The sequence below is a fragment of the Comamonas serinivorans genome, from assembly GCF_002158865.1.
GTDB classification, from domain to species: Bacteria; Pseudomonadota; Gammaproteobacteria; order Burkholderiales; family Burkholderiaceae_C; genus Comamonas_E; species Comamonas_E serinivorans.
Genome location: NZ_CP021455.1, coordinates 1,990,878 through 2,097,491 on the forward strand (window position 1 = coordinate 1,990,878; position 106,614 = coordinate 2,097,491).

A 106,614-nucleotide genomic window follows, 5' to 3' on the forward strand; every position below is an offset into this window, starting at 1 on the left:
CATGACTACGGGCACGTCGGTGCTTGTGCTGCCAGCTTCTCCCTGGCACGGCATGACCGTTGCTGCAGTCAACACCTCGGGAACGCTCACGCCGACCATCAACCGCAACGGCAAGACGATTTGGGGATGCCGAAAACTACATCATGAACCAGCTTGGCTGGCAAATCGCCTTGCAGTATGACGCGCCATCCGGAGACTGGGTGTGGGTCGGTGGGGTGACTGCTTACACAGAAAAAGTTGTGTGGGAGCTGCCGGTAGCGACATGACGCCGCAGGTCACATCGACCAATGCCGCTGCGGTCAACGGTGCCAATCATTGCTGACAACACCCGGCATCACGCTCACGGCTCCAGATCCGCCGACAGACAAATTCCGGTTTGGGTTCACCAACGCCACGGCCATGGATGTGTATGTGGCCTGGGGCTCTAAAACGATCAAAGGGCGTGCGCCCTCACCAACTTCCATGGTCATTCCATCGCGCGGAAGCGCTGTGTGGAGTGGTCGGCATCAGCAAATACCTGGTGGAGCAATGAGTACCTATTCAAATCATTTTTGGCCCCGGCAGTAGCGCGGGGGCGGCGGTGGCAAATTGCGCTACCAGGAGTTCACGGGCAGCGGCACGTTACGCCCTCCGCGCGCTGTTGGCGAATGGTGGCCAATGCTGGGTTCGCGCTGTTGGTGGCGGCGGCGGTGGTGGGGTGGCAACAACACCTCTGGGAGCGGTGGCGGCGGTGGCGGTGGCGGGGCCGTGAAGTTTCAGCCGATTACCGTCACGGTGCCTATCACTGTGACTATCGGCGGCGGCGGTGCAGCGTGCAGCAGGTGGCGCGGGGCAAGGGGGAATGGCACTAACGGTGGCACGACCAGCATTGGGGGCCTGCTATCAGCGGCAGGTGGTGCGGAGGTGGCGGCGCTGGCACAACCTCAAATAGTGGCGCAGGGAGCGACGGCGCCAGTGTGGTGGTGTGGTGGCGAGCTGGTGGTGGTGGTGGCGGTGGCGGTGCGGGAGGTGTTGGTGAAAAAGGCACAGCTCCAGTTGGCGGCGGCAACGGCACCCACGGTCAAGCGGCGGAAGTGGTGGTGTATCCGGTGAGATTGGTCGCAATGGCGGCCAAGGCTGGATGGCTTCGGCGGTGGTGGCGGCGGCGGCCATTCAACCGCAAGCTCTGGCGGTGGGGGCTCCAGTGGCGGCGGGCGTGGGTGGCAATCCGGGCTCCCCTGGACGGGCGAATTCGGGTGGCGGTGGCGGTGGTCTGGTGGCAACAACGCAGGCGGTGCAGGCGGCAGCGGCTACGTGATTTTTATCTGGAACGAATAATGCTGACTTACGCACTCATCAAAGAAGGCGCCGTGGTTAACACCATCGTGGCCGACGCCGATTTCGTGCCACCATCGCCAGCGAGTGGACCACATCGAGCCCCGCTGGCGATGCGGGCATTGGCTGGTCCTGGATGGTGGGACCTTCACGCCCCCCGTGGTGGCCCGTTGATCCAGGCCCCCGGCTGTTCCTCAGGTCTGCACGCCCGCCAGGGCTCGTCGCCCTGTTTGTGCTCAAGCAGATCACCGAGGATGAGTAAAGGCAGCCATTGCGGGCATCTCAGACCCTGCTGCGCGTTACACAGCGACATCGGCTTGTCGCGCGCAACTGAATGGCGTAGGGACAGCGAAACGATGCAAGTCATGGCCACGTTGCTGTCGCGTCTGAAGAAGACTTGGATGAACTTTCACTTTTGCAGTGACCGTCAACGTTTGGAGACCTATGACATCAGCAGCTCAACAAGCAAAGGCGCCACTGTTCTACAGATCACGGGCGGAGTGTGCGATCTGTCCAAGCGCACCTACTTTCATCAAACCGTGAGCAGCAACACGGCGTTCACGTTTATCAACCCACCTGAAGATGTGAAGATTTTCGAATTGGAAGTGAATCATTCCGGAGGTACGCTTTCATTCCCTGGAAATGTTCGATGGATGGGTGCAATACTCCCAGCGGATACACAACAGGAAAGATTCACCTTTCCAATTCCGCCGTCCGCAATCGACCGGAGCTGACCAGTGGATCGCTCATTCATCCTGAATAGCTGACATGCGGTTCACCCCCTTTTGATTGGCCCGCTTGCTCCTCCGGTTGGCCCAAGTTTCACGCTCACGATTGCGAGCAGCGTGTATGCCCCCAACATCCGAGCCTTGGCAATTGCCGCAGGATGGGACGAAGAGGAGCTTCTGGTGGTGAACATCACAGCGCCAATTGTGGGCGCACCAACCTGGGTAGCACCCCATTCCCAGGAGGGTGACGCTGAACATTGGTGCGAGCTCAACGATTCTCGGTCGCAGGGGAGCGGCTGGCAGAACGGGTGCTTACCACGGCACTGCGGGTGGGCCCGCGCTCACGACGCGAGTGTTTGTCACTGTGAACAATGCCGGCGAAATAGCTGGCGGCCGGCGGCGGCGGCGGCATGGGCCGACGGTGGCATCCAGGTGGAAGAACGATCACGCTCCGTGGTTGGAGGCAACGGAGGGGCCGGCGCTGGACTGGAGCTTGGCGGCACCACGCAGATGTCTGCTCAATCCGGCGTGGATAGTGGCCCAGGCAGTGGTCTTACTCTTCGATCACCTTCGCATCTGGCTGGCGGAAGGTGGCGATGGTGGGACGGAGTGGTCTGGGTGAGGCAGGAGCACAGGGTACTGGTGTTCATTCGGCGTGATGTGAGCAGCTACAGCCGTAGTGAGTGGGGTTCGGAGCTGCTGCAGGAGCGCGGTTGACGGCAACAGCTACTCACTGGCAGTCTGCCGGAACTCGGCGAGGAGCACTCATCAATTGACAGCAACTCCACACAACACAGGCCACCTCCGGGTGGCTTTTTTCATGGAGCCCACATGAGCACCAGATCGAGACACGCGTCACACGGCTCGAGAGCGGGTCACGTCGATTCGCTCAGATTCACGAGCTTGAGCGCGATGTCAAAGCCAACTACGTGACGAAGACCGAGCTGTCACCGATTGCGAAGTTGGTGTACGGCGCTGTCGCCATCATGCTCATGGCCGTCATCTCCGCCGTGGTTGCGCTCGTCGTGGGCAAAGGGGCTGACATGCTGCATTTCTGGAAACGGTCCTGCCCGAGCAGGAAGTCATCACCCGAAAGCAGCAGCTCTGGCAGTACGCCGGGCTGACTGTGCTGCTGTTGATCTGCGGCCTGGTCTGCACGCTCATTGGCGTCACTGTCACTAGTGGCGCAACTCGCGCGAGCGCACGCAGCTTATCGAGACTACACCACCAGATCAATGCCCTGACAGGTCAGGTTCTGGCTGCGCAAGACAAGCAGGCCACAACCTTGGTGAGACCAAAGAAGTGATCTATGAAGTGCGCACCCTGGTGGGTGAGCTGGCCACACAAGCGCCAAGGTCAAGGCCGGTGCTGCCCAGGTGGACCAAGCCGCCGCCGCCGTGCGCAAGGCTGCGGCCACGGTGCGCAAGCCATCGCCACCGCCGCCCAGGTTCTTGCCGCCAACACAACCGGCTGATCGGCCTCCGCACCCACCCGTGCCCCGGCCAATGCCGATCTACCAAAACTGACCCCATGCAAGCCATCCACAACTGGCCAGCCGTACTGCGCAAAGCTGGTCGGTTCGGCTCTTCCTGCTGTCCGTGCTGCTGCAAGTGGCTGACGTGCTCTTGAGCACCTGGGCAGCTTTTCGACATCGCTCAGGTGGTCGATCTGGCTACAGATAGCCGGCTGATCTGTGCAGCAGCGGGCCTTGTGGCCCGTTTTGTTTTCAGGGGTATTCATGAGCAAAAGTAAGGTGCCTCAGATGCTGAGGACCAGCTTGGCGGCATTGGCGCTGTTGGTGGGGTTGGCGGTGGGACGTATGTGGCCACAGAGGTGAGGCAAGAGGCGCTGCGCAACAAATACGCGCAAGCCGTGGCGGCGGACCAAGGCACGTCTCAGGCCGTGAAGGTTGCCATGGTCATGGGGCACTTCTATGAGTCGAGTAATCGGCACATTGGGACGCCGTATGTGGATAAGGTTGGCAAGGCCAGCCACTCACGGTGTGCAACGGCATCACTGGGCCGGGCGTGGTCGCAAGTCGGTACTACACGCCGGCTGACTGCTATCGGATGGAGAAAACCCGCTACATCAAAGCCGAGGCCGCCGCGCAAAAGCTGCTGCCGCGCTGGCCGACTTACGACCCCTACACGCAGGCGACGTTCGTCGATTTCATCTGGAACAAGGGCGAAGCAGCGTCACGGGCAGCACCATGCGGCGAAAGGCCAATGCCGGCGATCTGACGGGGCCTGTCGGGAGAATCCGCGCTGGAACAAAGGCACTGTCAACGGCGTTTCCAAAGTACTGCCTGGATTGGCAATCCGCGGGACTCGAACGACGAGATCTGCCGCGAATGGAGGGTCAACCCATGACTCTCATCGCAAAGTGGTTGGCTGTCGCACTCGCCGTGAGCGTGGCGGGCAATGCCGTGCTGGGCTGGGCCTACCTGGGCCAGCGCGACAAGGCGACGACGGAGGCAACCAAGCGCGAGGCCGTCTCAAGCGATGCCGAGAGAACTGAAGCCGTCGCGCAGCAATGTAGCGACGGGGTTGCAAACCTTGGCCAAGTGGCCGAGGCCAGAGCGGAGGCTGCGAGCGAGAGCCGAAAGCAGGCCAAGGCCAAGGCGGATGTGCACTACAAGCGGGCCGACACCGTTTTGATGACCCCGGCACCAGTGCCTCAGGATGCCTGCCTGAGCGCGCAGGCAAGGGCTAGCGAATGGCTGAAGGAGCGCAAACAATGACGAAATCGCCCTGGGCGTGGAAATGCCAAAAAAGCGATATCGGAATTCCGATATCTCAATCAAATCAATGGTTTAAACGCTTCTTGCCGTGGGCGGCGATTGCGTGTTGGCGCTCTCCGGCTGTGCATCGACAACCCAGAGCCCGCCCGCACCATTCGCGTGAATGTGCCCATCCCGATTGCGTGTCAGGAGCCGGTGCCGGAAAAGCCCAACATGCCCGTTGACAGCCTGCCGACAGACGCCGATCTAGACCGGATCGTGCAGGCGATGATCGCGTCAATTGAGCGGTGGAGGGTTACGCGGGTCAGCTTGAAACGGCCTTGGCGAATTGCCGTGTGCCTGTTAAGCAATCAGGCTATGGGCTCAGGGGGTCGCTGGCGGTGCGCTGACCTTTCGGATGGTCGCCGGTAGGCTGGCGATGTCAGGCAGATTCACGGCGATGGGCGGCTGCCAACGCAGGTCGAATTTGCGCCGCTCGCGCGGGATGTCCTGGCCGTCCTTGTCTTTCATCGGGCCGCTCCAATACCCGTGCCAGTGGGCGCGGCGGACATGGCCACGCGGGCCGGCGTGCGTGCCGCCCTGGTCCGTCTCGGCGGCCTGGTAGGCCGCACGCAGGGCAGCGCCCATGCGCACGCCCACGTCCCACATGCGGACGCCTTGGGCCGGGAAAAGACGCCAGCCGTCGCGCCGGGTGCGCGTCGGCTCAGGGTTGCCGGGGTGCCCCCGGCCCTGGATGTCGTCGCCTTCGCAGATATACAGCAGCAGGCTGATGACGGCCGCGCACCAGGCGTTCACGCCGGGCAGCGCGCCCTGGTCTGCATCCCACTCGGCGAATACGCCGGCGAGGGACTGCTGCAGCGTGCCCACCAGCGGGATGGCCTGGTGCTCGATGCGTGGATGGCCCTCGATGAGTTGGCCCAGCACCAACTCGACGGGCGCGCCATCGGCCGATTGAGCCGTGCCCACACGCCCAGCAGGGGCACGCGGTGGCTGTCATGGCGCACCGCCTGAAGACCGGGTGTCTCGATGTAGAGGCACCATTCCGGCAGGCGCTCCAGCACCTGTGCCGGCAGGTCGCCACGCAGGTCAGTGTCGATGAGGGCGGCGTACAGGGCCGGATCCACGCGATAGATGCCCTGCGTCATGCGCCAAGCGGCCAGGGTCGTGAACGGCATGGCCGCCTGCGTGAGCTGCAGCGGCGTCAGCGCCATGAGGGACCGTGCGGCCCCCATTCCGCCCGCCTCGACTGCGGCGCGGGCGTAGGCCTCGCCGCCAGCAGGATCGGTGAGGTAGATGCCTGGGGGCTGCGACTCGGCTGCTCGCACCGCATCGCAGGCGGCCCAGATGCCGGGCAGCAGGCGCCCAGCCTGCTCAAGCTGGGTGCGTGCGATGTGGGTGCGTTTCTGAAATTGGGTCATAGGTCGCTCAGATCATCCGAGCCAGGTGGGGCCCAGTCCTCTGGGCCGGGTGCGGCGAAATGTGCCGCCAGATCGAGCCCCGTGCAGTCATAGAACCACAGCCGGGCCATCGGCGATGCAGATCACTGATGGCGTTCACGATGGCCGGCAGATCAGGCCGGCGCAGTAGGTCAAGGTCAGGAATCTCCACGCGTCGGGCCACGCGGGGGCCACTGTGGGCAGTTGGAGCACTCCGCCCGCTGGGGTAGCGCTCCATTACGCCGCCCGCGAACACGCGCAGACACACATACCCCAGCGTCGCCGCTGGGGATAGGCTGTGCGCGTTAGGGGGTGCAGGCCACTCGCGGTGAATGATGATTCGATTGCCGCCCAGTTGGCGTGTGCTGATGACAATCGGCGTTGCTCTATTCGCGCGGGGTCTCATGACATCTCTACCGTAACCACAGCCTCGACGCCGCCTGGCGTCCGGTGGTCGTATGCACATTCGGCGCGCAGAGCCTCCACGCGGGTCGCAATGGCGGCATCGTTGTCGATGCACAGGACTGCATGGGCGTTTTGTCCTGCCGCATATGCGGCCTCGCATGCGGCCTCGGCCAGAGCCAGTTTGTTTTCGCCACGGATCACGAGGACGCGCATAACGATATTCTGGGCGGGAAAATCCGACCAGCGCGTGGCTTGGTGGTCCCACGTTTTGCCATTGTCGATGGCAACAATGCGGACGCGAGCGGGTTGGCTGTTCATGATTCGACTCCGATTTGAGGACTATCCGGCTACACACCGCCGGCAGGTGGTGGACTGCTTTGCTGCTGTCCATGGATGTAATGTACCGCGTTGCGCGCGTAACGCAAGGCCTTTGAGGCTTATCTCTCTAGGTGTTTACCCTTGGCCTCCAAAAGGGCGCGTTCTATGACCGCCGTTTTGCTCGCGGCATAGCCGCTGGCCACCAAGTCAGCCAGTGCCCGCGCGGCTTCAGTGGACAGCAAGCCGCCCGGCATCCGAACAGCACCAGCTTTGATGCTGCGTGCTTCACTTGCTCGGGATCGCTCGGCTTGGGTCTTGGGAGGGGTGCTCATGAGTAACTCTGGATCGACGCAAAAAATACTCCCCCTTAGCTTAAAAGAGGGTGGGTAAAAAGTTGCCAAACTCTATGCAATTCATGCATTGTGGGCAACACATGCGAATCTGAAATCGTCATCAGATCAATACCTTACGCCATTGCCTGTGATTCGTTGCCTGACTCGAAATCAGGCGTACGGTATCCCCGTACCGAGGGTTCGAATCCCTCCCTCTCCGCCAAAACGTTGAAACCGTCGCTATCCAAAAGGTAGCGGCGGTTTTTCTTTTGGGCTACGGAGTGGTAAAAATCTGCCAATCACTATGGCTGCGCGTCAGCTGATTCGTCGGATGGCGGTCTTGAGTGTCTCGGTCGCAAGATGCGCGTAGCGTTTCGTTGATCGCCCATCCTTGTGCCCGAGGACGGCTCCTACGGTGTATAGGCTTTCTCCGGCGTTGATGAGCGCAGAGGCGGTTGAGTGCCGGAGGTCGTGGAAGTGCAGATCCGCCACGCCTGCTGCATCTCTGGCGCGCGCCCAATATGCCTGTACCGTGTTCTTAGATTTGGACCTGAAGTTGCGAGCCGCAGCCGCGACCTTCGGGTGCACAGGCACGATGCGTGGATCACCATTTTTTGTATCCGCAAGGAACCACACATCGCCATGCAGCACTGCGCGGTGGATCTCTGCAAGCCTCATGCCAGAGTAGAAGGCGATTCTGATTGCCTGGCGAGTGGGCCGATGCTGGCACAGCAAGCAGATTTGGAGCATCTCGCGCCGGTCAATGTGCCGTGTCCGGTCATTCTTGACGCTTGGCAGACCTACTTTGACTGCTGGGTCTGTGTCGCAAAAGTCGTGTCGCTTCCACGCATAGCGGCAAGCTGCAACCAGATAGCGCATGCGTAGCCGGATGGTTGCAGGTGCGAGTGGATCGCCGTCTTCTTTGGTGGCCTTCGCCTCGTATTCACGGCAGACATCGGCCAGTTCACTGATTCTCCTTCCCTTGTAGACCCAAAAGATCAGTGCCAGTTCTCCATCAACGTTCTTGCCATGCTTGAGCTTTGGCGTTCTCTCCTTCACGTAGACAGCTACCGCATCTTCAATGAGTCGGTCGGGCTTCTCGACCCCTGAGATTTCTGCATATAGGCGAGCGCTTTCTTTCCGGTCATACGCGTCTGCCTGGGCGCGTGTCCACGTTTTTGGAAGAGCTTTTCTAACTCTCCGCCGCTGGCCATTGACATGCCGCGAGAACTCGAACACGAAGCACTGCTTGTCTTTGTCTCTGTGGATCGGCATGTTTGTTTGAACTCCAAAACATCTACTTCGTCGAAAAGCACACGTGTGCCGATTCTTGTGCATGGAAGAGGGCCAGCAGGCGCGGCAAGCTTATAGGCCATGCGCTGCGATACGCCCAGCAGCTCGCTTGCATCTTTTGCGGTGAGCATCAATCACTCCATGAAAAAGCCGCCTCGTGGGCGGCTGGGTGGGTTCGTGGTCTTTATCGTTCCAGGCTGTCATCGGCACTGACTTCGCGCAATCTCGACCAGCCTTGGGTCGGCACGGGTCAGCACATCAAGCAGCAGGCGAGCTTCTTCGAGGTAGACAACTGCGAACTTCGGGTCGTTCTCCACGATGCTGCTGGTATTGCTGATGAGGTCGGCCACTTTGATGGTTTGAATCCAGCCGGCGCACCGTGTCAGCCGATCACGACTCTTGGCCTTCCGTTCGGCTCGATTCCCAGTTTCGATGTCGGTCAGGCCGGACACGCCGACCGCCACCATGAAGCCGAATCGGCGCTCGATTTCCTCCAGAGTCACAGCGGTGTCTTCCGCGGTGTCATGCAGCCATGAAACGGCCACCATCTGCTCAATCAAGGATTGGTCCGGGTTGGGTAGTTCGGCTGCGGCGACGATGCCAGCCACCTCAGCCAAGTGATCGCTGTAGGGGTTACCGGTGTACTTGCGCCGCTGGTCCTTGTGAGCCTCACGGGCGAACACCATTGCGTCATAGGCAAGTGCCATTGGTTATCTCTTGTTAATCGTTTCAGGGCGCTCGCTTGTCACGGCATAGGCGGAGTGGGCGGTTTGCCAGATCCACAATGCGGACACCAGTACACCCCCATGCCCGGTTCTTCTGTGCTGGGGGTGAAACCAGGGAACGCGGATTGATCAAGCAGCACGGTGCCGCCGATGGGTCGCGTGTGAATGTGCGGCCCCAGGCCATACATTGGGAAGCAGGCCAGTCCGTCCGGGTCTACGCATCGCTCGCAGCCGTCTATGGCCGGCGGCTCATTCTCTGCGCTTAGCGTCATGGTTTCCTCGCTCGGATGGCAGCAGCACAATCGCGTGGACGCTGGTGCTGTCAGGTTCGTCGTCCCATCTCCATGTGTGGTGCAGTTCTTCACACGCCTTCGCGCACGCCTCGCGCTCGGCCGTGGCCACCAGGGCGGCGAACGCCAACACCTCTGGTGCCATGCCGGGATGGGTACGCACCATACCTGCGGCGCGCGCCATTTCCAGGATTCTTTCTCGGTTCATGTCGCCGTTCTTCGATTCCTGCGACACGTTCTGGCGTTGTGTCGCAGGCGGCGACATGTCGGTGGATTGGGTGGTATTCATGGAGTCCATAAAGCAAAAAGCCCGCGAGGTGCGGGCTGGTTGGAGTAGGGTGTTAATCGAACTAACGGCCTGAAGTGGCCCTGTCGTAAATCTCGCGCTCGACACGCGCCATGAAGGCGTCCCAGTCGCCATAGGTGCGGCTGAAGTCAAAAGGCTTGCCCTTGCCGTACTTGCTCACGAAAGGCTTGCCGCTGGCAGCCTCGGCCGTGATCTTGTCGGCCCTGGCTGTGCCCACGAGCTGCACGCAGACGGCCAGATCGAAAGTGACCGCGGCCAGGTCGCCGGAGTAGCCCGGCGTGCGGGCCATCACCTTGTCGGGCTCTGTGTAGACGCGTACGAGCTTGCCGTCTCGCCAGTGCTCACGGCGCATGCGTGCCCAGTCGTAGATCGTGCAGGCTGCCATCTGGGCATTGTGTGCTCACGTCCCACTTCGCTTACGGATGAAGTTGGCAACATCGCGCCGGATGTTGCCCCACAAGCTGTTTGGCACCCAATCACGGTTTTCGGGAAAGCCTTCGGCGGCCTTGGCGCAGGCCTCGCGTTCGGCGGCGGCCACCTGGAAAGCGAAGTTCACTAGGTCGCCCATGTCCACAATGAACACTGTTTGGCTTGCCCAGTTTTTTTCTTCCCAGCCAAATTCGCGAGCAATTCGAATCACATCTTCTTTGGTCACGGCGTTGTTCTCCTATGCGCCCGCTCCAGCAATCGCGCAACTCGGGCAATGAATGCAGTGGGGTACTCGTCCCCGTCGTCAAGAAAAAAGCCCAAGCGTTTGATTGCTCGGGCTTTGATGCGGGCCTTGGCTTCGGCTCGGCAGGCGGCTTTGAGGGTGAAGTACCTTCGGCCGCCGCCGTGGTAGACACGGGCTAGGCTGATCTTCATGGCATCGCCCTTGCGCGATAGCTGCGTGTCATCTCTCCGAAAACACGCACCGTGACGGGCTTCGTCTCGCCTTCGTGAAGAACTTGAACCTCGGCCACTTCGCCGCCTACGATGGCGTAGTCCGCACTGTCGTGGTCGTGCCAGTCGGCCCAGTTGGTTGCCGCTGATTCGTGATCGAAGCCTTTAACAGTCTTGGCGTCGTCAATCGACTGCCCAAGCTCCGGGCACCATATCTTGAACATCGGCATGCTCACTCCCAGGAAACTTCGAGCCAGATGTCAACGAACTGGCGGCATTCAGATCGGATGGCGGTTTTGAACCCCAACTCATTCAGCCGTGCGATGACGGCGGCTTGCGCAACGGTTGGCTGGCCGCCGTAGAGATTCCCACTACCGAAGTCTCTGGCGTAGGTCTTGAGCGTGGTCTTGCCTTCTTGAGCGGCGGCCTTCACCGCTTCAAGAATTTCAGCCACATGGGTGTCAGTGGGCTGGATTGCTTTCACCAATGAACGCGCGTCATCGGCTGTGAAGGTGGTGTTGGTCATCAGAAATCCCTTCGGTCAGCGTGTAGGGCTGCGAGTTCTTGACGGAATAGAAGCGCGGTGCAGGGCATTCGGACAGCCACTGCTCCAGTAGGGTCTGCAACTCTGCTGCTTGCTCCTTGGTGCATTCGGGGTATCCCTCGGCGTACTCGCCGCCGATGTCGTAAGCCCGTTCGCCGATGTGCTCGATAACCCAATCCGCATCGATCAGCTGGCCCAGCTTCGGCATGTGTGCATCTGCGCGATAGACGACATCACCGGGCTTCAGGTCATCGTGAGAATCCAGCAGATCGCCCAGCGATTCGTAGCTGAAATCTTCGTTGTCGGCAGACCAGCATTCGGTCATGGTGGTGTTGGTCATCGTGCAATCCTCTGTAGTGCTTTTTGCAGGTCAAGACGAGCACGCTTCACGGCAGCAACATCCTGGCCAGCGTTGAATACATCGTCCGGGTGAGGTTTCAAAGTGGCTTTGTCGTGGAACTCGCCGGCCTCATCCGCTTCCCGGCGATGCCAGCCTGCGGCGCGCTCCATGGTGGCGATGCGCTCCAGCAGTCGGGCGCACTCAGCCTTCACGGCGTCAACGTCAGATCGTTTCATTGGGGTTGCTCCTTCTCGCCGTTCGGCGGATGGATCGTGATGTCGCGCTGCTCGCCGCCTTTGACCTGGATTGGCAGGCTCATGTCAGCGCCTTTGCTCTCGGCGAGGCTGACGATCAAGCCGACAAAGATCGCTGTGGCTGTGCTGATTGCGTCAACAGGGCCTACCGCATCGAGATATCGACCAAAGGCGGCCTCGAAGTCCTTGTGCGCATCCGTCATTCGGCACCTCCCCAGATGAGTGCCGCCCTGGCATCCGCAATGAACTGGCCGTCCTTGTGCATCCGGGTGTCGCCCACTCGTTCGAGCTGATCCGTGATAGCCCGCAAGGCATCGCGCAGGGCTTGGCGCTCTGCCTTCAGATTCCCGAGCGCGTCGAGAATCGGCTCCGCTCCGCCGTCGTTGGGATCGAGGTCGAGTGCTTCGTTGATGGAGCCCAGATCCACGCACGCGGCACCGAGCATTCGTTCCAGGGAATCGCGCTCTGCCAGCAGGGCGAGGACAAGCGTTGGGTCGGCAGCTTGGTGCCAAGCATCATTCGCCTGCCAGTTGTTGTCATCCCGAGGGTTCGTGAAGATGTGGTGAGGGCCGGGATTGGCTTTCTGCGCCGCTTCGCGCAGTGCTTGGTATTTGTCGGTCATGTCAGTTGAACCCCTTCAGTTCGTATCCCATCAGGCCCTGCATGGGATTGGGACGCTGGCCTTGCGGGCAAATGGCGATGTTTGCTTCCAAGCCGTCAATGGAGACGGTCGCGCCCTCCAGATTCAGCCCTGGCGGCAACCCCAGGAATTGAAAGGGGGTGCCGCACTCAGTGCACCGGACGCGTGCTTCGAGCATGAATCGGCCCGAGTCTTCCAATCGGGCCACCTTGCATGACGCTTCGAATTTCATGTGCTGGCAGGTCATGGGGCCAGTCCTTTCTGCTGCTCCTGGGCGCGGAGCGGCGATTTGCGTTCATAGAGCACGGCATGACGGTATTCCGCGTACTCTTTGACCTTGCCCTCCATGTCTTCTGGCGACGCGAACCAGCGCGCGGGCTTCAGCCACTGCACGACGTTGATCGGCGCGTAGTTACCGTTACGCCAGCCGTTGTAGCCGGCGAGCATCACGCCCCTGGTGATGTCGCCGTTCTTGAGGCGCACGGGCTGCCAGACGCCGGTGAGCGGCCAGACCTTCTGTTCGAACCATTGGCTCTGGTCCACCCACCAGCCGCGCTCTAACTGGTCGCGTAGGGTGATTTCGATGGGTTCTTTCATGCGCGCTCCTTGTGCGCCTGGGCGCTCTGTGCCAGCTTGCTGCCGGCAAATGCATAGTTCCGACCGCCCAGGTGCACGAGCTTGGGCTTGTCGCCCGGAGGCACCCAGTGGCACAGGCCGTGCTGATCGACCAGCTTCCCCTGGGCGATCCAGGCATCCACGGCAGGCCAGAACGGGGATTTCTCGCTGGGCTGTCGATCCAGCGGTTCACCTGTCGCGCTGTTGATCACGACAGGTCCACACCATGGGTGCATCTCGAAGGTCCAGATGCGCCCGTCCGGGTCGCGTATGCGCTGCACTGGGCCACCCACCAGCATGCAGGCCGTCCTTAACGACTCTGAGGTCATGTCGTTTCCTTCGCGGCCGCAGCCGCTTCAACAGCCAGGGCCACGGCCCCGGCAAAGATCTGTTCTCGCGGCAGTGATCCGCGTGGCATGCGTGCCCAGAGCTGGGCCAGCATTTCGGGTGTCAGCTCGGACACGGCGGGCGTTGCTTCGCGCAGTCGCGGGTTTGCGATGGCGCGGGCGAAGTCGGGTGGATGGGCCATGGTCAAGCTGCCAGGCGCTCGGCCTGGGCCTCCCGGAAATTGGCGGCCACAAGCGCCGCGGCCATGGGTGGGCACACGCTGTTGCCGCACATGCGCACCTGGGCCGTCTTGGTGATCGCTTCCCCGGCAGCGCCACGGTCGATGACATAGCCCTCTGGGAAACCCTGGGCGCGGTACAGCTCGCGCGGGGTGAGCATGCGCAGGCCAATGTCTACGATGGCGTAGGGCTCACCGTGCACCGTGACCAGGCCCATGCGGTCCTTCGTAGGCACGGTGTGCATGGGATCGCTGCACGCCGCGTCCTGGCCGCCCTCGCTGTAGTACTTGACGAGGAAGGCTTGCACCAGAGCCGCCGGTGTCGATGACGCGGTGACCGTGTTCAATGGCGCCTCAATGTCTCGGGTGCCGTCGCTCCAACGCGGCTTTCCCTTGCTGCACTGCTCGCCGTGGCCCATGTGCACCAGGTGCGCGGCCACCAGGCTGTGGTGGTCCACGCTGGTGACGGTGCCCATGGCGTCGTGCAGGCTGCTGCCCACCACGCCGGTGTAGTGCTTGGCCAGGAAGGCCTGAACCAAGGCGAAGTGGCCGCCCTTGATCTGGGCCACCTGTGTGCGCAGCGGCTCGCGGGCGTTGAACACCCGCTGGGTGCTCGCGTTGGCATGCTCGGTTAGGAACGGCGCAACTTGGGGCACGGCCAGCGCTTTTTCGCCTCGATGGGCACCGGTGATGGTGCGAAACGGCTCGTTCAGCCCTTCGACCCGATCTCCGCCCTGATGGGTCAGCGGCACGATGAAGGGCTGGGCGGCCTCGACCACGTACCGCATCACACCTTTGGCGATGCGTCGGCACGTGGCATCGGCCAGCGGGCGGGCGCGCTCGAAGATGCTGGGCGCCGGAATGCTCCAGTCGATGCACTCGGCGGCCGTGCGCCAGGGCTTCATGCCGGCCGGCACACGGCCTTGGGCGTCGGGCTTGGCGTGCGTCGGACGCGGCCAGACGATGGGCATGCCATCGCGGCGGGCGATGAGAAACAGGCGCTTGCGGATCGTGGGCGCGCCGAAGTCGCAGGCCCGCAGTTCGCGCCACTCCACCGCATAGCCCAGTGCGCGCAGCTGGGCCACCCAGCGCTGGAAGGTCTGGCCTTTGCGGCGTTCGCAGGGGCGCTGGTCAGCGCCGAGCGGCCCCCAGGTCTGGAACTCTTCGACGTTTTCCAGGCAGATGATGCGGGGCTGTGCCAGCTTGGCCCACTTGACCACCACCCAGGCCAGGCTGCGGATCTTCTTGCTCACAGGCTTGCCACCCTTGGCCTTGCTGAAGTGCTTGCAGTCGGGCGATGCCCACAGCAGGCCCACAGGCTGGCCGTGGGTGACGGTCATCGGGTCCACCTCGAACACATCGCTACAGAAGTGGCGCGTCTGCGGGTGATTCAGCGTGTGCACGCTGATGGCTTCCGGGTCGTGGTTTACGGCCACGTCAACGGCACGGCCAATGGCTTGCTCGATGCCGGTGGATGCGCCACCGCCGCCGGCGAACAGGTCAACCACCAGCTCTTGGTGGATGGGCAGGAGGAATTGAGGTGTCAGCATGGGCGAAAAAAAGCCCGCTCGGGGCGGGCAGTGGTTGCGAAATTCGACCGCAGAGGAGTTTTGCCCCTTGTGCGGCATAGTGAGGACTCACTCACTACATGAGAGGTTGCGATGGCAATTTCGCGCACAGTTGAACTGGATAACGGACACGAAGTCTCGGTGACCATAGATCGCATTGGGGCGGGTTGGTCCATCGCTGAGATTGATCTTGAGACCTACCCCTACCAAGTGATTGACGGCGATGGGCGAATTCACCCGACCTTTAATCTCGCGCTGGATGAGGTGAAAAGGATCGCAGCTCGCCACCTATCTAGAAGTAGCCGCTAAGACCGCGACCCACGCGCAAAAGTCCGAAGTACTTGTCCCCGATAGGGCTCGGGGCCGCGATATGTCTCCTTCATCGACGCATTGCTGATCCGATGTGTCCTGGCCGATTCCTCGGCCGTGATGAACGAAATCTTCTGCTCGAGGGTGCTTCGGTTGCGGCCGGTCTTGGGGTCGTGTTGGGTGTTGCGTGTCATGGGGCTAACTCAGGCTGTTGAAAATGCGAACTGCGCGACGCTGGATCACACTTGATACAAGTGCTGCGCGTTCCGGGGGGGTAAACCAGCGCTGCAGCTTTGCTAAACTGGTCGCAACCTCTGCTTCGCAGTGCTCCCGGCCAGGTTTTCCCGTGGGCCATGTCACCAGTTCATGAGTAGATAGCTGGGCGCGAAGACGCCAGTGTTTACGCTTGCGCAACAAGTACAAAGTGCGCTTGTTTTCCAGTCGTGTCATGGCAAGTTCCATTAAAAAAGCCCGCTCAGTGGCGGGCTGGATGGGAGGTCAGGCCGATTGCGTGACCTGGGTGCATTCGCATGTAAATCTTCCTCAGCACGTCAAGCGCCGTCTGCATCTGCTTCGGTGTGCTTGCAGTCACGATGGCGTCGTGAGCGTCCAGGGCCTCGGCGGTCTGGGACATGCCCTGGCCATCAAATCCGAATCGACCATGGCTGACACTGCGCGCTCGACATCGCTTCATTGCTTGCTGACCAGCTTCTAGGATTTCCACAAGTGCTGGGTCAATTTCCTCGGCCCGGATCCGCGCCAAGTTGATCGCCACAGCCACACGATTGAAGTCCTCATCGTCAGCCTGGCCGGTCTGCAAACGCTCAAACCCGCTTCGGATGCGCAGCAGGTCTGGCGTCAGGTCGGCTTGCTCGTACGGGCGGCAGTCATCAAGCAGCACAAGCGGGGCGACCTGCTTCTTTATCGCCTGCGCCACATCGCGTTTTGTGAGTCTCACGTTGCGGTTGCGTTTGGCGGCGCGGCGCTGTGCACGGTTCACTGGAGCAGCGTTCACGGCTTGCTCAAGCGTGTGGAGTTTTTGGGCTGAGATGATCATTTCGTACTCGGCTCGCGCAGTGTGTAGTTCAAGATCTCGGAAATGGAAGGCAAGGTCAGAAGGGTATGGAATCATCCATGTCATCGAAGCCGCTGCCGGCTGCAGGAGGAGGCGCCGGCCTGGGCGGCGGAGGCGCGGGCCGCTGCACTTCCTGGCCACCTCGGGCAAAGTCATCAAAATCGGCCACGCCCTCAAGCGCCGTACCTGTCGTGCCATCCTGTTTTTGAAACGTGGTCACATGCAGGTCGCGCACGATGAGCGAAACCTGTTTGCCTTTGAGTAGGTAGGGCGCCAAGGCCTCAGCCTGCTTGCCAAACATGGCCAGCCTGAGCCATTGAGTGGGGCGCTTCCCATCATCTCCTTTGCGACCGTAGTTGTATGCAGCCGCGATCTGTACGACAGTGGTTCCGTTTTGCGTGGATCGCACCTCAGCGTCACGGCCAAGCGTGAAAAGTCCGGTCATTGTTGCCATGTGTATTCCTTTAGGCGGGGTGATCCGCTTCGATTTGCTTCAGCTCTCGCGCAATGCACTCCCACCCGGCTTCGATCTTCTCGACCATCAACCGCTCGAGTTGCGGGTCTCGCCGATACAGCTTTGAGGTGATCCGCATGTGCGCAGGAATTTCTGAAACGATGTGCATCGCCTCGTCTTCGTGCCCAATGAGGTCGTCTGGGGTGTCAAGCAGGCAGTAGCAGACCTCCGCCTCGTCGCAGTCCCAAAGCTGCATGTAGGCCCGCATCTGCCACTCATACTCAGTGCAGTGCACGTCGTCGCTGGTCTTGGGAAACGTGGCCAAGCTCCACGCGGTTTTGATGTCCCGAATTCGCTGGCCGTCGTACAAATCACATTCGCCCGACAACCACGTGTTTTCTCGACGCGCGGTGTTTTTCGCCAAGTCGGTGAAGAAAACATGGTTGTAGAGCGCGATAGCCTCGTCCTCGAGCGCGAGACCCTTTTCAAGGTACTTGCTGGTGACGCTGGGCTGATACCCATATGCGATCTGACCAGCGATCTCACGGCAGAAGGCCTTTGCGCCTTCACTCAGAATTTCGCTCTTCAGCCTCGGTCGGGCCATAAGGCGGTGCAGGCTATGTGGTCTGAACTTGTGCATTCAGCGCGTCCTGTTGTTCTTGGGTCAACTCGTAGTCGGAGCGAAGTTTGTCTGCACTGAACCGGCCGGAAAGGACCGCTCCCACGGCCTGTTTGAACCGCTCTGGAGATAACTGCTCCTTCTTGCGTGCGGCAACCTTGGGCCGGATGCGCAAGCACTCGACCTGCTCGCCTGCCAACTTGGTCGTCGTAGCAAACAGCGTGATCTGCCTGCCAGCCCAGTCCTCGATGAAAGGCCCGTAGAGCTTTGCGATGGACTTGCTGTTTGTGGCATTGAGGATGAATGGCTTCTGCCCTTGCAGATAAGCAACAGTGCATTCCTCTTTTTTCCCCCCATTGCCTGTTACTTGCTCGCGCACCACATGCGAGATCGTGACGGTCAGATCCTGTCCTGGGTCCAGTGAATAGGCGCCGATGAAATCAGGATTCATCAAGCGCTTGTAGTGTGTCTTCGTTGTCATGTTGTTCGCCTCACAAGCGATTCCCGCCAGTCCGGCACTTCAGGGTAGGGCTGAGCAAGCTGGTGCCGCCCACCTGCATCGACCCAGCAGGTCTGTGCGCACACCGGTTCACATTCGTAAAAGTGCCATCGACCATCCTTGTCCATGGCAAGCCAGTGAGCCCAGGTTGGCCAGCCTGAAACTGCGGCTTGGATGGCTTTCCATTCAGAGTGGATGGCGTTCATGCAGCCCCCTTCAATTTGGCGTTGATCAGCTCCTGGGCCTGGAAGACCTTTTGGGCCGCATTGTCAGGAACTTCGATGAGGCCGATAGCTTTAGAGTTCGGCTGATAGGCTGGGATCATTCCGACGAACAGCATCGACATTTGCTCAGTGATCGGCGCCCAGTAGAGCTTCCCTTCAACCTGAAGGAATACCGCAATGCCTTCCAGGGTGCCTTTGCTCACGACGGCGTTCATGCAGCCCCCTTGAAAAGGGCCTCGATCTGCTCGCGTGCTGCAATCAGGTTGTCCGGGTGAACATCGAACTCGCCGATGCGGATGGTCCGGGGCTTGCGGCGGTATTTGAAGTGCGGCGCCCAAGAGGGTTGAACCGTCAATTCTTCCCATTCGCCGCTGAGACAAACCTCCCAACGGGTCCACGGCTCGGCGCACTCGGCTGCGTCTTCAGCGTAGAGCCGCATGCTCTCGGCATGCAGATGACCTAGGGTCTTGGCTGGCTCGATGTAGTCAGCAACGAGGTCAGCGGGGTTATCTTCCCCAAATCCCCACCGACCGGTGGGGGTGAGGGCTTCAACTACCCCGTCAGGGCGCGTGGTCGCGAACGGGAAATTGGGGCTGGGGCCTTTGGTGAGCGTGGCGATTTGGCCGTCTCGGCGCACGTACTTCTTGCCAGCTTCAAGGGGCAGGGTCAGCTTACTCATTGCTTCTCTCCCCGCGCCGTCAACAATGCATGCTTTGCCGCAACCCAATCCTCCGGACTGATGTAGCTGGGTCGTTCGCCCTCCAGCGCCTGAGCGATGGCCTGCAAGTCGGCCTGAACATCCGACGCCGCATGTGTCTCGTCTGGCCCGCTGCATGCACTCAGTACCAGCGCGGCCCACACGATCAGCATCAGCGCAGCCCATTGCAGAGCGACCCAGGTCAGACTTGATCGGGCATGAAAAAACCCGCGCTTGGCGGGTTCTGAGATTGGGGTTTCGGTTCTGCTTTGTCGGGAAAACCGGAGTGAGGTTTCGTCCATTTCATTGCTCCTTAATTCCGTGGGCGGGTCAGTATTTTCAGAGCGGGTCATCGTCTGGCGATCCAGCCCGACGGCTCATCATCTTCGCTCGTAAGCGCTGCGAACTCTGTGTTTGCCCGGGTTCGGTCGCTGAAACAGAAGCGCCTTGAGTAGCCTTCTGCGTTGCAGCCAAGGTAGATCGCACGGGTGTAGATCAGATCGCCCAGCGCTGCAAAACTGCCATCGGGCAACTCGCGAACTTCGATGTAGCCGCCGTAGCGCTGGATGATTTTTTTCAGTTCATCGTTCGTCATTTAGGTGGCAATCATCAGTCTTGGCTGTTTGTAGATCGCTTCCGAGAGCCCATACGCCCACTGCGCGGCGTAGTCGGAATGCCCGCATGCGGACATCTCTGCCTTTCTGACTTGTGCCATCTCCAGGGGTTTCTTCCCGCTTTCAAGGCAGCAGTCACGGGCGACCTCCCACATGGCTCTAAGCTCAGCCTCCAGCCAAGCGTCAGCCTCTCGCTTCCCTCTCAGGGCTTGCTCAGCAATGAGTCTGTCATAGATGCGCTGCTCGGGTTGCCCGATTGGGCGAAATGGGTCAGCGTGCTCGGATGTCACTCCACAGGAGCAGGGCTTATTCATGGCATCGCGGCTTTGTTGTTCGGTGCTCATGCTAATCGCTCCCTCAAATAGTCATCAATCGCCTCATCCACTCGCTCACCAGCGCGCCGGATGATCCAAGCACCCAGGGCGTAGATGTGCTGCTGCCTTATCTCGTAAGGCGCGCCATTCGCAGCACGGGCCAGCCGGCATAGCTCAGCGAAGTCGTCATCGTCTGCAACAAGCTCGCCCAGGTTGTCGTCGCTGACGGGGTTGAACTGCGGCAGTTCGGATGCTGCTTCAAATGCGGCTTGGTAGGCGCTTTCGCTGTCCAAGGAGGACAAGGCGCTCGACTCGATCAGGGAGATGGCGTTCATGCTTCCTCCTTAAATTTTCCGTTCTCATCGACCACGTACCAGACGCCAGCCTTAATGCCGTCACGACCGACAATTGCTGCTGCAGCGTGCGTGATCTCTCCTTCATCGTTGCGGTGTACTAGACGCATGGCACCCCTGACAGGAATCGAACCTGTACCTGCCCCTTAGGAGGGGGCCGTTCTATCCATTGAACTACAGAGGTTAGTTGGGGATGATGGCCGCGTCTAACACGCGCACATAAATTCACTCCATGGCCTCTGCGGCTTCGTCCCAGACCCAGTGGGTTTCATCATCGAGGCCACTTCCGGGCAGCCGGAACACGGCGTTCGCAGCTTCAGCAAGGGCCGTGGCAGTCTCGTACTCGCCTGCGTTTTTATGCATCCATGCACGCACATCGCGACGACGTGCAGCATCGTTGACGGGCTTTACGATTGGTGGCCTGGGGCTGCGCTCCATCGTGGCGGCTTCAACTTCTCGGAGGATGTCATTTCGCCGCTGATTCTCAAGATGGAGATTTCGTCTCCATCGGTTCTCCTGCTTTACGCTGGTCATGGCGGGCTCCAATGAAAAAGCCCGCTCAGGGCGGGCTTGGATGAATAGATTGGTACGCTTTTGGCTGTGAATGCGTACGGGAAGGATCACCATCATTGAAGCGGGCCGGACGCTACCCCGGCGATGTGTTCGTCAGTCTGGTTGAGCAGGCTCAACTCTCAGTTTCTGCTGGGCCACCTTCCTGCCCGTCGTGGCTTTGTTTTCTGTGTGCCCACGTCACACTGTGCGTTTCATCGATTTCCAACGCCGCCGCTTCAATGATGGCCCCGCTTTGCCCTGCGGGTTAGGGCACGCGATGGGCTCGCGCGGGCCTACTTCACCTCACGTCGCTCTCCCAAAAAAAGCGGCCCGCACAAGGCGGGCCGGTTGTGTGATGGCTCACATGAAGCAGTGGTTTTTTGGAGGAGTGCGAGGCGGCGCTAACCCGCGTCCCATCACGCCCCCACTGTATGGTCTGGTTTGCCTGGGCTCATCAGGGCAAGCCCTGAAGTCTTTCGGCTCAATGATGGTGCTGGTTACGCCTCCAGCGACAGCCTTACGCGCTGCCCGTTCACCTGCCCTCGCAGTTAGATCGCGCCACGTCTTTCCCGTGGAGTCATGATGGTTGTCCCAGTCGCTAATCTGGGTTGTGGCGGTTCTCTATCTGCCGCCAGGAGGATCAGTCCAACCCGGTGCTACCGGCTTTCTTCACCATCAAACCGAGGTGTCTCAGTTCATCGCTTTGCGCCATCTGCGCTGAGGACTGGCAAGTGCACTGCGTTCTCACCGGCATAGCGCGCTTCTTGACTTCCGTATAACCGTCTGGGATGTAGTTCATGGGGGAACTCTTTCAATCTGCTCGCCATGGGATCAGCATTCGATAGCGGTCTGCGTCAGGCCTCCGGCTGCTGCAGCGACGGCACTCTGCGGCTCGTCGGGGTTCAGGCCGTAGGCGGCGGAGAAGGCGTATTGGCTGGGGTAGGCCTCGAAGGGCGGCGAGCCCACCTCACTACAGCGAACAGAAATCATTCCATCACCATCTTCGTTTACTTCGATGAAGTGCCCGCTATCGGTGCGGATGTGGGTCAAAAGCAGCCCATTCACGTTGTTCAGCTCGCACATGGCGTTGTAGACGGCTTCGGCCTGGGACTTGTTGAGGATGCGGGCTGCCATGGTGCTTCTCCTGGTGGTTGGTTGATCCTTCAATCCGCAACGCACTCGGTGAATGCGCTCTGGATTGCTTCCACCGGTTTTCACCCCGGTGGCGTGACTGGCATATCCCACAGATGTGGTTCCAATCACCTTGCATGCAGCCGCAGTTCCGGTAGTTCATCGGGTTTGGCCGCCACCTTTTGTGTTCTGCCGGTGTGCACAGGGGCAGGGCGCTTTCATCAAGTGCGCCTGTTCATCCTTCTGTGAGAGCGATGTGAAGGGCGGGCAGGGCGCTACTCCTGCTGGGGCTACGGCTTTTTCACGTTGCGCTTTTTCTGCCGTGATTGAGTACAGGTTCCAAGAGCCGAGGCGTCTCTACGTGTGCGCGTTTGTCGTTGCCGGGTCTCCCGCTGCTGACTTGCTGCGTGTCTCTGGCTCCAGCTTTCGCCTTCACAGCCTTTGGCTTCCACGCCGCCGCCCTTCACATCGCTCTCTCTTGTTAAAGACCCAAGGGCTTCAGCGCGATCACTCCAGCCCATCGACTTGGTGCCCAGGAGAGCCCGCAGCGCGAGATCACTGAACCGAACCCCGCTGCTGCGTCCTGTCCGCTTCGCCACCGTGTCGCTGTGGCTGGGGTTCGTTGTGTCGATGGATGAATTATTAGTCCGAGTGCTTTATTTGTCAACAGTCGGACTAATTTAAATCGACTAATTTTTTCTTCTGATAGCGCCAAGCCCCGCTGTGTCGGGCTTTCTGCGAGAAGTGCAAGCCAGGCTTGCGCAAGTGCTGCTTGCTGTCAAAAAAATTGGGCTTGCGTCAGCCGTTATCCGTGTGGAATACTGTATGAAAAAACAGGTATCAACATGAGTGAAGACCGAAAAACACTGCTGGGGCGGCGCCTGCGCGCTGCGAGGACCAACGCTAGGTTGTCTCAGGCCTTCGTGGCCGATGGCTTGGCCGTGACGAGGCAAACAGTCTCGGGGTGGGAGACGGGCGCTTACAGCCCATCCGCCACGCAGCTGGCCGAGCTGGCGACGATGTACTGCGTTTGCGCGCATGCATTGCTGTTCGGCGAGCCGTTCAGGGCAGTGGGGTTCGGCGCATTCATGGGGCAGGGCCGTGCCCTGTCTCCCAACTAATTCAACCAAGGAAGAAAAATGGACGCCAAGACGCTTTTTGACCAGATGTGCGAACCGCGTGCGAACGTAGATCAGGTGCGCAACATCACAGCCACCTATGCGGATCTGGTCGCAGGCATTGCAGACAGGCTGACGCCGGCTGAGCTGGATGCGTTCATTCGCCTTGGCTCAGTGATGAAGGGGCGCGTGACCGTGAAGGTGCCACTGCTCAAGCTGGAGCAGGTGGATGCCTGGCTTGCGTACAGCAAGAAGCACTTCCCGTCTGACGCTGCTGCTTTGAGGGGCTGACCATGGACGCAAAGACTTTGCTGGACCGTATGAACAACGCGCATGCACCCACAGGAATCTGCCTGGATGAGCCCTACGCGGAGTTCCTGGCCACCATTGCGCACAAGCTGTCAGCCGATGAGCTGGACAAGCTGGTCACCTTCGGCGCCGCTCTCACCGATATGATTTTGATTCCATACATGCGTGCATCGGATTGGGCGAAGGTCGAATGACGCAGGCCCAGCAGAGCCCTTCATGACCACCGCCAGCCTTCTCGGTCCAGTAGACACGTCCAGCGCGTGCCACCTGCTGCTCGCTGCAAGTCCTGTGCAGGCGGGCTTTCCTTCTCCCGCTGAGGACTTCGCGGCCAAGCGCATCGATCTCAATGCAGAGCTGATCGTTCATCCGCAGGCAACTTTTCTCATGCGTGCAGCCGGCGTGTCCATGGTCGAATTTGGCATTGGCGACCGTGATCTGATGGTTGTGGACCGGGCCATTCGCCCGCGCCATGGGCTGATCGTGGTTGCAGTGATCGACGCTGAATTCACAGTCAAGCAGCTTCACAGCAGGGCGGGGCGCGTCAAGCTCAAGGCAGGCAATCCGACGTATCCCGACATCGTGCCCCAGGACGCCCAGGAACTGACGATCTGGGGCGTGGTGACGCATTGCATCAAGAGCATGTGCGGGTGATGCGATGTACGCCCTGGTCGATGGGAACAATTTCTATGTGAGCTGCGAGCGTGTGTTCAGGCCTGCGCTGCAGGGGCGGCCTGTGGTCGTGTTGTCGAACAATGACGGCTGCGCTGTGGCCCGGTCGAACGAAGCCAAAGCCCTGGGCATTGCGATGGGCGCGCCCTGGTTCCAGATCCGGCACCTGGCTGAGTCTGCTGGGCTGGTTGGACTGTCTGCGAATTTCCCGCTTTACGGCGACATGAGCGACCGCATGATGAGCCTCGCGGCGGGACTGGGACCTACTCAGGAAATCTACAGCATCGATGAGTCGTTCATCGGCCTGGACGGCGTGAGAGGCGATCTGGTCAAGCGTGGCCATGCCATCCGCTCACGCATTCTGACTTGGCTGGGCATCCCGACTTGTGTAGGCATTGCCCAGACAAAGACACTTGCCAAGCTGGCCAACCACATCTCCAAGACCGCCGAGCGCAAACCCGGTAGCTACCCGGCTGAACTGGCGCAGGTTTGCAATTTCGCAGCACTGCCGGCGTCCGATCTGGATGCCATCCTGGCGGCCACCCCAGTGGGCGAGGTGTGGGGCGTGGGCCGGCGCATCGGCAAGCAGCTCAACGATGCTGGCATATCGACTGTGCTGGACTTGGCCCGGATGGACCCTGTTGTCGCCCGCATGCGCTGGAGTGTGGTGCTCGAGCGCACTGTCCGGGAGCTACAGGGCCAGTCCTGCATTGATCTGGACGATGCACCAGCCCCCAAAAAAATGATCGCCTGCACCCGGTCATTTGGAAGACCCGTGCGGGATTTCGTCCCCCTGTCTGAAGCCGTCACCGAATTCGCAGGCCGTGCCGCTGAGAAGCTGCGGAAGCAGGGTGGGGTCGCAGGCATGCTGCAGGTATTCGCACACACCAGCCCCCACCGGCCGGGGCCAAGGTTCGCGCGGGCCATGGTCGTGCCGCTTCGTCGGCCTACGTCCGACACGCACCTGCTCGCACAAGCCGCGGTGCTTGGGCTGCGTCAGATCTATGAGCCTGGATACGACCTCATCAAGGCTGGTGTCATCCTGATGGATCTGACCAATAGCGCGGCCGAGCAGCTCGAGCTGTCGCTAGACGACCCAGGCCCGGACCGCTCAAGGCTCATGGGCGCTCTTGATGCGCTCAATGTCCGCTATGGCAAGGGTGCAGTGCACCTGGCCGCGACTGGCGCGACTAAGGCCAAGCGTGAATGGGGCATGCGGCAGGAGCGCAAGACGCCACAATACACGACGGTTCTGGCCGACATCCCGATTGCCAGGGCGTGACTCAGTTGCCGTTGGCCACATCTCGACCCTTGTCGGTGAGGGAGTAAATGGTGACCTCCGCATAGGTTTCCCCGTCGGCGTCGTGCATATCGAATACACCATCGACCAGACCCTCACGTATGAGTGGCACGACCACCTCGCTGCCTTCTTGGTACTCCAATAGGACAGTTGGGTAGGTACGGGCGGCAAGGGCTCGGAGTACACCCAAGCGACCAGTCTCTACGGGCAAGGGATCTGGCACTTCAGCCATCTTGAGCACAGCACGTACCCATGACTCACCACCCAGGTCATTGAGCTTGTACTCCTCATCTTCGTCTAGAGGCATGGCCAGCATCACAAGCGGACCCATGTAGTCGGCCTTCATGTCTGGAAACCAAGGCACTTCATTCAGGCTCTGGCCAGGATGGCAGGTTTTTGCCTGAATGACGGTGTTCTGCTCCAAGTCCACGATGTGGGCCCAGTCGCCCTCCGTCAGGATGGAATGCTGAAGGGCATAGAGCGAAGGACTTGAGGACACCCAGTCGTGCCAGCCGCCGCGCTTTTGATTGCTGTAGCCGTAGAAGAGGGCATAGCGGTCTTGGGGCATGTCTTTCCTCACTGTAGAGTGTGCCGATGTGTAATCGATACATAGCACCCAGCGACCAGGATATCCAGCAGTACTGGCGCGTCAATGGGGCGGTCAGTTCAAGCGCAACCGGCGTGTTTCCACGGTCGCCCGGACCATTCATCCGGCGAGCAATCGAAGATGCCAGCTACAGCAGGGAACTCGTCGTTGGACAGTGGGGGCTCATTCCATGGTTCGCGAAAGAGCGAAAGCTGAAGTACAGCACCAACAACGCACGCAGTGAAGAACTGCTGAGCAAGGCCAGCTACAAAGATCCGTGGCGCCGTGGCCAGCGTTGCATCATCCCCGCCACTTCTTTCGATGAGCCGAATTGGGAGACGGGGAAGAACGTGTGGTGGACGTTCCAGCGAGCTGATGGCGACCCATGGGGGCTCGCAGGCCTGTGGAACCGCTGGCACGACCCGGAAACGGATGAGATGGTCGAGAGCTACACGATGCTGACGATCAACGCCGATGCGCACCCGCTCATGTCGCGCATGCACAAGCCAGACCCTAAGCTGGGGCCGGATCAGCAGGACAAGCGAAGCGTGATCCCGATTGAGTTGTCCGACGTGGATCTGTGGCTGTCGGGGACCGTCGCAGAGGCCTCGGAGCTGCTCCGTCTGGCGCCAGTCGAAGTGTTCGATGCGAGGCCAACGGCATGAGCTTTGTTGGAATCGCGTTGTGCCTGGTCGTGGGCATCTCGGACGGAGACACGCTCACGGCTCGTTGTGGTGAGCCGGGTCAGTACGAGCAGGTAAAGGTGCGACTGGCCGGAATCGATGCGCCAGAACGAAAGCAACCGTTCGGCCAGCGGGCACGTCAGGCACTCAGCGACACGGCTTACATGAAAGAAGCAGAGCTGCGCTGTACCAAGGTGGATCGATACAAACGATCCATCTGCACAGTGTGGGTCGCCCCAGCATCATCTCCAGAAGGCCCGAAAACACTGGATGCTGGGCTGAACCTGATCACACTTGGCCTGGCGTGGTGGTATCGAGACTACGCAAAAGAGCAAAGTCCGCAGGAACGCGGCCAGTACGAATTCGCTGAGACGGAAGCGCGTGCGAAGAAGGCTGGGCTTTGGTCGCAGCTAGGAACGGCTGAGGAGCCGGTGGCGCCGTGGGAGTGGCGGAAAAGTCGTCGGCAAAACGCGGGGCCCAGATGATGTGCGCGAAATGTTCGAACTTTTGCGTAACACTGCACTCTGCGCAGTAGCGCACAGGCTACACTAGCGCATGGTCGTTGAGCAGACGGAAGAGTTCAAGCGTTGGTTGCAAAGCATCAAAGACGTCCCCACAAAAGCTAGGTTGCTTGCACGACTTCGAAAGGTCACGCTGGGGAGCCTCGGAGATCACAAGCGACTCAGTGAAGATGTTTGGGAGCTTCGAGAGTACTTCGGCCCAGGTTGGCGGATGTACTACACAGAGAAGGATGGCAGGATCATCCTCATGCTCGGAGGGGGAGACAAAAAATCTCAGAGCAAGGACATTGCTGCTGCTGAGCAATTGGCAAAGGAGCTGAAAGATGGTCAAGACTAAACCGTTCGACGCTGCCGAGTTTTTAACGAATGACGCAGAGATGCTGGCTTACATTCAAGCCGCGCTGGAAGACGGTGACCCGCTGCTTGTTGCAGCGGCATTGGGTGATGTGGCAAGAGCACGAGGAATGGCTGATCTTGCAAGGAAAACTGGACTTTCGAGAGAAAGTCTCTATAAGGGGCTATCAGGAGAATCTGCTCCTACTACAACGACGTTTTTCAAGGTGGTTGAAGCATTCGGCTTGCGTCTTGACATTCGGGCCAAAGATTCCAGCCCACCGCGAAAGCCGTTCACTCGAAAAACAGTACAGGCTAAACCAAAGAAAACAACACTTAGGCCGCATTCAAGAACGGTCGGTGCCCATGCATGAACAGAAGCCCGCCTCGAGCGGGCTTTTTCACGACTTCGGAGCGAAGAAGGAAATGATTGTCACCACAGCTGCGAGGAATGCTACTGGTGGGACTACAAGCCGCGCAAGACCCGAAAACAGAAGAACACGTTTCTTCCTCTTCAGCCAAGCCTTGGCCTGAAGCGTTTGATCTGGCCCGAACGCCAATCCATCAATGCGAGACTCAACGTACTCTAAGCCATGCTTGGCGAATATTTTGTCTAGCGTCTGTTCAAAAGGCGGGGTCTTGCGCATTGGTTAGATCTAGCTCTGCTTCCCTGGAGGCCACTCCAGAGGTGACACGGTGAGGGAACTGACGCCAGGGAGTAGATTGAGATAGTGTTGCTCTTCCGCCGGGCGAACCAAGGAAACCTCTGTAGCTTCGCTCGGGCATTAGGCCGAGATTCTTGCCAATTTGGGAAAAGAGCAAATGCGGATCTCGGTTGGTGTTGGCAACGCTTCTCACGATCTGAACAACTTTGAGGCGCTTGATGGTTAGTCACCATCAGGGCACCAAGGTCTCGCCAAAAGCAACGCCATGAAGGATTTGCTTCTAGCAGTCTTACCAGATGGAAGACACAAAGCCTTTAAAAGCGACTCGCAATCCGTCAGAGCGTTATGGGGCGTGGGCCGCTCAACCCCCATTGCTAGACATATCGCATCCAAACTGCGTTTGCCAACTCGTTCATCCCACCTGTTGCGCAAAGTTAGCATTGAGCACGCCCATGGTAGCCCGTCTGAGTCCAAAAGAGCATGCCGCAACATCCTGCGGTCAAACTTCGCATTGTGCGCCACTACTATCCCCGCAGACCTGAGCATCTTCTCCATATGCAGGCTGTCAAATACATGTCCTCTAACATCTTCAAAAGTTAGTCCATGCACTAATTGAGCGCCCTCGGATATAACCACATTTGGCTCTCGCTTTCCATAGTACTTATCAACCACGCGAACTAGAGATCCTTTGGGCATTCTGATCTCTGCCAGCAAGATGGCGCACGTGATAGGCTCATCATGTGACTGCAATCCGGTTGTCTCGGTGTCAACAATTGCCACAAGTGTACATCCATCATCTGGATAATACTTTGGCAAATTTTGCATCCACAGTTTCCAGGCCGTATCTTTTGCGTCCCCTACATCGAAATCTGAATCGAAATCAAACCAATAATTTTCGTTCAATATCCATAGTAATGAATCGCAAAAACCGACCAATTGCATTCCGGTATCATGCTTTTGCTCTTGAGAGAGGGTGTCAAATTCTTGAGAATATAAGACATTTATTTTATGCAAAAGATCATCAATTTTTCTGATCGATTGGCACTGTTCATCGCTTGCCTTTGCAAGCTCTGATTTCTTTATTTTTACTACCTTAAAGCCATCAGATAATTCAGAAATGGATTTGCCAATCCCTACATCCTTTGCGGATGCATTTGAGATTTGTCCCTTGTTGGGGTTATTATTTTTATTCTTGATGTAAATGCATAGAACTGCCAATGTTATCAAGGCAACGATAACAATTAACATTTTGTTATTTGTCTCTTAAGTTCTCAACCGCTCAGTGCGCTTTCGAACTGGTCTTCTTTGTAGGCCTATCGGTTGTGGTGACCACGGCGGGTGGCGGCGGAACGTTTGCCCATGGGTTTGCCTGTGATTTGCTAGGCATGACAACGTTGTGAAGGCGATTGGTTAGCGCCACAACTTCATCTTTCATTTCTAGGTTCAGGTCTCTAAACATCAACACCAATTGAGCTTCGATCTTGCTCAGCTGAGTGATGTCAAGCGATTCAGATTCTGGTTGAACGCTTGCAGCCTTCGCGACGTTACCGGCCTCAGCAGCCATTGCCGGGCTGAAGTCTTCTATTTGACAGCCGAAGAACTGGCTGAATTTGACAGCAGCTGCCAGATTGATCGGGATCTTCCCATTCACATATTGATTGAATGCACTCTGCCCGAAGCCAAGCTCAGCAGCAGCATGCTCCTGCCCAGATGGCTTTCCCGCGCGCTTTCGCTCCGCTTTCCAGGCCAAGAAGATCGCCTTCAGGCGCTGGGCGTCTTCCTTTTGTTCTTGACTGAGAGGTAGGGCGGGCATGTCTTGAGGCTATTAGTGCGGCTGCTCAAATGCAAACAGTCAGACTGTTGACATGAAAATTAGTCGGACCGATAATGAGTCCATGCACAACCTCAAGCCCATCCGTGAAGCACTCGGAGTCACCCAACAGGTGATGGCCGCAGGCATTGGCTGTACACAAGGAAACATCGGTCACTACGAACGTGGACAGACCCTTCCACCCGAGATGGCCAAGCGTGTCATTGAGTTCGCTGGGTCGCTGGGCCTTGTCATTGGCTACGACCACATCTATGGCAGCAAGCAACCCAAGCTTCGCCGTCGCAAGTCCGTGGAGGCCCAGAGCAGGGCTGACACCCCCACCAACCAAACCTAACAAAACACACCCGAGGAAGGGAACCACATGTACGCCGACCCCAAACGCATCCGCCGTAACCGCGTGCCGGTCTATCTCGATAGCTACACCTACGAGCGCCTGGCCCGCCTGGTCGAAATGACGGGCGGCGAAACATCCGTTGTGAGCCGGGGTGCCCTGGAACGCGGGCTTGATTTGCTGGAGTCCGAATTGCATGGCTCACAGTCTGCCGCCCACGTCAGCGCAAAGCGAGACGTACATGCAGCCCATGTTGGCGTCTGACAAATCACTTTTGAGGCACCCACATGGCAGCAACACCACCTCAAGGCTGGCCCCACGTCAGCGAGCCGACTGATCGGCAATTGAAGCGGGCGCAGCGTATTGCGTCCAAAACAGGCAAGACGGTCGAGCAAGTGCTGGCAGCAGCAATCGCGCGTGGTGCATCCGCGCAGATGACCGAGCTGCTGACCCAAGGCGCACGCAAGACGCATTGACTTTTTAAAGCACTCAAAAAGCCCACCGCCATGCACACCCTTGTCCGAGCCTCTGACCCCATCACCTCAATCCGTGCCGCCGAATCAACACCCCGGTTCGCCCCTTGCCACTGCGAGCGAATTCTGGCTGCACTGCATGCGCGTGGACCTGCCACGGCCCACGAACTGCAAGAGCTGACAGGCCTAACCGTGGTCCGGCTTGACCGGCGCCTTCCTGAGCTGAAGCGTGATGGCAAGGCCCAGGTCCAGACCCTTAATGGTGAACCTGTGAAGCGCGGTGGCGCACGCGTGTGGGAGGCATTGTGATCGACAAAGAAAAACGCCTGCGGTCGTTGGCGCGACGTGCAGGCGATTTGATGGTGCAAGCCTACTGCGGCGGCAACCGCACAAGGGCTTACTTCTTTTTGCGAAAGATGAATGCAATTCTAATGCAAGCACAGATCATGTCAAACCAGCCGCGTGGAGGTGTGTGATGCGCGACTACGGGAAAGTACACACACAGTTTTGGACGAGCGAAACCGTGCGGGACTTGTCTGAAGACGGGCGAACTCTTGCCTTGTACCTCTTGACCTGCCCGCACGGGACCATTGCAGGCGTGTTCCGTTTGCCTGATGGCTATGCCTGCGAGGACTTGCAATGGTCTTCGGAAAGGGTTCAACAAGGGTTTGTGGAACTGTTCGCGAAGGGTTTCGCCAAGCGTTGTGCCAAGACGAAATGGGTGTGGGTTGTGAAGCATCTCGAGTGGAACCCACCTGAGAACCCCAACCAACGCAAGGCGGCGTCCAAAGTTGTGACTCAAGTGCCTGAACAGTGCGCTTGGCTGGCCGATTTCCAAAGGGTTTGCGTCGAGCATCTTGGTTCTTCGGCAAAGCGGGAAAAGAGCAGTTCCGGAACCCTTTCCGAACCCTTTCTTAACCAGGAACAGGAACAGGAAGAAAGAGCTAACGCTCTTTTGTCATCGGCTGAGGCCGACGACGAAGTGCGGCACGACGAGGAATCGACATCTCTGCCTTCCTGTCCGCATCGCGAAATCCTGGCCCTGTTCGCTGAACGCCTGCCCGAGTTGCCGCAACCCCGACTGGAGCTGTGGACTGGAACGCGGGCGCAAGCCCTGGCCGCGCGGTGGAAGTGGGTCATGACGGCAAAGAAGGCTGGCGGTGCCCGATACGCGACGACCAAGGCCGAAGCGATTGACTTCTTCGACCGCCTGTTCGCCTATGTCGCTGAGTGCCCGCACCTTGTTGGCAAAAACGGCAGGCAATGGACGGCCGATCTGGCGTGGCTGTGCAAGGCCGAGAACTTCGCCAAGGTGCTTCAGGGCAACTACGAAATCCGGGAGGCTGCATGAACGCCGCTGACGATTTCCTGCTGGGTCAGCAGCCTGCTTCGATCGCCGCCCGTGAGGCCGAATTCGGTGTTGTTGGCGCGCTGCTGAACAGCAATGGCCTGTTTGACCTGGTTGATAGGCTTCGCCCTGAGCACTTCGCGGATGAGAAGCTCCGCGCCGTCTTTGCCGAGCTGAATAGCCAACTGGCAAAAGGTCTGGCCTGTGATGTGGTGACGATCTTCGAGGCGGGCGCCGGCAAATTTGATTTGGTATACCTGACCGAGTTGAGCCAGCAGTTCACGCCGAGCGCAGGGACGCTGCTCCGCTATGTCGAGCTGATCGTGGATGCGTACCAAGCTCGTCGTCTTTCTGACGCCAGCGGCCAGATTTACGACCTGGCGCATGACACCAGCCGGCCCATCAGTGATCGGATCGTTGAAGCGCAGGAGCATCTGGCGCGGCTTGAGGTTGATGCTGGCGAGGATGACGAGTGGAGCGAAATCCACGAGGGCCTGGTGGCGCACTCAGCTTTGCTCGAGCAGCGCCAGGACGGCAAAGTGCAGGGATGGGGAACGGGCCTGAGCGATCTGGACCGACTGCTGAATGGTGGCCTTCGTCCGGGCGCGTTGGTGATCGTGGCAGGTCGTCCTTCCATGGGCAAAACAGCGTTGGCCCTGTCGATGGCCATGCACCTGTCCATCGAGCACCCAACGTCCATGTTCTCGTTGGAGATGCCGCTCACGGAATTGCGTGATCGCCAAACTGCCATCTTGGGCCGCATGGCTCTGGATGAAGTGATCCAGCCAAAGCGTGACACGTCATTCGACAAGGTGCTTGAGGCTGTCGAGGCAGCACGGCTGCGAAAGTTCTGTGCAACAGACAAGCCAGGGCTGACCATCCAGCAAATCCGATCGCGTGCCAGGAAGCACAAGCGTAGCCGAGGCCTGGACATTTTGGTGGTGGACTACATCGGCCTGATGGGTTCGACAAATAGCAAGGAAACCCGCAACCAGCAGCTAGGTGAGATTTCCCGCGGCTTGAAAGCGATGGCCAAGGAGCTGGACTGCGTGGTGCTGTGCCTGGCGCAACTGAACCGCGCAGTGGAGCAACGTGGCGCTGGGTCGCGCCCGTTGATGTCCGACCTTCGTGACTCGGGCGAGATTGAGCAGGACGCGGACGTAATCCTTTTCGTGCACCGCGAGGAGCGCGCAAATCCCAAGGCTGGCCCGCAGTGGAAGGGCCATGCAGAGCTGATCGTGGCCAAGAACCGCCAAGGCCGATGCGGGACCGTGCATGCGGCCTACATCGGTGACCAGACCCGCTTTGACGGCTGGTACGGCGAACCGCCCAGCAATGGCGCGGCAGCACCCATCAAGAAACGAGGAGGCTTTGAATGAACCTGTCTGATGCAGCACCCGAATTCCTCGCCAATCTCGGCGCGCTCAGCGACTTCGCCAACCCCATCCGCATGCCCTCTGGCCGACGTGCCCGGCCCGAGCGGTTCATGAAGGATCGGACGGTGTTGATGCGCTACGAGGACGGCGAACGTGAGCTGGTGACAGTCACCGACAGGTTCCTTCAGCACATCGTCTTGATGGAGGCCCTGTGAAGCGCTGCAAGGCCTGCGGCCATGACAAGGCCGAGAGCGAGTTCTACACGCCACATCGCTTCCGATGCATCGAATGCACGCTGGGAGGAAGGCGGGTGGTGCGGCAGCAGGCGGATCTGCAACTACCTAACCGAGTTTTGAGATTGAGGGACGCGAGATGAAGGCACAAGAAATGAATGTTCCGGGTTACGAGAAGCTGGCCGAAGTTCTGCAGGCCGCATACGAGCAGGCAGCGGGTGGCAAGGGCCATGAGCGTCACGCCAACGGACTGCCTTTCCATGAGCAGCCGATGCAGACGATCAACCGTGAGCAGGGGAGCATTGACGGCTTCTTGTTCCAGGCGCGAAAGAAGGCGATCGAGGCTCGGGGGCTGCCGGCACCACGGGCACAAGCCGAGCTGCTGGGGGCGATCAACTACCTGGCTGGCGCAGTGATTGCGCTGGATACCTGGGGGGCTGGAACGTTGCCGGTCAAAGGAGAGCTGGCTGACAGTGCGCAGCCGATCGAACCGATTCGTGCACCCACCGTGCCCGAGCTGGCCGACGCGCTCATGGAGGAGCATCCACATTCAGCCATTGCAGCAGTGGCTGCCACGACACTGGTTGTCCAAGCCTACGAACTCGAAAGTATCGGCGCAGGTGGTGTCCAGCCGTTGCGCTCCAAGCCCGATCTGGTGAGCCTGCCGGTGGTTGATCCGGAGTCCAAGCCTTGGTATCCAGATGACAGAAATTGGATCGAGGTTCCAGAGGGGTGCGTGGCGTGCCCTGTAGATCATCCGGGCGTCATGGTGGATGTCTTGCTGAGAGAAGAGCGAGAGGAGCGCGATTGGTATTCGATGCGAGAAGCCGCAGAGAGTTGGTGGTGGGAGGATGTCGTCGCCTACACCACGGAGGTGCCGAATGCTTGACTTCATCGGCGATCTGTTTGGGGCCGGCGAGCGTGAGGCACCTAGGCGTCCATCACGGCGCGCACAAGAAGAGGCGGTTGAGATGGCTCTCAGGGCTGGACTTGCGCCATGGCTTGCGGAATTCAAGGCGATGAAAGCCGAGAACGAAGCACTAAAGGCAGAGAACGCCCGGCTCTGGAACATGCTTGGGTTGAGGGAGGAAAAATGCCAGCAGACCAAAGCCTGAGTGACGCGCCCTCCGCGCATCACTCCAACGCCGCTGACCCTTACCCTTGCCACGCCCGTGCCATCCCTCCTAGTGCGGCTTGGGCGATCTCGTACGGCTACTGCCGCACCAGCCTGGACGCGCTGCATGGTGCGACCGACCCACGTTGTCCCAAGGACTGCCAGCACAAGGCGCCTAGATCCGTGGTCAAGCAGTTCGACCTGATCTTTCATGAGCGCGGTGCGATGGCTGCAGCTGAGGCGGCGAGGAGGGCGAAGCATGGAAACGATTGATGCTCGTCTGGTCAATCCAGCCCAGGCACACCAGGTCATTCAGGAAGCATGGCAACTGACCAAGGCGATGCTGATCGCGGGTCATCGCATGAAGCTCGTCCTCAAGGCCGAGACACGCAGCGACGCGCAGAACCGACTGCTACACGCGATGCTCAGCGAGATCTCCAAGCAGGTCGAGTGGGCGGGGGCCAAGCGAGACACAGACACATGGAAGCGTCTCCTCACCGCAGCCTGGTTGCGTACCAGGGGTGAGCAAGTCGAACTGCTGCCGGCGATTGACGGCCACGGCATTGACGTTGTTTTCAGGCGCACAAGCCAACTCACGCGGGCAGAGTGCGCAGAGCTATCCGAGTTCGTCATGGCCTGGGCGGCTGACCATGGAGTGGTGCCCCAGGCGGGCAAGCAATGGGAGGACTATCAGTGAAGATCATCATCAAAGGACACGTCCCCTCAACAGTACTGCGGTTTCGCTGCACGCACTGCGGAACGGTGTTCGAGTGTGACAAAACGCAAGCCACCTACGTGCCAGATCAGCGTGATGGCGATTACTGGCGCGTCATGTGTCCGCTGGAAGGGTGTGGTCGTGTTGCTTCGTTCCAATCCGATGACAAGTATCGGTTGCGGTGGGGTGCGATATGAGAAAAATCCTGTTCCTAGACGTTGATGGCGTGCTGAACAGCGTCAAGTCATGCGCAGCGCTCGGCGGCTATCCGCACGAACTCACCTCGCGTGAAGGCTTCGACTGGATTGCCATCAAGCTGCTCCAGCGGCTTTGCGATTCGTCCGGCGTTCAGATCGTCATGTCGAGCGCTTGGCGTGCCTGGAACAAGCCTGAGGACTTCGCCAAGGCATTCGATCTGCCTGTGATCGACTCGACACCTCGTCTGCACACCAAGCGAGGTGAAGAAATCCAGGCTTGGCTTGATGCCAACGACGACATTGAGGCCTACGTCATCTTGGACGACGACTCCGACATGCTCGACAGCCAGCAAGAGCGGTTCATCAAGACCAACGCCAAAGAGGGGCTGACCTGGACCGACTTCTCCAAGGTATGTGCTCTGTTCGGCGAGTCGCCATTCAGCGGGGCGGCGCGGGACCGGGAGTGGAAGGCGCGTGAGGATGCCCGCAAGCCAATTGCTATTTTGATCGGGGAGGGCGCTCAATGACTTTCATTTTGTGTCTACTTACATGGCCGATCGCGATGGGAAGCGACCGCAACAAATCGGGGTCACTGGCGCTGGTTGCGTTTTTCGCAATGCTTTCTTCGTGTGGATCGCAGCCTTGAACCCATTCAATCCCAAGCCCAGATCCTGCAAAGCCTGCTCAAAGCCGTTCGTGCCCACAAAGCCCATGCAGGCTGTCTGCTCGCCCCGATGTGCCGTGAAGAAGGTGCGCCAGGACAAAGCGGAGGAGCGGGCGAAGGTCAAGACGCGCAAGGAGAAGGCGCTCACGCTGTCCCAGCGCCGCGCTCGAGCTCAAGTCCAAGTGAATGCATACGTAAGGTTGCGTGATGCCGACCTGCCGTGCATCTCATGCGGTCGATTTCATGAGGGCCAATGGCATGCCGGCCACTACAGGAGCCGCGGCTCCGCTCTACATCTGTCCTTAGACCCTCGCAATATCCACCGGCAGTGCGCTCCCTGCAATACCCACCTACACGGGAACGCAATCGGGTTCCGTGCCGGCCTGATCGCTCGATATGGTCAGCCCTTCGTGGAGGAGCTCGAGGCAGACAACACGCTGAGGCAGTACACCGCTGAGCAAATTGATGCCATCAAGGATGAGTACCGAGTGAAGACCAAGCAGTTGATGAAGGAGCGCGAGTGAACACGACGAAGGAAAAGCGGGCAGCAGTGGACTTCGGCAAGGTCCATGAATCGCATCGGGCCATCGACAAGCGCCTCACAAATTGGGCGAAGTGGTGCGGCCGGGATGTGGCCACGATTGGCACGTCACCCATGTTCCGGCTCATGCCCAGGGTCGGGCGGGCTGAGGCTGGCGTGCCTGTGGCGATTGATGCCGACCAGGTAGATGCAACCCGGATTGCGGCAGGCGTCGCGAAGTTGCCCGAGCGCCACCGCCATGTGCTGAGCTGGTGCTACATCAAGCCCTCGTCTCCGGTCCGGATGGCGAAGGCATTGGGGCTTTCGACAGATGGCCTATGGACCCTGCTCACGGCGGCGCGGCAACTGCTGCTGAATCAGGGAGTGTGAGGGTTGAAATAAACAAAAATGTTGCGTCATGACTCAAACGAGCTTGCAAAGGGGACCGAGAAGGCAGTGAAAAGCCAACTAGGTCTGTAACCACTTAAAGGCCCTTCGGGGCCGCTTCACATGCTCACGGTAAAGACATGAAATTTTTTGATGAGTACCCGGCTCACTTCAGCCTGGAAGACGGCATTTATGTCGTGACGTTTCGTGATTGGCCAGCGGCGATCACGCAAGGCGACAGCAAAGAAGAAGCCAGGGAGATGGCAGCTGATGTCCTGGCGCTGGCGATGAATGAGGCCATTTCAAAACGAGAGATGCCGCCTGAACCTTCCAAGCCGATCAAAGGCGAGGAGATGGTGAGGGTCGCATTTCTCGTCCGGGTGAAGCTGGATCTGATCGCCAAGATGCAAGAGCAGTTGGTACGGCCTGCTGACCTGGCTAAGTTGATTCATGTAAAGCCGCAAGAGATGACACGCGTTTTGAACCTGACGCATGCCACGAAGGTGGATACATTGGACCGAGCCTTTGCAGCGCTTGGATGGAGTTTGCAGCACAGCCTCAAAAAGTGTTGACACACGCTGCTGATTTGTGGCACACTCGCTGCCATCGGTTGAGCGAATACGCATAGAGACCTAGCCAGCTAGGAGCAGTGCGCTCTGAAGAAACCTCGGTTTCGGTGGCTGGCACTCAATCAACCCAACAGTTTCGGCTCCAACCCCCATAAAGCCCGGATGCTTCACCGCTCCGGGCTTTTTGCTTTGCTGAGGCCAATAGCCATGTGCAAGAAGTGTCGAAACATCATTCCAGCGGCCAAGGGCAAGCAGGCTCACAAGCCGGAGCAGAAGCAGCCCATTACGCAGGCGCCTTGGTTCCGTCGCTTCGGATGAAGTTACTTGTCTAAGTTTTGCTGCGGCGCAGGGAATCGCTATGAACTCCCTCCTGTCTCTGGCCCTGTTGCCGCAGCACCCCGATTTAGAGGGTGCCCGAGAGGATTAAGGGTGACTCGATGCAAAAGGATCTGCGTGGCGCCGAGAGCCAATACGTCGGTCTGCCTGGGTTCGAATCCCAGCCCTCTAATCCGTTCAGGGCTGAAACTGGTGAGGCACCCATCATGAAAACGCAACGTGGGTACATCGACTTGGACGGGCTGACTTCAGTCCTGGCAGTCTTGGCGGTGCTAGGTGTCTTCGGCCTGTTCTCGCTGTTCTACTGGGCAATACCGGCCGCGTGGGCGTTGCTCAAGCCCTGGCTACACACGGTGACGGGTTGACCCATGGCATCCAAGCAAGACGGCAAGATTCTGTTTGACGGCGAACCCGCATCCGAGAAGCTAGCCATGAGCATCAGAAAGAAACTGGCCCTGTGGCTATGTCCAGAGTTGGGCGAGCAGTTGAACACTTGCCGAACCGCCTGGGCCAAGCACTACTTGGATGTGAGCGACTTCCTTGACCTGGGCGTCATGACCGATCAGGAGTGGGCCGAGGTGCGCGAAATGACGGTGATTGCTGATCGCATCTACTTCGCAAGAGATGAAGCATGACCCCTCGTGACCAGATCCAAGAGCATGCCCAGATCGCCGCCGCTAAGGTGCGCGAGGCGATGGCCGAGTTTCACAGGGCCACTGGCATGCGATCAAGCATCGATGTCCATTGGGTCGAGGTCCGATTGTTCGCATCGAAAGCGCCAAGGTATCTGCTGGAGGATGTCCGGCTGTGCATCCAAGACGAGGCCATGGGGTAGCGATCATCCATCCGGGTAAAGCCCGGAGCCTTCATTGAAACGTCTCTAGGCCGAAAGCCGGTTCAACTCCCCTCAGTACCAAGCAGGGGCGTTTCGATGATGGTGTGTTTAGTTGGTATGTCCGCATGAACAGTAGCCGGTTCAACTCCGGCCACCATCAGCCCCCGCCCTAACACGGACCTGGGGTGTTGCGGGTGAAAACCCCGAAGTCCTGGGATTTCAAATCCTGGGCAGATCAATCACGACAAAGCGACAGCCCAAGTTTGATTGGCAGCGGGGGGAAGCCCTGACAAGCTGCCGGGTGCAAGCCCCGGCGCCATCACGTATGCACCTTGACTGCTGGGGGTTTCCGGTGGATGCGCAACAGGGTGCAGCCGTGATGGTGAATGCGAAGGCTGATTCGCTAGCACTGGCGCCCGACTGCAGTTGGGTGATCCAGCAAGGTTTGCGGAAGAGCAATCCCACCCGCATGCCGGAGGTTCAGCGCCGGCCACCATCAACCCAATGAGGCTCAGGCATGAGCTACTCAGAAGTCCAGTTGACCAGGCGTGATCCCCAGGGCCGCAGCGATCTTCTCGCGCGAGGACTTGCGTAGATTTTGGCTTGCTTCGAGTTGGGCATAAGCCCCTTGGGTGATGCCCATGCGGCTGGCCACTTCGGCTTGAGTCAGTTCGAGATGGGTGCGCCAGGCTTTGGCAGGGCTCATCTCGCCGTCGAAAGCGAGACGTACAACGGCGTCTGGCACCAGTTCACCCGATTGCTCAAACGCCTTCAGGAATTCGTCATAGGGCACGACAACGAAGGCAGGGCGACCATCCGCCCCGAGGATGGTCTGAAAGTTAGTAGGTTTGTTCATCGCGCTTCTTCACCTCTTCAATGGTGACGATGCGGACAGCACCGTCGAACTCAAAAAACACGCGGTAGTTACCAACGCGCAGACGGTAGCCAAACACATGGTTGGTCAGCTTCTTCACGTTGCGAGCCGTGCTCAGGTCTGACAGTTCGGTGGTCACTGCTTCGCGGATGGCTGCGCCGCTCTTGGCGGGTATCTTGCGCATCTGCTTCAGTGCTTTGGTCTGCCAGTTGATCGTGTTCATGGGCTCAATTATACGATATACATTAGATAAAGCAAGTGAAATCTAATGAAATGTGATCTTCTTGTGCTTGGTGTCGTGCTCCTTCTGGGCATCGTTGTTGGGGCGCTAACAGCGAGACGCAAACGAGGGAGTGAACAGAGCTATCAAGTGCCCCCTTTTCGTCCACCATTGTGGAAGAACGACACCGTTCCATTCCCTAATGCTCCAACCCCTCCCGGAACGCTTTTGCTCAGGACACCCACGGAATAAACGAAATGACGCAGCCGATATCGATTGAAGTCCAAGTACAGGACTGGCTCAAGGTCAATGGACACGACCTTACGCGGGCAAACGACATCCACGCAGCAGCCATGCGCCAGTATGCAAAGGAGCAGGTGATTGCCGAGATGGGCCGGCCCAAGGTGGTTGAGCCAGATCCGGTGGTCGAGGTCAAGGCCGAGCCCAAGGCGAAGAAGTGACGCTCAAGACGCTCCGCTCAACGCTACCGACCCTGACGAACAAGGTCCGGATACTGGACGTGAAGGCGGGTGCCACAGAGATGGAGCGCGGCTCTGGCTGGATGGCCAAGCGGGAGAGGGTGGCATTGCGACACGGCTACAGGTGCGCAGCGTGCGACAGGGTGCTCATGCCGGGGGCGTGGGAGTGTGATCACATCGTGCCCCGTGAGCAAGGCGGCAGCAATGCAGAGAGCAACCTACAGCCACTGTGTAAGGACCCATGCCACCGGGAGAAGTCGGCACGGGAGGCTCACCAGCGGGCAAAGGGGTGATGGGACTGGAATCCGATTCCACACCGAGGCCTCCAGAGAGGCATAGCGAGGCGAAGGGCGAGACGCAAGGTGGATGCCCAACGCGAGTGATTCAACGTGTCCTGAGTCCCCTGGACAAGCCTGGGAGGCATTGGGGCGAAGGGGTGGAGGCTAGGGGGTAAACCCGGTCATATACTCCCCCCTAGTACCCCCGGGGGGTGCGTAAAGTTTAGGCAATTTTGGGTGGGAAACCGCCTGGTTACGCACGCGCAAAAAAATGGCCCCGAATTCAGCAGGAATCAGCATATGGCAGGAGTGAAAGGACGCAGCGGCGGACCTCGGGCGAATTCAGGCGGCGCACGGCCAGGCGCGGGCAGGAAGCCCAAACCGAAAGCGGTGCCAGTGGTTATTGAGGCGCCAAAGGCAGAGGCCGACATGCTTGAGCTTCTGAAGCGGATAGCGCTCGGTCACGTTGACGCGACAACGATTCAAGTCAGGGCTGCAATTGCAGCGGTGCAGTACACGCACCCCAAGCGGGGCGAGAGCACCGGCAAGAAGGAGGCCGCTGAAGCCAAAGCGAAGGCAGCCGGCGAAGGAAAGTTCGGACGACGCGAGCCGCCCCGGCTTGTGTCCAATGGAGGTAGCAAGGTTTGACGCTGGAATGGACGACAAGTTGCCCCGATTGGGAAAAGCGCATCGTCCAACGCCAGAGCCTCGTCCCTGAACCGCTGTATCCAGAGGTGGCAGATTCAGCCTGGGCGATCTGCAGTGAATTCCGGCTGACGGATGTTGCAGGCGAACCGCTGCTGGGTGAGGCCTCTCTGCCCTGGCTGCGTGACTTCGTGCGCGTCGTGTTCGGCGCTGAAGAGCCTGAAACGGGCCGGCGCCACATCAATGAATTCCTGCTCATGGTGAGCAAGAAGAACGCAAAGAGCACGATTGCAGCCGCGATCATGCTGTGTGCGCTACTTATGAACTGGCGCAAGTCGGCGGAACTGCTGATCCTGTCGCCGACAAAGGAAATCGCAGACAACAGCTACAAGCCGATCCGGGACTTCATCAAAGCTGACGAAGAGCTGTCCGCATTGCTCAAGGTTCAGGACTACTTCCGCACGATCACCCATCTGGAGACTGGTGCAACCCTGAAGGTCGTAGCCGCCGACAGTGACACTGTGAGTGGCAAAAAGGCCAGCTTTGTGTTCGTTGACGAGCTTCACGAGTTCGGCAAGCAGGCCAAGGCCAGCAACATGCTGTTGGAGGCTACGGGCGGCCTCACCTCGCGGCCAGAAGGCTTTGTGATCTACGCCACTACGCAATCGGCTGAGCCACCTGCGGGCGTTTTCAAAGCCAAACTGAGCTATGCGCGTCGAGTACGTGATGGCGAGATCAAGGACCGCAAGTTCCTGCCGCTGATCTACGAGTTTCCGCGCTCCATGCTGGACAAAGGGGAGCATCTGGTCCTCGAGAACGCTTACATCACCAATCCCAATTGGGGCGCGTCGGTAGATGCTGAGCGTATCACGCAGCTTTACAGCCAGGCGAAAGAGGACGGTGAGCAGGCATTCAAAGAATTCTTGGCCAAGCATCTCAATGTGGAGATCGGTCTAAACCTCCGCTCCGACCGCTGGACCGGCGCTGACTTTTGGGAGCGCAACGGAGACAAGCGCATAACGCTTGACTTCATCTTGCGCGAATGCGAGGTGGTCACGGTTGGAATTGATGGTGGTGGGCTGGATGACCTGTTGGGGCTCGCTGTCGAGGGCCGTCACCGTGGGACGAACAACCGGTTCGCCCTATGGAACAGAGCATGGGTTCACCCGATTGGCGTTGAAAGACGGAAATCGGAGGAATCCAAGTACTTGGATTTTCAGCGGGCTGGTGACCTGGTGATCGTTGAACGACCAGGGCAAGACCTCGAGGAGTTGTCTGGGTTGATCAAGCGTGTGTACGACGAGGGTCTGCTCGCCAGGATTGGCCTGGACCCGGAGCGCACCCACAAGGTTGTTTACACGGCACTCATTGAGGCAGGCATCCCTGAAGAACTGATCATCGGCATCTCACAGGGATGGAAGCTGACCGGGGCGATGGCCGTTGCTGAGCGCGCCCTTGAATCCGGCGACTTGAAGCATGCCGGTTCACCCATGATGGCCTGGAGTGTAGGTAACGCCAAGGTGGTGCCCTCCGGCAACGCTCAGCTCATCACAAAGCAAGCCAGCGGCACCGGAAAGATTGACCCAGTGATGGCGACATTGAACGCTGTGACCCTCATGGCGCTGAACCCTGAAGCGAAGACCAACGACGCCTTCATGGCCGCGATACGAGACCCGATTGTTGTTTGACCCATGAACCTGCCGATCATCATTTTTCTGCTGCTGTCGGCAACGGGGTTAGGCCTGTTTGTGGCCGGCGCTGCCATCCTGGCTGGGTTGGGGTGGGCGCTGTTGGCGGGCTCGGCTGCGTGTCTTGTGGCTGCTGCTTTTTTGAAGAAGGGCTTAGCCCATGAGTAAGCTCTCCGATGTGCTGGTCAGGGCAGTTGGCCGACCACAGGTGCGCTCAGCCGTCAGTGATTGGTCTGGGAAAGACATTCGCCTCACCGATGGTGGCTTCTGGTCCGACTTTGCAGGAGGCGTCAACACCAATTCGGCCATGAAACTGTCGGTGGTGTGGGCATGTGTTCGCCTTATCTCCCAGACCATTGCGACACTGCCTCTTACCCTGTACGAGCAGGATGGTCGAAAGCCCATGCCAGCCGTTGGCCATCAGCTCTACGAGATCCTCAAACACTCGCCGAACGCTGATACCACGTCTGTGCAATTTTGGGAGGCTGTCGTGGCCTCGATCCTCCTGCGCGGCAATGCCTACATTCGAAAGCGGTACGTGGCTGGCCGCGTTGCGGCTTTGTATGTGCTGCAGCCAGATCGGATCACGATCAAATGCAATGACGACGGCTCGCTGAACTACACCTATCGCTATCGTGGTCAGGCGCAAGAGCTGACACGGCGGGAGATGATGCACATCGCAGGTTTCTCACTGGATGGCCAGATTGGTCTGTCGGCAATCCAGTATGGCGCCACCACGTTCGGCCAGGCCATGTCGGCAAACGATGCTGCGGAGAGCACGTTCCAAAACGGGCTGCACAAGACGGTTGCGTTCAAGGTGGATCGGGTTCTCCGGCCAGAACAACGCGAGGAGTTTCGCGAGTACGTCAAGACGTTGACCGGCGCATTGAATGCTGGGCGGTCGCCAGTCTTGGAACAGGGCATCTCTGCCGAGCCCATTGGGATTGACCCAACCGATGCGCAGTTGTTGGAGTCGCGCTCGTACAGCGTCGAGGAGATCTGCCGATTCTTCGGAGTGCCGCCGATCATGATCGGGCACAGCAGTAAGCAGTCCTCATGGCCAACGAGTACAGAGGCGCAGAAAGACCTGTTCCTCACCCTTGCATTGCGGCCCATCCTCAAGCGCATTGAGGAGTCGATTTACAAGAATCTGCTGGAGTCCTCGGAGAAGCGGTCCTTCTACGCCCGGTTCAACCTCGAAGGCCTTCTGCGCGCCGACAGTGCGGGCCGGTCTGAGTACTACTCGAAGCTGGCTCAGAACGGCGTCATGACACGAAACGAAATCCGCGAGCTGGAGGACATGGCCCCCATGCCTGGTGGCGACGACTTGACCGTTCAGTTGAATCTCACACGATTGCAAGACCTCGAAAAGATCAATGGGGAAGACCAATGAGCCTGCGAAAACTTCCTGAGCTGCCCAAGCTGGCTCATCAAGATGGGATCGAGTTCGACCTGTCGCCGCGTGCGTTGGCGAAGTGGAACCCGTCACTGTCGGCCACCGAAGACGAACCAGATAACATCATCAACGTCTTGGATGTGATCGGCTACGACTACTGGACAGGTGAAGGCACCACGGCAAAGCGCATTGATGCCGCCCTGCGCTCCATCGGTCGTGACCGGGACGTGGTTGTCAACATCAACTCTCCGGGCGGCTCCATGTTTGAGGGGGACGCCATATACAGTCTCTTGCGTCTGCACAAGGGCAAGGTCACTGTCCGCATCCTGGGCATGGCCGCATCTGCTGCGTCCATCATCGCCATGGCTGGGGATGAGATTCAAATCTCGCGTGCCGGCTGGCTGATGATTCATAACGCCTGGATTGGCATGTATGGCAACCGTAACGACCTGCGAGAAGCGGCTGACTGGCTGGAACCATTCGACGCTGCTGCAGCCGACCTATACGCCGACAGAACTGGCATCGACAAAGGCGAGATTCTCGCAATGCTCGATAAAGAAACGTGGATTGGCGGGGGCGCAGCCGTGGAAACAGGTTGGGCAGACGCCATTCTTTCCACCGACAAGATCGCCGAGCGTGACGGGCATGGCGCTCAAAACGCTGTCCGTCAAATCGACATTCTGTTGGCAAAGCAAGGCCTACCACGAAGCCAGCGCCGAAGCCTGCTGCAACAAATCAAAACCGGCACGCAAGACGCTGTCGGTGCCGATACGCAAGACGCTATCGGGAAGGGCACGCCAAACGCTGCCCAGCTGCCTGTGATGGTGGCGAAACCAGCGCTTTTGTCATTCAACTGACAAGGCAACCACTCCCGTAGCGAACCGCCCACCGAGGCGGTTTTTTGTTGCTCCATCGGAGCATAGGACAAGACATGACCGATACCGTGAACATCGAACAGGCCTATCAACAGGTTCAAGTCAACCTGAAGGAAACCGGCGACAAGCTGAAGCAGTACGCCGAGAAGACCGAGACCGAGATGAAGAACCTCGGCAAAACCAGCGAAGAAACCAAGGCTGCGGTTGACCAGCTGCTGCCCAAGTTCAACGCCATGCAGAAGCAGTTCTTGGAGTTGCAGCAAGAACTCGCGCGTCCCAAGGGCGACGATAAATCCGCACCTCAGTCCGCTGGCGACCTGGTGGTGAACAGCGACCAGATGCAAGGCGTCAACAGCTCGTTCCGTGGTTCTCGTCGCATCGAGGTGCCCCGTCAGGCTATTACCACCGCGACCGCAGGTAGCCTGGTGGTGTCTGACCGTCAATATGGCATCGTGACGCCCCCGGAAAAGCGGCTGACCGTCCGCGATCTGATCGCGCCAGGCCAGACGGCAAGCAACAACATCGAGTACGTCCGTGAATCCGGTTTCACGAACTCGGCGGCTCCTGTTGCTGAAGGCGCGGCCAAGCCGTATTCGGACATCACGTTTGCGCTGGAAAACGCGCCCGTTCGTGTGCTGGCCCACCTGTTCAAGGCCTCGCGCCAGATCTTGGATGATGCACCCGCCCTGAAGAGCTACATCGACGCTCGAGCAGAGTACGGCATCAAGCTGGCTGAAGAAGCTCAGCTGCTGTACGGCAACGGCACAGGTGCCAACCTGAATGGTTTGATTCCGCAGGCTACCGCCTATGCCGCGCCGGCAGGCATCACCGTGACTGGTGAACAGCGTATCGACCGCATCCGTCTGGCCATTCTGCAAGCCATCCTGGCCGAATTCCCTGCGTCAGGCGTGGTGCTTCACCCCACGGATTGGGCCGCCATCGAGCTGACCAAGGACAGCCAGGGTCGTTACCTGATCGGCCGCCCGCAGGATGGCACGCCGGCACGCTTGTGGAACCTCCCGGTCGTGGAGACGACTGCCATCACGCAGAACTCGTTCCTGACCGGCGCGTTCTCCCTCGGCGCTCAGATCTTTGACCGCATGGCTGTCGAAATTCTGATCAGCACCGAGAACGACAAGGACTTCGAAAACAACATGGTCACGATCCGCGCTGAAGAGCGTCTGGCGTTGGCTGTGTACCGCCCCGAAGCCTTTGTCACTGGCGAGCTGACTGGTCCTTAATTGAAAGGGGGGAGGGCGGGAAACCGCTCTCCTGATTCGCGTGGCAACTGTCAAAGCAATTCGCTCGTTTGAGTACCTGGGAGAAATCAAAAGCCCACGTTCAGACGCATTCGACATTCCTGACAACCAGGTTGAGCAGTTCCTGGCACGCGGGTTGGTGGCATCGGCTGTGGTGGCGCATGCTGAGCCGAAAAGCCCCGTAGAAGGCGTGATCACTCGCGACGAGATTCGTGAGCGGGAGAACATGGCGCCCGTAGAAGCTCCACGTCGTGGCCGTCGCAAGGGGAAAGCCAATGAATCTGGTGACGCTTGAGCAGGCCAAGGAACACCTTCGAGTGGATGGCAACGATGAAGATGACTTGATCCAGTTGAAGTTGGATGCCGCTCATGAGCAAGCAGTCCAGTATCTGAATCGGAGTGTCTATGACACCCAGGCCGAAGTGGATGCTGCAGTCGATGAAGACCGGCCCATGGTAGTGAATGCATCCGTCAAGACCGCGATTCTCCTCACGCTGGGGCATCTCTACGCGAACCGCGAGACTGCGGATATTCCTGATGGTGCACGCGCGCTGCTGACGCCTTGGCGGATTCATTGGGGTGTGTGATGCGAGCAGGCGACCTCAACACCCGGATCACCATCCAACGTCAAGAGACGGCCCAGGACAGCGCTGGCGAGGCGATCAAGTCCTGGGTGAACCACGCTACGGTCTGGTCCGACTTCCGGAACATCTCGGGCTTGCAGGCTGCAAAGAACGACGCCCAGGCCTCGACGGTGAAAGCTTCCGCCCGCATCCGCTGGCGCACGGATCTGGACCACAGCATGCGCGTCATCGCGGGCTCGGGCACGTACACCGTTGAGGCTGTACTGCAGGACATGAAGCGCCGCGAGTATGTTGACCTTGTGTTGGAGCGTGTGACGTGAGGCTGCGCATGGATGCCGACGCGCTCATGAAAGAGCTGGATGAGATGGGCGCGGCGCTGACAGAACAGGCGCCACGCCCAGCCGCTCAGGCCGGTGCACAAGTGTTTTACGACATGGTGCGCACCAAGGCGCCGGTGTCTACGAAAGCGCATTCGACCAAGGGTAAGAAACAGACCTACCAGCCTGGCAACCTGCGCAATTCGGTGTACCAGGTCTACTCTAAGGACCAAAGCACCGAGACGCGTGCCGTGTATGACATCTCTGTCAACAGCAAGAAGGCGTTTTACTGGCGCTTTGTTGAATTCGGCACCAAAAAACGCAGGGCGCACCCCTTCTTGCGCCCATCTTTCTACGCGGCCGAGGAAGCTGCACAGCAAGCCATGGTGGCGAAGTTCGTGGAAGAGGCCAAACAGATCAAGGGGATATCCAGTGCTTGAAGAGCTGATCTACCAAGCCATTTCGCCCGTGCTGCCGATCTACCCTGACGGCGGCGTGCCCGAGGATGAGCCTCCGTTGCCCTATGCCACCTACCTGCGTGCTGGGGGACATGTGGTCACAACCTTGTCGCGCGAAGCGGTGCCGGACCTTCAGCATGCTCATGTCCAGATCAACGTCTGGGCCTCATCGGTGTTGGGTGTCTCGCGTCTCATCCGAGATGTCGATATAGCCGTTCGGACCAGTGGGCTCTTTGAAGGCAAGCCGCTGTCATCGCCCTCCAACCTGCCGAGCGATGACGATTCCTTCGGCTTGACGCAAGACTTTTCGGTCTGGTTCAAGGACTGAACCACAAGAGCTGCCCGGCAGCCAACAACGCAAACCGCCTCCAGGGCGGTTTTTCATTTCTGAGGCTCGCCATTGCGCGGGCCTTTCGATTTTGTGCGGCCTAGGGTAGCTCCCGATAGCTGGGTGATGACTCCTAGCCTGGCGTGGCCGCACTCCCTTACTCGGAGTCGAGGGGTTATGAATGAGCAACATCGTTAGATTTGATTTCGATGGTGGGCTACACAGCTTTGACGGCAACGGATGGTTTAACGCCACGGAGGCTGCAAAACGCTTTAAGCGAGAGGCTTTTGAATGGTTGCGTTTGCCAGCAACCAAGAGCTACATGGACGCCTTGGCTAAGGCGCTGGAGATAGAACCGGGAAAATCCCGGTTTGAGCTTGTCAAGGCGCAACGCGGTGGGAGATCTCCTGGGACATGGCTTCATCCAAAGCTGGCGGTAGCCTTCGCGCGCTGGCTATCCGATGACTTCGGCGTTTGGTGCGACCTGCAGATCGATGCCATCATTCGCAACAGCATCCGAGCGGAAGGCAATGTCAATCTGTTGCCTCTCCTGCTGCGTCAGGACGCAGGCGCATGGGAGCTGCGTTTCAAGCCCGACTACTACGAGGCGTTGGCCCACATCACGCGCACGACCTATACCGGCCATACCAATGGAACGCCGGCTCTATATGGCGCGATCACCGATAAATGGGTGTACGCCTGCCTTCTGCCTGATGACGTGCGCAGCGAGCTCAAGGTGCGCCGAAATGCCTCGCAAAAGATGCATCAGTGGCTCACTGATGGCGGCCAGGCCCTGCTGGACAAGCAAATCGAGTTGGTTCAAAGCATCGCCAGCACATCTGCCGACATGCGCGACTTCGAGGCCCGAATGATGCTGGTCAGCGGCAGGCGAGGCCAGCTCGGTTTCGTCTATCCCAAGGCTGCGTGATGAAAGCCGCAATTGAAACGGTAGCCGAAGCAGCCATCGCGTGGAATCGGGCGCGGCTGCACCGCATCGCTGTCGCCAGATCGGTGCCGTCACTCGCCATCGGCTACAGCGAACAAGAGCACCAGTTGCGTCTGGCAAAGAAAGCCGAGGCGCAAGCCAAGGCGTATCTCCGCAAGATATGCGCCAAAGCAGACCCGACCTGCGTAGTCCTTGAGGCAGATGTGAGGGCCCCGAGGTTGCGACTACTGGATGCCCAAATCATCGATATCTGAACCCGCCTAGTGCGGGTTTTTGTTTTCTTGCTGGAAATGAACACCGCAACACACGAACTCCACAAAGCCCTGATCCGCCTCGCCAAGGGAGCAATCAGTGCCTGGGAAGCCTGGCTCGAAGCCCGCGCTTCCTAAAACTCAGTTTCCAACCCTGCCTCGCAGGCATGCCACTCCCGCAAGGGACCCGCAGCCAAGACGCCTCGCAGAAAACCGCCCCGTCAGGGGCTTTTTCTTGAAAGAGGCCCATCAATGGCTTACTCCGTAGCAGACGGAACACGGTTTGCGTTCTCGACCACGTTCGGCACGCCGATTGCAGTTTCCGGCATCACCAACTCGGCCAACCCCATCCTGAGCGCTGCTGCGCACGGGCTGACTGCAGGCACGCCCTTCCTGCTGAAAACCGGCTGGGAAGATCTCAGCGAGGCGGTTCTGCGCGTTGGCGCAACGGTCAACGCTGGCGATTTCTCGCTGGAGGACCTGGACACGACCGACACGCTGTTCTTCCCCTCTGGCGCATCGGCAGGCAGCCTGCAGGCCATCACTGGCTGGCAGGAAATCCAGCAGGTCACCAACCTGACCCCTTCGGGCGGTGAGCAGCAGTACGCAGAAGCCGAGCCCCTGGCCCAACGCTACAGCGTGCGCATCCCGACCCGCTTCAGCGCCCAGTCGCTCGAGCTGGAAATCGGTGATGACCCTTCGCTGCCTGGCTACAAGCTGCTGGTGCGTGCCTCGCGTGCCCAGAAGCTGGTTGCGATCCGCATGTTGCAGTCCAACGGCGCTGTGGCCTACGGCTACGGCTATGTGTCGGTGAACGAGTTCCCGAACCTGGCCAAGGGCTCGGTGACCACGGCAGCCGCCTCGATCACCTTCCAGCGCCCCGCCAAGCGCTACGCAACCGCCGTACCGGTCTAACCGAGCCAAGCCCCTTCCAAGGGGCTTTTTCATGCCCGTCCGAACGTATGCGGAACGGGTTTTTTTGCATTCCAAGGATAGAAAATGGCAAAGTCGTACAAAGAACTCCGCGCACAGCCCACCTTCACCGCCAAGGTGCCTGTCGTCATCCCTGGTGGCGGGGTGGATGAGGTTGAGCTGACCTTCATCTACAAGGATCGTCAGGGCCAAGAGGAAGTGCTGGAAGCGGAGAAGGCCTTGACTGTTGCGCACGAAAAGCGGAAGACAAAGACCTTTGAGACGGTCTTGGAACTGGAATTCGACAGCCTGGCGCTCATCGCGTCCGGCTGGGAGTTCGCTGAGCCGTTTACCAAGGAGGCGGTGACCGACTTTCTGCGTCACCACCGCGGCTTCAACATTGAAGCCTGGAAGACCTACTTCAGCGAGTACGTCCCGGCCAAACGGGGAAACTGATTGCGCTGGGGCGAGACACCATCAGTCCGCCCCCTGATAAGCGCAAGTTCTCCTATTTTGGCTTTGCGCCTGAACAAATCACGACTATCCACGTAGAGCCATACCCCGACAACGTGCTGGCCTACCGGCTGTTCCTGTCCATCCAGAACCAATGGATCTATGGCGGAATGGGCTCACCCATGGCGCTGAACTACGAGGTGGCGTACCGGTGGATGGATGCGGAGGGGATCGACAAAGCGAAGCAGAACGACCTCTTGGCCGAGTTGCAGCTCATCGAAAGCGGGGCCATCTCCGCGATGCGTGAGAAGCAGGAGCGACGAGGAAAGTGATCTAGTAGCATCCGATACACAACTTTGGAAGGAGCGGATGTGGCTGGTAACGATCTCTGGGCCGAGGCCCTGGCGGAAGCCGAAGACCCCGAAAAGCGCCAAGCTGGGCTGTGGGCGAGATGCTTTGCGGAAGCAGGTGGCGACGAAAGCAAGGCCAAGGCCGCGTACGTGAGCGCCCGCGTGGCACCCGAAACTCCGCAAGCGGTTCAACCCAAAAAGGGCGGCCTCTGGAAATGGGTGATCGGGGTTCCTGCGGTGCTGTTGATCGCCTTCCTCGGACTAGGGGTCGTTGCTGGCAGATCGCCAGAAGCCAAGGCCAAGGCAGAAACCAGAGAGGCCATTTCGTACTGCTGGGAAGATCAAAAAAAGAAATCACTCGACCCAACGTCCGCACGACTTATTGCCCAAGTCTGCGAAAACTTGGAGGAAGAGTTTCTCTTGAAATGGGGCCATAAGCCCTAGTTCACTCCACCCCACACAACCCGCTTCGGCGGGTTTTTTTATTTCAGGCCCACCGCGACCGTTCGCAGTGGGCCTTTTTGTTGGCCGCCATGTCTGAACTCAAAGCAAAAATCGTTTCGGAATTCGACGCAGGTCCGGTCGAATCCGGCGTCGCCAAGGTCAAGCGGTCCATGTGGGATCTCACCCAAGCCACTGAGGAGGCTGGCAAGAAGGGTGAAGAGGGCTTCAAGAAGATCGGCAACGGCGCGGACGAGGCAGCAAAGAAGAACAAGCGTTCCACGGCTTCAATTGAGCGGGAATTGCAGCGCGTGATCGCCCAGATGGAGTCTGCGGGCGACAAGGCCAAAGAGCTTGAGCTGCGCATGCAGATGCGTGGCATTGATACGTCCACGTTTAGCGGCTACCTGAGCAAGATCCGCGAGCTGCAGAAGGCCCAGCAAGACATGGCCGCCAGCGGTGAAATGTCAGGAAAGGCCATGTCTGCGGCGCTGCGCAATGTGCCAGCACAGATGACCGACATCATCGTGTCCTTGCAGGGCGGCCAGAAGCCCATGACTGTGCTGCTGCAACAGGGGGGTCAGCTTAAGGACATGTTTGGCGGCGTAGGTGCTGCTCTCAAAGCAGTAGGTGGTTACGCGCTGGGCATGGTGAACCCGCTCACAGTGTCGGCAGCGGCTGTGGCTGCTCTGGCCATGGCCTACAACAGCGGCGCCAACGAAGCTCATGCATTCGGCAAGTCGTTGGCGCTGAACAACGATCAGATCGGCCTGTCTCGCGATCAGCTTGTCAATCTGTCTGCAGCGGTGGCATCGCTGTCGTCCAGCGGTAATCTCGGCAAAGCCGCTGAGGTCATGAATGCCATTGCTGCCAACGGCAAGACAGGCACTGGCGCCATTCATGAGATGGGTCTTGCGATCACCGAGCTGTCGGCGATTACCAGCAAATCCGTAGACGACCTTGTTGGGGAGTATGAGCAGCTCGCGAAATCCCCGTATGAAGCCTCATTGAAGCTCCAAGAGAGCTACAACCATCTGAACGCTGCGACGCTTGAACACATCAAGTCGTTGGAGGACCAGGGCAAGAAGGCGGATGCTGCTGCCGTGGCGCAGAAGGCTCTTGCAAACGCCCAGCTTGAGGCTGCCGAGCGGGTGAAGGCTAACCTTGGCGCGCTGGAACGTGCATGGGCGGCCACGGGCAGCGCAGCAAAATCGGCGTGGGACTGGATGCTTGGTCTGGGCCGAGCAGATACCGCCGTCCAGAAGCTGCAGAAGCAGACTGAAATTGTCACCACACTGCGAGACAAGCTGCAGTCGCGCATGGATCGCGGGATTGCCACCAGTGGCCTGGAGCAGCAGCTCACCGCGTCCACCAAATACCTTCAGCAACTCACGCAGGAGGTCAAGGCGGAGACTGCGGCGAACCGCGAACGATCAACGCGGAACAAGCTCCAATCCGATGGCGTTGCTGCGTTGGCAGCGGTTTCTGCGGTCAACGAGAAGGGCCTGAGCAAGACGCAGCAGATGAACAAGGCGCTGGAGAATTACCGCGCCAACATCGAGACATTGCGCAAGGCTAACCCGAATAGTGCGCTGCTTGACCCCAAGCAGATTGCTGCGGGCGAGGCGGCCATTCGCTCACAGTACAAGGAGGCGGCCAAGGCATCCGCTGCAGGCGGCAAGGCGGCTGAAACCCAGGCTCAGAACATCGCCGGGTTGATCGCCCAGGAAAAGGTGTTGATCGCCCGCATCCGCGAGCGTGGCACCCAGGCCGACAAGCTGACCGAAGGCGAGAAGCTGGCAATCAAAATTCAGCAAGAGCTGACGGGTAAGCTGTCAGGTAAGGCCAGGGCTCAGAAAGAGGCCTCGTTGGCTGCAGCGCAAGAGCTGGCCGGCCTGCAGAAAACCCGTGTTGCCGAAGAGGAACGCGCCAAGGCCATTGATGCATCTGAGAAGGCCATGCTCAAGGCCATTGATGCACAGCTCAAGGGCGCTGAGGCCAACCGCACCCAGACCCAATCCATTCGTGACCAGATCGATGCAATCGGCAAGAGCCGAACGGAGATTGCAGCCGCTGCGCTGGCCCGCGAACAAGCTGAGTTTGAGCGCGCGGCGGACTCAGGCTCTTGGGATCCGACCTTCCTGGATGCCTGGCTTGCCAAGCTGAAAGAGGGGGCGGCTGTCGTTGCGGGCATGCGTGAGCTTGACTTTAGGCAAGCCTCATACAACGCCGACGAGATGCAGCGCTCCTTGGAACTGGGCGTCCAGTACGCCAAGCAGGATCTCGACCTGGTGTTCCTGAGTGGCGATCAGCGCGAGCGGGTCGTGGCCATGCGCGAAATCGAGCGCGATCTGGCCGAGCAGATTTACAAGATCGACAAGATGTCGATCAGCGAAGCCGAGAAGCAAACGCTGAAAGACAAGGCCGCCATCAATGCCCGCCTGCGCCTGGAACAGACAGCAGCCAAGCAGGTGTCGGACAGCTGGCAAAAGACGGCTGACACCATCAATGAATCGCTGACCGACGCTTTGCTCCGTGGCTTCGAGGACGGCAAGGGTTTCGCAGAGAACTTCCGCGACACGCTGAAGAACATGATCAACACGCTTGTCCTCAAGCCTGTGATCAGCTTTGTCGTGAACCCCATCGGCAACGTCATCAGCACGCTGATCAACGGTGCGTTGGGGAGCCTGACGAATGGTGTCCTCGGTGGTGGGAACACGCTCGGCAGCTTGATCAACAATGCCAGCAGCGCGTATTCGGCGCTCACGGGAAACAACCCCGTGCTGAATGCCGCCGCAAACTGGTTGGGCTTTGGGAACACCCTGGGCGCTGGCCAGGGGGTGTTGGCCGCAGGGTCCCCCGGTGCTGCGGGCGCCTGGACGGGTCTTGGCGCAGGCCAGGGTGTGCTTGCACCAGGCGCGCCCGGAGCGGCTGGGGCCTATACGGGCGGCACGACTGGCATGTTGGGTAGCCTGGGCACGGCCGCCTGGATTGCTGCGCCTTTGGCCATCGGCATGTGGGGTATGTCCTCAATGCCCAGCCGTCCTGACTACTCCGGCTATGCGTCGGCATCGAGCGACCCGACCCGAGATGCTGCAGCGCCCACGGCAAGCGGGCTGACTGTTGACATCGCCAACGGAATCATTCCGAGCCTCGAAGCGCTTCAGGCCGCACTTGCGGACAGCACCAATGGCCTGAGCATCAACGAGCAGTACAGCCTCGCTGTGGGCCCTGAGGACCGTTTGACGTGGGCCGGCGCGCCCGACCTGATCGGCTCCCTTGAGCGCGCCGGCGTGACATTCGCCGACGACCTCTCACGCGAGTACCTGCAGCGCATGAGCCGTGGCGACCAGGTCTTCTACACGGGTGAGGGGTATGTCGACCCCAGCACGATGTGGATCGATGGCCAGTCCAGCGGCATGCGTGACTTCACGTACAGCGCCGAGATGACGCAGTGGGGCCGGCAGGTTGCGCAATCGATCCTGGGCCAGCTTGAGTCTGTTGCGGACGTATTCGATCTGGACAGCGACTTCAGGGTGATCGCGGGCCTGCGCGATGAGGCCAAGCGGGATCTGCTGTATGCCGGCCTGCGCATCCAGCAAGGCGACGAGACGCTGGTGGACTTCGAGGGCAAAGTGGGTGAGGGCGGCACGCAAGAGGCACTGCGCCAGTTCGCCGCCCAGACTCTCGAAGCCTTCAAAGGCCTGGACCTGCCCGATTGGGCGACCAGCCTCGTCACCGAGACGCAGACCGCGATCAACGAGCTGGACGCCGAGGAGCTTGGCGACAAGCTGGGCCAGACGGCCATCGACTCGCTGAATGCTGTCCAGGCTGCATTGGTGCAGACCGCACGCGTGCTCGATCAGCTTGGCAAGTCGGTGCTGGAATTCGGCGGCTACAGCCAAGATGTGATCTACCAGATCACCAGCCTCATGGGTGGCGTGGACTCGTTCAATTCGGTGTACTCCGCTTACGTCCAGGCGTTCTACACCGAGCAGGAGCAACTTGATCTGCTGCAGCGTCAACTGCAAGAGCAGTTCGGTGCGCTCAATGTGACGATGCCCAGCACGATTGAGGGGTTCCGGTCCCTGGTCGAGTCGCTGGACCTGAACGATGAGGCGTCACGCAGCCTGTTTGCCTCGCTGCTGAGCATCAGTCCTCAGTTCGCGCAGTTCGTGACGGCCATGGGCACGGTGGAGGAGGTGGTCGAAGAGGTCACCAAGACCGTCGCCGACCTGTATGCCGAAGCCAAGTCGCGCACCGACGGCAGTTTCGCGGCGTACCAGAAGAACCAACAGAAGGTCATCGACCAGTGGTCGGATGTTCAGACCGCTGCCGAAGAGGCTGCCGAAGAAGCGCGCAGCCTCTTCGACCTGCTGCACGACAGCGTGCGCGAGCTGTACGGCAACGTGGACAGCACCCGCGCCATGCAAGCCGACCAGGGCAATGCGTACATCAGCGCTGCCCTGGCTGCTGCGCGTGCGACCGGCATCCTGCCTGACTATGAAGCACTGAGCGATGCAATCAGCGGTGCGCGTGGCGGTCTGGTGTCGTCAGGGTTCGACAGCAAGGCCGAGTACGAGGCAGCCCAACTGATCCTGGCCGGCAGGCTGTCAGAGCTGGAGGGCTACGCAGACAGCCAACTGACAGAAGCCGAGCGCCAGGCAGCCTATGCCCAGGAACAGATCGACCTCATCAACAAGGAGATCGCGCTTCAGCAGGAAATGATCGCTGCAATCCGCGAGGGCAACGAGTTCCAGGGAACGATTGCCGAGTTGGCCCAGGCCATCCTTGATGAGCGCGCGGCGAAGGAAGCGCTGGAAGCCGAGAGGGCTGCGGCAGCAGGCAAAAAGGGAGCGGGCAGTGGTGGCTTGAGCTTCGGCGTCGATGGCAAATTTGTCGGAAGTGGTGACCAGGGGAAATGGTTCGCGACTCGCCAAGACGCAGAGGATGAACTGCGGCGCATCAACGCCGCTGGCGGCTATGGCTATGTCCGCATCAGCGGCTCAGGCTGGGAAGCGTTCGAAATGGGGTCCGGCTTTTCGGAGTACGGCGCCATCAAGAGCTTGGCCGACCTGATCCGTTCGGGCGCCTCCGGTGATGCTGTGCTCGAGGCCGCTGTGGGCAAACAGGTGTCGCAGCTCACCCGAGCAATGGGGTTTGCTGACGACAAGGCCATGGCCGACTGGCTGCGGGAACAGGGCTACACCGTCGGCTCAGGCGGACTGATCGGTCCCCGGAACAGCTTTGCAGTGGGCACCAACTTTGTCCCCTACGACATGGTGGCCCAGATCCACCGTGGAGAACGAATCATCCCTGCTGCTGACAACAGCGCGCTAATCGCCGCCGTGAATGGGCGAGATGGCGGCATGCAAGCGCAACGCACTGAACAGCAAATTGCGACCCTTCAAAAGGGATTCAGTGCAACGGTTCGCGAGCTGTCTGACGTGAAAAACCTACTCAAGCGGCTGGCGACTGTCAGCGAAGCCACATATCAAAAGGCATAAGGGGGATAGATGGCCAATCCATTGCGGGTGCTTCGCCCGTTGACCATTACGCCTGCCCAAATCGTATTCACCAATGTTCCGGACACGGATTATGCGGAGTGGGCAGCAGGCACAACCTATGCATCTGGCGATAACGTCAAGAAGGGCGTCAATGTTTACAGAAGCCTGATCGACTCGAATACCGGTAACGACCCAGCCGACCAAATCAACAACGCGGCCAAATGGAAGTTGATGGGCGTCATCAACCGAATGAAGCCCTTTGACGAAAAGCTCAGCACAAAAGTCCGTCAGGCCAATTCAATCATTTATCACCTTGATGTCGGGAGAGTGGCAACCTCGGTCATCATCAAGGGAGTTGAAGGGGCTGAATCCATAACCTTGAGGGTGGTGGTTGACAGCACAGTGATCTACACCTTAACTGTGCCGATGTTCGCTGTGCCGACTGAATCAGGCTTATGGCATTGGCTATATGGAAATCGTGAGGATGGGACTGATGCCAACTTCTTCAATCTGCCCACTTACACGGGAGCCACGCTTGAAATTGAAGCAACAGGAACTGCTGACTTGGCGATTGGCGTGATCGCAGTCGGAAGCCTTGTTGAGTATGGTGAATATGTCCTCACGGGTTCGGGTGTGAGCATCAACAACTTTGCGCTCGGTGGTTACGACGACTGGGGCGACCCCATCATCAATCAGCTTTCATGGTCTAAAACTGCAACCGTGGATGTTCTGCTCAGAAAACGCGAGGTGGATGCGCTGCAAAAAATGATTGCCAAGGCACGGTTTAGTCCATCTATTTGGATTGGCTCAGAGGACTACGAGTCCTTGAATATTTATGGATTTGTGGAAAGCTTCGATATCCCACTGGCTTGGGAATACCCAGAGGCGAGATTGACAATTAGGGGGTTGCCAGAATGACGGTGCCGTATGTTGATACAAATTTCGATTGGCCCAAAAACTCGGACACCCCTACGGTGTTCTCGGGAAAGGCTGAGACGGCGGGGAGCAAGCTAAACCCATGGGGTGAGCAACTTAATGACCTGGGCGATTATGTCAATGCGCGCGCTGACGATGCCGAGACATCGGCGACCCAGGCGGACGAGCACGCCCAGGCCGCCGCCGAGCGCCTCGCCGATGTGCAGACCGCTGCAGCAGGCGCATTCGCTGCTGCCGCCTACAAGGGGGAATGGTCCACCCTGGTAGGGCCGCTGGCTGTGCCGGCAACGGTCACGCATCAGGGCCGGCTCTGGTATTTGAAGCAGGCCCTTGCCGATGTGAGCACGCAGCCCCCTGCGCTCGGCTCCACGTATTGGGGTGAGGTGGCGCGCAATGAATACACGATTTTGCCGGCCCCAGCAGGGAATACAGCCGCCGCAGACCGTGTGCTGTACCGCATGACTACGGGCACGTCGGTGCTTGTGCTGCCAGCTTCTCCCTGGCACGGCATGACCGTTGCTGCAGTCAACACCTCGGGAACGCTCACGCCGACCATCAACCGCAACGGCAAGACGATTTGCGGGGATGCCGAGAACTACATCATGAACCAGCTTGGCTGGCAAATCGCCTTGCAGTATGACGCGCCATCCGGAGACTGGGTGTGGGTCGGTGGGGTGACTGCTTACACAGAAAAAGTTGTGTGGGAGCTGCCGGGTAGCGACATGACGCCGCAGGTCACATCGACCAATGCCGCTGCGGTCAACGGTGCCAATCATGTGCTGACAACACCCGGCATCACGCTCACGGCTCCAGATCCGCCGACAGACAAATTCCGGTTTGGGTTCACCAACGCCACGGCCATGGATGTGTATGTGGCCTGGGGCTCTAAAACGATCAAGGGCGTGGCGCCCTCACCAACTTCCATGGTCATTCCATCGCGCGGAAGCGCTGTGGTGGAGTGGTCGGCATCAGCAAATACCTGGGTGGAGCAATGAGTACCTATCAAATCATTTTTGGCCCCGGCAGTAGCGCGGGGGGCGGCGGTGGCAAATTGCGCTACCAGGAGTTCACGGGCAGCGGCACGTTTACGCCCTCCGCGGCGCTGTTGGCGAATGGTGGCCAATGCTGGGTTCGCGCTGTTGGTGGCGGCGGCGGTGGTGGGGGTGGCAACAACACCTCTGGGAGCGGTGGCGGCGGTGGCGGTGGCGGGGCCGTGAAGTTTCAGCCGATTACCGTCACGGTGCCTATCACTGTGACTATCGGCGGCGGCGGTGCAGGCGGTGCAGCAGGTGGCGCGGGGCAAGGGGGGAATGGCACTAACGGTGGCACGACCAGCATTGGGGGCCTGCTATCAGCGGCAGGTGGTGGCGGAGGTGGCGGCGCTGGCACAACCTCAAATAGTGGCGCAGGGAGCGACGGCGCCAGTGGTGGTGGTGGTGGTGGCCGAGCTGGTGGTGGTGGTGGCGGTGGCGGTGCGGGAGGTGTTGGTGAAAAGGGCACAGCTCCAGTTGGCGGCGGCAACGGCACCCACGGCTCAAGCGGCGGAAGTGGTGGTGTATCCGGTGAGATTGGTCGCAATGGCGGCCAAGGCCTGGATGGCTTCGGCGGTGGTGGCGGCGGCGGCCATTCAACCGCAAGCTCTGGCGGTGGGGGCTCCAGTGGCGGCGGCGTGGGTGGCAATCCGGGCTCCCCTGGACGGGCGAATTCGGGTGGCGGTGGCGGTGGGTCTGGTGGCAACAACGCAGGCGGTGCAGGCGGCAGCGGCTACGTGATTTTTATCTGGAACGAATAATGCTGACTTACGCACTCATCAAAGAAGGCGCCGTGGTTAACACCATCGTGGCCGACGCCGATTTCGTGGCCACCATCGCCAGCGAGTGGGACCACATCGAGCCCGCTGGCGATGCGGGCATTGGCTGGTCCTGGGATGGTGGGACCTTCACGCCCCCCGTGGTGGCGCCCGTTGATCCAGGCCCCCCGGCTGTTCCTCAGGTCTGCACGCCCGCCCAGGGCCTCGTCGCCCTGTTTGTGCTCAAGCAGATCACCGAGGATGACGTAAAGGCAGCCATTGCGGGCATCTCAGACCCTGCTGCGCGTTACACAGCGAACATCGGCTTGTCGCGCGCAACTGAATGGCGTAGGGACAGCGAAACGATGCAAGTCATGGCCACGTTGCTGTCGCTGTCTGAAGAAGACTTGGATGAACTTTTCACTTTTGCAGTGACCGTCAACGTTTGAGGACCTATGACATCAGCAGCTCAACAAGCAAAGGCGCCACTGTCTCTACAGATCACGGGCGGAGTGTGCGATCTGTCCAAGCGCACCTACTTTCATCAAACCGTGAGCAGCAACACGGCGTTCACGTTTATCAACCCACCTGAAGATGTGAAGATTTTCGAATTGGAAGTGAATCATTCCGGAGGTACGCTTTCATTCCCTGGAAATGTTCGATGGATGGGTGGCAATACTCCCAGCGGATACACAACAGGAAAGATTCACCTCTTCCAATTCCGCCGTCCGCAATCGACCGGAGCTGACCAGTGGATCGGCTCATTCATCCTGAATAGCTGACATGCGGTTCACCCCCTTTTTGATTGGCCCGCTTGCTCCTCCGGTTGGCCCAAGTTTCACGCTCACGATTGCGAGCAGCGTGTATGCCCCCAACATCCGAGCCTTGGCAATTGCCGCAGGATGGGACGAAGAGGAGCTTCTGGTGGTGAACATCACAGCGCCAATTGTGGGCGCACTCAACCTGGGTAGCACCCCATTCCCAGGAGGGGTGACGCTGAACATTGGTGCGAGCTCAACGATTCTCGGTCGCAGGGGAGCGGCTGGCAGAACGGGTGCTTACCACGGCACTGCGGGTGGGCCCGCGCTCACGACGCGAGTGTTTGTCACTGTGAACAATGCCGGCGAAATAGCTGGCGGCGGCGGCGGCGGCGGCATGGGCGCGACGGTGGGCATCCAGGTGGAAGAACGATCACGCTCCGTGGTTGGAGGCAACGGAGGGGCCGGCGCTGGACTGGAGCTTGGCGGCACCACGCAGATGTCTGCTCAATCCGGCGTGGATAGTGGCCCCAGGCAGTGGTCTTACTCTTCGATCACCTTCGCATCTGGCTGGGCGGAAGGTGGCGATGGTGGGGACGGAGGTGGTCTGGGTGAGGCAGGAGCACAGGGTACTGGTGGTTCATTCGGCGGTGATGTGAGCAGCTACAGCCGTAGTGAGTGGGGGTTCGGAGCTGCTGCAGGAGCGGCGGTTGACGGCAACAGCTACGTCACGTGGCAGTCTGCCGGAACTCGGCGAGGAGCACTCATCAATTGACAGCAACTCCACACAACACAGGCCACCTCCGGGTGGCTTTTTTCATGGAGCCCACATGAGCGACCAGATCGAGACACGCGTCACACGGCTCGAAGAGCGGGTCACGTCGATTCGCTCAGATGTCACCGAGCTTGAGCGCGATGTCAAAGCCAACTACGTGACGAAGACCGAGCTGTCACCGATTGCGAAGTTGGTGTACGGCGCTGTCGCCATCATGCTCATGGCCGTCATCTCCGCCGTGGTTGCGCTCGTCGTGGGCAAAGGGGGCTGACATGCTGGCATTTCTGGAAACGGTCCTGCCCGAGCAGGAAGTCATCACCCGAAAGCAGCAGCTCTGGCAGTACGCCGGGCTGACTGTGCTGCTGTTGATCTGCGGCCTGGTCTGCACGCTCATTGGCGTCACTGTCACTGAGTGGCGCAACTCGCGCGAGCGCACGCAGCTTATCGAGAGCTACACCAGCCAGATCAATGCCCTGACAGGTCAGGTTCTGGCTGCGCAAGACAAGCAGGCCACAACCTTGGGTGAGACCAAAGAAGTGATCTATGAAGTGCGCACCCTGGTGGGTGAGCTGGCCACCACAAGCGCCAAGGTCAAGGCCGGTGCTGCCCAGGTGGACCAAGCCGCCGCCGCCGTGCGCAAGGCTGCGGCCACGGTGCGCAAGCCATCGCCACCGCCGCCCAGGTTCTTGCCGCCAACACAACCGGCTGATCGGCCTCCGCACCCACCCGTGCCCCGGCCAATGCCGATCTACCAAAACTGACCCCATGCAAGCCATCCACAACTGGCCAGCCGTACTGCGCAAAGCGTGGTCGGTTCGGCTCTTCCTGCTGTCCGTGCTGCTGCAAGTGGCTGACGTGCTCTTGAGCACCTGGGGCAGCTTTTCGACATCGCTCAGGTGGTCGATCTGGCTACAGATAGCCGGCGTGATCTGTGCAGCAGCGGGCCTTGTGGCCCGTTTTGTTTTTCAGGGGGGTATTCATGAGCAAAAGTAAGGTGCCTCAGATGCTGAGGACCAGCTTGGCGGCATTGGCGCTGTTGGGTGGGGTTGGCGGTGGGACGTATGTGGCCACAGAGGTGAGGCAAGAGGCGCTGCGCAACAAATACGCGCAAGCCGTGGCGGCGGACCAAGGCACGTCTCAGGCCGTGAAGGTTGCCATGGTCATGGGGCACTTCTATGAGTCGAGTAATCGGCACATTGGGACGCCGTATGTGGATAAGGTTGGCAAGGGCCAGCCACTCACGGTGTGCAACGGCATCACTGGGCCGGGCGTGGTCGCAAGTCGGTACTACACGCCGGCTGACTGCTATCGGATGGAGAAAACCCGCTACATCAAAGCCGAGGCCGCCGCGCAAAAGCTGCTGCCGCGCTGGCCGACTTACGACCCCTACACGCAGGCGACGTTCGTCGATTTCATCTGGAACAAGGGCGAAGCAGCGTTCACGGGCAGCACCATGCGGCGAAAGGCCAATGCCGGCGATCTGACGGGGGCCTGTCGGGAGAATCCGCGCTGGAACAAAGGCACTGTCAACGGCGTTTCCAAAGTACTGCCTGGATTGGCAATCCGCGGGGACTCGAACGACGAGATCTGCCGCGAATGGAGGGTCAACCCATGACTCTCATCGCAAAGTGGTTGGCTGTCGCACTCGCCGTGAGCGTGGCGGGCAATGCCGTGCTGGGCTGGGCCTACCTGGGCCAGCGCGACAAGGCGACGACGGAGGCAACCAAGCGCGAGGCCGTCTCAAGCGATGCCGAGAGAACTGAAGCCGTCGCGCAGCAATGTAGCGACGGGGTTGCAAACCTTGGCCAAGTGGCCGAGGCCAGAGCGGAGGCTGCGAGCGAGAGCCGAAAGCAGGCCAAGGCCAAGGCGGATGTGCACTACAAGCGGGCCGACACCGTTTTGATGACCCCGGCACCAGTGCCTCAGGATGCCTGCCTGAGCGCGCAGGCAAGGGCTAGCGAATGGCTGAAGGAGCGCAAACAATGACGAAATCGCCCTGGGCGTGGAAATGCCAAAAAAGCGATATCGGAATTCCGATATCTCAATCAAATCAATGGTTTAAACGCTTCTTGCCGTGGGCGGCGATTGCGGTGTTGGCGCTCTCCGGCTGTGCATCGACAACCCCAGAGCCCGCCCGCACCATTCGCGTGAATGTGCCCATCCCGATTGCGTGTCAGGAGCCGGTGCCGGAAAAGCCCAACATGCCCGTTGACAGCCTGCCGACAGACGCCGATCTAGACCGGATCGTGCAGGCGATGATCGCGTCAATTGAGCGGTGGGAGGGTTACGCGGGTCAGCTTGAAACGGCCTTGGCGAATTGCCGTGTGCCTGTTAAGCAATCAGGCTATGGGCTCAGGGGGTCGCTGGCGGTGCGCTGACCTTTCGGATGGTCGCCGGTAGGCTGGCGATGTCAGGCAGATTCACGGCGATGGGCGGCTGCCAACGCAGGTCGAATTTGCGCCGCTCGCGCGGGATGTCCTGGCCGTCCTTGTCTTTCATCGGGCCGCTCCAATACCCGTGCCAGTGGGCGCGGCGGACATGGCCACGCGGGCCGGCGTGCGTGCCGCCCTGGTCCGTCTCGGCGGCCTGGTAGGCCGCACGCAGGGCAGCGCCCATGCGCACGCCCACGTCCCACATGCGGACGCCTTGGGCCGGGAAAAGACGCCAGCCGTCGCGCCGGGTGCGCGTCGGCTCAGGGTTGCCGGGGTGCCCCCGGCCCTGGATGTCGTCGCCTTCGCAGATATACAGCAGCAGGCTGATGACGGCCGCGCACCAGGCGTTCACGCCGGGCAGCGCGCCCTGGTCTGCATCCCACTCGGCGAATACGCCGGCGAGGGACTGCTGCAGCGTGCCCACCAGCGGGATGGCCTGGTGCTCGATGCGTGGATGGCCCTCGATGAGTTGGCCCAGCACCAACTCGACGGGCGCGCCATCGGGCCGATTGAGCCGTGCCCACACGCCCAGCAGGGGCACGCGGTGGCTGTCATGGCGCACCGCCTGAAGACCGGGTGTCTCGATGTAGAGGCACCATTCCGGCAGGCGCTCCAGCACCTGTGCCGGCAGGTCGCCACGCAGGTCAGTGTCGATGAGGGCGGCGTACAGGGCCGGATCCACGCGATAGATGCCCTGCGTCATGCGCCAAGCGGCCAGGGTCGTGAACGGCATGGCCGCCTGCGTGAGCTGCAGCGGCGTCAGCGCCATGAGGGACCGTGCGGCCCCCATTCCGCCCGCCTCGACTGCGGCGCGGGCGTAGGCCTCGCCGCCAGCAGGATCGGTGAGGTAGATGCCTGGGGGCTGCGACTCGGCTGCTCGCACCGCATCGCAGGCGGCCCAGATGCCGGGCAGCAGGCGCCCAGCCTGCTCAAGCTGGGTGCGTGCGATGTGGGTGCGTTTCTGAAATTGGGTCATAGGTCGCTCAGATCATCCGAGCCAGGTGGGGCCCAGTCCTCTGGGCCGGGTGCGGCGAAATGTGCCGCCAGATCGAGCCCCGTGCAGTCATAGAACCACAGCCGGGGCCATCGGCGATGCAGATCACTGATGGCGTTCACGATGGCCGGCAGATCAGGCCGGCGCAGTAGGTCAAGGTCAGGAATCTCCACGCGTCGGGCCACGCGGGGGCCACTGTGGGCAGTTGGAGCACTCCGCCCGCTGGGGTAGCGCTCCATTACGCCGCCCGCGAACACGCGCAGACACACATACCCCAGCGTCGCCGCTGGGGATAGGCTGTGCGCGTTAGGGGGTGCAGGCCACTCGCGGTGAATGATGATTCGATTGCCGCCCAGTTGGCGTGTGCTGATGACAATCGGCGTTGCTCTATTCGCGCGGGGTCTCATGACATCTCTACCGTAACCACAGCCTCGACGCCGCCTGGCGTCCGGTGGTCGTATGCACATTCGGCGCGCAGAGCCTCCACGCGGGTCGCAATGGCGGCATCGTTGTCGATGCACAGGACTGCATGGGCGTTTTGTCCTGCCGCATATGCGGCCTCGCATGCGGCCTCGGCCAGAGCCAGTTTGTTTTCGCCACGGATCACGAGGACGCGCATAACGATATTCTGGGCGGGAAAATCCGACCAGCGCGTGGCTTGGTGGTCCCACGTTTTGCCATTGTCGATGGCAACAATGCGGACGCGAGCGGGTTGGCTGTTCATGATTCGACTCCGATTTGAGGACTATCCGGCTACACACCGCCGGCAGGTGGTGGACTGCTTTGCTGCTGTCCATGGATGTAATGTACCGCGTTGCGCGCGTAACGCAAGGCCTTTGAGGCTTATCTCTCTAGGTGTTTACCCTTGGCCTCCAAAAGGGCGCGTTCTATGACCGCCGTTTTGCTCGCGGCATAGCCGCTGGCCACCAAGTCAGCCAGTGCCCGCGCGGCTTCAGTGGACAGCAAGCCGCCCGGCATCCGAACAGCACCAGCTTTGATGCTGCGTGCTTCACTTGCTCGGGATCGCTCGGCTTGGGTCTTGGGAGGGGTGCTCATGAGTAACTCTGGATCGACGCAAAAAATACTCCCCCTTAGCTTAAAAGAGGGTGGGTAAAAAGTTGCCAAACTCTATGCAATTCATGCATTGTGGGCAACACATGCGAATCTGAAATCGTCATCAGATCAATACCTTACGCCATTGCCTGTGATTCGTTGCCTGACTCGAAATCAGGCGTACGGTATCCCCGTACCGAGGGTTCGAATCCCTCCCTCTCCGCCAAAACATTGAAACCGTCGCTATCCAAAAGGTAGCGGCGGTTTTTCTTTTGGGCTCATGTCCCGGTGAATGCCTTGCAGGGCACGCTGGTGAACCTGCGGCGAACACCAGTCGGTGCGCTTTGGCCATCATTCGGGCAACTTGCGTGTCGGAGCCGAAGGCCGTCAGGTCGATGGATCGTGATTCAGGCCTGTGTGAGCCACAGCGCACGGATGCTGATGGAGGGCTGGGTGCGCGTGCCTGGCGACAGCTTCTGAAGGCTTTATTTCCCAATGAATGGGTGGCAGGGTATGCGGTCAAATCCGTTCGATGAATAACGGAACCAGGGCAATACTGGGAAATTTTTTGGCCTTGCACCTGCCTGCAGGGAAGGGGCTTGGCCTGGTTCGCACCAGACCGGTAATCGAGCGCGCATTCAGCCCGGCAGGGGGCCATGGTCACAGCCCTGGTGACCCTGCCTGCGGCACCGTCGGCCGCAGACCTGACGGCACCCTTCGGGTTCAACCCGCCTTCACGCCGAGGGACGGCGACGACGCCATCCCAGGACGCCCAGCAGGCCGCCGAGTGCCATCAACGGCAGGGCTGACAAGCTGGGCACAGGCCGAGTGGTCCCCGACGCGGCAGCCGTCACTTGGCCCACGGCCGTGCACACCTCCAGGCCGGGGTTGGCACCCATGGCGACCGGTGTGACGCAGAAGAACAGGTGCAGTCCGCTGTCGCCAGCCGTCGGGGTGTAGGTGACGTCTGCGCCGCCCGTCGTGCCTTGTTGCACCACCGTGCCGTCGCGGGATTGAGCCAGGGTGCTTAGGGGGCTGGTGACGAAGGCGTAGCGGGACCCATTGCCCGTCGTGTCTTCGGCCGTGTCTCCGGTGTACACGTAAGAGCCCGTGACCGTGCCACCCACCACGGCCGAGCCTCTGGCGGCCGGTGTGGCGGTGGGTGGTGGCGTGACCGTGAACGTGAAGCGCACCAGACCCGCCTGGCCTGCTGCATCGGCTGCACCGCCTTGACCGGCATCGGCCAGAGGGCCACCCGCCGCGCCGCCGTTGGCGCCGGCGCCATCGCTGCCGGCCAGGCCGCCTTCGCATGCAGTCAGGTTGGCGATCGCGAGCGCCACACCGGCCGCGCCCGCCGTGCCCGGTATGCCGGGGAGTCCGTCCTTGCCGCTGTTGCCGTCCGCAGGAGGCTGGGCTGTGCCGGGGTTGCCGAGCTCGCCCGCACTGCCGCCACCCGCGGCGCGGCCACCCACACCGCCCATCCCCGCGCACCGCCGGCACCCGCGACCACGCCGTCGCCGCCGGGGCCACCTTGACCGCCGGAGCCGCCCGCGCCACCGCGGCCACCGTTGCCGCCATCGCCTCCGGTTCGGTAGATGAAAGTGGGCGGGGATTCGGTGCCCAGGGGGCCGCCCGCGCCACCCGCGCCGCCGTTGGCACCAACGCCGCCATTGCCTCCGGCGCCCCCGGTGCCGCCTTGGAGGCCGCTGCCGCCGCCGCCGCCGGTGGCGCCTGCGACGCCATCGCCGCCGTCGCCCCCATTGCCGCCCACGCCACCGCGAGAGGGGCTCGCGGGGTTGTCGGTGGCGGGCGCACCCCGGGTGCCTTCTGCGCCCGCAGTGCCTGGCAAGCCATTGGCGCCGGCAGCACCTCGGCCGCCCGATCCGCCTTGGGCCGAACTTGCGCCCCCACCCACACCGCCAGACGCGCTGGCGCTGGCGTTGCCGCCGCCCCCGCCGCCGTTGGCGGTCATGCCCGAGATGCCTTCGCCCTGTACAAAGGACATGCCGCCACCGTGAGCGGCCTGACCGGCGGCACCGGCCTGCACGTTCAGCGAGGTGCCGGCGGCCACCGCAAAGGTGGCCCTGCAGTAGCTGCCGCCACCGCCCCCACCGCCATTCAAGGCGCCTGCGCTGGCGCCACCGCCGCCACCGCCACCCCAGGCCTCGATGGTGATGCTGCTGACGCCAACGGGCACGGTGCAGGTGCCCGTGCCATTCACGCCGTTGATGCAATCGGTCGCCATGGCCGGGCCTGCCATGCCGAGGCAGAGCAGGGATGTGGCTTTGGCGCATGTGGAAAACTTCATGCATTGCCTCCAAAAGGTTCGCTAAATTATGATACGAATTAAGTATTTCATAACATGACGAATCGGAGCATGGGCGACACATTCGTTCCTTGAAAGAGGGGCTGTTTCGCCGACATGCACGCCATGGTTGGGTTGCGGTTGACCAGGAAACAACATGATGAAGATTCAGCGCGCGAAAGCCGTGTCCTTGCTTTCATTGGGCATCGCAAGCCAGGTCTGGGCGGCAGACTGCGTCATCGGCCCCAATGCCGAAGGCAGCTGTACCGTGCCGGCTGGTGTCAGCAGCATCACCTTTGAAGCCTGGGGCGGCGGTGGTGGGGGTGGCTCGAACGACAAAGGTTGGGATGGTGTGCCGGGCGGCGGCAGTGGCGGTGGCGGTGGTTCGTATTGCCGGGTCACGGCGACCGTGACACCTGGTGCCATGCTGACGGTGCGGGTGGGCGCCGGTGGTGCGGCAGGGGCTGCGAACACTGTGGATTGGACGCGGGTGGGTACATCCAGCCTGGGCGGCGGCTTGTCGGCCGTTACGGGCGTCGGCCTCGCGGGCGTCACCGCCAACGGCGGCGGCGGCGGAGGCGGCAGCACGGTGAACCTGAACTATTTCGATCAGGCCAAGGGGCGACCAGGACGAGGGGCAACCGCAACGAGCGGCGGCGCGGGCGGTGCCGGGGGCGACAGCGGCGAATACAAGGCCGCGCCGGGCGGCGGCGGCGGCGCCGGGGCCACAGGCGGCCCGGGTGGTGCGGGCGGCAAGGGCGGAGACGGAGCCAGTGGTTCCTCGGGTGGCTTGTGGGACGGCTCGTTCTTTGGGCCCGGCATCAACGGTGGGGATGGTGGCAATGGCGGTGATGGCGGCGACGGCGGCCCAGGCGGAAACGGCACCGTGCCAGGCGTCGGCGGCGCCGCTGGGGCAGGGGGCTTTGGCGGCTATGGCGGAAGCGGTGGCGAGGGCTCGCCAGGGCAGCCAGAGGGAGAACCTGGCCGAAATGGCATGGCCGGCGTGCCAGGGAGTCCCGGCGTCGACGGTCAAGCTTTGACGGGGCCGCTGGCGGTGCAGGCGTGTGCCGGCGACGGCGTGGCGGGCGCGGATGGCGCCGGCATTCAGGGTGGGCAGGCGGGTGGCCCGGCCATGGGGGCTGGCGCCGGGGGCAATGGGGGCGCTGCCGGGCAACCAGGCTTGGTGCGCATGAGTTTCGTTGCCAGCCAGGTCATCGATTTTCCGGCTCAGCCGGCCTCGCACCGCATGGCTGACGGCACCTTCATGCTGGAGTTCGCCGCCACGACCAGTTCGGGTTTGCCCGTCACCTACAGCAGTTTGACGCCGAGCGTGTGCACGGTCACCGGCGCCACCGTGACGCCCTTGGCTGCCGGTGTGTGCACCATCGCCGCCGACCAGCCGGGGGGAGATGTCGAGGGTGTGCCCTATGGTTCGGCGGCCCGCGTGACCCAGGACATCTCCATTCAGGCCGCGGCCGCGAACGCGGTGGCACCGGTGCCGACCTTGAGCACCTGGGCCCTGGGGCTGTTGACAGGTGTGCTGAGTCTGATGGGTTATCGACGCCGCCGCGCCTGAAGAAGGCGATGACACGGGCCTGAGTGCATGGCCCGAACCTGGGCGCCATGTCCACCCGGCGCAGCGCAGGGTGGGCAGTCCGCCCAGGCTTCTGGCCTGGCGCAAGGGGTGGTTAGGCCGGCCGTCCCCGGCTCACTGAATCTTGGCGTCGGCCAACTCGATCAGGTTCTTCCAGATCGGCACATCGTGCTTGTAGCGCTCCATGTTCTTGGCCGGCGAGCTGTCCAGCGTCGGCTCAAAGCCCATGTCGCGGATGCGCTTTTGGATCGCCGGATCGGCCATGGCCGTGTGAATGGCCGCCGCCAGCTTGTCGATGATGGGCTTGGGCGTGGCCGCCGGTGCGATGAACCCGGCCCAGCCCGACATGCGGTAGGGCGCATCCGTCAGGCCCTGCTCGGCCAGCGTCGGCACATTCGGCAGTGCCGCCATGCGCTTGGGACCGGACACCCCCAGGTACTTGAACTTGCCGGACGCCACATGCGGGCCCATGTTCATCACGCTGCCAAACGCCAGCTGAGCCTCACCGCCCAGCATGCCCTGGATCATCGGCGCCTCGCCCTTGTAGGCCACATGCGTCATGTCGGCCCCCTGCTGCTTGTTCATGTACGCCATCACCACGTGCCCATACGAGCCCGTGCTGTACGAGCCATACGACACCTTGCCCGGATTGGCCTTGGCATACGCCGCAAACTCCTTGGCATCCTTGTACGGCGCCTTCGCATCGGCCGTTAGCACCACCACCCCCTCCATCACCTGGGAGACGTAGGTGAAATCCTTGTCCGGGTTGTAAGGCAGCTTGCTGTAGACGAACTGATTCGCGATCACCGCACCGCTGAGGATCAGCGAAATCGTGTAGCCATCGGGAGCGGCCTTGGCCACCGCATCGGTGCCGATGATGCCGCCCGCGCCCGGGCGGTTGTCCACCACGAAAGACTGGCCCAACTGGGCACCCAGCTTCTCGCCGATGACACGCGCCATGATGTCGGTGGCGCCGCCTGGGGGCATGCCGACGATCACCCGCACGGGGCGGTTGGGGTAGTTGGCGGCGGCGTCCTGGGCGCTGGCATGGCCTGTGACGAGCAGGGCGGGCAGGGCCAGCGCAAGGGCGCGGCGCGATACGGCATGGGACATGGTGGTAGTGGTTTGAATGCGGACGGATGACCGCGTTGTTGGTGCGCGGCGCGCACAAAAGCCAGGGCCTCAACTGCAAGCGCGTGGCGGTCGAAGCCGGCAGGGCCTGCCGGCTCATGAACGATTGATCCACAACAGGCGATCAAACGCGGGGCCCAAGCCTCTAGGGGTCGGGCATCCCCAGTCGTTGATCCGCTTTGGCGTGAAGACCTGCGGATGTCGGTCCTCGCGGCGGGTCGGGTTGTCTCCTCTCCTCCAGTTGCCTGGCCGTCAGGCCACCGCGTCGGATGCAAGCAGCTGCTGCACCGCCTCCGCGTCGTAGCCCAAGTCGGCCAGGATTTCCCGGGAGTGCTGGCCTCGGTGGGCCGCAGGCCCGGGCAGCTGCCGGGCGCCCTGGCCAAATCGCGCGGCACCCGCTGGCAGGCGCACCCGGCCGACATCGCCGTTGGCCACCTCGCACAGGCTGGCGTTGTGGACCACCTGCGGGTCGCACAACACCTCCGTCCGGTTGTTGACCCGCCCCACGGGCACGCCATGCGCCATGAGCCGGCGCACGGCCTCGTCGGTGTCCAGCTCGGCCAGCACCGGGCCCAGTTCGTCGCGCAAGGCCTGGCCGTGGCGCTGCAGGGCGGGCACGCTGGCAAAGCGCGGGTCGTCGGCCAACTCGGGCCGGCCCAGGGCCGTGACCAGGCCAACCAGTTCGCTGCGCTGCGGCGTGTTGGTGGTCAGGGCGCCGTTGCGCGTCTTCCAGGGTCGGTGGCTGGCGCCGAATTCGGGCGCGGGCGGGGGCGCGTCGTCCAGGAAGACGTGGTTGTACATGGCATCGGGCCACTGGAAGGCCAGCGCCGCGTCGAGCATGGCGATTTGCACATGCTGGCCGCCGGCGCCGCGCTCGCGCGCCAGCAGGGCCGAGGAGATCGCCTGGGCCGCGGTCAGCGCCGTGAGCTTGTCGCACAGCGTGGTCGTGACGAGCAGCGGGTCGCTGCCGGCGGGCTGGGCGTGCACGGCGCACATGCCCGACAGGGCCTGGATCACGGCGTCGTAGGCCCGGCCTTCGGCATAGGGGCCGTCGGGGCCGAACCCGGTGACCGAGGCGTGCACCAGGCCAGGGTTCAGCGCCTCGAGCGCGGCGCGCCCGAAGCCCAGCCGCTCCAGCACCTGGGGCCGCATGTTCTCGACCAGCACGTCGGCATCGCTCAGCAGCTTGCGCAGCACTTCGCGGCCGCCTTCGGTCTTGAGGTCCAGGGTGATGCAGCGCTTGCCGCGGTTGGCCGCGACGAACATGGCCGACAGATCGCCCTTGGCCGGGCCGATGCGCCGGCTCGTGTCGCCTTCGGGGGCTTCGACCTTGACGACGTCTGCGCCCTGGTCGGCCAGCATGCTCACGGCCAGCGGACCGGCCAACATGGTCGAGAGGTCGATCACGCGGATGCCGCGCAGCGGGGCTTTCGGGTCTGCCTTCTTGGGGTTTTGAGTCATCACCATTCCTTGTGTTGCAGCCAGTGTTCGAGCATGGGCATGCGGTCCACGCCCCAGAAGATCTCGCCGTCGGCGATGAAGGTGGGCGCGCCCCAGACGCCAGCGGCCATGGCTGCGTCCGTGGCGTCGCGCAACCGGTCCTTGCAGGCCTGGCCGTCGAGTGCCTGTGGCAGGTCGACGAGGTCGGCACGCGTGGCGACGGCGATGTCCATCAGCGCCTGTGCGTCGCGCGGTGAGTCGCCCAACGCGTGATGGCGGCGAAACACCTCGGCGGCGAAGCGTTTGGCGGCCTCCGCGTCCTGGTCGTGGATGAGCCAGAAGGCGCGGTCGGCCGCCACGTTGACGAAGGCCGCCGTGTCGCCGGGCGCGTAGGGCACGTCCAGCCAGCGTGCAAGCCGGCGGATGTCGTGGCGGATGTAGTCGCCCTTGAGCGGCAGCGCCGTGAGCGCCTGCGTCAGGCCCAGCCGGTCTTTCATGACGCTGCGCATGTGGAAGGCGTGCCAGCGCACGCCGCGGCCGTGGCGCGCGGCCAGGGCCTCGATGCGCGTGGAGGCGATGTAGCCGTAGGGCGAAAAGAAGTCGAAGTAGAAGTCGAGCATGGCAACCGCGCAGTGTGTCCTGCGTGCTCGAATGGCTCAATGGCAACTTTCGTCAGCCACCATGGCCGATTTCGACAACCGTGACGCGCTGGCCCGGCGCGCCGGGCCGCTGCCAGGGCATCAGGCCGGGCGCAGGGGCGGCCTCACTGGTGTGCCAGCCGGTACTCGCCGGGCGCCACGCCGGTCCACTGCTTGAAGGCGCGCTGGAAGGTGCTGGATTCGGAGAAGCCCAGCCGATGCGCGATCTGGGGCAGGGTCAGCTCGGGCTGGGCCAGGTACTCGATCGCGGCATCGCGGCGCAGCCCCTCCTTGATGCTACGGTAGCCCTGGCCTTCGCTGAGCAGACGGCGCCGCAGCGTCTGCGGCGTCATCGCCAGGGCGCTTGCAATCGCCTCCTGCGAGGGCATCTCACCCGCCAGATGGGCGCGCAACTGGCGGCGGATGCGCTCGGTGACGCTCGATGCGTCGCGGTAACGCACCAGCAGGTTGCCGGGCGCGTGCCGCAGAAATTCGGCCAGGCTGTCCTCGGTCTGCACCACCGGCAAGGCCAGCCAGCGCCGGTCCATGCTCCAGCCGACGGTGTCGCTCAGCGTGCCCTGCACGGGCGCCTGCAGCACCGAGCCGGCGTCGCGGAGCTCGGCTGCCACGGCGGCGGGGTACTCCAGGGCCACCAACGGCAGGCGACGCGCCACCAGCCACGAGCCCAGGCCGTGCGCGAAGAAGATGAAGGTGCGTTGCGCCTGTGCCAGGGCCACATCCACCGGTGTGCGGGAGCCGATGCGCAGGTGCGCCAGCTCGCCGTGCACCACCAGCCGGGGGACGAGCTCGTGCATCAGCAGGCGATGGTGGCGCAGCCCCAGCGTCAGCGCGTCACCCAGCGTGCGTGCGCCCAGCATCAGCCGGCAGCACTGGGTGAAACTGCCCAGCGGCAGCGGCGTGGACGAGAGCCCCCACAGCTCGTCGCGCAGCACGCGCCTCAGGCGCGCCAGCAAGCGCGCGTACTGGTCTTGGCTGACGCGGGCCAGCGGCGAAGCGAGCAGCGCTTGCGAAAGGCCCACATGCGCCAGTATCGGCTGGATGTCGAAACCCTGGCGACGAGCACCCAGCAATACCCGGTTCACATGCGCGGTGGGGATGGTGTGCTGGGTGTTGTGCATGGGTGGGACCAGGGGTCGCGGAGCTGACCGAATTTTGACTGCGCCGGCGGATGAGCGGCCTGGGCAAGGTCGCCCGGGAGGGGTGCGCGGGCTTGCGTGTGGCGGCCAGACGCGACCGCTGAATGGGCTGGCGCGGGCCTGGAACGTGCAGTGAATGGGCCACGAATGGCTTGTACGCACGTCAAGCCAGGGATGTGGGGTGGATTGGGAAGCGGGTTGCGCAGGCCGCGACGTGAACACCGTGGACGGATGCCCGGTGTGGGGTCAGCGCGTCGACCTGCGGCTGCGGGCGGCGCCCAGCGCCAGACCGGCCGCGAACAGCAGGTAGACCCCCACCAGCGCCGAGCGTGACAGGTGGTGTTCAAACCCGGGCGTCAGGCGCTTGGGGATGCAGTTGAAGTCCACCACCCAGGCCACGGCGCTGGTGGCCAATGATCCGCCGGCGATGGTGACAGTATGGCTGGCACACCGATTGTTTGTCATCGCAAAAGCGTGGATACCTGACCACCAGATCGACGCACCATGGTGAATGGCATACCCGAGTGCCGTGTGCCGGCCCGTGAAGCCGTATTGCCGGAAGGCGGCATTGCCCCAGCGCCAGTGGCCGACCGCATTCAGCGGGGCGGCCGTGCTGCGGACCTCCCGGTGCCCGGCCCACACCAGGGCCGCCGCCGACAGCACGCTGGCCAGCGTGCCTGCCAGCAAGGCCTCGCGAAGTACGCGGGTGCAAGGTGTCTGCGGTTGCGGGGCGGTCATGGGCTGCCTGGAGTTCGGGTCGAGGCATTGCAGTATGGAGCGACCCGCACCCGGCGCCTGCAGGTGTGTCCCGAACGCTGGCGGCTGGCGGGGACGCCCCGGCACGCTTGACGGAGGTTTGAAAAGCCTACGGAAGAAATTGCCAGCCTGTGGGTGATCCGGACACCCGCGGGGCGTGAAGGGGTGCAGGCACAGCCCTTGCCAGGGGAAGTGGCCGAAGCTTTTTTCGGTTCACTCGATGGAGCAGACCATGACCCAGCAAACCCGCCATGACCAGAAACCGCAGGACAACGCGCAACAAGCGCAGCAACAAGGCAACCCGCAGCAAGATCCCAAGGGCGGCCAGCAGCAACAGGACCAAAAGGGCGGCCAGCAGCAACAGGACCAAAAGGGCGGCCAGCAGCAACAGGATCAGAAGAGCAGCCAACGCGGCCAGGAGAATCAGGCCAACAACAACCGCAACCCAGGCGGGCAGCAGCGTTGAAGGTGTCGGCGGCTTGGCCTTGGCCAAGACGCTTTTTTTGACGGGCATGCGGTGTCCACGGTGCCGCCTCCCAGAGACATTGACCGGGGACAGGTCATGGCCGATCGGGATGTCTCGACGCGTGGCCCTTGAGTCCGCACGACCCAGCGCACACCACGCGCGCTCCATGTCATGGGCTTGAGCATCGGTGGCCGAGGGTTCGCCGACCGTTGGTGCGGAAAGCGGGGCGAGCTGGACTGGCCGCCGCGTCTCGCCATTGCTCACGCGCTTCCACGCCTATGCTGGGTGGATGAGCCCCTCGCGGTGCCGGGCGCGTCGCATGAGGCTTCAGGGGCCGCGTACAGCGTGTACCCCGGCAGTGATCGTCGCCCCGCGGCCAACACCGCGTTGCCTCTCGGAACGTCAGGCGGTGGACCGGCGCCTGTTCTTCAGCCGGGATGGAGCCCGCTGCCGCTTCACGCCCCAGGCTTGTTGCGCAGACCGGCGACGAGTTTGGTCAGCAGGTCATTCAATTGCCCTTGCTCCTGGGCGTTCAGCGACGCCAGGGCTTGCTGCTCATTGGCCACGTGAAGCGGCAGCACGTGGTCGATGAGCGCCCGCCCGGCGGGCGTCAGCCGCACCAGCACGCTGCGCCGGTCGTTTGGCGCCGGCACCCGCTCGATCAGGCCCTTGCGCTCGATGCGGTCGAGCCGGCTGGTCATGGCGCCCGACGACAGCATCAACCCCTCATGCAGCGCCTTGGGTGTCAACGCGTACGGCTCGCCCGAGCGCCGCAGGGTGGCGATGACATCGAACTCCCCGTTCTGCAGCTCGAACTGCGCGGCCAGCGGCGCGAACCAGTGCCGATCCAGCAGGTGGACGGCTTCGAGCAGCCGGCCCACCAAGGCCATGACGTGGGCGTCGAGGTCGGCGCGTTCGCGCGTCCACTGTTCTTCTGCACGGTGTGCGCGGTCTGACATGGTTGGCTTGATGTGAAGTTACTTGACTTGGTGGCAATGTTAAGGCCTTGCCGCAACACAACGAGGTGAATATGATTTGATATCAAGATACTTTTGATGAAGATAAATGACTGTTCAAAGCCGCTCGTGGCTCGTCGCCCTCGCCGTCGTGTGCGTGGCCCTCAACCTTCGTCCCGCGCTGGCGGCGATTGGCCCGCTGCTGGACATGATCGAAGCCGCAACCGGTCTCTCGCACACCCAGGCGGGCCTGCTGACCACCTTGCCGGTGTTTGCCATGGGGTTTGTGGGCGTGTGGGGCATGCGCATCCGCCAGGGGCTGGACGAACGCCGGGGCATCTGTGTGGGTCTGGCGCTGGTGTTCATCGCGTGTGCGGGCCGCGCCGTGGCAATGGGCACGCTGGGGCTGGTGGCCACGGCGCTCGTGGCCGGTGTGGGCATTGCGTGGGTGCAGGTGGTGGTCCCGGCGTTCATCAAGCGGCGGTTTGCGGCGGATGCCGGGCGGGTTTTCGCGCTCTACACGACCGGCATCATGGCGGGCGCGGCGTTCGCTGCGGCGTCGGCAGCGGGACTGGCCAGCAGGCTGGGCTGGACGGGGGCTCTGGCTGTCTGGGCCGTGCCGGCCTTGCTGGGCATGCCGGTGTGGTGGCTGGCCACGCGGGGGGCCACCGCGCCGGTCACCGTCCGCGCTGCCGCAGCAGAAGTGGTCAGGCCCGCCTTCTGGCGCCATCGCCGTGCCTGGGCCTTGATGGCGTTCTTCGGCATCAGCACGGGGGCCTACACCCTGGTGCTGGCGTGGCTGCCCCCGTACTACACGGGGCTGGGCTGGCACCCCGCTGCGGCGGGGTTTCTGCTCGGGGGCCTGACGCTGGCGGAGGTCATCGTCGGCTTGGCCGTGTCGGCCTGGATCGATCGATGGCCGGATCGGCGCAAGCCACTGGCTGCCGCGTTGGCGGCCCTGATCGTTGGCCTGGTGTGCCTGCTGGTGGCGCCGCTGTCGCTGGCGCTGCCCGCCTGCCTGTTGTTGGGCATCGGCATTGGGGCGCTGTTTCCCTTGTCCTTGATCGTCACGCTGGACCACATCGACGACCCGGCTCAAGCGGGGATGCTGACGGCCTTCGTTCAAGGTGGCGGCTACATGCTGGCCAGCCTCATGCCCTTGCTGGCTGGTGTGTTGCGGGATCGGTTTGCAGACCTCAGCCATGCCTGGCTGGTCATGCTCGTCGGCGCCCTGGCGCTGCTGGTGCTCTGCACACGCTTTGCGCCGGCGAGCTACCACCGGATGCAGGCGTGAGGGAGGAGCGCCCCATCCGCGCGGGTTCGGCGAAGGGTGGGGGCGCTTGGGCTGACGCGCCCGTCAGCATCGTTGATGCCTGAGTGTGGTCGAAGCAGCACGAAGCAGATGGGCAGTATGGTGATAGGTCGATGATTCATGAATCGAAAATATGGGTATACCTCGTGAATTTTGAAGGGTGACTGAGCACGCCCAAGCCCCGAGACGCCACCCACAGCGCTGAGGGGCCGCCTCAGGGCGCCTGCTGCAGGTCGGGCTCCACGAGTTTGGCCAGTTTGCGCAGGCACTCTTGCCAGCCCAGGTGACAGGCTTCGGGCGGAATCGGGTCGGGGATGCCCTGCTGTTCGATGCGAACTTCGGTGCCGACCGACACGGCGGTGAGGTCGACCGTGACCTTGAGCTCGCCCGGCAGGGCCGGGTCGTCGAAGCGATCGGTGTAGACCAGACGTCGCCCCGGCACCAGCTCCAGGTAGGTGCCGCCGAAGCCGTGGCTGTCGCCGGTGGTGAAGTTGCGGAAGGACATGCGGTGGGCGCCGCCCACCCGGGCGTCCAGTTCGTGCACCGTGCAGGTGTAGCCGTTGGGGGGCAGCCAGCTGGCGATGGCGTCGGCCTCCAGGAAGGCGCGGTACAGCTTGTCGGGTGGGGCGGTGAACACGCGGTGCAGGTGGATGGTGCTGGGCATGGGGCCTCCGGTTCAGGGTTGACGGGTGGCAGCGGGCAGTGGGTATTCCAGCTGCATGGCCACCACCTCGGTGGTGCGCCGGCCATGGCGCTCGCCGATGGCCTGCAGGGTGAGGTCGAGCGAGCGCTGGGGCGGCTGGTCAGGATAGGTCGAGATGCGGCGCTCTGCAGGCCAGTCGTTGGTGACCTGGTCGGGGACGATGCGCACGCCGTGTCGGCTGGTCACGGCTTGGCTGGCCGCGGCAAAGCTGGTCACGCGCGAGCGGTAGGTGCGGGACCAGGCATCGGCCGCCAGGGCCAGCGACACCTCGTCCATGCCGGATGCCAGCGCCACGCCCAGGCGTTCATGGCGCCACAGCGCCAGGCGGTTGCGCATCACCGTCTGTGCAAAGTCGCGCGTGAGCCGAAAGGCCCCGCTGTCGTGCCGCGTGTCCCAGGGTGCGTGGCCGAGGTCGCGTGCGAGGGCTTGAGCCTTGTCGGGGCCGGCGATGGCGTCGACCAGGGCCAGCATCATGGGCATGGAGGCCGTGATGCCCGTGGTGGTGGTCACGCCGGCGTCTGCCACCAGGCGCCGGTCGGCCACGTAGTGGATCGAGGGGTGCTGTGCCTGCAGGTCGCGCCGGAAGAACCAGTGCGTGGTGGCGCGCTTGCCGTCAAGCAGGCCCGCGGCGGCCACCACCTTGGCGCCGGCGCAGATGCCGATGATGCGGGCGCCCTTGCGGGCCTGGCCGCGCAGCCAGGCCATCACGGCGGGGTCGTCGTCGCGGCTCATGGCCGGCACGATGACGTAGTCGGCGCCGTCCGGATGCGCGGTGTCGAAGGCCTGCACCGTGGCATCGGGCATCACGCGCAGGGCTGGGTACAGCTGCACCGGGCCTGGGCCGGTTGCCAGCATGACGACATCGGCCACGTCGGCCCGGCGCAAGATGCCCGTGGGCATCAGGTAGTCTGTGGTCTCGGTGGCGTCGTTGAGGCCAACCACGGCGATCAGCGGCCGGGCGCGCCCGCTGTGCGGAGCCGGCGCCAGCGCCTGGCGCAGGGCCATGGTTTCGGCCTGGGGAATGGGTGGCCCATCGCTGCGAGCAGCCCGGGTGGCGGGCAGGCTGAACAGCCAGCACCCCAGGGCCAGCGCGGCCAGCGCCAGCACGGCGGCGCCCCCGATCAACCAGCGTGTGTTCATGGTGTTCTCCTGCGTGGGCGGCGCTGCGGGGCGGGCCGCCCTGTGTGAACGATCAGACACAGGTTAGCGGCCCAACCCCTGGCGCGAAGGACAAAGATGGGGCAATTTCTGCCAATGCACGCGATCGTCTTCATCGTCTACCCCGGGTTCGAGCTGCTCGATGTGTCGGGGCCGGCCTCGGTGTTCCAGGGGGCCAATCGGGCCCTGAGCCAGGCGGGTCGGCCGGCGTTCTACCGCGTCGGCCTGGCGTCGGCTCTGGGCGGGCTGGTGCCCAGCAGCTGCGGTCTGGCGGTGCACACCGAGCCCCTGGCGGAGCACATGGAGCCCCTGGCGGGGCACACGGAGCCCCTCGCGGGGCGGGCACCGGCGCCGGACACGCTGCTGGTGGCCGGGGCCGAGCGCGAACCCCTGGGGGCCGCCCTGCGGGACGCGGTGTTGCTCGCGGCGCTGCAGCCCCTGGCCGCCTCGGTCCAGCGCCTGGGTTCGGTGTGCTCGGGCAGCCTGGTGCTGGCGGCGCTGGGCCTGCTCGACGGGCATCGCGTGGCCACCCACTGGGACGCCTGCCAGCCCCTGGCGCGGGCGTTTCCGCAGGTGCGCGTGGACCCCGAATCGCTGTACGTGGTGGACGGCCGGCTGTGGACCTCGGCCGGCGTGACCATGGGCATCGACATGGCCTTGGCCATGGTGGCGCACGACCTCGACGCCCAGATTGCCGGCGACGTGGCTCAGCGCCTGGTGTTGTACGCCAGACGGCCGGGCTATCAATCCCAGTTCAGCCCCGTGCTGCAGGCGCAGATTCAGGCGGGCCACCCGTTCGCCGACCTGATCGCCTGGATCGACGCCCACCTGGACGCGCCCCTCGACGTCGGAGCCCTGGCCGAGCGCGCCCACATGACGGAGCGCACCTTCCACCGCAAGTTCGTGTCCGCCACGGGCGAAACGCCGGCTCGCTTCGTCGAGACGGTGCGGCTCGATGCGGCGCGCATGCTGCTCGCACAGGGCCTGGCGGTGAAGGCGGTGGCCACTCGCGTCGGGCTGTTTCCCACATCCCGGCTCAGCCTGGCCTTTCAGCGGCGGTTTGGCGTGTCGCCGGCCTTGTTCCAGGCCTTGCATGGCACGCCGCCGTGAGCGATGGCGGACGCCGCACGGGCAGGGGCTGGATTGCCGCGTCGGTTCGCGGCTGCGCAAGGCCGGGGGGAGGGCGCCATGGTTTATCGTCGCGCGTTTGACCGCCCGGCGGTCGCCTTCGCGGGTGCAGGCTTCCGACAACCGGCGGGTCTGCCCGGCGCGGGTGTGCCAGGCACCACCGTGCACGGGCTGATCGCACGCCACCGGCGACGCACGGCCCAGGAGATTGCTGTTCCATGACGACCACCGCCCTGGTCTGGCTGCGCCGCGACTTGCGCTGCGACGACCATGCCGCGCTCTACCATGCCCTGCGCCGTCACACCCAGGTGTACTGCGCCTTCGTGTTCGACACCACCATCCTCGACGCGCTGCCCAGCCGCGAGGATCGGCGCGTGGCCTTCATCCACGCCAGCGTGGCCGAGCTGCACCGGGGCCTGCAGCAGCTGGCCGCGAGCAGCGGGGCACCGGGTGGCGGCCTCATCGTGCGCCATGGCCCGGCCGAGGCCTGCATCGTGCAACTGGCGCGGGACCTGGGCGTGGACGAGGTGCTGGTCAACCGCGATTACGAGCCCGAGGCTCGCGCCCGCGATCAACGCGTGGCGGCGGCCCTGCAGGCGCATGGCATCGCCTTCAGCGACCACAAAGACCAGGCGCTGCTCGACCGCGACGAGGTGCTGACCCGGCAAGGCCAGCCCTACAGCGTGTTCACGCCCTACAAACGCGCCTGGCTGCAGCAGCTCGATGCCTTCCAACTCAAGGCCTATCCGGTGGCGCGCCATGCCCGCCACCTGGCGCCCCCGCCGCCGGGCGAGCGGCTGCCCCCGCTGGCCGAGCTGGGCTTTGCCCCCACCAACCTGGCCACCCTGCCACTGCCCACCGGCATGCAGGGCGCGCAGCGGCTGCTGCAGGACTTTCTGCCGCGCATGGCTGCGTACCACCAGGCGCGCGACTACCCGGGCCGCAAAGGCGTCTCCTACCTGTCGGTGCACCTGCGCTTCGGCACCGTGTCCATCCGCCAGCTGGCGGCGCTGGCTGCCCGGCAGGCCGAGGAGGGCAGCGAAGGCGCACAGACCTGGCTGTCCGAGCTGGCCTGGCGCGATTTCTACTTCATGATCCTGTGGCACCACCCGCACGTGGTCACGCAGTGCTTCAAGCCCGAGTGCGAACGCGTGCAGTGGGACGAGGCGCCGGCGCTGTGGCAGGCCTGGTGCGAGGCGCGCACCGGTTACCCGCTGGTCGACGCCGCCATGCGCCAGCTGCACCAGACCGGCTACATGCACAACCGGCTGCGCATGGTGGTGGCGAGTTTTTTGACCAAGGACCTGGGCATCGACTGGCGGCGCGGCGAGCGCCACTTTGCCGAACACCTGAACGACTACGACCTGGCCGCCAACAACGGCGGCTGGCAGTGGGCCGCCTCCACGGGCTGCGATGCGCAGCCGTGGTTCCGCATCTTCAACCCCATCACGCAGTCGCAGCGCTTCGACCCCGAGGGCCGCTTCATCCGCCGCTACCTGCCCGAGTTGGCGCGCGTGCCGGATGCGCACATCCACTTTCCCGCGGCCATGAAGCCCCTGGAGCTGGCGGCCTGTGGGCTGCAGCTGGGCGTCGACTACCCGCTGCCGGTGGTGGACCATGCGCGTGCCCGCGAACGCACGCTGATGCGCTTCACCCCCTTGTGAGCGAACGCGTGGGGGCGCCGCGGCCGGCCGTGCGTGAGGGGTGTGGCGTGATCAAGGGGTATGACCCTGTTCCCGTTTTAAGCAAAACGGGAACAGGGTCATACCCCAGATGATCTGGCCAGGCAGGCCGCCCGCCGCCCGTCGGCCCGGCGTGCGTCAGTCCTGCTGTTGAATCGTCTCGCCGCGCAGCTTGCCGTGGTCGCGGATGTTGACGCGGTGGCGCTTCCAGCCGCGGTAGGTGCGCGGGAAGTGGGCAATGCTGATGGCGTAGTACAGCACCTTGAACATGAACAGCGAACGGCGAAAGGCCGGGCCGTGGTGCAGGTCCGCCGCCAGCAGCGACATCAGGCCCTGCTTGACCTTGAACACGTTCTTGGGGTGCATGAACATGTCGCGGATGGTCGGGTTGGTGGCGCGGTAGATGAACCACGAGTAGTCGCGGGGGCCGGCGCGCATGCGCTGCTCCAGCGCCTCGCGGGCGGCGCGCAAGGCCTCGGGCCGGTCCAGCGCCGTGGCCACATGCTGCGCGCCGTCGAAGCCTCCTTGCATGGCCAGGAAGACGCCGGACGAGAACATCGGGTCGATGAAGGCAAAGGCGTCGCCGATCAGCAGGTATTTGTCGCCCGTGGCCTGGGTGCTCGAGTACGAGAAATTGCCCGTGGCGTGCACCGCGTCGTCCACCAGCTCAGCGCCCTGGAGCCGGTCGTGCAGCTCGGGGCACAGCGCGATGGTGTCGAAGAAGTAGTCCTTGAGCGGCTTGTCGCGGGCCTTCAGGTAGTAGGCCCAGCACACCGCGCCCACGCTGGTCGTGCCATCGGCCAGGGGAATGAACCAGAACCAGCCGTGGTCGAACCAGCAGATGCTGATGTTGCCTTCGCGCTTGCCCGGCAGCCGGCGCGCGTTGCGAAAGTGGCCGAACAGCGCCGTGCTGTTGTGGTCGGCGTTCTTCTGCTTGGTGCCGAGCTTCTTCGACAGAAAGGTGTCGCGGCCACTCGCGTCCACCACGAAGCGCGCGCGCCAGTGGCGCTGGCTGCCGTCCGCCATCTGGGCAGTGACGTCGGCGCCGGTGTCGTCGAACGCGACGCTGCGCACCTGGGCGCCCTCGATGGCGAGCGCGCCAGACTTGCCCGCATGGCGGAACAGCACCTCGTCCAGCTCGGAGCGGCGCACCTGCCAGGCCGAATCCAGCTTGGGATCCCAGCCCTCGGCAAAGTCGACGTAGCTGCGCGCGTCGCCATTGGGTGGCACGAACTCGATGCCGAATTTCGGCATGCCGATGCGCGCCACCTCGTCGCGCACGCCGAGCTGGTCGAACAGCGCCACGTTGCCCGGCAGCAGCGACTCGCCGATGTGGAACCGCGGGTGATGGTCTTTTTCGAGCAGCACCACCTTGCGCCCTTCGCGGGCCAGCAAGGTGGAGATGGTGGAGCCTGCGGGCCCGCCACCAATCACCAGCACGTCGCAATCCTCGGAATTCGCCATGGCAGACATCTCGTCGTGAAGTGGAGTTGGGCGAGATGGTACTGGCCGTCCACGGTCGCGACCTTCGCCGGGTCCGGCAGAGCGCCCGAGATGGTGCTGCCGCGGGCTGCGTTTCGGCCGCCCAGGTCCAGATTGAAGTCCGTCGTCTCGGTCCCCCGCGGAGTCGTGCTGCCTTGTGGCGTCGCAGGGGACCAGGCCGGTGGGCAGCTGGCCCGCGGTGCGCCCGGTGGGCCGGTGCGGGCGCGCCGGGCACAGGGCGTTTCGGCGGTCGACCTGCGTCCCGCGAGGGCGAAGACCCGGGCGGCCAGGCGCGCCAGCCGCTGCACCATAATCACCGGCTCTCGCGGCCGACTGCCCGCGCGCGCGCTGCGCCGGCGTGGCTGGATGGGGCCTCCCGCAGTGCCAATGCCTGGTGCCGCGGGGCGGTGTGTCCGCCCATCGCCACGTTCCGGGCGGCATCGCAGTGCCTTTCGCTGCGCCCCAAGCCGCGCCGCGGCGGCCGATGCCGCCATGCCCAGGCCAGTGCCCCCAGGCGGTCGATGGGCCGCCGTTCGCGCCAACCGTTTGAATTCACACCACATGCCAGCCGCCACCGACACCCCTGAACCGCTTGCGACAGGTGGACAAGCCCCGCACACGCCCATGATGGCGCAGTACCTGGCCATCAAGGCCGAGCACCCGACGACGCTCGTCCTGTACCGCATGGGGGACTTTTACGAACTGTTTTATGGCGACGCCGAAAAAGCCTCGGCCCTGCTCGATCTGACCCTGACCAAGCGCGGCCAGTCGGCGGGCGAGCCGGTGATCATGGCCGGCGTGCCGGTGCACGCGCTCGAAACCTACCTGGCCCGCCTCATCAAGCTGGGGGAGTCGGTGGCGATCTGCGAGCAGGTCGGCGAGGTCGGGGCCTCCAAGGGCCCGGTCGAGCGCAAGGTGGTGCGCGTGGTCACCCCCGGCACGCTGACCGACACGGCGCTGCTGCCGGACAAGGCCGAGTCCATGCTGCTGGCCGTCCAGCAGGGGCCGCGCAACACGCTGGGCCTGGCCTGGCTGGCCGTCACGCAAGGCGTGATTCACCTGGCCGAAGCCGCGCCTGACCACCTGCCCGAGTGGCTGGCGCGCATCGCACCCAGCGAGCTGATCGCCTCGGCCGGGGTGTCGCCGGCCTTCGAGGCGCGGCTCAACCAGGTCTCGCCGGTGCCGGTCACGCTGCGGCCCGAATGGCAGTTCGACGCGGGCTTGGGCGCGCGCAAGCTGTGCGAGCAGGTGCAGGCAAGCAGCCTGCAGGCCTGGGGCGCGCAGGGCATGGCTCAGGCGCACGCCGCGGCGGCCGCGCTGCTGACCTACGCCGAACACACGCAAGGCCAGGTATTGAGCCACGTGCGAGACATTGCCATCGGCCGTCAGGGGGAACTCCTGCATTTGCCGGCCAGCACCCAGCGCAACCTGGAGTTGACGCGCACCCTGCGCGGCGAGGACTCGCCCACGCTGCTGTCGCTGCTGGACACCTGCCGCACCGGCATGGGCAGCCGCCTGCTGCGCCAATGGCTGCTGAACCCGCCGCTGGCCCGCACCGCGCCCGCCCAGCGCGTGGCCGCGATTGGCGACTTGCTGCGGACCACCGGCCAGGCCGCACCGCCCATGCTGGCCCTGCGCGACGCGCTCAAGGGCAGCGCCGACGTGGAGCGCATCACCGCCCGCATCGCCCTGCGGCAGGTGCGCCCGCGTGAGCTGGTCGCCCTGCGCGAGGCCCTGGCCCGGCGTGATTTGCCCGAGCTGCTGCCGGGCTCACCCGCCACTGCCGGGGCGCACGCGGACCCCGGCCAGCATGGCCTCGATCCCGCAAGGGCCACCTTGTTCGAGGGCGGCGACCCCGGCGCAGCCGGGGAGGGTGGGGGCGCTTTCCTCTTCGCCGACATCCGGGCCGGCCTGAGCCTGGCGCCGGACTGCGGCGAGCTGCTGCGGCGCGCCATCCAGGACGAGCCGGCGGCCCTGGTGCGCGACGGCGGCGTGATCGCCGCGGGCTTCGACGCCGAACTCGATGAGCTGCGCGGCATCCAGACGAACTGCGACGCCTTCCTGCTGGACCTGGAGACGCGCGAGCGCGCCCGCACGGGCATTCCCAACCTGCGCGTGCAGTTCAACAAGGTGCACGGCTTCTACATCGAGGTCACCAGCAGCCACACCAGCAAGGTGCCCGACAACTACCGCCGCCGCCAGACGCTGAAGAACGCCGAGCGTTTCATCACGCCCGAACTCAAGGCCTTCGAGGACAAAGCCTTGTCGGCGCAGGAGCGGGCGCTGGCGCGCGAGAAGTGGCTGTTCGAGCAGGTGCTCGATGCCTTGCAGCCCCACGTGCCCGCCTTGACCCGCTTTGGCCGCGCGCTGGCCCAGCTGGACGTGCTGTGCGCGCTGGCCGAGCGCGCCCACACCCTGGACTGGTGCGCGCCGCAGTTCGTCGATCAACCCTGCATTGCCATCATGCGCGGTCGCCACCCGGTGGTCGAGGCGCGCCTGCAGGAGACCAGCGGCAAGCCCTTCATCGCCAACGACACGCAGTTGGGCGTCAAGCAGCGCATGCAGCTCATCACCGGGCCCAACATGGGCGGCAAATCGACCTACATGCGCCAGGTCGCGCTCATCGCCCTGCTGGCCAGCATGGGCAGCTGGGTGCCGGCCGCCAGTTGCCAGCTGGGGCCGCTGGACGCCATCCACACCCGCATCGGCGCCGCCGACGACCTGGCGAACGCGCAATCGACCTTCATGGTGGAGATGACCGAGGCCGCGCAGATCCTGCGCACGGCCACCGCGCAATCGCTGGTGCTGATGGACGAGGTCGGCCGCGGCACCAGCACCTTCGACGGCCTGGCGCTGGCCAGCGGCATTGCCTCGCACCTGCACGACAGGACGCAGTGCTTTTGCCTGTTCGCCACCCATTACTTCGAGCTGACCGAGTTCCCCGCCGAGCACCACCGCGCCGTGAACTGGCACGTGAGCGCCGTCGAGGCCGCGGGTCAGCAGGGCGGGGCCGACATCGTCTTCCTGCACGAGCTGCAGGCCGGCCCGGCGAACAAGAGCTATGGCGTGCAAGTGGCCAAGCTCGCCGGCATGCCGGCGCCCGTGCTGCGCCAGGCGCAGCAAACGCTGACTGCACTGCAGGCCCACATGGATGCGGCCACGCCGCAGGTCGACCTGTTTGCCGCCCCGCCCGAGCCCGCCGTGGCCTTGGCGCACCCGCTCGAGGCGGCGCTGGCCGCCATCGACCCCGACAAGCTGACCCCGCGCGATGCGCTCGATGCGCTGTACCGCCTCAAGCAGCTGGGCTGAGCAAGGCAAGGGTATCCAGCCGCTGCCGATGAACATCCAACGGCAATGGGTGCATACTTGTGGTCAAGTCGTCACCCCGTCGCCATGCCCGCAGGGCTGATGGCCGGGTCGCCGGCGTTTCGACAGGCGAGAGCCTGCAATTTCATCGGGACCGACGAGGTGAGACGCGGCTGGCCGGTGCATACTGCATCGGTTTGCCCCAGGCCGGGCGGCTGCCGATGGCGCCGCACAGCCCTTCGATCAACCACCCCAAGGAGACAAGCACATGAAAGACCACTTGCAGTTCTACATCGACGGTCGCTGGGTCGATCCCGTCACGCCGCGCACGCTGGACGTGATCAACCCCTCCACCGAAGAGGCCTTCGCCCGCATCAGCATGGGGTCGGCCGCCGATGTGGACGCCGCCGTGGCGGCCGCCAAGCGCGCCTTCGAGAGCTATTCGCAAACCACGCGTGAAGAGCGCCTGGCCCTGCTGGCCAAGATCATCGAGGTCTACCAAAAGCGCATGGGCGACATCGTGCCCACCATCTCGCAGGAGATGGGCGCGCCGCTGTGGCTGTCCAAGGCCGCACAGGCGGCCATGGGCGTGGCCCACCTGGCCACCACGGCCCAGGTGCTCAAGGACTTTGCCTTTGAACACACCCAGGGCACCACGGCCATCGTGCACGAGCCCGTCGGCGTGGTCGGCATGATCACGCCGTGGAACTGGCCCATCAACCAGATCATGTGCAAGGTGGCGCCCGCGCTGGCCGCCGGCTGCACCATGGTGCTCAAGCCGTCCGAAGTCGCCCCGCTGAACGCGCTGCTGGTGGCCGAGGTGCTGCACGAAGCCGGCGTGCCGCCGGGCGTGTTCAACCTCGTCAACGGCGACGGCCCCACGGTGGGTGAAGCCATGTCGCTGCACCCCGACATCGACATGATGACCTTCACCGGCTCGACCCGCGCCGGCATTGCCGTGGCCCGTGCGGCTGCCGGCACCGTCAAGCGCGTGGCGCAGGAGCTGGGCGGCAAGTCGGCCAACATCGTGCTCGACGATGCCGACATCGAGAAGGCCGTGGCCCAGGGCGTGCAGGCCGTGTTCACGAACTCGGGCCAGAGCTGCAACGCGCCCACGCGCATGTTCGTGCCGCGTGCCAAGCAGGCGCAGGCCATCGCCGTGGCCAAGGCCACGGCCGAAGCCGTGACCGTGAACGACGCCATGGCCGAAGGCCGCCACATCGGCCCCGTGGTCAGCGAAGCGCAGTGGCACAAGATCCAGGGCCTGATCCAAAAGGGCATCGACGAAGGCGCCACGCTGGTGGCCGGCGGCACGGGTCGTCCCGAAGGGTTGAACAAGGGTTACTTCGTGAAGCCCACCGTGTTCGCCGACGTGAACAACGACATGACCATCGCGCGCGAGGAAATCTTCGGCCCGGTGCTGTCCATCCTGCCGTACGACACCGAAGAAGACGCCATCCGCCAGGCCAACGACACGCCCTACGGCCTGTCGGGCTACGTGCAATCGGGCAGCCTGGAGCACGCGCGTGCCGTGGCCGCCCGCCTGCGCACCGGCAACGTGCACCTGAATGGCGCCGGCCCGGACGTCACGGCGCCGTTCGGCGGCTACAAGCAGTCGGGCAACGGCCGCGAGTGGGGCGTGCACGGTTTCCGCGACTTCCTGGAAACCAAGGCCGTGATGGGCGCGCAGCCCAAGCAGGCTTGAGGCGCGCAGCCTGACCCAGGCGCCCGGCGCAAGCCGCCATGTGTGCCCTGAACCACCCAACGGGGAGCGATGCTCCCCGTTGTGCATGGAGGGGCCTGGAAACGGGGCATGCCCGGTGTGCAGCCTGCTCCCAGGCGGTGGACGTCAGCTGCCAGTCGCCCGACTGCCCCGCAGGCTTCGCCGTCTGCCGGGTGGGGCCAACGACAAGCATGTCGATGGGGTATGGGCGGGTTCTTGTTGATAAGAAAACGAGGATGGCCTCATACCCCAATGGATGGCTCAACCAACGAAACAGGCCGCTTGCCCCGGGGCAAGCGGCCTGTTGGTGTGCGCAGCGGTTTACTTGCTGAGCGAGGGCTGGGCCGGCGTGGCCGTGACGTAGCCGACGGCGGCGCCGAACTTGTCCTTGTAGTTGGCGTTGATCAGCGGATCGAGCTGATCCTTGATCTTGGCGTGCAGGCTGCTCCAGTCACCGGCGTGCTGGAAGTTGCTCTGGATGTAGGTCCAGCCGTTGATCTCGTCCACGGCATGCAGGCCCGTGGACTCGGCGCCGGCCGGCGTGGACAGCACGCGCGCCAGCTGCTTGGTGTCGACGTTGTAGGCCCACAGGAAGTTGTTGACGTGGTTGCCGCTGTCTTCGCCGATGAACAGGGTGCGCATCTTTTCCGAGAACTTGAGGTTGTCGGGGCTGGCGATCTTGTCGGGGTGGGCGGTGTTGCCCAGGGCGTCGGAGGCGATGTCCTCGCCCATCATCAGCATGTGCGATTGCGTGGGCACCCAGTCGCTCTGGATGGTGTTGCCGTCGCTGTCCTTCTGGCCGGCGCCCAGGTCGTGCTGCAGGATGCCGCCGGCCTTGACGGTCTTGGGGAAGCTCACGTTGTGCTTGGCGTCCCACACGGCGTCGTTCTCGATCATCGAGGTCTGGATGTTGGCCAGCGCCGAGAACGCGACCTTGTCCTTGATGTCGATGGTCGTGCCTTCCATCTTGGTGAAGGCCATGCTGCCGCCCTTGAGGTTGGCGTAGCGGTGCGTCTCGAGGAAGGCGGCGGCCTTCTCCATGCCGGGCTTGAGCTTGATCCAGGCGGCCTTGCCGTCCAGGAAGACCTTGGTGTAGCTGGCGTCCTGCGGGTCGGCCGTCAGCGATTCCATGATGTCGGTGGGCTTGACCGTGTTGGCCAGCGCTTCGATTTCGGCGCTGGTGGCGTGGCCCAGCTTGATCCACTGCATCTTGGCGGTCGAGGTGTCGGTCAGCTTGTCGGTGTAGTGCGCCACGTACAGCGTGCCGGCCGACAGGTCTTTTTCGCGGTCGGCCACGAACATGAACAGGCCGCCGTTGGTGTAGTCGTCACCCATGAGCGCCGTGCGGTTGTCGGGCATGACGTGGATCAGCTCGTGCGAGATGCGGCCCAGGCAGTAGTGCTTCTTGACCGAGCCCGTGCCGTCGGGGTTCACGGTGATTTCGGGCAGGTGGCCGTAGTGGTAGGGGTTGGCCGAGGTCTCGTTGCCGTACACGTTCTTGCTGAAGGCCTTGAACATGCTGGAGCTGGCTGCGGTGAAGGCATCGGGCTCGTACTCTTCGCTGGACAGGTGGGTGTTCCAGGGCGAGAGGCTGGCGCCGCAGGTGATCCACAGGCCATGGACCTTGGACATGTCCACGTTGTGGTACTTGACCAGGCTGAGCTTGCCGGTGGTCTGGTCCTGGTCCAGCGTCAGCACGGCGATGGGCGACGGCAGCGTGCCATAGGCGCTGTTGCCAGCCTGGTCGGCCGAGGCGTATTCGAACTGAACCACCGAGAACACGGCCTTGCCCTTGACGCCCGGCACGTTGGCATTGGCCAGGCTGATGAGGGAGGAGCCATCGGGGCAGTCGGAGAAGAAGTGGCGCTCCTTGCCGGCGACGGAGGTGTCGAAGATGGGCTGGTTGTTGATGTCGTAGTAGCCGCCGGCCAGGATGGTGCCGCCGTTGCCATCGGGCACTTCGGTGCCGGTGACGAAGAAGGGCTGGTAGCCCAGCTCATAGGTCTGGGTGCTGTTGTCGTCGAAGGCGACCTTGAGCTGCGAGGCCACGTAGACCGTGGCCATGTTGGCGGGGGTGCTCAGGGTCGGGGCGGCCATGGAGGTGAAGGTGGCCGAGACGTAGTTCTTGGGACCGGGCGTCGAGGAATCGTCGTCATCGCCGCCGCCGCAGGCGGCCAGCAGGCTGGAGGCAGACACCGCGGTTCCCAGGGGCAGCAGGGGTGCGCCGGTCAGGAATTGCAGGGCTTTGCGTCGGCTGAGCAAGGTTTGAGACATGAGGTTTCACGTGGGGTTGGGCGCCGATGTCGTCATCGCCATCGGCACGGTCTGAAAGTGCATCAGCAGCAGGGCTGCGTGCGTGCCGGGCGAATGCTAGGAACCCCGTGTGTCACCACCATGGCGTTTTGATGACGGTTGTGTGACGGTGGCGGGCGCCGCTCCGGCGGCTGGACGGCGGCCACGACAGCCGTGCACCGAATCAACGAGACCGTTCGCGAGGGATGGCGCCGTTGCCGAGAGGACATGGCGCATCGCCAGCAGGCGCTAAGGCAGCGGCGAGGGAGTGTCAGCCCCAGCGGCCGATGCAGCGTCGGGGGAAGCGGCGTCCTCGACGTCCTGGCCAAGACTGGGTGCGCGCCCGCGCGCCGGCGGGTGAGGGCCTGCCGCACCGCCCGCCAGGCGGAGGGCTTGGACTCACCCGGGCGAGTAGGCCAGCCGCACGTAGATGGGGGCGAAGGCCTCGGCCTGTGTGATCTCGACCAGGGTTTCTTTCGCCAGCTCCAGCATGGCGATGAAGGTGACGACCATGACGGCCACGCCGCGCGTGACGTCGAACAGGTCTTCGAACTGCGCGAAGCGCCGGCCTTGCAGGGTCTTGAGCAGCTGGCTCATGTGCTCGCGCACCGACAGCTCTTCGCGCGTGATCTTGTGCGTCTGCACGAGCTTGGCGCGGCGCAGGATGTCGCGCCACGCGGCTTGCAGCTCATCCACCGACACGTCGGGAAAACGCGGCGCTACGCTCTGCTCGATGTGCACCTGCGCGGCCACGAAGTCGCGCCCCAGCGTGGGCAGGGCGTTGAGGTTGGCGGCGGCCAGTTTCATCTGCTCGTACTCGAGCAGGCGGCGCACCAGCTCGGCCCGCGGGTCCTCGGGCTCGCTGCCGTCCTCGGTCTTGCGCACCGGCAGCAGCATGCGCGACTTGATCTCGATCAGCATCGCCGCCATCAGCAGGTACTCGGCGGCCAGCTCGAGATTGCGGCTGCGGATCTCCTCGACGTAGCTGAGGTACTGGCGCGTGACGCCGACCATGGGGATGTCGAGGATGTTGAAGTTCTGCTTGCGGATCAGGTAGAGCAGCAGATCGAGCGGCCCCTCGAAAGCGTCGAGGAAGACCTCCAGCGCATCGGGCGGGATGTACAGGTCCTGTGGCATGGCGAACAGCGGTTCGCCATACAGCCGTGCCACGGCCACGTGATCGACCACGCCCGGTGCGGCGGCGGCCGCCTCGGGCGAGGGCGGCGGCAGGTCGTCGGTGGAAGCGGGTGCGGTCAAACCACGGGGCCGGATGGGTGCTTGAAGGGCAAGGGGTATGCGGTTATTCCCGTTTATACATCAACGGGAATGGCGTGATACCCCATGTCTTCATGCGGGCTTCAGTCCTGCAGGGGGTTGGTCTGGTAGACGTAGGGCTTTTGCGGCACGTCCGCGGCGTCGGCGTCGGCCTTTTGCTGCAGGTTGATCTTCTGGTCCCACAGCAGGGCGCGGCCGGCGCGCTGGCGGGCTTCCAGCTGTGGGTCTTGCTGGCGCAGGTCCTTGATGAACAAGGTGGTGTCGGATTCGTAGTGGGGGCGGGCAAAAATCGACATGTGTGGGACCGTCTGCGGTTGGGTGTGGGAAGGAGGCATCGGCACAGGCCGCAATTGGCCTGACAATGCAAACCTTTGATTTTAGGCGATGCCGACGGCGTTTTCGCAGGGCGAAGCGGCGCGGCACGCCGGCCCGGATGCCTTGCCATGAACCCCTTTCTTGCCTTGCCCTTTTCCCGTGCCGCGCGCGGCGGTCTGCTGGCCAGCTTGGCCCTGGCGGCCGCGCTGCTGGCGGGGTGTGACCAGCAGCGCATCGCCGAGCTGCAGCCGGGCGTCTCGACCGAGGCCGACGTGCGCCTGAAGTTCGGCGAGCCCGAAGCGGTGTGGGACGGCGCCGGCGGCGAGCGCATCTTTGAATACAACCGCCAGCCCGAAGGCAAGGTGAACTACCAGATCGCCATGGGCACCGATGGCCGGTTGGTGGCCGTGCGCCAGGTGCTCACGGCGGACAACTTCCGCCGCGTGGTGCCGGGCATGCGCATGGAAGAGGTGCGCAAGCTGCTCGGCAAGCCGGCGCGCGTGACGCCCTACACGCTCAAGCGCGAGGTGACGTACGAGTGGCGCTACATCGAGCCGCCCAACCAGAACATGGTGTTCTCGGTCGACTTCGACGACGGCCAGTACACCGTCAAGCAGGCGGCGAGCATGATCGATCCGCAATCGGCCGATTCGCGGGCCGGGCGCTGACGCGCCGTCGCTGCCGCCACCGCGACGTCTCTGGCCAGCGGCCGGTCATGGCCTTGCCATCTGCCACGCCTTGAATGCCGAGGTGACCTGAAAGGAGCCCATGCGCAAGAAACCTTCGTTGGCCGCCAGCCTGACGCGCAGCTACGGCCGCAACCTGGGGCGCCTGACCCAGAGCGCCATGCGCGTGGGCGGCCAATTGGCCGGGGGGCTGGCGCAGGCCGGCGCCGAGGCCTTGCAAAGCCGGCGCCTGCCGGCCGGCCCGGGCAAATGGCTGCCCGGCGTCGCCATGGGGCCCGGGGGCGCGCGCCACTACGCGCTGTTCCTGCCCACGGTGCTGGATCGCATCTGGCGCCCGCCGGCGCCGCTCGTGGTCATGCTGCATGGCTGCGGGCAGAACGCGGCCGAGTTCGCCCAGATCACGCGCATGAACGCGCTGGCCGCCCGTGAAGGCTTCATGGTGCTGTACCCGCAGCAGGACGTGCTGCACAACGCCCAGGGCTGCTGGAACTGGTGGGAGCTGAAGGTGGGCAAGGCCCAGGCCGAGGCGGCCACGCTGATGCAGGCCATCCAGCAGGTGAGCCTGCTGCATCAGGTGGATGCGCGGCGGGTGGCCATCGCGGGCCTGTCGGCCGGCGCCAGCATGGCGGCGCTGATGGCCGCGACCTACCTGGACCGCTTTTGCGCCGTCGCCATGCATTCGGGCGTGGCGCCGGGGGCAGCGCAATCGGGCTTGTCGGCCCTCGCGGCCATGCAGGGGTTTCGCAGCCAGGACGTGGCGGTCACGGCCGTGGGCAAGGCGCGCTCGGTCGCGGCGCGCCGGCGCCATCTGCCGCCGCTGCTGGTGCTGCAGGGCGACGCCGACACCGTGGTGCGCCCCAGCAACGGCGAGCAGGCGGCCGATTTGTGGGCGCAGATCACCGAAGCCCAGCCCGGTCCGGTCCGGCAGCAGCAGCGCGGTCGCCGCCTGCCGTGGCGGCAGACCGACTTCTTCGCCGGTGGCGCGCTGTGCGTGCGGCTGTGCGAGATCCAGGGTCTGGGCCACGCCTGGAGCGGCGGCCGGGCGCGCCACGCCTTCAGCGACCCGACCGGACCCGATGCCTCGCGCATGATCTGGCGGTTTGCGCAACAGGCCATGCGTCAGGCCGGCTGAGGCACCGCCCGGCGCGGGGGCACAGCGGCTGGCTCTGGTGCGCCCCGCAACTCGCCGAGCCCGTCAGGGACCGATGCGCTCGGCGGCAGCTCGTGGCTCCGGTGATGGCGGAGGAGGGCGGCGTCATGGAGAACGCCGCCAAGGGAACCTCTGCATAAATCAAGGACGATCTGTTACGAGCGATTCAGCATCAGTGTCGCGGATGGCCCTTCTCATGTGAGCCGTTGATTTTTGGTGCCAGCGGCGGGTGGCCGGTTGGATAGCCGGTGGGCTGCCACGTCAGAAGTCGATTTATGCAGAGGTTCCCAAGTTCTCGCCGTCGGGCGCGGCCGCGCAGGACCGCGCCCACCGCGAAGGCCTGGGCATGCGCTGCATCGAGCGGCCCGCGCACCCAGCTGGTGCATGTTGCCCAGGGGCAAGCCCGCTTGCCGGCCGTGTGGCAAATGCGATGCGGTGCGCGGCTGCGCTGGGCTATAGTCGCTCGACATTCCCCGTCGAGATCGCGCGCTGGTCAGCGTTCCGACCGCGTTGCACCGGAGTATTTGCCATGAAAGTCACCGATATCCTGCGCCTGAAGGGCAATACCCTCTACACCTGCACCCCCGATGACACGCTGCGTCAGGCCGTGGACACCATGGCCGAGAAGGACATCGGTTCGCTGGTGGTCATGGAGCATGGCGACCTCGTCGGCATGCTGACCTTCCGCGAGGCCATTGCCGCCATCGCGGCCAACGGCGGCAGCGTGGGGACCAGCCTGGTGCGCAAGGTCATGGACGACCACCCGCTGACCTGCACGCCGGCCACCGAGCTCGACGAGGTGCGCCGCATGATGATCGACGCCCACGCGCGCTACCTGCCGGTGATGGAGCGCCGCATGCTCATGGGCGTGATCAGCTTTTACGACGTGGCCAAGTCCGTGGTCGATGCGCAGGACTTCGAGAACCGCATGCTCAAGGCCTACATCCGCGACTGGCCGGCCGAGGACGGCGACGGCGTCGATGGCGCCGCCAAGCCCAGCGCCTGATCCCGGCCAAGTCCTGGCCCGCGGTGCGGCCAGGCGATCTGCACCGCAGGCCGCGGGTCGCAGGCCGTGACGCGAGGCACGCCGCCGATGAACCCGGCGATGCCGCAGCCGCGCCAGCCCTGCGTCCATCGCTCATTCAAGGGTTTGGCCTGCGAGAATACGCAGTATGGCTCGGTTACTGTTTCAAATTGAACGGCAACCGGGCCATACTGCTTGGTGGCCTGCCCGCGCCGCCACCGCGCCTGGCTGTGCTCACCCCGCGACGCGCGCGCGCCTGGGCTGGGCCGGTGCCTGCCGGATAATCGGGGCATGAGCGGAAACACCTTTGGCACTTTGTTTGCTGTCACGAACTTTGGCGAATCGCACGGGCCGGCCGTGGGCTGTGTGATCGATGGCTGCCCTCCCGGCATGGACCTCAGCGAGGCCGACATCCAGCCCGAGCTGGATCGCCGCCGCCCCGGCACCAGCAAGTTCGTCACCCAGCGCAACGAGCCCGATGCGGTGGAGATCCTCTCGGGCGTGTACGAGGGCAAGACCACCGGCACGCCGATTGCGCTGCTCATCCGCAACACCGACCAGCGCAGCAAGGACTACGGCGAGATCGCGCGCCAGTTCCGCCCCGGCCATGCCGACTACACGTACTTCAAGAAGTACGGCATCCGCGACCCGCGCGGGGGTGGCCGCTCGTCGGCCCGCCTGACGGCGCCCACCGTGGCCGCCGGTGCCGTGGCCAAGAAATGGCTGGCCGACCAGTTCGGCGTGCGCATCCGTGGCCACATGACGCAGATCGGCGAGGTGCAGATCCCGTTCGAGGACTGGGCCCAGGTCGATCAGAACCCCTTCTTTGCCGCCACGGCCGACACGCAGGCGCTGGAGGATTACATGGGCGCGCTGCGCAAGACGGGCGACTCGGTCGGCGCCGTGCTGCGCGTGACGGCCGAAGGCGTGCCCGTGGGCTGGGGCCAGCCGCTGTACGACAAGCTGAGTGCCGACATCGCCTGGGCCATGATGGGGTTGAACGCCGTTAAAGGCGTGGAGATCGGCGACGGCTTTGCCTCGGCCACGCACAAGGGCTCCATGCACGGCGACACCCTCTTGCCGGGCGGCCAGTTCGCCACCAACCACGACGGCGGCGTGCTGGGTGGCATCAGCAATGGCGCGCCCATCGAGGTCAAGCTGGCCATCAAGCCGACCAGCTCCATCCTGGTGCCGCGCGAGAGCGTGGACGTGGACGACCAGCCGATCGAGCTCATCACCAAAGGCCGGCACGACCCCTGCGTGGGCATCCGCGCCACCCCCATTGCCGAGGCGCTGCTGGCGCTGGTGCTGATCGAGCATGCGCTGCGCGACCGTGCCCAGTGCGGCGACGTGGTGCGCTGAAGGCAGCCGGCCGATGATCCGCTGGTGGGCTCCTGGTTCGGGCGTTTTGGCCGCTGGCGCTGTGGCAGGACAAGCCGTTCGTGTGGCGGGGCGACGGGCTGGCGTGGCCCGTCATTCTGGCCGATGTGGCGGGCTCGCGCCATCCGTTCCACAGGCTGGGTCGGCGATGAGTATGCTCGCACAGATCAACACCCATTGACGGCAGGCTTGTGATACTGGCCTTGACACTGTTTTGAAAACCCGATTCATCCTGATCCAGACCAGCCACGCCGGCAACGTGGGCGCGGTGGCGCGCGCCATGAAGGTCATGGGCTTTGACGACCTGGTGCTGGTCGCCCCGCGCTGGCCCGACGTGCTGACGCGCGACGAGGCCATCGAGCGGGCCAGCGGCGCCCACGATGTGCTGGCCAAGGCCCGCAGCGTGGCCACGCTGGACGAGGCGCTGGACGGCATGAGCCACCTGTGCGCCACGGCCATGACGCCGCGCGATTTCGGGCCGCCCACGGTGGCGCCGCGCCCGCATTTCGAACGGCTGCTGGGGCGGCCAGGCGGCCCGCTGGTTTCCGCGCTGGCGCCCGTGATGCTGGCAGGCGAGGGGACGCCGATCGACGCATTGGGCGAGGCCGACGCGGCCGCCGGCGATGCCGCCCGCCCCGATGCGCCCGAGGGCGTGGCCTTTTTGTTCGGCAGCGAGCGCTATGGCATGCGCAACGACGACGTCTACCGCTGCCACGTCTGCCTCAGCATCCCCACGCATCCCGACTACGGCTCGCTGAACCTGGCGGCGGCGGTGCAGCTCATCGCCTACGAGTGGCGCCAGGCCCTGGGGGGCTTCGGCGTCCCCGGCCTGCAGGCTGCGGATTCGAGTGCAGCCGGCCGCACGGCCGAGGCGCCGCGTCAGGCCGACGCCGCCCAGGTGGCCGGCATGCTGCAGCACCTCGAGGCGGCGCTGGTGGCGGTCGATTTCCTGGATCCCGCCGCGCCCAAGAAGCTGATGCCGCGGTTGAACCAGCTGTTCAACCGCGCCCAGCCCACGCCCGAAGACATCCACATCCTGCGCGGCATCGCCAAAGCCATGCTGCGTCAGGCGGCGCAGGTCGGCGCGCAACGGGCTGAGGCACCGGCCGATGCCCAGACCAACCGGAGCACACATGGCTGAACGCGGCGTTCACTTTGCCCTGACCCCCGAGCAAGAGGCCCGGCTGCTGGCGGCTGCCGAGGCAGATGCCGAGGCCTACGCCGAGGCCTATGCCCAAGCCGTCGCTCACGCACGTGAGCGGGCGCAAGCCGGCGACGAGGCGGAGGAGGACGAAGACGAAGACGAGGGAGAAGAAGGCGACGGCGATGAGGAGGGCGACGCCGTGCAGCGCGAGGTGGATGCGCTCGAAGCAGCCTGGGCCTCCCTGCAGGCCGAAGGGTGGCTGTGCGAGACCGACAAGGCCTGGGATCCCATCCACCGCTGCTTTTGCAAGGGCAAGCTGCTGTACGAAGGCGGCGAGTCGCCCTTGAACCTGCTCGTCTGCGGCGGGCGCCAGCTCAGCTGCAACGACGACTACACGGTCTCGCTGGTCACGGCGGACCAGGTGGCGGCCGTGGCGCAGGCCGCTGCGCAGGTCACGCGCGAGGGCTTGCGCCAGCGCTACGGACAGATCAAGCAGCGCGGCTACGCGCACCGCCTGGGCGAGGCCGACTTCGACGATGCCTGGGCCAACTTCCAGGACTTGACCGCGTTTTTTGCCCGTGCCGCTGCGGCCGGGCGTGCGGTCATCTTCACGGTGGACGCCTGATGCACGCGCACCGTTGTTGTTGATGCGGGTCACCCATTGGATGGGTATGGGTGTGTTGGCGTTATCCATTTGACGCGAGCCGTGCCATACCCCTGATCTCATGAATTGCCTGACCGGCCCGCGCCGCTGCTGCCATGTTCACCCGTTTCCGCTCCGACATCCAGTGCATCCTTGACCGAGACCCCGCCGCGCGCACGCGCTGGGAGGTCATCACCTGCTACCCCGGCCTGCACGCCATCTGGTTTCACCGCGTGGCCCACGCGCTGTGGCGGCGGGGCTTTCGCTGGCTGGGGCGCTGGCTGTCCCACTGGGGGCGCTTCCTCACCGGCATCGAAATCCACCCGGGCGCCCAGATCGGCGACCGCGTCTTCATCGACCACGGCATGGGCGTGGTGATCGGCGAAACGGCCGAGGTGGGCGATGGCTGCACCATCTACCAGGGCGTGACGCTCGGTGGCACGTCGCTCGACAAAGGCGCCAAGCGCCACCCCACGCTGGGGCGCGGCGTGGTCGTGGGCGCCAGCGCCAAGGTGCTGGGCGGTTTCACGGTGGGCGAGGGGGCCAAGATCGGCTCGGCGGCCGTGGTCACCAAGCCCGTGCCGGCCGGTGCCACCGCCGTGGGCAACCCGGCGCGGGTCATCGTGGCCGACGCGCCGCTGGCGGAAAGCCCGCATGCTGAGCCCGCACCCGCTCAGCCGGTGCCTGGGGGCACGCAGGCCCTGGCGCCCCGGGCGCTTCACACCGCGTCCCAGGACTCGCCTGCGCCCGCACACAGGGAAGTGAGCGCGACGCCCGCCACGGTGCCAGGCGCCTCCGTGGCGTCGGTGGGCTCGGGGCTGGCGGGGCACCCCGGTGCCCCGGCCGAGGCACTGGGCGCAGCCGCCGCAACAGCCGACCGCGGCGCGTCCGGCGCGGGTTCCGCCAGTGCGGGCACGAACGCGGGCGCAGGTGCATCGCCCGAGCACGCGCCTGCGCAGCCGGGGGGCTTCGTCGCCTATGGCGTGACCTCGGGCGACGACCCGCTGGCGCAGGCCCTGCGTGGCCTGATCGCCGGCACGGCCGAGCAGGACGAGCAGATCGCCCTGCTGTGGCAGGCGGTCGAGCAGCTCAGCCAGCGGTTGCACACCGACGGCCTGCCAGCCGATGTCGCGCATCGGCCCCGCTTCGATGCCGCGCAGCTGAACCAGATCATGGGCAAGTGAGTGGGGTGCGGGGCATGCAGACGACGCACAGCAAGGGCCGGCATGCGGGCCAAGGGTGCATGGGTTTGTTTGAGGTTCACGCAGTATGCATGAACAGGCGATTTAACATGAACGAGAAACGACCGATACTGTCAGAAACTGATCTTGGATGTGCACGCAGAGGCCGGCGGCGCGCGTGCGCCGCTGGCCCCGCAGCCCGCCTGTCGGGACGCACCCACCGCGATGGCCTTGAGCGCGCGGGGACAAGCCGGTCTTGTGCCGCGGCTCGGTCCGATGGCGGGTGTCTCGCGCCAGCCCGCAACCATCGGCCGGGGGCCGCGCGGGCCGAATGGGCAACCGCAGAGGGGTGGACATGGCGTTGAAGCTCAAGGCCTGGGGGCCGATGGTGCCGCGCCCGCCGGCGCCCGATGCTGCCCGCACCGTGGCCGGCGCGGCCTTCGGCATCGCCATGGCGGCGCTCATCGTCTACCTCGACGCGCGCTTTGCGCCGGAGTTCGCGTTGCACCTGTTCGCGCCGCTGGGTGCCACGGCGGTGCTGGTGTTCGCCGTGCCGACCAGTCCGCTGGCGCAGCCGTTCTCGTGCATCGTGGGCAACACCGTGTCGGCCCTGTGGACCGTGCTGGTGCTGCACATGCTGCCGCCCGACTGGTGGGCGCCCGTGGCCGTGGGCGGGGCCATCGCCTGCATGCTGGCCACGCGCAGCCTGCACCCGCCCGGGGGCGCAGTCGCCATGCTCATGGCGCTGTCCGCGCCCGTCATGCTGGCCACGCCGTGGTGGCTGCTGTTGCTGCAAATCGGTTTCATGACCGCGGTGCTGGTGTTTGCCGGGGTGGTCTACCACCGGGCCACGGGCCGGCGCTACCCGCATCACGCCGACCTGCCGACGCCGGGTGCAGCACCCGGCACCCCGCCGCCGGCGCGGCATGGCTCGCGCCTGGGCCTGTCCACGGCCGACCTGGAAGCGCTGCTGCTGCGCTTTGACCAGGCCAACAACCTGGACGCCGAAGACCTGGCCGAGCTCATCGTGGCCGCCGAAGACGCCGCCATCGAACGCCGGCTGGGCGGCGTGCACTGCGGCCAGCTGATGAGCCCGCACCCCGTCAGCTGCCAGCTGCACGAGCCGCTGGGTGCGATTGCCGACCGCTTTCAGGCGCACCGCGTCAAAAGCCTGCCGGTGGTCGATGCCCAGGGCCGCTTGCTCGGCTTGCTCGAGCGCAGTGCCCTGTTCGAGGCCCTGTGGGCGCTGGCGCCGACGGACCCGGCCCAAGCGTTGCCGGCGCCGGCCGGCACCCCCCCCGAGAACGCCTCGCCGCTTGCGGCTGCCCGCCGTCGCTGGCGCTGGTTCCGGCCCCAGGCGCCGGACCATGCGCAGCGCATCGAGCGCAACGCCGGCGACCGGCACGAGACGGCCGGCGCAGGGGGCCGCACGCCCCTGGCCCAGACGGCGCTGCTGCACCACGGGGCGCTGGTGCTGCCGTCGGCGCTCACCGTCGACCCCGAAACCCCGGTGGGTCAGTTGCTGGACACGCTGGCGAGCCACCAGGTGCCCTGCGTGCCGGTGTTGCGCCAGGGCTTGCTGGTCGGGGTGATCACGCGCACCGACCTCATGCGACTGCTGCTGCAGCCCGCAGCTGCGCCGGTGCCGGTGCCGCTGGCCGTGTCCGCGGGTCAGGCGGCCTGATCGCAGCGCCTCCGACGGTTTGCCACGGTGGATGGTGGCCAGGCGCGCATGGCGCGCGTCTGCTTTTGCTTAGACGGCCAACAGTTGTGGGCTGGACTTCCTGGGTTGTGGCTGGAGCCTTGGGCCAGGCTCGGCCACCAGCAGCACCTTGTCGTTGATTGAGCTGAAGGTCGAGAACGCGTTGCGGGCTGCGCTGCGGCGGCAATCGGCCAGCCCTTGGACGCAGGTGTGGCCGGCACGGGCGCCTTGGCGCGGTGAATCGCCCAGCGCGGGGTGGCGATGAAACAGGGAGTTCCCGTTCCAGATCGAGATTCAGTGAACGGCCATTTCGCCATGCTGTCCTCATTTTTCGCCCGCTAGGGGATCACCGTGCCCGCGCAGGTCGGCGTCGGCCCATTCCGCACTGTTTCAGTGCGATGTTGCGCTCGGCCTAAGATCGGGCCCTCGCCGTCTCGGCGCGCCCTGCGCCACGCCCCTCCATGTCCATCCTGCTGCCCTTGCGTTGCGCTTTCTGGCCTGCCACCGCGGCGCGCCTGCGTGAGCGTGATGCGGCGCGCCTGAACATCGGTCCGCGTCAGGCAGCACGGCCTTGATGCGCTGCCCTGAGCGGAACCGGGCAGCGCGAGGGCCGCAGCACGCAGGCGCCATCTCCCGGCCGGCCTGACGCCGCCAGCAGCCTCTTCCTCCGCAGCATCCCGCCTTGCCGGCCTGATCCGGCAGGGGCTCGCCTCACCGTGTTGGGGGCGCGGCCCGGCTTGGCGCCGGGTTGGTGCCTGTCTGCTTCATGACCTCTGCCTTGGCTTTTTCGCCCGGCCTGGGTGCGCTCGCGCCCTGGCCGCTGTTCACCCGCGCCGCACGGCACTGGCTGGCCGGTGTCCGCGCGTGCTGGCCGCCGCCCGCGCTGGGCAATCCCGTGACCGAGCTGCGCATCGACGTGATGCTGCCGCTGGTGGATGGCGAGCTCGAAGCCATCTACGAGCGCCTGTGCCAGCCGGGCAACCGGCTGCATGGCCTGCCGCAGCGGCCGCTGCACGACCCGCAGTTCACCCTGCATTGGCGCGAGGCCGATGGCGAGTGGTTCGCCTATGTGGAAGACCGGGCCGGCCGCAGGCTGGCCGGTTACGTGGTGTTCAACCGCCTGGTTGAGGTGGACCGGCGCACGGACCGCCGGGTGCGCTCGCCACACGCCCGCTTTGCGCCCGGCTACCAGCGCCGCGGCATCGCCAGCGCGGTCTACCGCCAGGTGCTGGACCAAGGCATCCACCTGCTCAGCGGGGCCCGCCAGTCGCCCGGCGCCCACGGCCTCTGGAACCACCTGGCCCGCAGCCACGAGAGCCACTACGTGACCATCACCGACGCCAAGCAGCTGGCCTACCTGGGCCCGCAACGTCCGCCCGACGCGGTGTTCGACCAGCGCAGCACGCGGCGCCTGCTGCTTGCCAACGGGTGTTCGTTGCACGCCTTTGCCCAGGCCACGCGCATGGGCGGTGGCGGCGCCTGACGGCCACCACGCGCAGCGTGTGCGGCGGTCACACGAGATTCCGGCGCGGGTCGCAGCCACATGCATCAAGCCGCTTGGCCGCTCGTCTGAGTACGGATGGAGTATGTGCGGCTTGCTGTTTATCAAGAAACGGCAATCGAGTGATACTGCTTGTAGAGACCGCACACATCGCGCTTGGCTGCAAGGCCTGCGTGCCGCAGTGCATCTGCGCCTGCGAGTTCCGCCGCAGCCAGCGCCGCGCCCAGGCCGCCCATGACACGCGTCGCACGCAATGCGCGCCGAGGGTGTCCTGGCGCAGGTGCCTTGCAGCCCACGCGGCGCGTGCCGTCCCACCGCCCAAGCCGCCGGCGTTCGCGCCTCAGGCCAGGGCCTGCCGGCTGCGCCGCCAGCGCAGGATTTCGTCCAAGATGAGGCCGACGGCACCGGCCGAGATGGCCATGTCGGCCACGTTGAACGCGGGGAAGTGGCCGCCGTAGAACAGCCCGCTGAGGAAGGCGAAGTGCACGTCGAGGAAGTCGACCACGTGGCCGTGCCAGACGCGGTCGATCACGTTGCCCAGCGCGCCACCCAGGATGAGGGCAAGCGCGAGTGAAAACAGCCGCTGGCCCGCGTGGCGCTTGAGCATCCAGGTGATGAGCACGGCCGCCACGATGCCGATGGCGGTGAACAGCCAGCGCTGCCAGCCGCCGGCGCCGGCCAGGAACGAGAAGGCGGCGCCTTCGTTGTGGGCGCGCACGATGTTGAAAAAGCCGGTGACCGGCGTGGCGTCGCCCAGTTGGTAGTGACTGACGATGAGGGCCTTGGTCCACTGGTCCAGCGCGATGATGCTGGCCGACAGCAGCAGCCACTTGGCCCAGCTGATGGGGTTGGAGGGGGTCAAGGGGGTGGCGGTGTTCATGCAGCGGTGCGGTGTTCAGGTGCGCCGATTGTCGCGGCAGCGGCGGTGGGCTTGAGGGGCAGGGGGCATGCGGGCAAGCGATGCGCAGCCAGCGGGTTCTTGGGTGCGGCGTTGGCTCGGGCGCGATGGTTCGGTGAGGTGGGTCGGTGAGGTGGGTCGGCGAGGTGAGGGCAGCGAGGTGGCAGGTCGGCCGTGAGATCCGGGCCACGAAGCCACCCGTGCCGCTGTGCCGGCGCGGTCACTCCGATCTGGCACAAGCGCCAGCATCGCGGCGTGCCCACAGGCATCCCGGCAGGGGGTTGAGGCGGCTCGGCGGGCCTTGGGCGAATCACTGCCGGTGCCGGCGGCGTGCGCTGGGCCTGGGTGCTGGGTCAACCTGGCGGGGCCGGGTTGACCGGACTGCCGACCCCGAGTCGCCTGCCGCCCGGAAGCCGAAGCGCAGCCGCGCAGCCGATGCGGTGTTCACATCCCGTCCGCAGCCGTTATGAGCTGCCGGGCGCAACCGTCACATGGCGCTGGGCGATCAGGTGAGTTCAGGGTGCCGGGTTGAACCCGTATGCGGCCATGGCCGACAGTCAATCATCGGCCATGGCTGCATACCCCATCACACGAAGTGACGCGTTTCGCCCTCGCCAAACAGGTTGCTCACGCAACGCCCGCACAGCAGCGGGTGTTCGGCGTGGGCGCCCACATCGGCTTCGTAATGCCAGCAGCGGTCGCACTTGGCATGCGGGCTGGGTGTGACCACGACCTGCGGCTCGGCGTCGGCCGTGTCCAGCGCATGCAGGCGCAGGGCCGAGGTGATGAAGGCGAAGGCGGCTTCGCCCCCCAGGCTGTGCAGCAGCTCCAGGTCGTCGTGGCCCACGCTCAGGTCCACTTCGGCCTGCAGCGAGGCGCCCACCAGGCCCTCGGCTCGCACGGCTTCGATCTGCTTGTTGACGGTCTGGCGCAGGGTGTCGACGCGGGCCCACTTGGCCAGCAGCTCGTCGTCGGGCGCGGGCAGCACGGCGTAGGTCTCGACGAAGATCGAGTCCGAATCGCCGATCAGGGCCCAGGCCTCCTCAGCGGTGAAGCTGAGGATGGGTGCCATCCAGCGCAGCAGGGCGTGCGTGATGCGCCACAGCGCGGTCTGTGCCGAGCGGCGCGCCAGCGACTTGGGCGCGGTGGTGTAGAGCCGGTCCTTGAGCACGTCGAGGTAGAACGCCCCCAGGTCTTCCGAGCAGTAGTTCTGCAGCTTGGCGACCACGGGGTGGAACTCGTAGACCTCGAAGTGGGCCAGGATGTCGGCCTGCAGCTGGGCGGCGCGCGTCAGCGCCCACTGGTCCAGCTCCAGCATCTCGGCCATGGGCACGGCGTCTTTCGCGGGGTCGAAGTCGCTGATGTTGGCCAGCAGGAAGCGCAGCGTGTTGCGGATGCGGCGGTAGCTGTCGACCACGCGGGCGAGGATCTTGTCGTCGATGGCCAGATCGCCCGAGTAGTCGGTGGCGCCCAGCCACAGGCGGATGATTTCGGCGCCCAGCTTGTTGCTGACCTCTTGCGGCGCGACCGTGTTGCCCAGCGATTTGGACATCTTCTTGCCCTGGCCATCGACGGTGAAGCCGTGGGTCAGCAGGCCGCGGTAGGGTGCGCGCTCGAAGATGGCGCTGGCCAGCAGCAGCGAGCTGTGGAACCAGCCCCGGTGCTGGTCGTGGCCTTCGAGGTAGAGGTCGGCCTCGGGGCCGTTCTCGTGGTGGTTGTCGGGGTGGGTGCCGCGCAGCACGTGCCAGAAGGTCGAGCCCGAGTCGAACCACACCTCGAGGATGTCGGTGCTCTTGCTGTAGTGGGGCGCGTCGTCGGCGCCCAGCATGTCTTCGCAGGTCACGCGGCTCCAGGCCTCGATGCCGCCCTTTTCGACGATGTCGGCGGCCTGGTCCAGGATCTCCATCGTGCGCGGGTGCAGCTCGCCCGAATCCACGTGCAGGAAGAACGGGATGGGCACGCCCCAGCTGCGCTGGCGCGAGATGCACCAGTCGGGCCGGCCGGCGATCATGTCGCGCAGGCGGGTCTTGCCGTTCTCGGGGTAGAAGTGGGTTTGCTCGATGGCGTCCAGCGCGATCTGGCGCAGCGTGCGGGCCGGCTTTTGCGCCGGATCGGTGAACACGCCATCGCCTTCGTCCATGCGCACGAACCACTGGGCGGCCGCGCGGTAGATCACCGGCGTCTTGTGCCGCCAGCAGTGCGGGTAGCTGTGGGTGATGGTGACGCTGTCGAGCAGGC

At 63.3% G+C, this 106,614-nt stretch carries 134 protein-coding genes, 1 tRNA gene and 3 pseudogenes (1 of these 138 cut by a window edge); 78 read left to right on the forward strand and 60 right to left on the reverse strand.

The features are described from left to right. Positions 1-1,679: 1,679 nt before the first annotated feature. From CCO03_RS19590 to CCO03_RS08395, 3 genes are all read left to right on the forward strand, one after another. Positions 1,680-2,048, forward strand: a complete 369-nt coding sequence (locus tag CCO03_RS19590; RefSeq protein WP_157667569.1) for a hypothetical protein — start codon at positions 1,680-1,682, stop codon at positions 2,046-2,048. A gap of 2,063 nt (positions 2,049-4,111) precedes the next feature. Then, a complete protein-coding gene (locus CCO03_RS20340; protein WP_236904088.1) occupies positions 4,112-4,282 on the forward strand; it encodes a hypothetical protein in 171 nt (56 codons plus the stop codon). Positions 4,283-4,407: 125 nt separating this feature from the next. Then, on the forward strand, positions 4,408-4,782 hold the full coding sequence (locus CCO03_RS08395; RefSeq protein ID WP_157667570.1) for a hypothetical protein: 375 nt from the start codon (positions 4,408-4,410) through the stop codon (positions 4,780-4,782). Between the two features lie 363 nt (positions 4,783-5,145). Here CCO03_RS08395 and CCO03_RS08405 read toward each other — a convergent pair whose 3' ends face one another. The 35 genes and pseudogenes from CCO03_RS08405 to CCO03_RS08555 form a co-directional block, all read right to left on the reverse strand. Further along, a complete protein-coding gene (locus CCO03_RS08405) occupies positions 5,146-5,649 on the reverse strand; it encodes an AcrVA2 family anti-CRISPR protein (protein ID WP_472299052.1) in 504 nt (167 codons plus the stop codon). Beyond that, positions 5,574-6,200, reverse strand: coding sequence for an AcrVA2 family anti-CRISPR protein (locus CCO03_RS20830; RefSeq protein ID WP_157667571.1), 627 nt, complete (start codon positions 6,198-6,200; stop codon positions 5,574-5,576). Before CCO03_RS20830 ends, CCO03_RS08405 begins: the two co-directional genes overlap by 76 nt. Positions 6,201-6,620: 420 nt before the next feature. Then, positions 6,621-6,941 (reverse strand): hypothetical protein, encoded by a 321-nt coding sequence (locus CCO03_RS08410; protein ID WP_087279772.1) that lies wholly within the window; start codon positions 6,939-6,941, stop codon positions 6,621-6,623. A 119-nt stretch (positions 6,942-7,060) separates the two neighbouring features. Next, positions 7,061-7,273 carry a hypothetical protein gene (locus CCO03_RS19600; protein WP_157667572.1) on the reverse strand — a complete coding sequence of 71 codons (213 nt, stop codon included), beginning with the start codon at positions 7,271-7,273 and terminating at the stop codon, positions 7,061-7,063. 315 nt (positions 7,274-7,588) lie between these two features. Continuing rightward, positions 7,589-8,512, reverse strand: a complete 924-nt coding sequence (locus tag CCO03_RS08415) for a tyrosine-type recombinase/integrase (protein WP_236904090.1) — start codon at positions 8,510-8,512, stop codon at positions 7,589-7,591. 92 nt (positions 8,513-8,604) lie between these two features. Next, positions 8,605-8,697: pseudogene (locus tag CCO03_RS20730) on the reverse strand (hypothetical protein); the annotation flags it as partial. 69 nt (positions 8,698-8,766) lie between these two features. Continuing rightward, positions 8,767-9,273, reverse strand: a complete 507-nt coding sequence (locus CCO03_RS08425; protein WP_087279778.1) for an HD domain-containing protein — start codon at positions 9,271-9,273, stop codon at positions 8,767-8,769. A 267-nt stretch (positions 9,274-9,540) separates the two neighbouring features. Beyond that, positions 9,541-9,870 carry a hypothetical protein gene (locus tag CCO03_RS19610; RefSeq protein WP_157667574.1) on the reverse strand — a complete coding sequence of 110 codons (330 nt, stop codon included), beginning with the start codon at positions 9,868-9,870 and terminating at the stop codon, positions 9,541-9,543. Between the two features lie 61 nt (positions 9,871-9,931). Next, the gene (locus CCO03_RS08435) at positions 9,932-10,273 is read right to left on the reverse strand and encodes a hypothetical protein (protein ID WP_087279783.1); all 342 of its coding nucleotides are present in this window, start codon (positions 10,271-10,273) and stop codon (positions 9,932-9,934) included. A 15-nt stretch (positions 10,274-10,288) separates the two neighbouring features. Beyond that, positions 10,289-10,543, reverse strand: a complete 255-nt coding sequence (locus tag CCO03_RS08440; protein WP_087279787.1) for a hypothetical protein — start codon at positions 10,541-10,543, stop codon at positions 10,289-10,291. Between the two features lie 205 nt (positions 10,544-10,748). Next, a complete protein-coding gene (locus tag CCO03_RS08445; RefSeq protein ID WP_087279789.1) occupies positions 10,749-11,000 on the reverse strand; it encodes a hypothetical protein in 252 nt (83 codons plus the stop codon). A gap of 2 nt (positions 11,001-11,002) precedes the next feature. Continuing rightward, on the reverse strand, positions 11,003-11,296 hold the full coding sequence (locus CCO03_RS08450) for a hypothetical protein (protein ID WP_157667575.1): 294 nt from the start codon (positions 11,294-11,296) through the stop codon (positions 11,003-11,005). Then, the gene (locus CCO03_RS08455; protein WP_205690378.1) at positions 11,268-11,654 is read right to left on the reverse strand and encodes a hypothetical protein; all 387 of its coding nucleotides are present in this window, start codon (positions 11,652-11,654) and stop codon (positions 11,268-11,270) included. The genes CCO03_RS08450 and CCO03_RS08455 overlap by 29 nt, the downstream gene beginning before the upstream one ends. Continuing rightward, positions 11,651-11,890 carry a hypothetical protein gene (locus CCO03_RS19615; protein WP_157667576.1) on the reverse strand — a complete coding sequence of 80 codons (240 nt, stop codon included), beginning with the start codon at positions 11,888-11,890 and terminating at the stop codon, positions 11,651-11,653. Before CCO03_RS19615 ends, CCO03_RS08455 begins: the two co-directional genes overlap by 4 nt. Beyond that, positions 11,887-12,111 carry a hypothetical protein gene (locus CCO03_RS08460; protein WP_087279795.1) on the reverse strand — a complete coding sequence of 75 codons (225 nt, stop codon included), beginning with the start codon at positions 12,109-12,111 and terminating at the stop codon, positions 11,887-11,889. The genes CCO03_RS19615 and CCO03_RS08460 overlap by 4 nt, the downstream gene beginning before the upstream one ends. Next, positions 12,108-12,530: an ead/Ea22-like family protein gene (locus CCO03_RS19620; RefSeq protein WP_157667577.1), complete on the reverse strand. Its 423-nt coding sequence runs from the start codon at positions 12,528-12,530 to the stop codon at positions 12,108-12,110. Before CCO03_RS19620 ends, CCO03_RS08460 begins: the two co-directional genes overlap by 4 nt. Before the next feature lies 1 nt (position 12,531). After that, on the reverse strand, positions 12,532-12,795 hold the full coding sequence (locus CCO03_RS08470) for a hypothetical protein (RefSeq protein ID WP_087279800.1): 264 nt from the start codon (positions 12,793-12,795) through the stop codon (positions 12,532-12,534). Then, complete coding sequence (locus CCO03_RS08475; RefSeq protein ID WP_087279803.1) at positions 12,792-13,145, reverse strand: hypothetical protein; 354 nt, start codon at positions 13,143-13,145, stop codon at positions 12,792-12,794. The genes CCO03_RS08470 and CCO03_RS08475 overlap by 4 nt, the downstream gene beginning before the upstream one ends. Beyond that, a complete protein-coding gene (locus CCO03_RS08480) occupies positions 13,142-13,492 on the reverse strand; it encodes a hypothetical protein (RefSeq protein ID WP_157667578.1) in 351 nt (116 codons plus the stop codon). Before CCO03_RS08480 ends, CCO03_RS08475 begins: the two co-directional genes overlap by 4 nt. Continuing rightward, complete coding sequence (locus CCO03_RS08485; RefSeq protein WP_087279810.1) at positions 13,489-13,692, reverse strand: hypothetical protein; 204 nt, start codon at positions 13,690-13,692, stop codon at positions 13,489-13,491. The genes CCO03_RS08480 and CCO03_RS08485 overlap by 4 nt, the downstream gene beginning before the upstream one ends. A 2-nt stretch (positions 13,693-13,694) precedes the next feature. Further along, positions 13,695-15,278 (reverse strand): DNA cytosine methyltransferase, encoded by a 1,584-nt coding sequence (locus CCO03_RS08490; RefSeq protein WP_087284437.1) that lies wholly within the window; start codon positions 15,276-15,278, stop codon positions 13,695-13,697. Between the two features lie 802 nt (positions 15,279-16,080). Beyond that, entirely contained in the window at positions 16,081-16,662 is a 582-nt protein-coding gene (locus CCO03_RS08495) for a hypothetical protein (protein ID WP_087279813.1), read from the reverse strand. Positions 16,663-16,717: 55 nt separating this feature from the next. Next, the gene (locus tag CCO03_RS08500; protein ID WP_205690379.1) at positions 16,718-17,134 is read right to left on the reverse strand and encodes a single-stranded DNA-binding protein; all 417 of its coding nucleotides are present in this window, start codon (positions 17,132-17,134) and stop codon (positions 16,718-16,720) included. Between the two features lie 10 nt (positions 17,135-17,144). Then, complete coding sequence (locus CCO03_RS08505; RefSeq protein ID WP_157667579.1) at positions 17,145-17,774, reverse strand: hypothetical protein; 630 nt, start codon at positions 17,772-17,774, stop codon at positions 17,145-17,147. After that, positions 17,752-18,234 carry a hypothetical protein gene (locus CCO03_RS08510; protein ID WP_157667580.1) on the reverse strand — a complete coding sequence of 161 codons (483 nt, stop codon included), beginning with the start codon at positions 18,232-18,234 and terminating at the stop codon, positions 17,752-17,754. Before CCO03_RS08510 ends, CCO03_RS08505 begins: the two co-directional genes overlap by 23 nt. A gap of 220 nt (positions 18,235-18,454) precedes the next feature. Continuing rightward, positions 18,455-18,691, reverse strand: a complete 237-nt coding sequence (locus CCO03_RS08515; RefSeq protein WP_087279824.1) for a hypothetical protein — start codon at positions 18,689-18,691, stop codon at positions 18,455-18,457. Beyond that, a complete protein-coding gene (locus tag CCO03_RS08520; protein ID WP_087279827.1) occupies positions 18,688-19,155 on the reverse strand; it encodes a hypothetical protein in 468 nt (155 codons plus the stop codon). Before CCO03_RS08520 ends, CCO03_RS08515 begins: the two co-directional genes overlap by 4 nt. Continuing rightward, positions 19,152-19,526 carry a hypothetical protein gene (locus CCO03_RS19625; protein ID WP_157667581.1) on the reverse strand — a complete coding sequence of 125 codons (375 nt, stop codon included), beginning with the start codon at positions 19,524-19,526 and terminating at the stop codon, positions 19,152-19,154. Before CCO03_RS19625 ends, CCO03_RS08520 begins: the two co-directional genes overlap by 4 nt. Next, positions 19,523-19,768 carry a hypothetical protein gene (locus CCO03_RS08530; RefSeq protein WP_087279833.1) on the reverse strand — a complete coding sequence of 82 codons (246 nt, stop codon included), beginning with the start codon at positions 19,766-19,768 and terminating at the stop codon, positions 19,523-19,525. The genes CCO03_RS19625 and CCO03_RS08530 overlap by 4 nt, the downstream gene beginning before the upstream one ends. Beyond that, entirely contained in the window at positions 19,769-20,131 is a 363-nt protein-coding gene (locus tag CCO03_RS08535; protein ID WP_157667582.1) for a hypothetical protein, read from the reverse strand. It lies immediately after the preceding gene. Then, positions 20,128-20,436 (reverse strand): hypothetical protein, encoded by a 309-nt coding sequence (locus CCO03_RS08540; RefSeq protein WP_087279838.1) that lies wholly within the window; start codon positions 20,434-20,436, stop codon positions 20,128-20,130. The genes CCO03_RS08535 and CCO03_RS08540 overlap by 4 nt, the downstream gene beginning before the upstream one ends. Before the next feature lie 127 nt (positions 20,437-20,563). Beyond that, a tRNA-Arg gene (locus tag CCO03_RS08545) sits at positions 20,564-20,638 on the reverse strand. A gap of 41 nt (positions 20,639-20,679) precedes the next feature. Then, positions 20,680-20,988 (reverse strand): hypothetical protein, encoded by a 309-nt coding sequence (locus CCO03_RS08550; protein WP_087284440.1) that lies wholly within the window; start codon positions 20,986-20,988, stop codon positions 20,680-20,682. 658 nt (positions 20,989-21,646) lie between these two features. Continuing rightward, a complete protein-coding gene (locus tag CCO03_RS19630) occupies positions 21,647-21,805 on the reverse strand; it encodes a hypothetical protein (protein ID WP_157667583.1) in 159 nt (52 codons plus the stop codon). A 32-nt stretch (positions 21,806-21,837) separates the two neighbouring features. Next, positions 21,838-22,140, reverse strand: coding sequence for a hypothetical protein (locus CCO03_RS08555; protein ID WP_087279841.1), 303 nt, complete (start codon positions 22,138-22,140; stop codon positions 21,838-21,840). Positions 22,141-22,982: 842 nt separating this feature from the next. Here CCO03_RS08555 and CCO03_RS20735 point away from each other — a divergent pair. Genes CCO03_RS20735 through CCO03_RS08580 form a run of 5 tightly spaced genes read left to right on the forward strand, consistent with a single transcriptional unit; the run spans position 22,983 to position 25,515 of the window. After that, positions 22,983-23,258: a helix-turn-helix transcriptional regulator gene (locus CCO03_RS20735; protein ID WP_087279844.1), complete on the forward strand. Its 276-nt coding sequence runs from the start codon at positions 22,983-22,985 to the stop codon at positions 23,256-23,258. A gap of 18 nt (positions 23,259-23,276) precedes the next feature. Then, positions 23,277-23,546, forward strand: coding sequence for a hypothetical protein (locus CCO03_RS08565; protein WP_087279847.1), 270 nt, complete (start codon positions 23,277-23,279; stop codon positions 23,544-23,546). A gap of 2 nt (positions 23,547-23,548) precedes the next feature. Further along, positions 23,549-23,758, forward strand: coding sequence for a hypothetical protein (locus CCO03_RS08570; protein WP_087279852.1), 210 nt, complete (start codon positions 23,549-23,551; stop codon positions 23,756-23,758). A 22-nt stretch (positions 23,759-23,780) separates the two neighbouring features. Next, on the forward strand, positions 23,781-24,215 hold the full coding sequence (locus CCO03_RS08575) for a LexA family protein (RefSeq protein WP_087279855.1): 435 nt from the start codon (positions 23,781-23,783) through the stop codon (positions 24,213-24,215). Positions 24,216-24,219: 4 nt separating this feature from the next. Continuing rightward, on the forward strand, positions 24,220-25,515 hold the full coding sequence (locus CCO03_RS08580) for a Y-family DNA polymerase (RefSeq protein ID WP_087279859.1): 1,296 nt from the start codon (positions 24,220-24,222) through the stop codon (positions 25,513-25,515). A gap of 1 nt (position 25,516) precedes the next feature. On the opposite strand, the gene CCO03_RS08585 is transcribed toward CCO03_RS08580, so the two are convergent. Then, complete coding sequence (locus tag CCO03_RS08585; protein WP_087279862.1) at positions 25,517-26,101, reverse strand: hypothetical protein; 585 nt, start codon at positions 26,099-26,101, stop codon at positions 25,517-25,519. A gap of 26 nt (positions 26,102-26,127) precedes the next feature. Here CCO03_RS08585 and CCO03_RS08590 point away from each other — a divergent pair, with 26 nt between their 5' ends. From CCO03_RS08590 to CCO03_RS08605, 4 genes are all read left to right on the forward strand, one after another. Further along, positions 26,128-26,784 carry an SOS response-associated peptidase gene (locus tag CCO03_RS08590; protein WP_087279865.1) on the forward strand — a complete coding sequence of 219 codons (657 nt, stop codon included), beginning with the start codon at positions 26,128-26,130 and terminating at the stop codon, positions 26,782-26,784. Then, complete coding sequence (locus CCO03_RS08595) at positions 26,781-27,287, forward strand: thermonuclease family protein (RefSeq protein ID WP_087279868.1); 507 nt, start codon at positions 26,781-26,783, stop codon at positions 27,285-27,287. Before CCO03_RS08590 ends, CCO03_RS08595 begins: the two co-directional genes overlap by 4 nt. Positions 27,288-27,357: 70 nt before the next feature. Continuing rightward, positions 27,358-27,660 carry a type II toxin-antitoxin system RelE/ParE family toxin gene (locus tag CCO03_RS08600; protein ID WP_087279871.1) on the forward strand — a complete coding sequence of 101 codons (303 nt, stop codon included), beginning with the start codon at positions 27,358-27,360 and terminating at the stop codon, positions 27,658-27,660. Further along, positions 27,647-28,030 carry an addiction module antidote protein gene (locus CCO03_RS08605; protein ID WP_087279874.1) on the forward strand — a complete coding sequence of 128 codons (384 nt, stop codon included), beginning with the start codon at positions 27,647-27,649 and terminating at the stop codon, positions 28,028-28,030. The genes CCO03_RS08600 and CCO03_RS08605 overlap by 14 nt, the downstream gene beginning before the upstream one ends. A 27-nt stretch (positions 28,031-28,057) precedes the next feature. Here the strand turns inward: CCO03_RS08605 and CCO03_RS19635 are convergent, their stop codons facing one another. The 3 genes from CCO03_RS19635 to CCO03_RS19640 form a co-directional block, all read right to left on the reverse strand. Beyond that, positions 28,058-28,303 (reverse strand): hypothetical protein, encoded by a 246-nt coding sequence (locus CCO03_RS19635; protein WP_157667584.1) that lies wholly within the window; start codon positions 28,301-28,303, stop codon positions 28,058-28,060. Between the two features lie 240 nt (positions 28,304-28,543). Beyond that, complete coding sequence (locus CCO03_RS08610) at positions 28,544-29,569, reverse strand: 3'-5' exonuclease (protein ID WP_087279877.1); 1,026 nt, start codon at positions 29,567-29,569, stop codon at positions 28,544-28,546. A gap of 31 nt (positions 29,570-29,600) precedes the next feature. Then, complete coding sequence (locus CCO03_RS19640; RefSeq protein WP_157667585.1) at positions 29,601-30,134, reverse strand: helix-turn-helix domain-containing protein; 534 nt, start codon at positions 30,132-30,134, stop codon at positions 29,601-29,603. An 82-nt stretch (positions 30,135-30,216) separates the two neighbouring features. Here CCO03_RS19640 and CCO03_RS08620 point away from each other — a divergent pair, with 82 nt between their 5' ends. The 17 genes from CCO03_RS08620 to CCO03_RS08680 all read left to right on the forward strand — a co-directional run bounded on the left by CCO03_RS08620 (position 30,217) and on the right by CCO03_RS08680 (position 39,250). Beyond that, positions 30,217-30,486 (forward strand): helix-turn-helix domain-containing protein, encoded by a 270-nt coding sequence (locus CCO03_RS08620; protein ID WP_087279883.1) that lies wholly within the window; start codon positions 30,217-30,219, stop codon positions 30,484-30,486. Between the two features lie 27 nt (positions 30,487-30,513). Next, entirely contained in the window at positions 30,514-30,747 is a 234-nt protein-coding gene (locus tag CCO03_RS08625; RefSeq protein WP_087279885.1) for a hypothetical protein, read from the forward strand. 23 nt (positions 30,748-30,770) lie between these two features. Continuing rightward, positions 30,771-30,959: a hypothetical protein gene (locus CCO03_RS19645; RefSeq protein ID WP_157667586.1), complete on the forward strand. Its 189-nt coding sequence runs from the start codon at positions 30,771-30,773 to the stop codon at positions 30,957-30,959. Positions 30,960-31,261: 302 nt separating this feature from the next. After that, positions 31,262-31,432 (forward strand): hypothetical protein, encoded by a 171-nt coding sequence (locus CCO03_RS19650; RefSeq protein WP_157667587.1) that lies wholly within the window; start codon positions 31,262-31,264, stop codon positions 31,430-31,432. Continuing rightward, on the forward strand, positions 31,432-32,307 hold the full coding sequence (locus CCO03_RS19655) for a hypothetical protein (RefSeq protein ID WP_157667588.1): 876 nt from the start codon (positions 31,432-31,434) through the stop codon (positions 32,305-32,307). The genes CCO03_RS19650 and CCO03_RS19655 overlap by 1 nt, the downstream gene beginning before the upstream one ends. Then, the gene (locus tag CCO03_RS08630) at positions 32,304-33,683 is read left to right on the forward strand and encodes a replicative DNA helicase (protein ID WP_169717461.1); all 1,380 of its coding nucleotides are present in this window, start codon (positions 32,304-32,306) and stop codon (positions 33,681-33,683) included. Before CCO03_RS19655 ends, CCO03_RS08630 begins: the two co-directional genes overlap by 4 nt. Further along, complete coding sequence (locus CCO03_RS08635; protein WP_087279891.1) at positions 33,680-33,895, forward strand: hypothetical protein; 216 nt, start codon at positions 33,680-33,682, stop codon at positions 33,893-33,895. The genes CCO03_RS08630 and CCO03_RS08635 overlap by 4 nt, the downstream gene beginning before the upstream one ends. 157 nt (positions 33,896-34,052) lie before the next feature. Next, complete coding sequence (locus CCO03_RS08640; protein ID WP_087279894.1) at positions 34,053-34,802, forward strand: hypothetical protein; 750 nt, start codon at positions 34,053-34,055, stop codon at positions 34,800-34,802. Further along, the gene (locus tag CCO03_RS19660; protein ID WP_157667589.1) at positions 34,795-35,028 is read left to right on the forward strand and encodes a hypothetical protein; all 234 of its coding nucleotides are present in this window, start codon (positions 34,795-34,797) and stop codon (positions 35,026-35,028) included. The genes CCO03_RS08640 and CCO03_RS19660 overlap by 8 nt, the downstream gene beginning before the upstream one ends. 258 nt (positions 35,029-35,286) lie before the next feature. Further along, entirely contained in the window at positions 35,287-35,724 is a 438-nt protein-coding gene (locus tag CCO03_RS08645) for a recombination protein NinB (RefSeq protein WP_157667590.1), read from the forward strand. A 211-nt stretch (positions 35,725-35,935) separates the two neighbouring features. Continuing rightward, complete coding sequence (locus CCO03_RS08650) at positions 35,936-36,466, forward strand: HAD domain-containing protein (RefSeq protein WP_087279900.1); 531 nt, start codon at positions 35,936-35,938, stop codon at positions 36,464-36,466. A gap of 22 nt (positions 36,467-36,488) precedes the next feature. Continuing rightward, positions 36,489-37,127, forward strand: coding sequence for a recombination protein NinG (locus CCO03_RS08655; RefSeq protein WP_087279903.1), 639 nt, complete (start codon positions 36,489-36,491; stop codon positions 37,125-37,127). Further along, complete coding sequence (locus tag CCO03_RS08660) at positions 37,124-37,513, forward strand: hypothetical protein (RefSeq protein WP_087279906.1); 390 nt, start codon at positions 37,124-37,126, stop codon at positions 37,511-37,513. The genes CCO03_RS08655 and CCO03_RS08660 overlap by 4 nt, the downstream gene beginning before the upstream one ends. A 137-nt stretch (positions 37,514-37,650) precedes the next feature. After that, positions 37,651-38,082 (forward strand): type II toxin-antitoxin system HicB family antitoxin, encoded by a 432-nt coding sequence (locus tag CCO03_RS08665; RefSeq protein WP_087279908.1) that lies wholly within the window; start codon positions 37,651-37,653, stop codon positions 38,080-38,082. Positions 38,083-38,516: 434 nt separating this feature from the next. Further along, positions 38,517-38,780 carry a hypothetical protein gene (locus tag CCO03_RS08670; protein ID WP_157667591.1) on the forward strand — a complete coding sequence of 88 codons (264 nt, stop codon included), beginning with the start codon at positions 38,517-38,519 and terminating at the stop codon, positions 38,778-38,780. A 3-nt stretch (positions 38,781-38,783) separates the two neighbouring features. Beyond that, positions 38,784-39,050 carry a hypothetical protein gene (locus tag CCO03_RS08675; protein ID WP_087279916.1) on the forward strand — a complete coding sequence of 89 codons (267 nt, stop codon included), beginning with the start codon at positions 38,784-38,786 and terminating at the stop codon, positions 39,048-39,050. Further along, the gene (locus tag CCO03_RS08680) at positions 39,047-39,250 is read left to right on the forward strand and encodes a hypothetical protein (protein ID WP_087279919.1); all 204 of its coding nucleotides are present in this window, start codon (positions 39,047-39,049) and stop codon (positions 39,248-39,250) included. The genes CCO03_RS08675 and CCO03_RS08680 overlap by 4 nt, the downstream gene beginning before the upstream one ends. Before the next feature lie 526 nt (positions 39,251-39,776). Here CCO03_RS08680 and CCO03_RS08685 read toward each other — a convergent pair. Then, positions 39,777-40,106 carry a helix-turn-helix domain-containing protein gene (locus tag CCO03_RS08685; RefSeq protein WP_087279922.1) on the reverse strand — a complete coding sequence of 110 codons (330 nt, stop codon included), beginning with the start codon at positions 40,104-40,106 and terminating at the stop codon, positions 39,777-39,779. Then, complete coding sequence (locus tag CCO03_RS08690; protein ID WP_087279925.1) at positions 40,090-40,347, reverse strand: type II toxin-antitoxin system RelE family toxin; 258 nt, start codon at positions 40,345-40,347, stop codon at positions 40,090-40,092. The genes CCO03_RS08685 and CCO03_RS08690 overlap by 17 nt, the downstream gene beginning before the upstream one ends. Positions 40,348-40,601: 254 nt before the next feature. Between CCO03_RS08690 and CCO03_RS08695 the strand changes: the two genes are divergently transcribed. The 32 genes from CCO03_RS08695 to CCO03_RS08815 all read left to right on the forward strand — a co-directional run bounded on the left by CCO03_RS08695 (position 40,602) and on the right by CCO03_RS08815 (position 64,147). Next, entirely contained in the window at positions 40,602-40,805 is a 204-nt protein-coding gene (locus CCO03_RS08695) for a hypothetical protein (RefSeq protein WP_087279928.1), read from the forward strand. 167 nt (positions 40,806-40,972) lie between these two features. Beyond that, positions 40,973-41,116: an HNH endonuclease gene (locus CCO03_RS20740; protein ID WP_418236056.1), complete on the forward strand. Its 144-nt coding sequence runs from the start codon at positions 40,973-40,975 to the stop codon at positions 41,114-41,116. A gap of 414 nt (positions 41,117-41,530) precedes the next feature. Continuing rightward, positions 41,531-41,749, forward strand: coding sequence for a hypothetical protein (locus CCO03_RS19665; RefSeq protein WP_157667592.1), 219 nt, complete (start codon positions 41,531-41,533; stop codon positions 41,747-41,749). Further along, complete coding sequence (locus tag CCO03_RS08705; RefSeq protein WP_335583039.1) at positions 41,746-43,434, forward strand: terminase large subunit; 1,689 nt, start codon at positions 41,746-41,748, stop codon at positions 43,432-43,434. Before CCO03_RS19665 ends, CCO03_RS08705 begins: the two co-directional genes overlap by 4 nt. A 3-nt stretch (positions 43,435-43,437) precedes the next feature. After that, positions 43,438-43,602, forward strand: a complete 165-nt coding sequence (locus CCO03_RS20065; RefSeq protein ID WP_087279931.1) for a hypothetical protein — start codon at positions 43,438-43,440, stop codon at positions 43,600-43,602. After that, positions 43,595-44,827, forward strand: coding sequence for a phage portal protein (locus tag CCO03_RS08715; RefSeq protein ID WP_087279934.1), 1,233 nt, complete (start codon positions 43,595-43,597; stop codon positions 44,825-44,827). The genes CCO03_RS20065 and CCO03_RS08715 overlap by 8 nt, the downstream gene beginning before the upstream one ends. Beyond that, positions 44,824-45,687, forward strand: a complete 864-nt coding sequence (locus CCO03_RS08720) for a head maturation protease, ClpP-related (RefSeq protein ID WP_087279937.1) — start codon at positions 44,824-44,826, stop codon at positions 45,685-45,687. The genes CCO03_RS08715 and CCO03_RS08720 overlap by 4 nt, the downstream gene beginning before the upstream one ends. Before the next feature lie 74 nt (positions 45,688-45,761). Further along, the gene (locus CCO03_RS08725) at positions 45,762-46,946 is read left to right on the forward strand and encodes a phage major capsid protein (RefSeq protein ID WP_087279940.1); all 1,185 of its coding nucleotides are present in this window, start codon (positions 45,762-45,764) and stop codon (positions 46,944-46,946) included. Positions 46,947-46,986: 40 nt separating this feature from the next. Further along, positions 46,987-47,259: a hypothetical protein gene (locus CCO03_RS19670; RefSeq protein ID WP_157667593.1), complete on the forward strand. Its 273-nt coding sequence runs from the start codon at positions 46,987-46,989 to the stop codon at positions 47,257-47,259. Beyond that, on the forward strand, positions 47,240-47,551 hold the full coding sequence (locus tag CCO03_RS08730; RefSeq protein WP_087279943.1) for a head-tail connector protein: 312 nt from the start codon (positions 47,240-47,242) through the stop codon (positions 47,549-47,551). Before CCO03_RS19670 ends, CCO03_RS08730 begins: the two co-directional genes overlap by 20 nt. Further along, a complete protein-coding gene (locus CCO03_RS08735; protein WP_236904091.1) occupies positions 47,551-47,868 on the forward strand; it encodes a phage head closure protein in 318 nt (105 codons plus the stop codon). Before CCO03_RS08730 ends, CCO03_RS08735 begins: the two co-directional genes overlap by 1 nt. Before the next feature lie 8 nt (positions 47,869-47,876). After that, positions 47,877-48,305, forward strand: coding sequence for an HK97-gp10 family putative phage morphogenesis protein (locus tag CCO03_RS08740; protein WP_087279949.1), 429 nt, complete (start codon positions 47,877-47,879; stop codon positions 48,303-48,305). Further along, the gene (locus CCO03_RS08745) at positions 48,298-48,651 is read left to right on the forward strand and encodes a DUF3168 domain-containing protein (protein ID WP_087279952.1); all 354 of its coding nucleotides are present in this window, start codon (positions 48,298-48,300) and stop codon (positions 48,649-48,651) included. Before CCO03_RS08740 ends, CCO03_RS08745 begins: the two co-directional genes overlap by 8 nt. A gap of 181 nt (positions 48,652-48,832) precedes the next feature. Then, the gene (locus CCO03_RS08750; RefSeq protein ID WP_087279955.1) at positions 48,833-49,579 is read left to right on the forward strand and encodes a KilA-N domain-containing protein; all 747 of its coding nucleotides are present in this window, start codon (positions 48,833-48,835) and stop codon (positions 49,577-49,579) included. Then, on the forward strand, positions 49,579-49,851 hold the full coding sequence (locus tag CCO03_RS08755; protein WP_087279959.1) for a hypothetical protein: 273 nt from the start codon (positions 49,579-49,581) through the stop codon (positions 49,849-49,851). Before CCO03_RS08750 ends, CCO03_RS08755 begins: the two co-directional genes overlap by 1 nt. Before the next feature lie 249 nt (positions 49,852-50,100). Then, entirely contained in the window at positions 50,101-50,763 is a 663-nt protein-coding gene (locus CCO03_RS08760; protein WP_087279964.1) for a phage tail tube protein, read from the forward strand. An 84-nt stretch (positions 50,764-50,847) separates the two neighbouring features. Next, on the forward strand, positions 50,848-51,216 hold the full coding sequence (locus CCO03_RS08765) for a phage tail assembly chaperone (RefSeq protein WP_087279967.1): 369 nt from the start codon (positions 50,848-50,850) through the stop codon (positions 51,214-51,216). Positions 51,217-51,329: 113 nt separating this feature from the next. Further along, the gene (locus CCO03_RS20345; protein ID WP_236904092.1) at positions 51,330-51,545 is read left to right on the forward strand and encodes a DUF1799 domain-containing protein; all 216 of its coding nucleotides are present in this window, start codon (positions 51,330-51,332) and stop codon (positions 51,543-51,545) included. A gap of 39 nt (positions 51,546-51,584) precedes the next feature. Continuing rightward, positions 51,585-52,007 (forward strand): hypothetical protein, encoded by a 423-nt coding sequence (locus CCO03_RS19675; protein WP_157667594.1) that lies wholly within the window; start codon positions 51,585-51,587, stop codon positions 52,005-52,007. Positions 52,008-52,096: 89 nt separating this feature from the next. Further along, entirely contained in the window at positions 52,097-57,511 is a 5,415-nt protein-coding gene (locus tag CCO03_RS08775) for a phage tail length tape measure family protein (RefSeq protein WP_157667595.1), read from the forward strand. A gap of 9 nt (positions 57,512-57,520) precedes the next feature. Continuing rightward, positions 57,521-58,429, forward strand: coding sequence for a hypothetical protein (locus tag CCO03_RS19680; RefSeq protein ID WP_157667596.1), 909 nt, complete (start codon positions 57,521-57,523; stop codon positions 58,427-58,429). Then, positions 58,426-59,442 carry a hypothetical protein gene (locus tag CCO03_RS08780; protein WP_087279976.1) on the forward strand — a complete coding sequence of 339 codons (1,017 nt, stop codon included), beginning with the start codon at positions 58,426-58,428 and terminating at the stop codon, positions 59,440-59,442. Before CCO03_RS19680 ends, CCO03_RS08780 begins: the two co-directional genes overlap by 4 nt. Positions 59,443-59,757: 315 nt before the next feature. Continuing rightward, positions 59,758-60,219: a hypothetical protein gene (locus CCO03_RS20835; protein WP_157667597.1), complete on the forward strand. Its 462-nt coding sequence runs from the start codon at positions 59,758-59,760 to the stop codon at positions 60,217-60,219. 19 nt (positions 60,220-60,238) lie between these two features. Beyond that, positions 60,239-60,685: a hypothetical protein gene (locus CCO03_RS08790; protein ID WP_087279982.1), complete on the forward strand. Its 447-nt coding sequence runs from the start codon at positions 60,239-60,241 to the stop codon at positions 60,683-60,685. A gap of 102 nt (positions 60,686-60,787) precedes the next feature. Beyond that, positions 60,788-61,018 carry a hypothetical protein gene (locus CCO03_RS19685; RefSeq protein WP_157667598.1) on the forward strand — a complete coding sequence of 77 codons (231 nt, stop codon included), beginning with the start codon at positions 60,788-60,790 and terminating at the stop codon, positions 61,016-61,018. Position 61,019: 1 nt separating this feature from the next. Next, complete coding sequence (locus CCO03_RS19690) at positions 61,020-61,769, forward strand: hypothetical protein (protein ID WP_157667599.1); 750 nt, start codon at positions 61,020-61,022, stop codon at positions 61,767-61,769. Positions 61,770-61,824: 55 nt separating this feature from the next. Continuing rightward, on the forward strand, positions 61,825-62,040 hold the full coding sequence (locus CCO03_RS08795; RefSeq protein WP_087279985.1) for a hypothetical protein: 216 nt from the start codon (positions 61,825-61,827) through the stop codon (positions 62,038-62,040). 1 nt (position 62,041) lies between these two features. Continuing rightward, a complete protein-coding gene (locus tag CCO03_RS08800) occupies positions 62,042-62,530 on the forward strand; it encodes a hypothetical protein (protein WP_087279988.1) in 489 nt (162 codons plus the stop codon). A gap of 4 nt (positions 62,531-62,534) precedes the next feature. Continuing rightward, positions 62,535-62,762 (forward strand): hypothetical protein, encoded by a 228-nt coding sequence (locus CCO03_RS19695; protein WP_157667600.1) that lies wholly within the window; start codon positions 62,535-62,537, stop codon positions 62,760-62,762. After that, positions 62,749-63,384: a glycoside hydrolase family protein gene (locus CCO03_RS08805; protein ID WP_087284450.1), complete on the forward strand. Its 636-nt coding sequence runs from the start codon at positions 62,749-62,751 to the stop codon at positions 63,382-63,384. Before CCO03_RS19695 ends, CCO03_RS08805 begins: the two co-directional genes overlap by 14 nt. After that, the gene (locus CCO03_RS08810; protein ID WP_157667570.1) at positions 63,381-63,755 is read left to right on the forward strand and encodes a hypothetical protein; all 375 of its coding nucleotides are present in this window, start codon (positions 63,381-63,383) and stop codon (positions 63,753-63,755) included. The genes CCO03_RS08805 and CCO03_RS08810 overlap by 4 nt, the downstream gene beginning before the upstream one ends. Next, entirely contained in the window at positions 63,752-64,147 is a 396-nt protein-coding gene (locus CCO03_RS08815; protein WP_236904093.1) for a hypothetical protein, read from the forward strand. Before CCO03_RS08810 ends, CCO03_RS08815 begins: the two co-directional genes overlap by 4 nt. Here CCO03_RS08815 and CCO03_RS20350 read toward each other — a convergent pair. From CCO03_RS20350 to CCO03_RS19700, 3 genes are all read right to left on the reverse strand, one after another. After that, positions 64,122-65,177, reverse strand: a complete 1,056-nt coding sequence (locus tag CCO03_RS20350) for an AcrVA2 family anti-CRISPR protein (RefSeq protein WP_236904094.1) — start codon at positions 65,175-65,177, stop codon at positions 64,122-64,124. The two genes, CCO03_RS08815 and CCO03_RS20350, sit on opposite strands and share 26 nt — an antisense overlap. 421 nt (positions 65,178-65,598) lie before the next feature. Then, positions 65,599-65,919: a hypothetical protein gene (locus CCO03_RS08825; RefSeq protein ID WP_087279772.1), complete on the reverse strand. Its 321-nt coding sequence runs from the start codon at positions 65,917-65,919 to the stop codon at positions 65,599-65,601. Positions 65,920-66,038: 119 nt separating this feature from the next. Then, complete coding sequence (locus CCO03_RS19700; protein ID WP_157667572.1) at positions 66,039-66,251, reverse strand: hypothetical protein; 213 nt, start codon at positions 66,249-66,251, stop codon at positions 66,039-66,041. Positions 66,252-66,573: 322 nt separating this feature from the next. Between CCO03_RS19700 and CCO03_RS20355 the strand changes: the two are divergent. After that, positions 66,574-66,728, forward strand: a pseudogene (locus tag CCO03_RS20355) (PrpF domain-containing protein); the annotation flags it as partial. A 254-nt stretch (positions 66,729-66,982) separates the two neighbouring features. Here CCO03_RS20355 and CCO03_RS08835 read toward each other — a convergent pair. Next, a complete protein-coding gene (locus CCO03_RS08835) occupies positions 66,983-67,588 on the reverse strand; it encodes a hypothetical protein (RefSeq protein WP_087279994.1) in 606 nt (201 codons plus the stop codon). Next, a complete protein-coding gene (locus CCO03_RS20620; protein WP_087279999.1) occupies positions 67,564-68,556 on the reverse strand; it encodes a hypothetical protein in 993 nt (330 codons plus the stop codon). Before CCO03_RS20620 ends, CCO03_RS08835 begins: the two co-directional genes overlap by 25 nt. A 154-nt stretch (positions 68,557-68,710) precedes the next feature. On the opposite strand from CCO03_RS20620, the gene CCO03_RS20590 reads away from it, so the two are divergent. After that, a complete protein-coding gene (locus tag CCO03_RS20590) occupies positions 68,711-70,129 on the forward strand; it encodes an IPTL-CTERM sorting domain-containing protein (protein ID WP_157667601.1) in 1,419 nt (472 codons plus the stop codon). A gap of 132 nt (positions 70,130-70,261) precedes the next feature. Here CCO03_RS20590 and CCO03_RS08855 read toward each other — a convergent pair whose 3' ends face one another. The 5 genes from CCO03_RS08855 to CCO03_RS08875 all read right to left on the reverse strand — a co-directional run bounded on the left by CCO03_RS08855 (position 70,262) and on the right by CCO03_RS08875 (position 75,251). After that, positions 70,262-71,260: a Bug family tripartite tricarboxylate transporter substrate binding protein gene (locus CCO03_RS08855; RefSeq protein ID WP_087280008.1), complete on the reverse strand. Its 999-nt coding sequence runs from the start codon at positions 71,258-71,260 to the stop codon at positions 70,262-70,264. Positions 71,261-71,530: 270 nt separating this feature from the next. Then, positions 71,531-72,739 carry a CaiB/BaiF CoA transferase family protein gene (locus CCO03_RS08860; RefSeq protein WP_157667602.1) on the reverse strand — a complete coding sequence of 403 codons (1,209 nt, stop codon included), beginning with the start codon at positions 72,737-72,739 and terminating at the stop codon, positions 71,531-71,533. Then, complete coding sequence (locus CCO03_RS08865; RefSeq protein WP_087280014.1) at positions 72,739-73,338, reverse strand: 2-hydroxychromene-2-carboxylate isomerase; 600 nt, start codon at positions 73,336-73,338, stop codon at positions 72,739-72,741. Before CCO03_RS08865 ends, CCO03_RS08860 begins: the two co-directional genes overlap by 1 nt. Before the next feature lie 143 nt (positions 73,339-73,481). Then, positions 73,482-74,495 (reverse strand): AraC family transcriptional regulator, encoded by a 1,014-nt coding sequence (locus CCO03_RS08870; protein WP_087280017.1) that lies wholly within the window; start codon positions 74,493-74,495, stop codon positions 73,482-73,484. Positions 74,496-74,759: 264 nt separating this feature from the next. Then, positions 74,760-75,251, reverse strand: a complete 492-nt coding sequence (locus CCO03_RS08875; RefSeq protein ID WP_087280020.1) for a hypothetical protein — start codon at positions 75,249-75,251, stop codon at positions 74,760-74,762. 238 nt (positions 75,252-75,489) lie between these two features. On the opposite strand from CCO03_RS08875, the gene CCO03_RS08880 reads away from it, so the two are divergent. After that, positions 75,490-75,735 carry a hypothetical protein gene (locus tag CCO03_RS08880; protein WP_087280024.1) on the forward strand — a complete coding sequence of 82 codons (246 nt, stop codon included), beginning with the start codon at positions 75,490-75,492 and terminating at the stop codon, positions 75,733-75,735. A 455-nt stretch (positions 75,736-76,190) separates the two neighbouring features. On the opposite strand, the gene CCO03_RS08885 is transcribed toward CCO03_RS08880, so the two are convergent. Next, positions 76,191-76,694, reverse strand: coding sequence for a MarR family winged helix-turn-helix transcriptional regulator (locus tag CCO03_RS08885; RefSeq protein ID WP_087280027.1), 504 nt, complete (start codon positions 76,692-76,694; stop codon positions 76,191-76,193). Positions 76,695-76,800: 106 nt separating this feature from the next. On the opposite strand from CCO03_RS08885, the gene CCO03_RS08890 reads away from it, so the two are divergent. After that, entirely contained in the window at positions 76,801-77,985 is a 1,185-nt protein-coding gene (locus tag CCO03_RS08890; protein ID WP_087280030.1) for an MFS transporter, read from the forward strand. Between the two features lie 232 nt (positions 77,986-78,217). Here CCO03_RS08890 and CCO03_RS08895 read toward each other — a convergent pair whose 3' ends face one another. Further along, positions 78,218-78,667, reverse strand: coding sequence for an SRPBCC family protein (locus tag CCO03_RS08895; protein WP_087280033.1), 450 nt, complete (start codon positions 78,665-78,667; stop codon positions 78,218-78,220). A gap of 12 nt (positions 78,668-78,679) precedes the next feature. Next, a complete protein-coding gene (locus CCO03_RS08900; RefSeq protein WP_087280036.1) occupies positions 78,680-79,846 on the reverse strand; it encodes a DJ-1/PfpI family protein in 1,167 nt (388 codons plus the stop codon). Between the two features lie 114 nt (positions 79,847-79,960). Between CCO03_RS08900 and CCO03_RS08905 the strand changes: the two genes are divergently transcribed. Together CCO03_RS08905 and CCO03_RS08910 are read left to right on the forward strand one after the other, a co-directional pair. Then, a complete protein-coding gene (locus CCO03_RS08905) occupies positions 79,961-80,974 on the forward strand; it encodes a GlxA family transcriptional regulator (protein WP_087280039.1) in 1,014 nt (337 codons plus the stop codon). 236 nt (positions 80,975-81,210) lie between these two features. Continuing rightward, complete coding sequence (locus CCO03_RS08910; protein ID WP_087280042.1) at positions 81,211-82,656, forward strand: cryptochrome/photolyase family protein; 1,446 nt, start codon at positions 81,211-81,213, stop codon at positions 82,654-82,656. 156 nt (positions 82,657-82,812) lie between these two features. Here the strand turns inward: CCO03_RS08910 and CCO03_RS08915 are convergent, their stop codons facing one another. Further along, positions 82,813-84,138, reverse strand: a complete 1,326-nt coding sequence (locus CCO03_RS08915) for an NAD(P)/FAD-dependent oxidoreductase (RefSeq protein WP_087284452.1) — start codon at positions 84,136-84,138, stop codon at positions 82,813-82,815. A gap of 579 nt (positions 84,139-84,717) precedes the next feature. Between CCO03_RS08915 and mutS the strand changes: the two genes are divergently transcribed. Both mutS and CCO03_RS08925 read left to right on the forward strand, forming a co-directional pair. After that, a complete protein-coding gene (gene mutS / locus CCO03_RS08920) occupies positions 84,718-87,465 on the forward strand; it encodes a DNA mismatch repair protein MutS (RefSeq protein ID WP_236904095.1) in 2,748 nt (915 codons plus the stop codon). A gap of 265 nt (positions 87,466-87,730) precedes the next feature. Further along, positions 87,731-89,167: an aldehyde dehydrogenase family protein gene (locus CCO03_RS08925; RefSeq protein WP_087280047.1), complete on the forward strand. Its 1,437-nt coding sequence runs from the start codon at positions 87,731-87,733 to the stop codon at positions 89,165-89,167. Positions 89,168-89,506: 339 nt separating this feature from the next. On the opposite strand, the gene CCO03_RS08930 is transcribed toward CCO03_RS08925, so the two are convergent. The 3 genes from CCO03_RS08930 to CCO03_RS08940 form a co-directional block, all read right to left on the reverse strand. Beyond that, positions 89,507-91,459, reverse strand: coding sequence for a PhoX family protein (locus CCO03_RS08930; RefSeq protein WP_087280050.1), 1,953 nt, complete (start codon positions 91,457-91,459; stop codon positions 89,507-89,509). Between the two features lie 417 nt (positions 91,460-91,876). Then, positions 91,877-92,707 (reverse strand): segregation and condensation protein A, encoded by an 831-nt coding sequence (locus CCO03_RS08935; RefSeq protein WP_236904118.1) that lies wholly within the window; start codon positions 92,705-92,707, stop codon positions 91,877-91,879. A 128-nt stretch (positions 92,708-92,835) separates the two neighbouring features. Next, positions 92,836-93,048 (reverse strand): DUF3460 family protein, encoded by a 213-nt coding sequence (locus CCO03_RS08940; protein ID WP_087280055.1) that lies wholly within the window; start codon positions 93,046-93,048, stop codon positions 92,836-92,838. A 147-nt stretch (positions 93,049-93,195) separates the two neighbouring features. Between CCO03_RS08940 and CCO03_RS08945 the strand changes: the two genes are divergently transcribed. The 9 genes and pseudogenes from CCO03_RS08945 to CCO03_RS08985 all read left to right on the forward strand — a co-directional run bounded on the left by CCO03_RS08945 (position 93,196) and on the right by CCO03_RS08985 (position 103,460). Then, complete coding sequence (locus CCO03_RS08945) at positions 93,196-93,735, forward strand: outer membrane protein assembly factor BamE (RefSeq protein ID WP_087280058.1); 540 nt, start codon at positions 93,196-93,198, stop codon at positions 93,733-93,735. A 100-nt stretch (positions 93,736-93,835) separates the two neighbouring features. Further along, complete coding sequence (locus tag CCO03_RS08950; protein ID WP_087280061.1) at positions 93,836-94,885, forward strand: extracellular catalytic domain type 1 short-chain-length polyhydroxyalkanoate depolymerase; 1,050 nt, start codon at positions 93,836-93,838, stop codon at positions 94,883-94,885. Positions 94,886-95,432: 547 nt separating this feature from the next. Next, entirely contained in the window at positions 95,433-95,909 is a 477-nt protein-coding gene (locus CCO03_RS08955) for a CBS domain-containing protein (protein ID WP_087280063.1), read from the forward strand. A 309-nt stretch (positions 95,910-96,218) separates the two neighbouring features. Further along, positions 96,219-97,289, forward strand: coding sequence for a chorismate synthase (aroC, locus tag CCO03_RS08960; protein ID WP_087280066.1), 1,071 nt, complete (start codon positions 96,219-96,221; stop codon positions 97,287-97,289). Between the two features lie 232 nt (positions 97,290-97,521). Then, the gene (locus CCO03_RS08965) at positions 97,522-98,448 is read left to right on the forward strand and encodes an RNA methyltransferase (RefSeq protein ID WP_087280069.1); all 927 of its coding nucleotides are present in this window, start codon (positions 97,522-97,524) and stop codon (positions 98,446-98,448) included. After that, positions 98,441-99,076 carry a DUF1877 family protein gene (locus CCO03_RS08970; RefSeq protein WP_157667603.1) on the forward strand — a complete coding sequence of 212 codons (636 nt, stop codon included), beginning with the start codon at positions 98,441-98,443 and terminating at the stop codon, positions 99,074-99,076. Before CCO03_RS08965 ends, CCO03_RS08970 begins: the two co-directional genes overlap by 8 nt. Before the next feature lie 134 nt (positions 99,077-99,210). Then, positions 99,211-99,729: pseudogene (gene cysE, locus CCO03_RS08975) on the forward strand (serine O-acetyltransferase); the annotation flags it as partial. Positions 99,730-100,630: 901 nt separating this feature from the next. Next, positions 100,631-101,959, forward strand: coding sequence for an HPP family protein (locus CCO03_RS08980; protein WP_087284455.1), 1,329 nt, complete (start codon positions 100,631-100,633; stop codon positions 101,957-101,959). 784 nt (positions 101,960-102,743) lie between these two features. Continuing rightward, positions 102,744-103,460, forward strand: coding sequence for an N-acetyltransferase (locus tag CCO03_RS08985; RefSeq protein ID WP_236904096.1), 717 nt, complete (start codon positions 102,744-102,746; stop codon positions 103,458-103,460). Between the two features lie 358 nt (positions 103,461-103,818). Here CCO03_RS08985 and lspA read toward each other — a convergent pair whose 3' ends face one another. Next, on the reverse strand, positions 103,819-104,358 hold the full coding sequence (lspA, locus tag CCO03_RS08990) for a signal peptidase II (protein ID WP_087280074.1): 540 nt from the start codon (positions 104,356-104,358) through the stop codon (positions 103,819-103,821). Between the two features lie 604 nt (positions 104,359-104,962). Further along, positions 104,963-106,614: the 3' portion of an isoleucine--tRNA ligase gene (gene ileS / locus CCO03_RS08995; RefSeq protein WP_236904119.1), read on the reverse strand. The gene runs 1,138 nt beyond the window's last position; the window shows 1,652 of its 2,790 coding nt (coding positions 1,139-2,790); its start codon lies off the right edge, out of view — the gene reads right to left on this strand; the stop codon is at positions 104,963-104,965.

Coding starts and splice junctions, on each gene's coding strand:
- CCO03_RS19590 (WP_157667569.1), top strand. CDS start 1,680: ATGGCCACGTTGCTGTCGCGTCTGAAGAAGACTTGGATGAACTTTCAC.
- CCO03_RS20340 (WP_236904088.1), top strand. CDS start 4,112: ATGGAGAAAACCCGCTACATCAAAGCCGAGGCCGCCGCGCAAAAGCTG.
- CCO03_RS08395 (WP_157667570.1), top strand. CDS start 4,408: ATGACTCTCATCGCAAAGTGGTTGGCTGTCGCACTCGCCGTGAGCGTG.
- CCO03_RS20830 (WP_157667571.1), bottom strand. CDS start 6,200: ATGACCCAATTTCAGAAACGCACCCACATCGCACGCACCCAGCTTGAG.
- CCO03_RS08410 (WP_087279772.1), bottom strand. CDS start 6,941: ATGAACAGCCAACCCGCTCGCGTCCGCATTGTTGCCATCGACAATGGC.
- CCO03_RS19600 (WP_157667572.1), bottom strand. CDS start 7,273: ATGAGCACCCCTCCCAAGACCCAAGCCGAGCGATCCCGAGCAAGTGAA.
- CCO03_RS08425 (WP_087279778.1), bottom strand. CDS start 9,273: ATGGCACTTGCCTATGACGCAATGGTGTTCGCCCGTGAGGCTCACAAG.
- CCO03_RS19610 (WP_157667574.1), bottom strand. CDS start 9,870: ATGAATACCACCCAATCCACCGACATGTCGCCGCCTGCGACACAACGC.
- CCO03_RS08435 (WP_087279783.1), bottom strand. CDS start 10,273: ATGGCAGCCTGCACGATCTACGACTGGGCACGCATGCGCCGTGAGCAC.
- CCO03_RS08445 (WP_087279789.1), bottom strand. CDS start 11,000: ATGCCGATGTTCAAGATATGGTGCCCGGAGCTTGGGCAGTCGATTGAC.
- CCO03_RS08450 (WP_157667575.1), bottom strand. CDS start 11,296: ATGACCAACACCACCTTCACAGCCGATGACGCGCGTTCATTGGTGAAA.
- CCO03_RS08455 (WP_205690378.1), bottom strand. CDS start 11,654: ATGACCAACACCACCATGACCGAATGCTGGTCTGCCGACAACGAAGAT.
- CCO03_RS19615 (WP_157667576.1), bottom strand. CDS start 11,890: ATGAAACGATCTGACGTTGACGCCGTGAAGGCTGAGTGCGCCCGACTG.
- CCO03_RS08460 (WP_087279795.1), bottom strand. CDS start 12,111: ATGACGGATGCGCACAAGGACTTCGAGGCCGCCTTTGGTCGATATCTC.
- CCO03_RS19620 (WP_157667577.1), bottom strand. CDS start 12,530: ATGACCGACAAATACCAAGCACTGCGCGAAGCGGCGCAGAAAGCCAAT.
- CCO03_RS08470 (WP_087279800.1), bottom strand. CDS start 12,795: ATGACCTGCCAGCACATGAAATTCGAAGCGTCATGCAAGGTGGCCCGA.
- CCO03_RS08475 (WP_087279803.1), bottom strand. CDS start 13,145: ATGAAAGAACCCATCGAAATCACCCTACGCGACCAGTTAGAGCGCGGC.
- CCO03_RS08480 (WP_157667578.1), bottom strand. CDS start 13,492: ATGACCTCAGAGTCGTTAAGGACGGCCTGCATGCTGGTGGGTGGCCCA.
- CCO03_RS08485 (WP_087279810.1), bottom strand. CDS start 13,692: ATGGCCCATCCACCCGACTTCGCCCGCGCCATCGCAAACCCGCGACTG.
- CCO03_RS08490 (WP_087284437.1), bottom strand. CDS start 15,278: ATGCTGACACCTCAATTCCTCCTGCCCATCCACCAAGAGCTGGTGGTT.
- CCO03_RS08495 (WP_087279813.1), bottom strand. CDS start 16,662: ATGATCATCTCAGCCCAAAAACTCCACACGCTTGAGCAAGCCGTGAAC.
- CCO03_RS08500 (WP_205690379.1), bottom strand. CDS start 17,134: ATGGCAACAATGACCGGACTTTTCACGCTTGGCCGTGACGCTGAGGTG.
- CCO03_RS08505 (WP_157667579.1), bottom strand. CDS start 17,774: ATGCACAAGTTCAGACCACATAGCCTGCACCGCCTTATGGCCCGACCG.
- CCO03_RS08510 (WP_157667580.1), bottom strand. CDS start 18,234: ATGACAACGAAGACACACTACAAGCGCTTGATGAATCCTGATTTCATC.
- CCO03_RS08515 (WP_087279824.1), bottom strand. CDS start 18,691: ATGAACGCCGTCGTGAGCAAAGGCACCCTGGAAGGCATTGCGGTATTC.
- CCO03_RS08520 (WP_087279827.1), bottom strand. CDS start 19,155: ATGAGTAAGCTGACCCTGCCCCTTGAAGCTGGCAAGAAGTACGTGCGC.
- CCO03_RS19625 (WP_157667581.1), bottom strand. CDS start 19,526: ATGACCCGCTCTGAAAATACTGACCCGCCCACGGAATTAAGGAGCAAT.
- CCO03_RS08530 (WP_087279833.1), bottom strand. CDS start 19,768: ATGACGAACGATGAACTGAAAAAAATCATCCAGCGCTACGGCGGCTAC.
- CCO03_RS08535 (WP_157667582.1), bottom strand. CDS start 20,131: ATGAGCACCGAACAACAAAGCCGCGATGCCATGAATAAGCCCTGCTCC.
- CCO03_RS08540 (WP_087279838.1), bottom strand. CDS start 20,436: ATGAACGCCATCTCCCTGATCGAGTCGAGCGCCTTGTCCTCCTTGGAC.
- CCO03_RS08550 (WP_087284440.1), bottom strand. CDS start 20,988: ATGACCAGCGTAAAGCAGGAGAACCGATGGAGACGAAATCTCCATCTT.
- CCO03_RS19630 (WP_157667583.1), bottom strand. CDS start 21,805: ATGAACTACATCCCAGACGGTTATACGGAAGTCAAGAAGCGCGCTATG.
- CCO03_RS08555 (WP_087279841.1), bottom strand. CDS start 22,140: ATGGCAGCCCGCATCCTCAACAAGTCCCAGGCCGAAGCCGTCTACAAC.
- CCO03_RS20735 (WP_087279844.1), top strand. CDS start 22,983: ATGAGTGAAGACCGAAAAACACTGCTGGGGCGGCGCCTGCGCGCTGCG.
- CCO03_RS08565 (WP_087279847.1), top strand. CDS start 23,277: ATGGACGCCAAGACGCTTTTTGACCAGATGTGCGAACCGCGTGCGAAC.
- CCO03_RS08570 (WP_087279852.1), top strand. CDS start 23,549: ATGGACGCAAAGACTTTGCTGGACCGTATGAACAACGCGCATGCACCC.
- CCO03_RS08575 (WP_087279855.1), top strand. CDS start 23,781: ATGACCACCGCCAGCCTTCTCGGTCCAGTAGACACGTCCAGCGCGTGC.
- CCO03_RS08580 (WP_087279859.1), top strand. CDS start 24,220: ATGTACGCCCTGGTCGATGGGAACAATTTCTATGTGAGCTGCGAGCGT.
- CCO03_RS08585 (WP_087279862.1), bottom strand. CDS start 26,101: ATGCCCCAAGACCGCTATGCCCTCTTCTACGGCTACAGCAATCAAAAG.
- CCO03_RS08590 (WP_087279865.1), top strand. CDS start 26,128: ATGTGTAATCGATACATAGCACCCAGCGACCAGGATATCCAGCAGTAC.
- CCO03_RS08595 (WP_087279868.1), top strand. CDS start 26,781: ATGAGCTTTGTTGGAATCGCGTTGTGCCTGGTCGTGGGCATCTCGGAC.
- CCO03_RS08600 (WP_087279871.1), top strand. CDS start 27,358: ATGGTCGTTGAGCAGACGGAAGAGTTCAAGCGTTGGTTGCAAAGCATC.
- CCO03_RS08605 (WP_087279874.1), top strand. CDS start 27,647: ATGGTCAAGACTAAACCGTTCGACGCTGCCGAGTTTTTAACGAATGAC.
- CCO03_RS19635 (WP_157667584.1), bottom strand. CDS start 28,303: ATGCGCAAGACCCCGCCTTTTGAACAGACGCTAGACAAAATATTCGCC.
- CCO03_RS08610 (WP_087279877.1), bottom strand. CDS start 29,569: ATGTTAATTGTTATCGTTGCCTTGATAACATTGGCAGTTCTATGCATT.
- CCO03_RS19640 (WP_157667585.1), bottom strand. CDS start 30,134: ATGCCCGCCCTACCTCTCAGTCAAGAACAAAAGGAAGACGCCCAGCGC.
- CCO03_RS08620 (WP_087279883.1), top strand. CDS start 30,217: ATGCACAACCTCAAGCCCATCCGTGAAGCACTCGGAGTCACCCAACAG.
- CCO03_RS08625 (WP_087279885.1), top strand. CDS start 30,514: ATGTACGCCGACCCCAAACGCATCCGCCGTAACCGCGTGCCGGTCTAT.
- CCO03_RS19645 (WP_157667586.1), top strand. CDS start 30,771: ATGGCAGCAACACCACCTCAAGGCTGGCCCCACGTCAGCGAGCCGACT.
- CCO03_RS19655 (WP_157667588.1), top strand. CDS start 31,432: ATGCGCGACTACGGGAAAGTACACACACAGTTTTGGACGAGCGAAACC.
- CCO03_RS08630 (WP_169717461.1), top strand. CDS start 32,304: ATGAACGCCGCTGACGATTTCCTGCTGGGTCAGCAGCCTGCTTCGATC.
- CCO03_RS08635 (WP_087279891.1), top strand. CDS start 33,680: ATGAACCTGTCTGATGCAGCACCCGAATTCCTCGCCAATCTCGGCGCG.
- CCO03_RS08640 (WP_087279894.1), top strand. CDS start 34,053: ATGAAGGCACAAGAAATGAATGTTCCGGGTTACGAGAAGCTGGCCGAA.
- CCO03_RS19660 (WP_157667589.1), top strand. CDS start 34,795: ATGCTTGACTTCATCGGCGATCTGTTTGGGGCCGGCGAGCGTGAGGCA.
- CCO03_RS08645 (WP_157667590.1), top strand. CDS start 35,287: ATGGAAACGATTGATGCTCGTCTGGTCAATCCAGCCCAGGCACACCAG.
- CCO03_RS08650 (WP_087279900.1), top strand. CDS start 35,936: ATGAGAAAAATCCTGTTCCTAGACGTTGATGGCGTGCTGAACAGCGTC.
- CCO03_RS08655 (WP_087279903.1), top strand. CDS start 36,489: ATGGCCGATCGCGATGGGAAGCGACCGCAACAAATCGGGGTCACTGGC.
- CCO03_RS08665 (WP_087279908.1), top strand. CDS start 37,651: ATGAAATTTTTTGATGAGTACCCGGCTCACTTCAGCCTGGAAGACGGC.
- CCO03_RS08670 (WP_157667591.1), top strand. CDS start 38,517: ATGCAAAAGGATCTGCGTGGCGCCGAGAGCCAATACGTCGGTCTGCCT.
- CCO03_RS08675 (WP_087279916.1), top strand. CDS start 38,784: ATGGCATCCAAGCAAGACGGCAAGATTCTGTTTGACGGCGAACCCGCA.
- CCO03_RS08680 (WP_087279919.1), top strand. CDS start 39,047: ATGACCCCTCGTGACCAGATCCAAGAGCATGCCCAGATCGCCGCCGCT.
- CCO03_RS08685 (WP_087279922.1), bottom strand. CDS start 40,106: ATGAACAAACCTACTAACTTTCAGACCATCCTCGGGGCGGATGGTCGC.
- CCO03_RS08690 (WP_087279925.1), bottom strand. CDS start 40,347: ATGAACACGATCAACTGGCAGACCAAAGCACTGAAGCAGATGCGCAAG.
- CCO03_RS08695 (WP_087279928.1), top strand. CDS start 40,602: ATGACGCAGCCGATATCGATTGAAGTCCAAGTACAGGACTGGCTCAAG.
- CCO03_RS20740 (WP_418236056.1), top strand. CDS start 40,973: ATGCCGGGGGCGTGGGAGTGTGATCACATCGTGCCCCGTGAGCAAGGC.
- CCO03_RS19665 (WP_157667592.1), top strand. CDS start 41,531: ATGCTTGAGCTTCTGAAGCGGATAGCGCTCGGTCACGTTGACGCGACA.
- CCO03_RS20065 (WP_087279931.1), top strand. CDS start 43,438: ATGAACCTGCCGATCATCATTTTTCTGCTGCTGTCGGCAACGGGGTTA.
- CCO03_RS08715 (WP_087279934.1), top strand. CDS start 43,595: ATGAGTAAGCTCTCCGATGTGCTGGTCAGGGCAGTTGGCCGACCACAG.
- CCO03_RS08720 (WP_087279937.1), top strand. CDS start 44,824: ATGAGCCTGCGAAAACTTCCTGAGCTGCCCAAGCTGGCTCATCAAGAT.
- CCO03_RS08725 (WP_087279940.1), top strand. CDS start 45,762: ATGACCGATACCGTGAACATCGAACAGGCCTATCAACAGGTTCAAGTC.
- CCO03_RS08730 (WP_087279943.1), top strand. CDS start 47,240: ATGAATCTGGTGACGCTTGAGCAGGCCAAGGAACACCTTCGAGTGGAT.
- CCO03_RS08735 (WP_236904091.1), top strand. CDS start 47,551: ATGCGAGCAGGCGACCTCAACACCCGGATCACCATCCAACGTCAAGAG.
- CCO03_RS08740 (WP_087279949.1), top strand. CDS start 47,877: ATGGATGCCGACGCGCTCATGAAAGAGCTGGATGAGATGGGCGCGGCG.
- CCO03_RS08750 (WP_087279955.1), top strand. CDS start 48,833: ATGAGCAACATCGTTAGATTTGATTTCGATGGTGGGCTACACAGCTTT.
- CCO03_RS08755 (WP_087279959.1), top strand. CDS start 49,579: ATGAAAGCCGCAATTGAAACGGTAGCCGAAGCAGCCATCGCGTGGAAT.
- CCO03_RS08760 (WP_087279964.1), top strand. CDS start 50,101: ATGGCTTACTCCGTAGCAGACGGAACACGGTTTGCGTTCTCGACCACG.
- CCO03_RS08765 (WP_087279967.1), top strand. CDS start 50,848: ATGGCAAAGTCGTACAAAGAACTCCGCGCACAGCCCACCTTCACCGCC.
- CCO03_RS08775 (WP_157667595.1), top strand. CDS start 52,097: ATGTCTGAACTCAAAGCAAAAATCGTTTCGGAATTCGACGCAGGTCCG.
- CCO03_RS19680 (WP_157667596.1), top strand. CDS start 57,521: ATGGCCAATCCATTGCGGGTGCTTCGCCCGTTGACCATTACGCCTGCC.
- CCO03_RS08780 (WP_087279976.1), top strand. CDS start 58,426: ATGACGGTGCCGTATGTTGATACAAATTTCGATTGGCCCAAAAACTCG.
- CCO03_RS20835 (WP_157667597.1), top strand. CDS start 59,758: ATGGCACTAACGGTGGCACGACCAGCATTGGGGGCCTGCTATCAGCGG.
- CCO03_RS08790 (WP_087279982.1), top strand. CDS start 60,239: ATGCTGACTTACGCACTCATCAAAGAAGGCGCCGTGGTTAACACCATC.
- CCO03_RS19690 (WP_157667599.1), top strand. CDS start 61,020: ATGCGGTTCACCCCCTTTTTGATTGGCCCGCTTGCTCCTCCGGTTGGC.
- CCO03_RS08795 (WP_087279985.1), top strand. CDS start 61,825: ATGAGCGACCAGATCGAGACACGCGTCACACGGCTCGAAGAGCGGGTC.
- CCO03_RS08800 (WP_087279988.1), top strand. CDS start 62,042: ATGCTGGCATTTCTGGAAACGGTCCTGCCCGAGCAGGAAGTCATCACC.
- CCO03_RS19695 (WP_157667600.1), top strand. CDS start 62,535: ATGCAAGCCATCCACAACTGGCCAGCCGTACTGCGCAAAGCGTGGTCG.
- CCO03_RS08805 (WP_087284450.1), top strand. CDS start 62,749: ATGAGCAAAAGTAAGGTGCCTCAGATGCTGAGGACCAGCTTGGCGGCA.
- CCO03_RS08810 (WP_157667570.1), top strand. CDS start 63,381: ATGACTCTCATCGCAAAGTGGTTGGCTGTCGCACTCGCCGTGAGCGTG.
- CCO03_RS08815 (WP_236904093.1), top strand. CDS start 63,752: ATGACGAAATCGCCCTGGGCGTGGAAATGCCAAAAAAGCGATATCGGA.
- CCO03_RS20350 (WP_236904094.1), bottom strand. CDS start 65,177: ATGACCCAATTTCAGAAACGCACCCACATCGCACGCACCCAGCTTGAG.
- CCO03_RS08825 (WP_087279772.1), bottom strand. CDS start 65,919: ATGAACAGCCAACCCGCTCGCGTCCGCATTGTTGCCATCGACAATGGC.
- CCO03_RS19700 (WP_157667572.1), bottom strand. CDS start 66,251: ATGAGCACCCCTCCCAAGACCCAAGCCGAGCGATCCCGAGCAAGTGAA.
- CCO03_RS20620 (WP_087279999.1), bottom strand. CDS start 68,556: ATGAAGTTTTCCACATGCGCCAAAGCCACATCCCTGCTCTGCCTCGGC.
- CCO03_RS20590 (WP_157667601.1), top strand. CDS start 68,711: ATGATGAAGATTCAGCGCGCGAAAGCCGTGTCCTTGCTTTCATTGGGC.
- CCO03_RS08855 (WP_087280008.1), bottom strand. CDS start 71,260: ATGTCCCATGCCGTATCGCGCCGCGCCCTTGCGCTGGCCCTGCCCGCC.
- CCO03_RS08860 (WP_157667602.1), bottom strand. CDS start 72,739: ATGACTCAAAACCCCAAGAAGGCAGACCCGAAAGCCCCGCTGCGCGGC.
- CCO03_RS08865 (WP_087280014.1), bottom strand. CDS start 73,338: ATGCTCGACTTCTACTTCGACTTCTTTTCGCCCTACGGCTACATCGCC.
- CCO03_RS08870 (WP_087280017.1), bottom strand. CDS start 74,495: ATGCACAACACCCAGCACACCATCCCCACCGCGCATGTGAACCGGGTA.
- CCO03_RS08875 (WP_087280020.1), bottom strand. CDS start 75,251: ATGACCGCCCCGCAACCGCAGACACCTTGCACCCGCGTACTTCGCGAG.
- CCO03_RS08880 (WP_087280024.1), top strand. CDS start 75,490: ATGGAGCAGACCATGACCCAGCAAACCCGCCATGACCAGAAACCGCAG.
- CCO03_RS08885 (WP_087280027.1), bottom strand. CDS start 76,694: ATGTCAGACCGCGCACACCGTGCAGAAGAACAGTGGACGCGCGAACGC.
- CCO03_RS08890 (WP_087280030.1), top strand. CDS start 76,801: ATGACTGTTCAAAGCCGCTCGTGGCTCGTCGCCCTCGCCGTCGTGTGC.
- CCO03_RS08895 (WP_087280033.1), bottom strand. CDS start 78,667: ATGCCCAGCACCATCCACCTGCACCGCGTGTTCACCGCCCCACCCGAC.
- CCO03_RS08900 (WP_087280036.1), bottom strand. CDS start 79,846: ATGAACACACGCTGGTTGATCGGGGGCGCCGCCGTGCTGGCGCTGGCC.
- CCO03_RS08905 (WP_087280039.1), top strand. CDS start 79,961: ATGCACGCGATCGTCTTCATCGTCTACCCCGGGTTCGAGCTGCTCGAT.
- CCO03_RS08910 (WP_087280042.1), top strand. CDS start 81,211: ATGACGACCACCGCCCTGGTCTGGCTGCGCCGCGACTTGCGCTGCGAC.
- CCO03_RS08915 (WP_087284452.1), bottom strand. CDS start 84,138: ATGGCGAATTCCGAGGATTGCGACGTGCTGGTGATTGGTGGCGGGCCC.
- mutS (WP_236904095.1), top strand. CDS start 84,718: ATGCCAGCCGCCACCGACACCCCTGAACCGCTTGCGACAGGTGGACAA.
- CCO03_RS08925 (WP_087280047.1), top strand. CDS start 87,731: ATGAAAGACCACTTGCAGTTCTACATCGACGGTCGCTGGGTCGATCCC.
- CCO03_RS08930 (WP_087280050.1), bottom strand. CDS start 91,459: ATGTCTCAAACCTTGCTCAGCCGACGCAAAGCCCTGCAATTCCTGACC.
- CCO03_RS08940 (WP_087280055.1), bottom strand. CDS start 93,048: ATGTCGATTTTTGCCCGCCCCCACTACGAATCCGACACCACCTTGTTC.
- CCO03_RS08945 (WP_087280058.1), top strand. CDS start 93,196: ATGAACCCCTTTCTTGCCTTGCCCTTTTCCCGTGCCGCGCGCGGCGGT.
- CCO03_RS08950 (WP_087280061.1), top strand. CDS start 93,836: ATGCGCAAGAAACCTTCGTTGGCCGCCAGCCTGACGCGCAGCTACGGC.
- CCO03_RS08955 (WP_087280063.1), top strand. CDS start 95,433: ATGAAAGTCACCGATATCCTGCGCCTGAAGGGCAATACCCTCTACACC.
- aroC (WP_087280066.1), top strand. CDS start 96,219: ATGAGCGGAAACACCTTTGGCACTTTGTTTGCTGTCACGAACTTTGGC.
- CCO03_RS08970 (WP_157667603.1), top strand. CDS start 98,441: ATGGCTGAACGCGGCGTTCACTTTGCCCTGACCCCCGAGCAAGAGGCC.
- CCO03_RS08980 (WP_087284455.1), top strand. CDS start 100,631: ATGGCGTTGAAGCTCAAGGCCTGGGGGCCGATGGTGCCGCGCCCGCCG.
- CCO03_RS08985 (WP_236904096.1), top strand. CDS start 102,744: ATGACCTCTGCCTTGGCTTTTTCGCCCGGCCTGGGTGCGCTCGCGCCC.
- lspA (WP_087280074.1), bottom strand. CDS start 104,358: ATGAACACCGCCACCCCCTTGACCCCCTCCAACCCCATCAGCTGGGCC.